Origin of the sequence: Halopseudomonas pachastrellae (assembly GCF_900114765.1) — a bacterium.
Taxonomy (GTDB): domain Bacteria; phylum Pseudomonadota; class Gammaproteobacteria; order Pseudomonadales; family Pseudomonadaceae; genus Halopseudomonas; species Halopseudomonas pachastrellae.
This window is the reverse complement of sequence record NZ_FOUD01000012.1, coordinates 1-115343: the sequence shown is the minus strand read 5'-3', so window position 1 is coordinate 115343 and position 115343 is coordinate 1. Positions and strand designations below refer to the sequence as shown.

Below are 115343 nucleotides of genomic sequence, written 5' to 3'. Positions count from 1 at the left end.
CAAGATGGACTCCGGTTCGCTGAAAATGAAGGTGGCCGCGTCCATCGTTGCCATCTCCTCGATTCACCTGCTCAAGGTGTTCATGAACGCGACCAATATCGATAACGACAAGCTGATGTGGTACGTGGTGATTCACCTGACCTTTGTGGTGTCGGCCTTTGCCATGGGGCTGCTGGACAAGGTAGGCAAGGACAAGAGCTACGACTGAGCCTCTGTATAATTTTGTTGCTTTTTTGATCGTGGTGTATAGTCTTTGTATAGGTTTTCGGAGGCATAGCCATGACCCTGGAAGAACTGCATAGCGCCGCTCGCGCGGGCCAGCTGCAGCGTCTGTCGCTGCTGTCGCAGGAAGGCAGCCTGTATCTGGTCGAAGCGCGCATTGACGGCAAGAGCGCGCTGCTTAGCGAAGAGGGCGTGGCAAAGCCGCGCCACTTCCGCTCGCTGGACGATGCACGTCGCACGCTCAAGGAACTGGCCTGGCCTAGCATCGATCTGGTGCACCTGAACGTTGCTGACGAGGCGTGCGCCGGTGACCCCCTGAGCCCGGCTGCGACACAGGGGGCGATGCGCCTGCGCTTGCCACTGCGCCCGTGAGCGTGCGCCGTCTGGTGCTGCTGTTGGGCGACCAACTGGACCCGCAGATCAGCAGCCTGCGTGACGCCGACCCGGCGCGCGACCGCATCCTGCTGGTCGAGGCCGCCGAAGAAGGGCGTTACGTCCCGCATCACCCGCAGAAAATCCTGTTTATCCTCTCGGCCATGCGCCATTTCGCAGCGCATCTGCGAGAGCAGGGTTTTATCGTTGATTACATCACCCTGGATGACCCCGCCAATACCGGCAGCCTGGATGGCGAGCTGGCGCGCGCCCGTGCGCAATACAAGCCAGATAGCATCCTGCTGACCGAGCCGGGCGAGTGGCGGCTGCTGGAGCGCTTTTGCCAGCGTCAGTCTGATTGGCCCGAGCTGGAGTTGCGTGCTGATACCCGCTTCTTCTGCAGTAAGGAGCGCTTTGCTCGCTGGGCCGACGGCCGCAAGCAACTGCGCATGGAGTATTTCTACCGCGAGATGCGCCGAGAAAGCGGCCTGCTGATGACGCCCGACGGCGAGCCGGAAGGCGGTGCCTGGAATTTTGATGCCGATAACCGCAAGGCCTTGCCGCGCGGCACCAGGGTGCCGGAGCAGGCGCATTTTCCGGTTGATCGCATCACCGGTAAGGTCGAGGTGTTGGTGCGTGAGCACTTTGCCGACCACTACGGCCAGCTGGACGGGTTCGATTACCCGGTCACCCACGCCGACGCTGATGCGCTGTGGCAGCATTTTCGCCAGCATGCTCTGGCCAGTTTTGGCGATTATCAGGACGCCATGGCCAGTGACGAGCATTGGCTGTTTCACGCCCGCATTGCGGCCGCCATGAACATTGGTTTGCTGGACCCCAGGCGCATCTGCCTGGATGTTCAGGCTGACTGGCAGGCGGGCGCCGTACCGCTGAACGCGGCGGAAGGCTTTATCCGCCAGATTCTGGGCTGGCGAGAATATGTGCGGGGCATCTATTGGCTGATGATGCCGGAGTATGCCGAGCGTAACGCCTTTGGCAACCAGCGCGCCTTGCCCGAGTTCTACTGGACCGGCCAGACCCGTATGCGCTGCATGCAGCAGGCCATCGGTCAGACCCTTGAGCATGCCTACGCACACCATATTCAGCGGCTGATGGTGACGGGCAATTTCGCCCTGCTGGCGGGGGTTGAACCCTCGCAGATATGTGACTGGTACCTGGCGGTGTACATGGACGCCTTTGACTGGGTGGAGCTGCCCAACACCCTGGGCATGGTGATGCACGCTGACGGCGGGTTTCTGGGCTCCAAGCCCTATTGCGCCAGCGGCCAATACATCAAGCGCATGTCGGACTACTGCAGCGGATGCAGCTATAAGGTCAGCGAACAGACCGGCGCCAGGGCCTGCCCGTTCAATGCCCTCTACTGGCATTTCATCATGCGCCACCGCGAACAGCTCAAAGGCAATCCGCGCATGGGGCTGGTGTATCGCAACCTGCAGCGTATGCCCGAGGCAAAGCAGCAGGCTTTGTGGGATTGGGGTGAGCACCTGCTGGCGCGTCTGGACGCCGGAGACGCGCTGTGAGGCGCAAGGGCGATCTGCCGCAAAAGCTGTGCGCGGTCTGCGGCAGGCCTTTCAGCTGGCGCCGCAAGTGGGCAGCGTGCTGGGATGAGGTGCGCTACTGCTCTGAACGGTGTCGACGCGCCAGGTGATCAGCTGGCGGCCAGCACTACAAACTTGGGGGCAGCAGCCAGTTGCTCGACGTGCTTGAAGTCACGTTTCAAGGTCTGGTGATAGCCAAGATGGCGATTGCCTACCACCAGCAGCGTGCCGCCCGGGGCGAGCGCGTGACGACTCTGACGGAACAGCCGCCGGGCGATCTGGTCACCAACCACCTGCTGCTGGTGGAAGGGCGGATTACAGAGGATCACATCGGCGCTGCTTGCTGCAGCCTCGCTCAGGCCGTCGCTGACGATAAAGCGGGCACTGCGTGCGGGAAAGGCCGCGGCAAAGTTGTCGCGCGCCGAGGCAATCGCAGCCCAAGACTCGTCGATAAAGGTGAGCTGCGCATCAGGGTTGCGCAGGGCTGCCATCAGGCCAAGGGCGCCGTTGCCGCAGCCCAGGTCAACCACACGCGCACTGCCCAGATCTGCAGCAATGCAGGGCAGCAATACCCGGGTGCCGATATCCAGCTTCTCGCGGGAGAATACGCCGGGACGGTTGCTTAGCAGCAGGTTGGTGCCTTCCAGCGGGTAGTGGCTGGCGAGATCGCGGCTGCGTGGTTGCAGCGCCGGGTCGTACTGGCATTGCAGCAGGCGGGCCTTTTTCCAGCCAAGTGAGGCCTGGTAAGGGCCGATGTGCGCGGCCAGCAGATCACCCGCGCTGGGCGGCAGGTGCTTGATCATGCTGCCTGCCAGCAGCAGCGCCTGGTCAGTCAGCAGGGGGCGCAGGCGTTGCAGCTGATCCTGCAGCAGGCTCAGGCTCTTGGGAATACGCAGCAATACCTGTTGATAGTGCCCGGTAGGCGTCTCGGTGCTGTTGAAAAACTGCACGGCGTCGCTGCCCAGCCCATTGGCTGCAAGGTTGCTCTGCAGCGCCCGCCAGCTCATCCAGGAGTCACCCCAGCTGTGCACTGTCTTGCCTGCAGCTGCCAGTGCGCAGGCCAGGGTGCCAAAGCTGTCATTGATCACCAGCAGTGGCTGGTCGCTCTCTGGCGCTTGCTGCACGCGTTGCAGCAGATACAGGTCGGCAGTGTCAAAGGCCTGAAGTGCGGTATCGCGGGAGGCGGGGTAGCGCTGCAATTGCAGCGTGCCGTAGGGCGTGGTGCAGGAGAGCATGGTCGGCCAAGGCGTTAAACAGGGTGCGGCAGTATAGCATTGAGCGGGGGCGGTGCCCCGCTCAGCGTGGCGGCCCTCAGGCCTGCTTCTGATCCTTCAGCAGGTCGCGAATCTCGGTCAGCAGCACTTCTTCCTTCGACGGCGCTGGCGGGGCGGCGGGCGCTGCCTCTTCTTTCTTTTTCAGGCTGTTCATTACGCGCACGGCAACAAAGATGGCGGCAGCGATAATGATGAAGTCCACCACGCTTTGGATGAACAGGCCGTAGCCGATAGCAACTTCAGCCGCTTCGCCTTCAGCTTCCTTGAGCACGATCGACAGATCGGTGAAGTTGACGCCACCGATCAGCACACCCAGTGGCGGCATCACGATGTTGTTGACGAAAGAAGAGACGACCTTGCCAAAGGCGGCGCCAATAATGATACCTACGGCCATGTCCACGACATTGCCGCGCATTGCAAAGGTCTTGAATTCGCTCAGCAGCTTCATGCTTCTAATCCTTGTATGACGCCCCGTTGGCGTGTCTAGGGTCTACAGACCCTAATCATAGCCAGCTGCTGGCGTTCATACCAAGCGTTATATCGCTCGCGTTCAGCGCTCCTTCAGTGCATCAGCCAGGGTTTCGCAGACGATGCGCAGAGCCTGGATGCGCGCGTAGCGTTTGTTCTCTGCCGGAATCAGGTGCCAAGGGGCATGGCGTGTTGAGCTGTGCTCGACCATGTCGTTCATCGCCTGCACGTAGTCTGGCCAGCGCTTGCGATTGCGCCAGTCCTCGTCGGTCAGCTTGTAGCGCTTGACCGGCGATTGCTCACGGGCCTTGAAGCGTTTTAGTTGTTCTTCTTCGGTGATGGCCAGCCAGAACTTGATGACCAGAGTGCCGCTGTCGCTCAACTGCTGCTCAAAGTCATTGATCTCGCCATAGGCCCTTTGCCAGTCTGGCGCATCGCAGAAGCCTTCCACCCGCTCGACCAGCACCCTGCCGTAGTAGCTGCGGTCGAAGACCACCACATTGCCCGGCGCCGGAATGCGTCGCCAGAAGCGCCAGAGATAAGGCATGCGGCGTTCTTCGTCGGTGGGTGCGCTGGTGCCGTGTACGCGCAGAATACGCGGGTCCAGGCACTGGGTGATGCGCCGGATAGTGCCGCCCTTGCCGGCCGCGTCGCTGCCCTCGAATACCAGTAGCAGCGAGCGGCGGGCAAAGCGTGGATGCTGGATCAGCTCGCGCAGTCGCGCCTGCCAGGTGTGCAGTTGCTCCTGATAGTCGTCCTTGTCCAGCGCCAGGCTGTAGTCCAGTTGGCCAAGGTAGTCGCGCTGGGCTGCCTGCCATCCGTAGACCGGCCGCGGCGACGGCTCGGAGGCCAGGCGCTGGCGCATGGCCTCAAGTACGATCTGGCCGATGCGCTGGTCGCGCTCGTGCGGGTCTGTTGCCGGCACGCGAATCCAGGGCGCGCCCTGGGTGGAGGTCAGCTCGGTCATCAGCCGGGCACCTTCGCGGACCTTTTCGTAATCGGCTGCGCTGAAGTCACCCCATTCGCGCATGGCCACCGTCTGCTCCAGCAGGGCTGGGTCGATGCGCTGGCGCTTGCCCTGCTGGTCATCGGTCAGGTGCAGCCAGATCTTGACCAGAATGATACCTTCGTCGTTGAGCAGGCGCTCAAAGCGCAGAATCTGCTGCATCTGGGCGGTAAAGCGAGGAATGCTCAACTGGCCGCGGCTCAGGCGCATCAGCGGCTGGTGGTACCAGGAGCCGAGATAAAAGCCCAGTTCGCCTGTCGGCGGTAGGGTACGCCAGTACCGCCAGAGCCTTGGCATGCGCCGCTCAACCCCTTTGGGCAGGGCAAAGGCACGGGTGTTGAGATAGCGGTTGTCGAGCCATTCGTAAAAGCTGTGAATGATCTCGGCCTTGCCGGCAAAGTCGTTACCGCTGATCAGCAGCAGCACCGAGCCGTGTTGCAGGGTGCGCAGCTCAAACTGGGCTTCGAGCAGTTCTTCGCGTAGCGCCTCGCGCTCTGCCTTGCGTTTGCGGTGGTGGTCCTTGTCGCTCATGCCGGCACCTTCGACCAGTCAACGTCGGGAATCTGCTCGTACGCCGGTCGGGCCAGTAGGTACCCTTGGAAAAGATATATGCCTATGCCGCGCAGGAAGGTCAACTCGGCGACGGTCTCGACCCCCTCGGCAATGACCTCAATATTCAGCGCCTGACACACGCCGAGAATGCCGCGCGCGATGGCCTGACGAACCGGGTCGCTATCAATGCCGCGCAGCAGTGCCATATCCAGCTTGATGATGTCTGGCTGAAACTCGGCCAGCAGGTTCAGCCCCGAGTAGCCTGCGCCAAAGTCATCGATGGCGGTCTTGAACCCTCGGCGGGAGTATTCGCCGAGAATGCCCTTGAGGTGATCGTGATCGGTCACCTGTTCACCCTCTGTTACTTCAAACAGCAGGCGCTCTGGCGGAAAGTTGTAACGCTTGGCGGCCTCCAGTGTGGCGCGGATGCAGGCCGCCGGCTCGTAGACCGCGTTGGGCAGAAAATTGATGCTGACGTAGCAGGGCAGTTGCAGGCGAGCGGCCAGCTCGACGGCCTTGACCCGGCAGGCTTGGTCAAATTGGTACCGGTTCTCGTCGGTCACCTGTGCCAGAATGGCGGCCGCGCCGCTGCCGTCGGTGCCGCGCACCAGCGCTTCGCAGGCAAACAGACTACGGTTGCGCACATCGACAATCGGCTGGAAGGCCATGCTGAACTCAAAGGGCAGGGCTGGGCGCTCGGTGCACGCACGGCAGGGTGGCGGGGAGGGGGACTCGCTGGTCATTGCATAGGATCCTTGTGACTGACTCGCTGCCACTTATCTGTCTTTTTGGGCAGTAGTGCGCAGTGTCATGTTGGCGCATGCGGTGGCTGATTTGTCGGGAAAGTATCATCGATCCCAGATGGCCAGTATGGCACGATGCAAACAAAGTATGTTGAGAGCGATATGGCCAAACAAAAACGCGTATACGGATGCACCGAGTGCGGTGCGACTTTCTCCAAGTGGGCAGGGCAATGCCCGGAGTGTCAGGCCTGGAACTCCATGGTCGAGACCGTGGTGGATACCACGCCAACGGGCGGCAGTGCCTCGCGCTCAAGCAACTGGACCGGCCAGCAGGCACAGATCAAAACCCTGGCTGAGGTAACTACCGAGGAAACGCCGCGTCAGGCCAGCGGTTCCTCCGAGCTGGACCGGGTGCTTGGCGGCGGTCTGGTAGGCGGTTCTGTGGTGCTGATTGGCGGCGATCCCGGTATCGGCAAGTCCACCATCTTGCTGCAGACATTGTGCCGTCTGGCCCAGAGCATGCCGGCACTGTATGTCACCGGTGAAGAGTCGCAGCAGCAAGTCGCCATGCGCGCCCGCAGGCTTGGCTTGCCGGAAGACAAACTGAAGGTCATGACCGAGACCTGCATCGAGAGCATCGTGGCCACCGCCCGGCACGAGCAACCGAAGGTTATGGTCGTGGACTCGATCCAGACCATTTTTACCGAGCAACTGCAGTCAGCGCCGGGCGGCGTGGCGCAGGTGCGCGAGAGCGCTGCGTTGCTGGTGCGCTACGCCAAGCAAAGCGGGACGGCGATCTTTCTGGTGGGGCATGTGACCAAGGAGGGCTCGTTGGCGGGCCCGCGGGTGCTGGAGCACATGGTCGATACCGTGTTGTATTTCGAGGGTGAGGCCGATGGCCGTTATCGCATGCTGCGCGCGGTAAAAAACCGCTTTGGCGCGGTTAACGAGCTGGGCGTGTTCGCCATGACCGACAAGGGACTGAAAGAGGTCGCCAACCCGTCGGCGATCTTCTTGTCACGCTACGACGCGCCGATTCCGGGCAGCGTGGTCATGGCGACCTGGGAGGGCTCGCGGCCCATGTTGGTTGAAGTGCAGGCGCTGGTCGATACCAGCCACCTGGGCAATCCGCGGCGGGTAACCCTTGGGCTCGACCAGAACCGGCTGGCGATGTTGCTGGCGGTATTGCACCGCCATGGCGGTGTGGCGACTTACGATCAGGACGTCTTTGTCAATGTGGTGGGCGGGGTCAAGGTGTTGGAAACGGCGGTGGACCTGGCGCTGCTGGCTGCCGTCATGTCCAGCCTGCGCAACCGGCCGTTGCCGATGGACCTGATGGTATTTGGTGAGCTGGGGCTGTCTGGCGAGATCCGTCCGGTGCCCAGTGGCCAGGAGCGCTTGAAAGAAGCCGCCAAACACGGCTTCACCCGCGCCATCGTGCCTAAGGCCAATGCGCCTAAGGAGTCACCCAAGGGGATGCAGGTCATCGCGGTGACTCGATTGGATCAGGCGTTGGCGGCCATTTTTGAGTAGCAGCGGCCGGCGCTGGCGCGCCGGGTTTGAAGCTTGAGGCTGGAAGCTTGAAGCAGTCCGAGTTGTAGCGGATGTCAGGTTTACGCGGACCTCGTAAATTCTGCTTGACCTGCTTTGCGAGGAGTTCAGCCTGATTAAGCTTCCAGCTTCCAGCTTCCAGCTTCCAGCTTCCAGCTTCCAGCTTCCAGCTTCCAGCTTCCAGCTGCAGCGCGCGCCGCCTAAAGCAGTGCTCCAAGCTCACGTTCCAGCAACGCCTCATCACCCAGGTTGAGTGCGATGAGGCGGCGCAGGTGGCTGATGGAGTCGAGGTCGATGTGTTGGCATTCGAAGCCCAGCAGGCCTTCCTCGGCGTGGGCGAGGGTGACTTCCATGCGAATCTGATTGGCGCCGGCCAGCTCAATGAGGGCGATGAAGGGGGCGCGGGCGCGCTGTGCGTCCCATCCATCGGGCTCCAGCAGTAACAGGCCGCGCAGCGAAACATCCACCAGTTGCACGGCAATGCACCAGTCATCCTGCTGCAGCAGGGTATGCGCGTCGAAGGGGACGCGGCTGAAGCGGCGGCGATCATCGTGCATGGTCGGCTCCTGTTGCTAGGCCTGCTATGTGAAAGCGCTGACCAATGCTACACGCCCTGCGGCGTGTGGCATTGGTTCACGCTTTCCTTACTATAGCTGCTTTTTCAGACCACACCCTGTGCCAGCATGGCGTCGGCCACTTTCACAAAGCCGGCAATATTGGCGCCGCGGACATAGTCGATATGGCCGTCCTCGTCCTTGCCGTAGTGCTCGCAGGCAGCGTGGATCGACTGCATGATGCCGTGCAGCTTTTCGTCTACCTCACCCGCACTCCAATGCAGGCGCATGGCGTTCTGGCTCATCTCCAGTCCACTGACCGCTACACCGCCGGCGTTGGCTGCCTTGCCCGGGGCAAACAGCACGCGGTGCTCCTGCAGCAGGTCAACGGCTTCCAGTGTGCTGGGCATGTTGGCGCCTTCGGCCACGGCAATGCAGCCGTTGTTGATCAGGTTGCGGGCGTCGTCTGCGTCCAGTTCGTTCTGGGTGGCGCAAGGCAGCGCGATGTCGCAAGACAGGTGCCAGGGGCGCTGGCCAGCGATAAATTCGCAGCGGTCGCCGTGCAGGGCGTCAAGACGGCCACGTTGCTCGTTCTTCAGGGTCATCAGCGCTTCCCATTGGTCCAGCGTCATGCCGTCCGGGTAGTACAGGGTGCCGCCGGAGTCGGAGACGGAGATAACCTTGCCGCCGAGTTCCAGCACTTTTTGCGCCGCGTACTGGGCGACATTGCCCGAGCCGGAAATTGCCACACGCTTGCCTTCGATCTGCTGGCCGCGTTGCTTGAGCATCTGCTCGGCAAAATAGACGCAGCCGTAGCCGGTGGCTTCCGGGCGGATCAGGCTGCCGCCGTAGGTAATGCCCTTACCGGTCAGCACAGAGGTAAATTCGTTGCGCAGGCGCTTGTACTGGCCATACAGGTAGCCAATTTCTCGGGCACCAACGCCGATGTCGCCGGCGGGAATATCCAGGTCTGCACCAATATGGCGCGACAGTTCGGTCATGAAGGCCTGGCAAAAACGCATGATCTCGCCGTCGCTCTTGCCCTTGGGGTCAAAGTCCGAGCCGCCCTTGCCGCCGCCTAGCGGCAGGCTGGTCAGCGCATTCTTGAATACCTGTTCAAAGGCGAGAAACTTGAGTACCCCGAGGTTGACCGACGGGTGGAAGCGCAGGCCGCCCTTGTAGGGGCCGATGGCGCTGTTCATTTGCACTCGATAGCCACGGTTGACCCGCACCACGCCCTGGTCATCGACCCAGCAGACGCGAAACTGGATAACCCGCTCTGGCTCGATCAGGCGCTCGATGATGCCGGCACGCAGGTATTTGGGGTTGGCTTCAAGGAATGGCCACAGGGTGCTCAGAACCTCTTCGGCCGCTTGGTGGAATTCTGGCTGGTAGGGATCGCGGAGTTTCAGTTCGGTCAGGCAGGCAGCCAGGGTTGGAATCATGTCTGGGGTCACTTTTCTATACGTTCAGGACGGAAAAGTGTAAACCTACCAGAGTGCCGCATGCACAGGAATGGTGCATTCAGAAAATTATGTTGTGCAATTGTGTTTGTTTTTGGTGCGCAACGTCAGCGGCTCAGGCGAGCCGCTGACACTCAGTTGGCTCAGGCCAGCTTTTTATAACGCACGCGGTGCGGTTGCGCAGCTGCGTCGCCCAGGCGTTTCTTGCGGTCCGCTTCATACTCGGTGTAGTTGCCTTCGAAGAAGGTCACCTGCGAGTCGTCTTCGTACGCGAGGATGTGGGTGGCGATGCGGTCTAGGAACCAGCGGTCGTGCGAGATCACGATAGCGGCACCCGGGAAGTCCAGCAGGGCTTCTTCCAGTGCGCGCAGGGTTTCAACGTCCAGATCGTTTGACGGTTCGTCGAGCAGCAGTACGTTGGCGCCTTGCTTGAGGGTCAGAGCCAGGTGCAGGCGGCCGCGCTCACCACCGGACAGGTCCTTGACGAACTTCTGCTGGTCTGAGCCCTTGAAGTTGAAGCGGCCCACGTAGCCACGGGACGGCATTTCATAGTTGCCGACCTTGATCTGGTCAAACCCGTCGGATACCTGCTCCCACACGGTCTTGTTGCCGTCCAGGTTGTCGCGGCTCTGGTCAACGCTGGCGATCTGCACGGTTTCACCGATGTCGATGGTGCCGCTGTCGGGTTGCTCTTTGCCGGTGATCATGCGGAACAGGGTCGATTTACCCGCGCCGTTACCACCGATCACGCCGACAATCGCACCCTTGGGCACGGCGAATGACAGGTTGTCGATCAGCACGCGATCGCCAAAGCCCTTGGTGACGCCATTAAACTCAATGACCTTGTCACCCAGGCGCGGGCCTGCGGGAATGTAGATTTCGTTGGTCTCGCTGCGCTTCTGGAATTCCTGCGATTGCAGCTCTTCAAAGCGTTGCAGACGTGCCTTGGACTTGGCCTGACGACCCTTGGCTCCCTGGCGTACCCACTCCAGCTCGGCCTTCATGGCCTTGGCGTGAGAAGCTTCCTGCTTGGCTTCGGAGGCCAGACGGGCGGCCTTGGATTCCAGCCACTGGGAGTAGTTGCCCTCGAACGGGATGCCCTGACCGCGGTCCAGTTCGAGAATCCAGCCGGCGACGTTGTCGAGGAAGTAACGGTCGTGGGTAATGGCCACCACTGTGCCCGGGAAGTCGTGCAGGAACTGCTCCAGCCAGGCGACGGAGTCGGCGTCCAGGTGGTTGGTCGGTTCGTCCAGCAGCAGCATGTCGGGGGCCGACAGCAGCAGGCGGCACAGTGCGACACGGCGCTTTTCACCACCGGACAGGTGTTCGATCTTGGCATCCCAGGCTGGCAGGCGCAGGGCGTCAGCGGCCACTTCCAGCTGGCGCTCCAGGTTGTGGCCGTCGGCGGCTTGCAGAATGGCTTCCAGCTTGCCCTGTTCGGCGGCCAGCGCGTCGAAATCGGCGTCGGGTTCGGCGTAGGCAGCGTAGACTTCGTCCAGGCGGGCCTGAGCGTTCTTGATCTCGCTGACCGCTTCTTCAACAATGTCGCGCACGGTCTTGCTGTCGTCCAGCTGCGGCTCCTGCGGCAGGTAACCGACCTTGATGCCGGGCATCGGGCGGGCTTCGCCCTCGATTTCGGTGTCGACACCGGCCATGATGCGCAGCAGGGTGGATTTACCTGCGCCGTTGAGGCCCAGTACGCCGATCTTGGCGCCCGGGAAGAAGGACAGTGAGATGTCCTTGAGAATCTGACGCTTCGGGGGGACAACCTTCCCTACCCGGTGCATGCTATAAACGTATTGAGCCATGGTGGCAGAACCTGTTGAATGGGAATGTGCGAAAGGCTTCGCCTGGGCCGGCGAAATGTGGTGGCAAGGCTAGCCCAACTGGCGTTTCAGGGCAAACCCTGAACCCTGCCCAGAGCCTGTCTGCGAGGTGCAGCGGGTTGATCGAATGCGACCGGAAAAGTGACTACCTTGGATAACAACAACAAAAACAGGTTGCCGTCTGCACGCGGCTCGGGCACTGATGCTGCCATGCCCACCCATCTTGGTGTGGTGATGTTTGCGGTCGCGGCGCTGCTGCTGATGGCGTTACTGGCCTGGCAGACGCGCACGGACTATCAGGGGCTGCAGCGTCAGCACCAGGTACTGGTCGAGGAATCGGTCTGGCTGATTGCCGATCAACTGGCGCTGAACCTGGCGACCAGCTCCAATGCGCTGGTATTTCTCCTCGATGACCTTGAGTCGCGCTCAGCCGATACACGCCTGCAGGCGGTGCAGCAGCTGCTGCCCGGTGTGCACGGTGTGCATCTGGTGTATCTGGACCGGCTGCCCCGTGATATTCGCGAGCCCTGGGTGCAAACCGCCCGCCGCTTGCAGTTGGGCGGCGAGACCTTTGGGCTGGACTCCAGCGCCGAGCGCAATCGCCTGTTCTGGACGCTGGCCAGCCAGGAGCCGGGGCGTTTCTGGATATTGAGCATGGACGAGCGTGTGCTCTCCTCGCTGGTTGCATCGCGCACCGGTCAGGGTTACATCTGGCTACTCGAAGACACCGGGCGAGCGCGGGTGCTGGTGCGTCAGCAGCAGGAGCGCGCGTCCTATCTGGGCAACACGGCAGTGACCTCGCAGGAGCGGTCGCAGGTGGCTTTCAGCGCGCCGGTCAGCGGCACGCTATGGCAGGTGCGCGGTCTGGTCGAGCCGGATTATTACGCCCACCTTATGGCGCCGCTGCTGTTGGGCAAGGCCGGGCTGCTGTTGATCTGCCTGCTGGTGCTGATGAGCGCGTTGTGGCTGCTGGGGCGGCAATCGCGCACCACCCGGCAGTTGCAGCAGCGCCAGGACCAATCACTGCGCAGCATGCTGGATACCGAGCGGCGTTATCAGGACGTCTTCCAGAATGTGGACATGGCCCTGTGCGTGGTCGACCTGGTTGCGCTCAAGCAGATGCTGCTGCGCGAGGGCATATTCAATGCCGAGCAACTGGATGCGTGGTTGAAAGCCAACCCGCAGCGCCATGCACAGTTGCTGGACGAGGTTCGGGTGGTCGAGGCTAATCAGGTAGCGCTGGATTTGCTAAGTCTGCCGAGCATCGAGGCCTTGCAATCTCTGCTGCGTGGGTCAGGGCGGATGCGACCGGGCGGCGCGCGTTATCAACTGGTTCTTGCGTTGGTCAATGGTGATGAGCGCTTCGATGTAGAAACCCCCTTGCGCGGACCTGATGGCAATACGGCCTATGTGTGGATGGTCATGCGCCTGCCGGCCGATGTCGATTGTCTGCACGCCGTGACGCTTAGCATCACCGACCTTAGCCAGCGGCGCTCTGCCGAGTTGGTGCTGCGCCAGAGTCGTGAGTTCTGGGCTGGTGTGGTGCGGGCCTTGCCTGACCTTATCTACATTCGTGACGCCAAGTGGATGGGCCCGGGCGACTTTGTTTTCAGCAACCGCACGTTAGCCAGCATGCTGGGCTACAGCACCGAGGAAGAGGCCAAGATGGGCCCTGACTATCGCACTGTGCTGCTGCATCCTGATGACCGGGAATACATGGCCTTCAATCGCCGCCTGCAGTTTGTTGTAGGGGACAGTCAGCTGCTGGAGTGGAAGGTGCGCTGGCGCCACCGCGACCTGGGCTGGCGCTGGTTCAGCATCAGCTCCAAGGTGTTCAAGCGTGCGCCCGATGGACGAGTGCAACAGGTGATTGGTTTTGTCCGGGACATTCACCATCAGACGCTGGCTAATGAGGTCATTCAGCGCTCTGAAGCCCGATATCGCCTGCTGACCGAGAATATTGCCGATATCGTCTGGTCTACCGACAGTGACTTCAAGCCGGACTATATCAGCCCATCGGTGAAACGCCTGCTGGGTTACACGCCCAGCTTTATGCTCAGCTCAGCGTCTCGTGAGGTATTGGCCGACGCGCGTTTTGACGATTTCATGGCCGGTATCCGCGCCGAGCTGCGGGAGCAGGTACACGCGCCGGAGCGTATTCAGGCGCTGCGGCGTCAGGGCTACCACCGCCAAATCGTCTTTGATTGCATCAAGGCGGACGGACTCAAGTGTCCGTTGGAGGTGCGTGTGTCACTGATGTGGAGCCCGCAGGGGCGTTTTTTGGGCTTGCTTGGTTTGGCGCGGGACATCAGTGAGCAGCGCCGCACCGAGAACCGCCTGCGCATGGCCGCAACGGTATTCGAGAACACCACCGGCGCTATCGTTGTGACGGATCCGGCGGGGTACATAGCCCAGGTCAATGAGAACTTCAGTCGCATCACCGGCTACTCACCGGAACAGGTTATCGATCAGTTGCCCGCGTTGCTGGTCGGCCAGCAGCACGAGCCGGCGTTTTACGCCGAGATCCTCAGCACCTTGCGTAGTGAGGGGCGCTGGGAAGGCGAGCTTTGGCAGCAGCGCCGCAACGGTGAAGGCTTCCCCACTTGGGCGGGTATTTCCGCGGTACATGACAACGACGGTGACCTGGTCAGCTATGTCTGCTTTTTTGTAGATATCAGCGAACGCAAGGCAACCGAGGCGCGCATTGAAAGCCTGGCTTACTACGATGTTTTGACCGGGCTGGCTAATCGCACCCTGTTCCAGGACCGGTTGCAGGCAGCCTTGCAATTGGCCATGCGTCGGGGGGAGTGGGTAGCCGTGCTGTTTCTGGACCTGGACAGGTTCAAGCCGATCAACGATAGCCTTGGCCACGCCGCCGGTGATCAGGTGTTGATCGAGGTTGCTCACCGCCTGCGTGGCTGTGTACGTGAAAGCGATACCGTTGCCCGCATGGGGGGCGATGAATTCACGCTGCTGCTGACCGGCCTCGCTGACCGCGAAGTGGCTCTCTCGGCGGCCATGCATGTGGGTGAAAAAGTCCTGCGAGCGCTGGCACCGGCCTTTGTGCTGCAGGGGCGAGACTTTTTTGTCAGTGCCAGTATCGGCATTGCCTTTTACCCGCAAGACGGTGAGCAGAGCAGCATCCTGCTGAAGAACGCCGACACCGCGATGTACCATGCCAAGGCGTCCGGCAAGGCGACCTTCCAGTTCTACCAGAGCGACATGAACGCCCGCGCGCTGGAGCGTCTGGCATTGGAGAACGACCTGCGCCGCGCGGTGCAGGAGCAGGCTTTCGAATTGGCGTATCAACCGCAGTTCAGTTGTGCTGATGGCCGGTTGACCGGTGCCGAAGCCTTGCTGCGTTGGCGGCATCCCCAGCGCGGCACGGTGTCGCCCGCGGAGTTTGTACCGATTGCCGAGGAGCTGGGCCTGATCGGCACCCTGGGGGAGTGGGTGCTCGAAGAGGCAGCCCGGCAGACCGCTGACTGGCAAGCAAAGGGGCTTTACCTGCCGCGCCTGGCGGTCAACCTGTCGTCCATGCAGTTCGACGACGGTGAGCTGGCCAGTCAGATTGTCACCATTCTTGAGCGTCACGGGCTGGCGCCGTCGTTGCTGGAGCTGGAGCTGACCGAAAGTATTCTGCTGCGCAATATCGACGCCACCATGCAGACGCTGGATGCACTCAAGCGCAAGGGCATGCATATCGCGATCGACGACTTTGGCACCGGCTACTCGGCGCTCAACTATCTGCGCGACTTCCCGATCGACACCTTGAAGATCGACCGTGGCTTTATCCACAGCATGCACCCGGGCAGCCGGGATGCGCGGCTGGCGGAGGCGATTGTTGCCATGGGTCGCAGCCTGGATTTGCGGGTGCTGGCAGAGGGGGTAGAGACCGCGGAGCAGTTCGCGTTGATCGGCCAATTTGGTTGTGATGAGGTGCAGGGCTACCATCTGGGCAGGCCGGTAAGCGCTGATGAGTTTTGCCAGCGCTGGCTGCAGCAGGCGCGCTGAACGCCGGTTGAGCGCAATTTGTATGCAGCTGAGCGCTTTTCAAGTGCCAGCGAGCGGGGCTTGCGTTAAAATGCCGCCTCTTTTTCATCCGAACGACCTAGCAGGGGGCCGTTACATGTTTAGCCGTTCCAACGATATTGCCACTTTCGATGCTGATCTCTGGGCTGCAATGGAGCAGGAAGCTGTCCGTCAGGAAGAGCACATCGAGCTGATTGCCTCTGAGAACTACACCAGCCCGGCAGTCATGCAGGCGCAGGGCTCCGTACTGACCAACAAGTACGCCGAGGGCTATCCGGGCAAGCGCTACTACGGTGGCTGCGAGCACGTTGATGTTGTTGAACAGCTGGCCATTGACCGCGCCAAGGAACTGTTCGGTGCCGATTACGCCAACGTGCAGCCGCACGCTGGCTCGCAAGCCAACGCCGCTGTCTATCTGGCGCTGCTGCAGGCCGGTGATACCATTCTGGGCATGAGCCTGGCACACGGCGGTCACCTGACTCACGGTGCTTCCGTTTCGTCCTCCGGCAAGCTGTACAACGCCGTGCAGTACGGCATCAACGATCAGGGCCTGATCGATTACGACGAAGTCGAGCGTCTGGCCGTTGAGCACAAGCCGAAGATGATCGTTGCCGGTTTCAGCGCCTACTCTCAGGTACTGGACTTCGCACGCTTCCGCGCCATTGCCGACAAGGTTGGTGCTTACCTGTTCGTTGACATGGCTCACGTTGCCGGTCTGGTTGCCGCTGGTGTCTACCCGAATCCGGTGCCCTTTGCTGACGTCGTCACCACCACTACCCACAAGACCCTGCGTGGTCCGCGTGGTGGTCTGATTCTGGCGCGCGCCAACGAAGAGATCGAAAAGAAACTGAACTCCGCTGTGTTCCCCGGTGCCCAGGGTGGTCCGCTGGAGCACGTGATTGCTGCCAAGGCGATCTGTTTCAAGGAAGCGCTGCAGCCCGAGTTCAAGACCTACCAGCAGCAGGTGGTCAAGAACGCCCAGACCATGGCCAAGGTATTTGTCGAGCGCGGCTTTGACGTGGTATCCGGCGGCACCCAGAACCACCTGTTCCTGCTGTCGCTGATCAAGCAGGACATCACCGGTAAGGATGCTGACGCTGCTCTGGGTCGCGCCTACATCACCGTGAACAAGAACAGCGTGCCGAACGATCCGCGCTCGCCGTTCGTTACCTCCGGTCTGCGCATCGGCACCCCTGCGGTGACCACGCGCGGTTTTGTTGAGGCTGACTGCGAAGCGCTGGCTGGCTGGATCTGCGACATCCTCGACAACATGGGCGATGAGTCCGTGGTTGATCGCGTACGTGAGCAGGTCAAGGCCATCTGTGCCCGCCTGCCGGTATACGGCGCCTGAACCTGCACGGGCTCCAGTAAAAACCCACGATCATGATCGTGGGTTTTTTTTGTCTCAAAATGGGGCATTTGGTTATATGCTGGCAACACCGCCGGGCGCGCATGGATGCCGGCGTGACAACAAGAGACTGGCCATGAAGCATTTGGCAATCATGTTTTTGCTTGCGTTGTGCTGGCTGCCGCGGGCTTGGGCAGAACCGCAGGCGCCCTTGCGGGTGGCCATGCTACCGTACCCCGACTATGCCGAGTACGATGCCGATCGGCGTGCTGACGGCCACGCGGTGCGGGTGATTCGGCGTTTGCTGGAGCGCGCCGGATACGCCAGCGAGATTCGGCTGTTGCCCGTGGCCCGGGTGCGCCTGGGGCTGATGTCCGGCGAACTGGATCTGTGGCTGGGGCTGAACAATCAGGTGGATCTGGAAGCATACACGCTGCAGACCCAGTCCAGCTTCGGCGCGCTGCCGATCAACCTCTACTATCGCCCTGATGAAGCGGTGCCCAGTTGGCCCGATAGCTTGCGCGGGCGCACGCTGATCCTGATCACCAACTACAGCTATAGCCTGCCTGTGTCACGAACCCTGCAGGACCCCAGGCTGGCGTTGCAAACGCGCGCCAGTAGCTCGCATGCCGGTGCTATTCGCATGTTGTTGCGCGGGCGCGGAGATTACCTGCTGGATTACCGCGGGCAGGTGGCCGCAGCACTGGACTCGCTGGGTATGCAGGCGTTGCCGCACGTAACGGTTGATCAGCCGACCATGCGCCTGTTTGTGTCACGTCAGCGGTCAGACGCCAGAGCGCTGGTCAATCGGCTGGACCAGGCCTTCGACGCGCTGGTGGATGAGGGTGTCGATATGGATGTGACGCGGCAATAGTCGACATATGCGCCCCGGCATGCTTGCGCCCGATCGCGCGGCTTGATTGAATGGCCGCCCTGTCTGGCCACGGGCGAGTGGTACGTGGGCAGGATGTACAACGGCAAGGGATGGTCTGCGATGCAAGACACTTTCAAGGTAAGTTGCAAGGGCGAGCGGGACTCCGCTATTGATGAGCAGCAGCTGCGCGATAATCTGCAGCGTCTGGGGTTCGGCAGCAAGCAACTCGATCGGTTGCTCAATGGCACGCCAGTCACGATTAAATCCGGCCTGTCGCAAGCCATGGCCGAGCGTTATCAGAAACGTCTGGCAGATGCGGGTCTGATTACTCAGGTGTTGCCCGACGGTGCCACGCTGGTTGCGCCGCCTGCACCACCGGCGCCGCCCGCGGCGCCAATTCAACAGCCAGCCCCCGGCGCGTCGCAGCGTCGCCTGGTGCCGTTCCAGTTTACTGGTAATGGCAGCGAGTACTTTGGTATCTGGATCGTCAACATCCTGCTGATGGTGGTGACGCTGGGCTTTTACGCGCCCTGGGCCAAGGTGCGTAACCTGCAGTATTTCTACGGCCACACCGTGCTGGAGAAGCAGAGCTTTCAGTATCTGGCCGACCCCTGGGTGATCTTTCGTGGGCGCCTGGTGGCGGTCGCAGCCTTTATCGTCTGGTCAATTGCTTCCAACTTTTTCCCGATTGCGGCCATGGCGCTGCTGGTGATCTTTATTCCGCTGGTGCCCTGGATCATTACGCGTTCGCTCAAGTTTCATGCGATCAACAGCGCCTATCGCAATATTCGCTTCGACTTTGTTGGCACCTACTGGCAGGCGGTCAAGGTGGTTTACCTGTGGCCGTTGGCGGCGATCCTCACGCTGGGGCTGCTGGTACCTCTGGCTGTGCAGCGCTGGCACCAGTTTCTTACCGAGGGTGCGCGATACGGTCGTAGCGCCTTTGCGTTGAACCTGAGTGTCGGGCAGGTGTATGTGTTCTTTCTCAAGATGCTGGGCGTGTTTATCGGCCTGCTTCTTATCGGTGGTGTGCTGTCGCTGGTGTACCAACCGATCATGGCCGTTTTTGTCATGGCGGCTTACCTGGCCCTGTTTGGTTACTTCATGGCGGGGCTGACCAATCTGGTGATCAACAGCATCCAGCTCGAGCAGCACGGTTTTGCTTCCAACCTTGGCAAGCGGCGCATGGTCTGGATCTTCTTCACCAACTCGCTGCTGATCCTGCTGACCATGGGCTTTTTCACGCCCTGGGCCAAGGTGCGCATGGCCCGCTACCGCGCATCCTGCTCGGAGATGGAAGTGGCTGGTGATCTGGATGGCTTTATCGCCGGTGAAGCGCAGCACGCTGGGGCTGTCGGCATGGAGCTGGGGGACGCCTTTGATGTCGGCTTCGGCTTTGGCTGAGGGGCGCGTTGCTGGCCGTTACTTCGACGGCCGCTCCAGTCAGGCCCGTGCTGCCGAGGCGCGTGTCGAGGCGGGGCAGCTGGAAGTGCACCTGGAAGGCGGCGAGCGCCTACAGTTTGCAGCGGAGCAGGTACGCCTCGGTACGCAGGTTGGCAGCGCCGGTTGCTACCTGCATCTGGGGGAGGGCGCAGCGCTTGAGTCGACCGATGTTGCCGGTGTGCAGGCGTTGGTGCGGGCGCTGCGCTCGTCAACCGCCGGAACGCTGTGGCTGCATCGCCTGGAGATCAGCCCGCGACTGATTGTGCTGTCCTTGCTGGTGACGGTGGCGTTGATGGTCGGCGGCGTGGTTTGGGGCGTGCCCTGGGCATCGGACCGCATTGCCAGTATGCTGCCGGAGTCGCTGGAGGAGTTGGCCGGCAGTGAGGCGCTGGATGCCATCGACCGTACCTGGGCCGACCCAAGCGAGTTGCCCGAGGCCCGGCAGCAGGCGCTGCTGGTACATATGCAGCCGAGCCTGCAGTGGCTCACCGGGCAGTATCCTGAGCGTACCCTGAAAGTGCATTTTCGCTCGGCACCGGCGTTGGGCGCCAATGCCTTTGCTTTGCCCGGCGGGCATCTGGTGTTCACCGATGCAATGGTTGAGCTGGCGCAGCACGACGACGAGCTGGTTGCGGTGCTCGCGCATGAAGCGGGACACGCGGTCCATCGTCACGGCATGCGCAATCTGGTGCAGGGCTCGCTGCTGGTGTTTGTCATGGCCTCGATGACCGGCGATATGTCGGCTGCCTCGGACCTGGTGACGGGCGTGCCGGCCTTGCTGGCAACGCTGGCCTATCGGCGGGGCATGGAAGAGGAGGCGGACGACTTTGCGCTGGACATGTTGCGAGCACGGCACATCTCGCCGTCGCGCTTTGTCGACATCATGCAGCGGCTGGATCCGCCGCGCGAGGGGGATGAGGCCGGCTCTGTGGGTCGCTTCCTGTCGACCCACCCGCCAACCCCGGAGAGGATTGAGCGCTTTCAGGAAGCTGAGTAGGGGCTGCGCGGGCGACGCGGCAGCCCCCTTTACTCTGCCTCCTTTGGCGCGCCTCAGCGCAGCTTGAGGGTGCTCAGCGTGCGCTCACGCACCTGCTTGAGCAGGGCGCCGTCATTGACCAGCGACTGACCGTAGGATGGCACCAGCTCGCGCATGCGCGCCAGCCATTCCGGGCTGGCGATACGATCCTTGAAGCAGCGCTCCAGCACGTCGATCATTGCCTGTACGGCAGTCGAGGCGCCGGGGGAGGCGCCCAGCAGGGCGGCCAGGGTGCCGTCTTTGGCAGCGACAATCTCGGTACCAAACTCCAGCTTGCCGTGGCCCTTGGCGTCTTTTTTGATGATCTGTACGCGCATGCCGGCATTCTGCAGTTTCCAGTTCTTCTCCTGTGCATCCGGGAAGAAGTTGCGCAGAGAAGCAACGCGGTCCTTGTGCGACTGGAACGACTCGGCAATCAGGTACTTGGTCAGGTCCATGTTGTCGCGACCAACTGCCATCATCGGGGCGACGTTGTAGGGTTTGACCGAGGAGAACAGGTCAAACACCGAGCCTTTTTTGAGGAACTTGGTGGTAAAGCCGGCGAACGGGCCAAACAGCAGCGCAGGCTTGCCGTTGATGATGCGCGTATCCAGGTGCGGAACGGACATGGGTGGTGCGCCGACCGGGGCCTTGCCGTAGACCTTGGAGCTGTGGCGCTTGACCACGTCCTGGTCCTGGCAGACCAGCCATTGGCCGCTGACCGGAAAGCCGCCGTAGCCCTGGCTTTCGTCGATGTTGGATTTTTGCAGCAGCGGCAGCGAGCCACCGCCCGCGCCGAGGAATACGAACTTGGCGTTGATCTCCAGATCCTTGCCGGTCTTCTCGTCCTCGACGACAACGCGCCAATGGCCACGCTTGCTCTTACGCAGCGATTTGACCGAGTGGCTGAGACGCAGATCAAACCCGTCCTGCTGCTCCAGGTGGGCAATCATGCGGCGGGTGAGCGAGCCAAAGTCGACGTCGGAGCCATGTTCGACGCGGGTGGCGGCGAAGGGCACATTGGTGTCGCGGCTGGACATGATCAGCGGCATCCACTCGCGCAGTTGCTCGGGAGACTCGCTGAACTTCATTTCGGCGAACAGGTGATGGTTGCTCAGCAGCTCGTGACGCTTGCGCAGGAAGGCAACGTCCTTTTCGCCCCAGACAAAGCTCTGGTGCGCGGTGGCATTGATGAAATCGGAGGGGTTCTGGATGATGCCTTGTTCTACCAGGTAGCTCCAGAACTGCAGGGTTACTTCAAAGGACGCGTTGATTGCCAGCGCGCGCTCAATGGTGACATTGCCATTCTGGTCTTCGGGAGTATAGTTCAGCTCGCAGTAGCCGGCGTGCCCGGTGCCTGCGTTGTTCCAGCCGTCGGTGCTTTCATGGGCCACGTGATCCAGACGTTCGACCAGGGTAATGGTCATGGCGGGATCCAGCTGTTTGAGCAACATTCCCAGGGTGGCGCTCATGACACCACCACCGACCAGCAATACATCCACGTTCGTTGCCGTCATTTACCTGTCGCCTCTTTGCTAAAAATCAAGGAGCCTGAGCTCTCCAGTGATCATACTGGCCAATGTCGGGGCGGCTAGCAAACGGGCTTGTCCTCGGCTGACGCTTTTGGCTGCGCCGAGAGCACGTCAAGCAATGTGTGCTGTCAGCTCCGAACGCCCGGGCATGTGTTATCAGTGTTGGCTGATGATGTTGCGGTTGGCACTTCGTGTGGAATTGCCGGCCAGGGCTCAATGGACGGAGGGTGATCTGCCATTGGAGTAGTTCAGAGAAGGCGTATCATACCGGTTTCTTTGTTCGGGTGACAGGCGCTGCAGCCCTTCATTGGGTCAAAGCAGCGCTCGCAATGACCGACTTTGGTCGCAAATGCCGGTAACAGGACAGACTTTGTGTTTTTTGTGCGCCGGGCAGGGTGCCGGTTTTACCTGGAAAAAAGGGGATGTGGATGCGGGATGTGGTGATCGTTGGTGGTGGCGTCATGGGCTGTCTGACTGCGCTGGAGTTATTGCAGGCGGGTTGTCGCGTAACTGTGCTGGAGCGCGGCGAGCTGGGGCGAGAGGCGTCCTGGGCGGGCGGCGGGATTGTGTCGCCACTCTACCCCTGGCGCTACAGTGCCCCCATCAGCGCGCTGGCGCGCTGGTCGCAAGACTATTACGGCGCCCTGGCGCGGCACCTGCTGGCGGACACCGGCATCGATCCCGAGGTACAGCCCTGTGGGCTTCTGTGGCTGGACATGGACGAGCAGGCCCAGGCGATGCAGTGGGCAGCGCAACAGGACAGGCCGCTGCAGCAGGTAGACGAGCAGTTTATCTATCGTCAGGTACCGCAGCTGGCGCCGGGGTTTGCCGGGGCCCTGTGGCAGGCTGACTTGGCGAACGTGCGTAACCCCCGCTTGATGAAAGCCCTGCGCGCACGATTGCTGCAGTTTGACGGCTTTGCGCTGCGTGAGCACTGCGCCGCGTTGGGGCTGCAGCAAGAGGCAGAGCGGATCACCGGTGTGCAGATCGCCGGCGGCGTGGTGAGTGGCGATGCCGTGGTGCTCTGTGCTGGCGCCTGGGGCGGGGACTGGTTGGCCGCCGAGGGCTTGACGCTGCCGGTTGAACCGGTGAAAGGGCAGATGCTGTTGTATCGGATGGAGCCCGGCTGGTTGCCGTCGATGGTGATGGCCGAGGGGCGCTACGCCATTCCCCGGCGAGATGGGCACATTCTGATTGGCAGTACGCTGGAACACGCCGGCTACGACAAGACCACCACCGAGCAGGCGCTGGCCTCCCTGCGCCAGAGCGCAGAAGCCCTGTTGCCTGCGCTGGCGCAAGAAGCACCCGTCGCTCAGTGGGCGGGCCTGCGACCGGGCTCGCCCGACGGCGTGCCCTATATCGGGCCGCTCGCCGCGCTGCCGGGGTTGTGGCTGAACCTGGGCCACTATCGCAATGGCCTGGTGCTGGCGCCGGCATCATGCCGCCTGCTGGCTGATCTGCTGCTGGAGCGTGCCCCGGCCATCGATCCGGCACCTTACCTGCCGGATGGCCGTCTGCGCCAGGGCTGATTCAGTCGTCGAGCCCGAGCTTTTTCAGGCGATAACGCAGCGAGCGGAAGGTCAGACCCAGCCGCTTCGCTGCGGCGGTCTTGTTCCAGCGGGTTTCTTCCAGTGCCTGGGTGATGGCCTGGCGCTCGATATTGTCCAGATAATCTTCCAAGTGGTCGATCTGGCTGAGGTCCTGGCTGTCGTCGCCCTGGCTTGCCGTGCACGGGCTCAGGTAGAGATCACCAGCATCGATCTGTTGTTCATCGCACAGGGTGAAGGCACGCTCCAGCGCGTTTTCCAGTTCCCGTACGTTGCCGGGAAAGCGGTAGCTCTGCAGGCGGTCCATGGCGCTGTCGGTCAGGCGCGGCGCGGGCATACCGTTGCGTTGGGCCAGACGCGCAAGAATATGGCGGATCAACAGTGGCAGATCTTCGCGCCGCTCGCGCAGTGGTGGCACCTGCAGCTCGATCACATTGATGCGGTAAAACAGATCCTGGCGAAAATGCCCCTGCGCCACTTCCGCGGCCAGGTCCTTGTGCGTGGCGCTCAGCAGGCGCACATCGATTGGTTCTTCGCGCTGGCTGCCCAGTGGCCGCACGGCCTTTTCCTGAATGGCGCGCAGCAGCTTGACCTGCATGGCCATGGGCAGGTCTGCTACCTCATCCAGGAACAGGGTGCCGTGATTGGCCGCCTGAAACAGGCCGGGCTTGTCCGCTACTGCGCCGGTGAAGCTGCCCTTGCGGTGGCCGAAAAACTCGCTTTCCATCAGCTCGGACGGAATGGCGCCGCAGTTGACCGGCACAAAGGGCTGATCTGCCCGCGGGCTGAGTGCGTGGATGCGCCGGGCGACCAGTTCCTTGCCGCTGCCAGACTCGCCGCTGATGTACAGCGGCGCTTGGCTGCGTGCCAGTTTGCCAATCTGTCTTCGCAGGCGCTCGATGGGCGGCGAAATGCCCAGCAGCGGGTCGTCGTCGCTGTCAGTGGGGCTGTCCGGCTTTGGCTGGTTGAGGCGCAGGGCTGTAGCAACCAGTTCGCGCAGCCTGGTGAGGTCGACCGGCTTGGTCAAAAAGTCAAAGGCGCCTGCTTTTAGCGCGTTGATGGCGGTGTCCAGGCTGCCGAAGGCGGTGATCATGGCCACGGGGGTAGCCGGGCAGTGCTGTTGGATATGGCGCACGATGGTCATGCCGTCGCCGTCAGGCAGACGCATGTCGGTCAGGCACAGCTCAAAGGACTCTGCGTCAAGCAGTACGAGCGCCTGCTCCAGCGTGCTGGCGCGGCGGGTCAGCAGGTCCATGCGCCCCAGCGTCATCTCGAGCAGTTCGAGAATGTCCGGTTCATCGTCAATGATCAGCACCGTGGGTTGAGTCATGGGCCGGGCCTGTCTCCTGTCTGTCCGTGGATGCCCATCATACCAGTCGTTTGGGATGCGCGAAGGTGATGCGCATGCAGCAGCCATGCGGTTCTACGCTGTCGCACTCCAGGCGAGCCTGGTTGCTTTCACACAGCTCGCGGGAGATGTACAGGCCGAGGCCGGTACCGCTGTTCTCTGTAGTGTAGAAGGGCTCGAAGATATGGCCGACATGCTCGCTGGCAACGCCGGGGCCGTGATCGATGATCTCCAGCGTCGGTAGCTGCGTGTCAGGGTGCAGGTACAAGCGCAGATAGATGGTGCGGGGCGTGCCGGGCTCGCCGCTGTAGCGCAGGGCGTTCTGGCACAGATTGCTGACCACCTGGGTCAGCTGATTGGGGTCGATGCGGGTCAGAATGCCTTCTTTCTCGATTTCGCAGTCGATGCTGTCAGTGGCCGGGTGTGCAGCGCGAAAATCCTGCAGAAAGGCCGATGTCCAGAGCGCCAGGTCCAGCAGTTGCGGCTCGCTCGGGCGGCGCCGGGAGAGCTCCAGCACGGTCTCGATGACCCGGTTCATGCGTTGGGAGTGTTGCTGGATGATCTCGGTCAGGCGCAGGTCCTGACGCGACAGCAGGTCGGACTCGTTGAGCAGTTGTGCGGCATGGCTGATGGCGCCCAGCGGGTTACGGATTTCGTGGGCAATACTCGCGGTCAGGCGTCCAAGGGAGGCCAGTTTCAGCTGCTGGGCCTGCTGCGCTACCTGAGTGTTGTCGTCCAGAAAGACCAGTATGCTGCCTTTGCTGTTTTCGCCCAGCGGCTTGAAGTTGGCCATCAACTCGGCGCCGCCACTGTGGCTGTGGAACGAGGTGCCGCGCACTGAGGGGTTGCGTTGCCATTGGCGCAGTCGCTGTTCCAGCTCCGGTGCAATGCGTTCGAGCTTGGAGCCGGTAGGCAGCTCGCGGCCGAGCATCTGGGCGCAAGCTTCGTTGCTGGTAACCACGCGCTGATCGTCCGAAACCACCAGAATACCGGTGCGCATGCGCTGGATGATCAACTGGTTGAGCTGCTCCATGCTGGCCAGGCTGGCGGCCTGTTCGCGTGCGAGTATCTCGGACAGGTGCAGGCGCCGGCTGACCCGTTGCACGAACATGGCCACGGCAAAGTAGATGGCGCCGAGCACCCCGGCCTGCAGGTAGCTTTGGCCGATATACGGATGGGTCAGGCTGAGGAAGAACGTCAGGTAGATTAGCACCAGACTGGCCAGCGCCGGCAACAGCAGGCCGATTCGCCCGTGCAGCAGCACGTTACCGATGGCGACCGGAATGATCAGCAGGTTGCCGAAGCCGCTGCCAATGCCGCCGGCTGCGTAGAAGATCACCCCCAGCATGCCGATATCCAGCACCGCCAGGATAAACAGGTGGAGGTCACGCCGCCCGCGATGCAGCGACAACGCAATCAATACGTTGATGAACAAGTAGATCCAGCTGGCCTTGGCGTAGACGTCGGCGTCGCTGACCGACAGCACACCTTCGCGCAGGGCCGAGCTGGTCAGTAGCGTCAGGCCGAAGCCCAGAATCACCCGATAGAGGTTGTACAGGCGCAGTATGCGCGGGCGCTGGGAGTCTATGCGTTCAGTGCTGGCTGTGCTCATCCCGGTGTTCCGCGCAGCAGTACCAGTGATTGTTGGCGCGCAGGGCGCTGTCCTGCGGCAGATGTACCTGGCACTGCGCACAGCGCACCATCAGCGGCGGCTCCTGCTGCGCTCGTGCGCTCTGTTGCTGGCGTTGAGTTGCCTGCTGTCGCTGCAGGCCGCGCCACAGGCGCAGGGCGAACCACACCAGCAGGGCAAGAAAGATGAGTTTGATCAGTCCCATGAAACAGGCTTGTGTCGAGAGTGGAGTCGGGCGTTGCCTTTGCATGCGGCAACGCGTGTCGAGTTGGGCTGCGGGCCCCAGTGTATCCCATGGCCCGCCCACACCAAAGCCATCTTGCGATTGCGGGTGCGCAGCGCTTGCCGGACAATAGGCCGCATCTTGAGTCAGGAGAAGCAACATGACGGCGACATTGCGCATCGTGATGGCCCAGCTGAACATGCGGGTGGGTGATATTCCGGGGAATCTCGCGCGCATCATCGAGGCAGCCCGGCACGCTCGCGACGAGCTGGGCGCCCGGGTAATCGTGTTCCCCGAGCTGTCGCTGTGTGGCTACCCACCGGAAGATCTGCTGCTGCGCTCCAGCATGCAGGCACGCATCAGCCGGGCGCTGGACAGCCTGTGTGAAGAGGTATCGGGCATCTACATGGTGGTCGGCTACCCCTGGCAGGAAGGCGATGCCTGCTACAACAAGGCCGCTGTGATTGCCGACGGCCGCCTGCTGGCGTCCTACGCCAAGCAGCAGTTGCCCAATTACCGCGTCTTTGATGAAAAGCGTTACTTCACCGAGGGTAACGAATGCTGCCTGCTGGAGATTGATGGCCTGCCAGTGGCTGTCACGGTCTGCGAGGACATCTGGCATCCGCAGCCGATGGCGCAGGCGCGGGACGCCGGTGCTCGGCTGATGCTCAACCTCAATGCCTCGCCCTTCCACATGGATAAACAGCGCGAGCGCGAGGCCATGCTGGCCGGTCGCGCCGCTGAGGGTGGCATGCCCATTGTCTATGTGAATCAGGTCGGTGCCCAGGACGAGCTGGTGTTTGACGGTGGCTCGGTAGCGGTTACTGCCGACGGTCAGATCGCCTGTCGGGTCGAGGCCTTTACCGAAGGGCTGTATCCGGTGGATGTGCACTTTGACCAGAGCCAGGTGATCCTGCGCCAGGGCGCCGTGGCGGCCATGCCGGAGCTGGAGGCCAGCGTGTACCAGGCGCTGGTGACCGGCGTGCGGGACTACGTCAACAAGAACGGTTTCAAGGGCGTGGTGCTGGGGCTCTCTGGCGGTATCGACTCGGCCCTGACGCTGGCGGTTGCAGTCGATGCGCTCGGTGCAGAGCGCGTTGAAGCGGTAATGATGCCGTATCACTATACCTCGGGCATGAGCCTGGAAGACGCCGAAGCCCAGGCGCGCACCATGCACGTACACTATCGTGTGCTGCCCATTGCGCCTATGGTCGAGGCGTTCATGCAGACGCTGGAGCCGGTGTTTGAGGGCTTGCCGCGCGATACCACTGAAGAAAACCTGCAGGCGCGCTGTCGCGGCACGTTGTTGATGGCGCTGTCGAACAAGACCGGCTCGCTGGTGCTGACCACCGGTAACAAGAGTGAGATGGCCGTGGGTTACGCCACGCTCTACGGTGACATGGCCGGCGGCTTTGACGTGCTCAAGGATGTGCCCAAGACGCTGGTCTTCCGGCTGGCCGAGTACCGCAACACCCTTGGTCCGGCGATTCCGCAGCGCGTGATTGATCGCCCGCCATCCGCCGAACTTGCGCCCGACCAGAAAGACGAAGACTCGCTGCCGCCATACCCGGTGCTGGACGAGATTCTGCGCTTGTACATCGAGCACGACCTGTCTGCCAGCGCCATTGTTGCTGCCGGTTTTGAAGAAGATGTGGTCAAGCGCGTTGTTCGGCTGGTCGACCTGAACGAATACAAACGCCGTCAGGCAGCTGTGGGGGCGCGTATTACCCAGCGGGGGTTCGGTCGTGACCGTCGTTATCCGATCACTTCAGGGTGGGGGATGGAGGATTAAGGCGCGGCTAGCCGCGCCGCTGGAGGCTTGAAGCTGGAAGCTTGAAGTAGACCGAGCTATTGCAGGTGTCGGTTTTTACTCAAGCCGCGCAAATCCTGCTTGACCCGGATTGCGATGAGCTCACCCTGATTAAGCTTCCAGCTTCCAGCTTCCAGCTTCCAGCTTCCAGCTTCCAGCTTCCAGCTTCCAGTTTCCAGCTTCCAGCTTCCAGCCTCTAGCTTCCAGCCTCTAGCTTCCCCACAAAAAAGCCCGCCAAGGCATTCGCCGTGGCGGGCTTTTTTGTGGGGCGTCCCTCAGTCGATCAGACCAAAGGTGATCTTGTTCCAGAAGGTGCGGCCGGCTTCCTGGCCGCCGACGCGGATTTCGCGGGGCAGGGCGTCTACGGCATCCTGGTACTGACGTTCCATCTCGCGTTCCATCTGGGTTTTGGCCATGCGTGGCGGCGGGGCGGTGACGGCGTCGATCACGCCAACCGAGGTCGCCTCCAGCCAGTCCAGATCGGCTTCGGCCGGCTCAATGTGGTGCTTGAACTTGCCGTCGACCAGTGCCGGGTGATCGGGGTAGTTGAGCTGCAGGGTCTGCAGTGCGCTGTCGGCCAGGTCGTACATGGCCAGGCGGTTGTAGCCTGCGACCATCAGGGCGAGGCCGTCGCCTACAGCTGGGGTCTGCTGGAAGTTCTCGACGATGTAGCGGCCACGGTTGGCGGCTGCCAGATAGGCGCCACGCTTGAGGTAGTAGTGGCCCACGTTGACGTCATAGGCCGCCAGCAGATTGCGCAGGTAGACCATGCGCGCACGGGCGTCGGGGGCGTATTGGCTGTTCGGGTAGCGGTTGATCAACTGGGCAAAGTCGTTGAACGAGTCACGGGCGGCGCCCGGGTCGCGACGGGTCATGTCCAGCGGCAGAAAGCGCTCGATGATGCCGCGGTCGCGGTTGAATGACGCCAGGCCACGAATGTAGTAGGCGTAGTCAACGTTCGGATGGGTCGGATGCAGGCGGATGAAGCGGTCAGCTGAAGCGGTGGCTGCTTCAGCCTCAACGTTCTGATAGTAGGCGTAAATCAGTTCGAGCTGGGCCTGGTCCGCGTAGCGGCCGAAGGGGTAGCGGGCTTCCAGCGCGCGCAGGGTTTCAACGGCGGCGCCGTAGTTCTTGGCGTCCAGGTCTACCTGTGCCTTGCGGTACAGCTCAGACTCGCTGAGCGACTCGTCAATGACCGGTGTGTTGGAGGAACACGCGGCCAGCAGTGCCAGTGCGCCGACCAGCAGCAGATGTTTCAGCGACATATCATGACATCCGAATGGGCGGGTCGCGCTGTTTCCAGTGCGGCCGTCCTGTTATAGTTTGGGGCCTCTACAGCCTTGTCCGGACTCCCCGGACTGGCCGTATTTAACCACAGCGCCCGGTTGAATCCAAAAAGCGATTGCGGCCATTGCCAGCGCCTTCTGTCCCCAGCGAGTTCCCCCCATGTCAGATCGTATTCGTTTGTCCGCACAGGTCAGCCCGGAGTCGGGTGGTCAACGCCTTGACCAGGTCGCCGCCCAATTGTTCCCGGACTTCTCACGCTCGCGGCTGCAGGGCTGGATCAAGGACGGCAGCCTGCTGGTTGATGGCGAGCGCAAGCGCACGCGCGACAGCGTGTACGGTGGCGAAGAGCTGACGCTGGATGCCGAGCGGGAGGTGCAGGGCGAGTGGCAGCCCGAGGCGATCGAACTGGATATCTTGTACGAAGACAGCGCCCTGCTGGTGATCAACAAGCCTGCGGGCCTGGTGGTGCACCCGGCGGCAGGACACCAGGACGGCACGCTGCTGAACGCGCTGCTGCACCATTGCCCGGAGCTGGCCAAGGTCCCGCGTGCAGGTATCGTTCATCGTCTGGATAAAGACACCACCGGCCTGATGGTTGTCGCCAAAACCATCGAGTCGCAGACCGATCTGGTGGCCCAGCTGCAGGCACGCACGGTCAGTCGCGAATACGAGTGTGTGGTCACCGGCGTGATGACGGCCGGTGGCAAGGTCGACCAGCCGATTGCCCGGCACGGCACCCAGCGCCAGAAGATGGCGGTAGTGGCCGGCGGCAAGCAGGCGATCAGTCACTATCGCGTGATCAACCGCTTCCGCGCCCATACCCACGTCAAGGTCAAGCTGGAAACCGGGCGCACCCACCAGATCCGCGTGCATATGAGCTATATCCACTTTCCGCTGGTGGGCGACCCGGTGTACGGCGGGCGCCTGCGTATTCCGCCGGGTGCGAGCCCTGAGCTGATCAAGGAGCTGCGCGAGTTCCCGCGTCAGGCGCTGCACGCACGCCGCCTTGAGCTGGAGCACCCTGACGACGGTCGTCACATGAGCTGGCAGGTGTCGCTACCTGAGGACATGCAGCATCTGCTGGCCTTGCTGCGCGAGGATGGTGAGATCGGCGAATGAGCATGCTGTGGATGAGCGCCGAGTGGCCTGCGCCAGCGCACGTACGCACCTGTATCACTACGCGCCGGGGCGGCTGCAGCCAGGGCGTGTGGAAAGGCTTTAACCTGGGTGACCATGTCGGTGATGACCCGGCCCACGTTGCCGCCAACCGCGCCGAGCTGGAACGGGTGCTGGGGTGTCAGCCGGCCTGGTTGACCCAGGTGCATGGCACCGAGGTATGCAAGGCGGACCCGACCCAGGTCGTTGAGGCGGATGCCAGCTGGACCGACCAGCCAGGCATTGCCTGCACCATCATGACCGCTGACTGCCTGCCGGTGCTGTTCTGTGATCGCGAGGGCAGTCGCGTCGCGGCTGCCCATGCGGGCTGGCGTGGCTTGCTTGACGGCGTGCTGGAGCAGACTGTGCGCCGGCTTGGTGGCTCGGCCAGTGAGCTGCTGGTATGGCTTGGGCCCGCTATCGGCCCTGCCGCCTTTGAGGTGGGGGCGGAGGTGCGTGAGGCCTTTGTAAAGGCCGATGCCCGCGCCACTAGCGCCTTTACCCCGGCGGAGCGTGAAGGGCACTGGTTTGCCGATCTGTACCAGCTCGCCCGTCAGCGCCTGGCTGATGTTGGAGTGCGTCAGGTCTACGGCGGTGATGAGTGCACCTGGTCGGATGCTGCGCGCTTCTTTTCCTACCGCCGGGATGGGCAAACCGGGCGCTTTGCCTCGCTCATCTGGCTGGAGTCGCCAGTCGCCGGCTAAAGGGCGACAAAAAATTGACCACATTTATTTTGTGGTCACTTGAAAGCGCGATAATCGTCCCTATTACTCTGTCATCTCAGATGAATTTGCCTGCCGCCGAGTGTGTGGTCGGGCACAGATTAGAGGACCTTTACTCATGCGCATTGACCGTATGACCAGCAAGCTCCAGGTCGCCCTGTCCGACGCCCAGTCTATGGCGGTCGGCCGTGACCACGCCCAGATTGATCCGCTGCACCTGTTGCTGGCGTTGATTGAGCAGCAGCACGGCTCGGTCAAGCCGTTGCTGATGCAGGTCGGCTTTGATATTGCCGCCTTGCGCGCCGCCTTGGGTGAGGCGCTGGAGCGTTTGCCCACTGTCAGCAACCCGACCGGCGACGTTAGCCTGTCGCAGGAGCTGGCGCGCCTGCTGAATCAGGCCGATCGCCTGGCGCAGAAGCAGGGCGATCAATTCATTTCCAGCGAGCTGGTGCTGCTGGCCGCCATGGATGAGAACACCAGTGCCGGCAAGCTGCTGCTGAGCCAGGGCGTATCCAAGAAGGCGCTGGAAAATGCCATCAACAACCTGCGTGGCGGTGAGTCCGTCAACGACCCGAACGCCGAGGAATCCCGTCAGGCGCTGGACAAATACACCGTTGATCTGACCAAGCGCGCCGAAGAGGGCAAGCTGGACCCGGTGATTGGCCGTGATGACGAAATCCGCCGTACCGTGCAGGTGCTGCAACGCCGTACCAAGAACAACCCGGTGCTGATCGGCGAGCCCGGTGTGGGCAAGACCGCCATCGTCGAGGGGTTGGCCCAGCGTATCGTTAACGGCGAAGTGCCCGACGGCCTGAAGGACAAGCGTCTGCTGTCACTGGATATGGGGTCGCTGATCGCCGGTGCCAAATTCCGCGGTGAGTTTGAAGAGCGCCTCAAGGCCGTACTCAACGAGCTGTCCAAGCAGGAAGGCCGGGTCATTCTGTTTATCGATGAGCTGCACACCATGGTCGGCGCCGGCAAGGCAGAAGGTGCCATGGATGCGGGCAATATGCTCAAGCCTGCGCTGGCGCGCGGCGAGCTGCATTGCGTTGGTGCCACCACGCTGGATGAATACCGCCAGTACATCGAGAAGGATGCGGCGCTGGAGCGGCGCTTCCAGAAGGTGCTGGTCGATGAGCCGTCGGAAGAAGACACCATCGCCATTCTGCGTGGCCTGAAAGAGCGCTACGAAGTGCACCACAAGATCACCATTACCGATGGCGCGATCATCGCTGCGGCCAAGCTGTCGCACCGTTACATCACTGATCGCCAGCTGCCGGACAAGGCCATCGACCTGATCGACGAGGCGGCCAGTCGTATCCGCATGGAGATCGACTCCAAGCCCGAAGCGCTGGACCGTCTGGAGCGCCGCCTGATTCAGCTTAAGGTTGAGCGCGAGGCGCTGAAGAAGGAAGACGACGATGCAGCGCTGAAGCGGCTGGAGAAGCTGAAGGAAGAAATTGCCCGGGTTGAGCGCGAGTACGCCGATCTGGAAGAGATCTGGAAGGCTGAGAAAGCCGACGTGCAGGGCTCTGCGCAAATCCAGGAAAAAATCGAGCAGGCCAAGGCCGAGTTGGAACAGGCGCGGCGCAAGGGTGACCTGAACCGCATGGCCGAGCTGCAGTATGGCGTGATCCCTGACCTGGAACGCAGCCAGCAGATGGCCGAGCAGCACACCAAGCCGGAGAACCAGTTGCTGCGCAACAAGGTGACCGACGAGGAAATCGCCGAGGTCGTCTCCAAGTGGACCGGTATTCCTGTGTCCAAAATGCTTGAGGGCGAGCGCGACAAGCTGCTGCGTATGGAAGATGCGCTGCACAAGCGCGTGATCGGTCAGCATGAGGCGGTGGTCGCGGTGTCCAACGCCGTACGTCGCTCCCGTGCAGGGCTCGCAGACCCGAACCGCCCGAGTGGCTCGTTCATGTTCCTTGGCCCGACCGGTGTGGGTAAAACCGAGCTGTGCAAGGCACTGGCCGAGTTCTTGTTTGACACCGAGGACGCCATGGTGCGGATCGACATGTCCGAGTTCATGGAGAAGCATTCGGTTGCTCGCCTGATCGGTGCGCCTCCGGGCTACGTCGGTTACGAAGAAGGCGGTTATCTGACCGAAGCGGTGCGTCGTAAGCCGTACTCGGTGATCCTGATGGATGAGGTCGAGAAGGCGCATCCGGATGTGTTCAACGTGCTGCTGCAGGTGCTGGAAGACGGTCGTCTGACCGACAGTCAGGGCCGCACGGTCGACTTCCGCAACGCCGTGGTGGTGATGACCTCCAACCTGGGCTCGGCGCAGATTCAGGAGCTGGTCGGTGACCGGGAGGCGCAGCACGCGGCGGTGATGGACGCGCTGACCCAGCACTTCCGTCCTGAGTTCATCAACCGGGTCGACGAAGTGGTGGTGTTCGAGCCGCTTGGCAAGGACCAGATCGCCGGTATCGCCGCGATTCAGCTCAGCCGCCTGCGTCAGCGTTTGGCCGAACGCGAGCTGGATCTGCAGCTTAGCGACGAGGCGCTGGAGAAGCTGGTTGCGGTGGGTTACGACCCGGTCTACGGCGCGCGGCCGCTCAAGCGGGCGTTGCAGCGCTGGATCGAAAACCCGCTGGCCCAGCGTATCCTGGCTGGCGACTTCGTCCCGGGCGCGACCATCGAGGCCAAGGTCGAGAACGACGAGTTTGTGTTTGTCGGCTAATTGACGCTGGAGTGATAAGAAACCCCGCACGGGAAACCGTGCGGGGTTTTTGTTTATCTGTTGATTTGTTTTGGGCGGGGTATTGTTCAGGTCTGCTTTTCGCCTTTACGGCGAGCAGGGGGAAATGCTTGGCCATTTCCCCCTGCACCCCCTAGGCCACCCCGACTACGCGGCCCTTCGGGTTCGCTGCGTTGCTCGGTCTAGCGGGGGACGGCAGAACTCGGCTCTGCGAGCCTCAGACATGCTGCCGTCCTTTTTCCCGCCAGCCCTGCGCTACTCGCCCGCGTAAACGGGGACCCGGGTCCGTGCTGAGTTCACCAGCTGGTGCCAGAATCTACAACCTCCGACATGGTGAGCAAAAAAGCCCCGGGAAAATCCCGAGGCCTTTTCTTGCCGCTCAATCCAATGCTTACAGCAACATCGTCCGAATATCCCCCAGCAACTCACCCAGGCGCTTGGTGAACTGCGCGGCCGCTGCGCCGTTGATGGCGCGGTGGTCGTAGGAGAGGGACAACGGCAGCATAAGCTGTGGCTGGAAGCTGGCGCCATCCCAGACCGGCTGCATGGTGGCCTTGGAGACCCCAAGAATTGCCACTTCCGGGCTGTTGACGATCGGCGTGAAGTAAGTACCGCCGATGTGGCCCAGGCTGGAGATGGTGAAGCAGGCGCCTTGCATGGCGTCGGCTCCGAGCTTCTTGTTGCGCGCCTTGTCGGCCAGTTCGGCCGCTTCGGCTGCCAGCTGCAGCAGGCTCTTCTTGTCGACATCACGGATAACCGGTACCAGCAGGCCGTCCGGGGTGTCTACGGCAAAGCCGATGTGCACGTACTTCTTCTGAATCAGCTGCTTGCCACTGGCTGCCAGCGAGACGTTGAAGTTTGGCTGCTCACGCAGCAGATGCGCACAGGCCTTGAGCAGGAACGGCAGCACGGTCAGCTTGACGCCGGCTTTCTCGGCGGCGGCTTTCTGCTCCTTGCGGAAGGCTTCCAGCGCGCTGATGTCGGCCAGGTCAAACTGGGTGACGTGCGGCACGTTGAGCCAGCTGCGGTGCAGGTTGCTGGCGCCGACCTGCTGCAGACGGGTCATGTCGACGGTCTCGATCTCGCCAAAGCGCGAGAAATCGACCTCCGGCATCGGCGGGATACCGCTGCCACCGGTTGCGCCGGCAGGGCCTGCCTTGCGTTGCTGCATGACGGCCTGCACGTGCTTCTGTACATCTTCCTTGAGGATGCGGTCACGCGGGCCGGTGGGCTTGACGTCGGTCAGGTCGATGCCGAATTCGCGTGCCAGCATGCGTACCGCCGGGCCGGCGTGTACCTTGGCGCCTTCGCGGCTCGGGCCACCAACCGGCGGCGGGCTGGCGGGCTCTTCGCTGGCGGTGTCGCTGCTGGCAGCAGGCGGGGCCTGCTTGGCGTCGTTCTGTTTGTCTTGCTGCTCAGCGGGCTGTGACTCTGCCTTGGTCTCGCTGTCGCCGCCACTGACCTGCATTTGCATGATCACATCGCCGGTCTTGACGTCCTGCTCCAGCTTGATGTCGATTGACTCGATGACACCAGCGAAGGGGGCGGGCAGCTCCATGCTGGCCTTGTCTGATTCCAGCACCAGTAGCGACTGGTCGGCCTCGACCTGATCGCCCTTGCTGACCAGAATCTCGATCACGCGGGCGCTGTCGGTGCCCAGGTCGGGCACCTTGACCGCTTCGCTGCGGCTGCCGCCGCCAGCGGCCGGCTTTTGTTGCTCGGCGCTGGTGTCGGCTTTCGGCTCGGGCGTCTGTTCTGCCTTGCTCTCGGCTTTGGCGGGTTGCTCGCTGCTGTCGTCTTGCTTGGCTTGCTCGCCGCCTTCAACGTCCAGCTCGATCAGTGGGTCGCCTTCTTTCAGGTTGTCGCCCAGCTTGAACTTGATGGCTTTTACCGTGCCGGCCTTGGGCGAGGGGATTTCCATGCTCGCCTTGTCCGACTCGAGTACCGCCAGTGATTGTTCGGCCTCTACCTGATCGCCTTCTTTGACCAGAATTTCAATGACCTCGCCTTCACCGCCGAGGTCGGGCACCTTGATGAGTTCACTCATGGGGTTCTCCTCAGCAGTCCAGCGGGTTGGTCTTGGCGGGGTCGATACCGAATGCCTTGAGGGCGTCGGTCAGCACCTTGGGCTTGAGCTTGCCTTGCTCCACCAGCGCGCTGAGCGCGGTGTAGGCCACCCAGTGACGGTCCACTTCGAAGAACTGACGCAGCTTGCGACGGCTGTCGCTGCGGCCGAAGCCGTCGGTGCCCAGCACCTTGTATGGCGCCGGAACCCACTGGCGAATCTGGTCGGCATACAGCTTCATGTAGTCGGTGGCGGCGATAACCGGGCCCTGACGCTTGTCCAGGCACTGCTCGACAAAGCTGGCCTTGGCCTTGCGGCTCGGGTGCAAACGGTTGTCGCGCTCGACTGCCAGGCCATCGCGGCGCAGCTCGTTGAAGCTGGTGACGCTCCAGATATCGGCGGTAACGCCAAAATCGTCTTTCAAAATGGCGGCGGCTTCACGTACTTCACGCAGGATGGTGCCGGAGCCCATCAGTTGTACGTGCAGATCGCCCGGCTTGCCGGTGGAGTCGAGCAGGTACATGCCGCGCATGATGCCGTCTTCAACGTCCTTGCCTTTGGGCATCGCCGGTTGGGCGTAGGCTTCGTTCATGACGGTCAGGTAGTAGTAGACGTTCTCCTGCTCCTCCATCATGCGGCGCGCGCCTTCGCGGATGATCACCGCCAGCTCGTAGCCGTAGGTCGGGTCGTAGCTGCGACAGTTGGGGATGGTCGAGGCCAGCAGGTGGCTGTGACCGTCTTCGTGTTGCAGGCCTTCACCGTTCAGCGTGGTACGGCCAGCGGTGCCGCCGATCAAAAAGCCCTTGGCGCGGCTGTCGCCAGCGGCCCAGGCCAGGTCACCAATGCGCTGGAAGCCGAACATCGAATAGAAGATGTAGAACGGCAGCATCGGCTGGTTGTGGGTGCTGTAGGCGGTGGCGGCAGCAATCCAGCTGGACATGGCGCCGGCCTCGTTGATGCCTTCCTCGAGGATCTGACCCTTCTTGTCCTCGCGGTAGAACATCACCTGATCCTTGTCGACCGGCTCGTACAGCTGACCGACCGAGGAGTAGATACCGAGCTGACGGAACATGCCTTCCATACCAAAGGTACGGGCCTCATCCGGGACAATCGGCACAATGCGCGAGCCCAGCTCCTTGTCCTTGACCAGTTGCGACAGGATGCGCACAAAGGCCATGGTGGTGGAGATTTCGCGGTCGCCGGTGCCGTCCAGGATCGCCTTCAGGGTGTCCAGCGGCGGAACCGGTACGCGCTGGCTTTCGACGCGGCGCTGGGGCATGTAGCCACCCAGTGCTTCGCGGCGGGCGTGCAGGTACTTGTATTCGGCGCTGCCTTCTTCCGGCTTGTAGAAGGGCAGTTTCTCCAGCTGATCATCGTTAACCGGGATGTCGAAGCGGTCGCGGAATTTCTTCAGGCTGTCGATATCGACTTTCTTGGTGTTGTGCGCGGTGTTCTGACCCTGGCCTGCGCCAGTGCCATAACCCTTGATGGTCTTGGCCAGGATGACTGACGGTTGACCTTCGTGGTTGACCGCATCGTGGTAGGCCGCGTAGACCTTGTACGGGTCGTGGCCGCCACGGTTGAGCTTCCAGATTTCTTCGTCGGAGAGGTCCTTGACCATCTCCTGCAGCTCGGGGCGGGTGCCGAAGAAGTGCTCGCGCACAAAGGCACCGTCTTTGGCCTTGTAGTTCTGGTAGTCGCCGTCGACGGCTTCTTCCATACGTTGTTGCAGCAGGCCGTTGTCGTCTTTGGCAAACAGCGGGTCCCACATGCGGCCCCAGATCACCTTGATAACGTTCCAGTCAGCGCCACGGAAGCTGCCTTCCAGCTCCTGAATGATCTTGCCGTTGCCGCGTACCGGGCCGTCCAGGCGCTGCAGGTTGCAGTTGATGACGAAGATCAGGTTGTCCAGTTTTTCACGACCGGCCAGCGAGATGGCGCCCAGGGTTTCCGGCTCGTCGGTTTCACCGTCGCCAACAAAGCACCATACCTTCTGCTTGCCCGGCTCGATAAAGCCGCGGTGCTCCAGGTACTTCATGAAGCGTGCCTGGTAGATCGCCTGAATCGGGCCCAGCCCCATGGAGACTGTCGGGAACTGCCAGAAGTCGGGCATCAGCCAGGGGTGCGGGTAGGACGACAGACCTTTGCCGTCGACCTCCTGGCGGAAGTTTTCCATTTGCTCTTCGCTGATGCGGCCCTCAAGGAAGGCGCGGGCGTAAATGCCGGGGGAGGCGTGCCCCTGGAAGAACACCAGGTCACCGCCGTGTTCGTCGGTCGGTGCCTTGAAGAAGTAGTTAAAACCGATGTCGTACAGCGTGGCGCTGGAGGCGAAGGTCGAGATATGGCCGCCCAGATCCGGGTCCTGCTGGTTGGTACGCATGACCATTGCCAGTGCGTTCCAGCGCACCATCGAGCGGATGCGGCGTTCCATGAACAGGTCGCCGGGCATGCGTGCTTCGTGGGTAACCGGGATGGTGTTGCGATACGGTGTGGTGATGGCGTATGGCAGCGGGGTGCCGGTGCGGCTGGCCAGTTCACTCAGGCGGGTCATCAGGTAATGGGCGCGGTCTTCGCCTTCGTTGTCCAGTACGGACTCCAGTGCGTCGAGCCATTCCTGCGTTTCAAGCGGATCAATATCGTCTTGCTTCATTATGGTCTCCAGACCTTGTGGGCCTTGCAGATGTTGGAAGCTGCCAGGTGCGTGCGGTCTGCAACGCGCCACAGCGTGCGCTTGCCAAACACCTGTGGGTGTTGTGACACATCGGGGTAAGATTGGTTCTGTAGTTTTACTACATAAGGGCGCCTTAATCTAGTCTTCAAAGGTCTAATATGTAGCGATACTACATTTAGACCCGTCAGTCAGGGTTCTCGCTTTTCCCTTTTCGGCCAGCATGGCAAGCTGCGGTTTCGGTTCATGAACAGGATAGACCATGCCCTCCACACTGCCTCCGCTGCCGGCCTCGCTGGAAGCTACCCGTGATCACCATTTGGCCCAGTGGGCTGCCGCGCTGGAGCAGTCGGCCCTCGCGCCGCGCCGCGACGAGCTGAGCGCGCGTTTTGAACAGGAGCTGCCGCTGGTGCTGGCGGCCAGTGACTACGTTGCCGAGCAGTTGCGTCGTGATCCCGAGCTGGCCTGGCGGCTGGTGGCTGGGGAGCGGCTCTGGCGGCCGTTGGCTGAGGGCGAGTTGCGCGAGCTGCTGCAGGCGGCGCTGACCGAGGTAGCTAACGAAGATCAACTGGCCCAGGCGCTGCGCCGGTTCAGACAGTGGCAGCAGGTGCGCATTATCTGGCGTGACGTACTGGATTTGGCGCCGCTGCAGGAGACCACGCGAGACCTGTCCGATATGGCGGATGCCTGCATCGACGAGGCCTATCACTGGCTTTACGGCCAGTGCTGCGCGAGCCTGGGGCAGCCACTCAGCCGCGACGGTGTGCCGCAGCACATGGTGGTGCTGGGCATGGGCAAGCTGGGCGCGGTGGAGCTTAACCTGTCCTCGGACATCGACCTGATCTTTGCCTACCCGGAGGCCGGCGAGACTGGTGGCGGGCGGCGCAGCCTTTCCAATCAGGAGTTTTTTATTCGCCTGGGCCAGAAGCTGATCAAGGCGCTGGATGCGCCAACGGTGGACGGCTTTGTGTTTCGCGTGGATATGCGCCTGCGCCCTTACGGCGACAGTGGCGCGCTGGTGTTCAGCTTTGATGCGCTGGAGCAGTACTACCAGAGCCAGGGTCGCGACTGGGAGCGCTACGCGATGATCAAGGCGCGGGTGGTGGCAGGTGATCAGCAGGCTGGCGCGGAGCTGCTGGCCATGCTGCGGCCCTTTGTCTATCGCCGTTATCTGGACTTTGCCGCTATCGATGCGCTGCGCAACCTCAAGCAGATGATTCAGCGTGAGGTGCAGCGCAAGGGTCTGCAGGACAACGTCAAGCTAGGCTCGGGCGGTATCCGTGAGGTCGAGTTTATTGGTCAGGCCTTCCAGTTGATTCACGGTGGCCGCGACCGCAGCTTGCAGCAGCGCCCCATTCTTGGCGTGCTGCAAACGCTGGGCGCGAACGGCTATCTGCCGGAGTCGGCAGTACAGGAATTGGCGCAGGCCTACTGCTTTTTGCGCGACACCGAGCACGCCCTGCAGGCCGTTGATGACCGCCAGACCCAGATGCTGCCGACTGAGGCGCAAGGGCAGGCACGCATCGCCTGGATGCTCGGGTTTGCCGACTGGGATGCCTTTCGCGCTCGCCTGGATGCCGAGCGTGCCTGTGTCGCCGGCCACTTTGCCGGCGTGATCGCTGATCCGGATGAGGATGAAGCCGACTTGCAATCGCCGCAGGCCGATTGGGTGCCGGTCTGGGATGGCACGCTGGACGAGCCGCAGGGTCTGGAGCAACTGGAGGCGGGTGGCTTTGCCGATGCGCCGTCTGCCTGGCGGCGCCTGCAGGGGCTGCAGGGTTCGCCACGCCTGAAATCCATGCAGCGTGCTGGGCGAGAGCGCCTGGATATTTTCATGCCGCGTCTGCTGGCGATGGCCGCCGAACAGGAAAACCCTGACCTGGCGCTGGAGCGCGTATTGCCGTTGGTCGAGGCGGTGGCGCGGCGCTCGGCCTATCTGGTGTTGCTGACAGAAAACCCGGGGGCCCTGCGCGAGCTGCTGGTGCTCTGCGCAGCCAGCCCATGGATTGCTGAGCAAATTGCCCGCTATCCGGTGGTGCTGGATGAGTTGCTCAATGCTGGCCGCCTGTACCGGCCGCCGGAACCCAATGAGCTGGCTGATGAGCTGCGTCAGCATCTGCTGCGTATTCCTGAGGACGATCTTGAACAGCAGATGGAAACCCTGCGTTATTTCAAGCGCGCCCACGTGTTGCGTATTGCAGCCTCCGAGATTGCTGGCACCTTGCCGCTGATGAAGGTGAGCGATTACTTAACCTGGGTTGCCGAAGCGATCCTGCAGCAGGTGCTGCTGCTGGCCTGGCGCGAAATGGTCGCGCGCCATGGACGACCGGCACGGGCCGACGGCTCACGCTGCGAGCTGGACTTTATCGTGGTGGGCTACGGCAAGGTGGGCGGCATCGAGCTTGGGCATGGCTCGGATCTGGACCTGGTGTTCATTCACGATGGTGACCCGCAGCGCGATACAGATGGCGACAAGCCGATTGAAGGCAGTAAGTTCTTTACCCGGCTGGGCCAGCGCATTATCCACATGCTCAACACGCAAACGGTCTCCGGTGCGCTGTATGAGGTCGACATGCGCCTGCGTCCCTCGGGTGACTCCGGTCTGCTGGTCAGCTCGCTGGCCTCTTTCTCGCGTTACCAGCGCGACGAGGCCTGGACCTGGGAGCATCAGGCGCTGGTGCGTGCTAGGGCGCTGGTGGGTTGTCAGCAATTGACTGCTCGCTTTGATGCCCTGCGTGCCCAGGTATTGGGGCGTGAGCGTGATGAGCAGGCGTTGGCGCGCGAGGTGGGTAACATGCGCCAGAAGATGCGCGACAACCTGGGCACCTCGGCCACCCGGGCCGGTAGCACGGCGGACGCCTTTACTGCCGCTCAGCTGTTTGATCTCAAGCAGGACCTAGGTGGTATCGTCGACATCGAATTTATGGTGCAATATGCGGTTCTGGCCTGGTCGTGCCGGTACCCCGAATTACTGCGCTACACAGATAACATCAGGATTCTTGATGAGCTGCAAAACGCCGGTCTGATCGCCGGTGAGGATGTCAGCTGCCTGCAGGAGGCTTACAAGGCCTACCGGGCTGCAGCTCATCGCCTGGCTCTACAGAATCAGCCGGGCAAAGTAAGCGGCGACCAGTTTCATGACTTCCGACACGGGGTCATCAAGCTCTGGCAGCAAGTGCTGCCTCCCCAGCAGCCAACCACCGAACCTCAGGGGTGATTGGCGCGGGCGCGCTCAGGCAGAACCCAAGAACGCATGACTGATTGAATAGATACGTATGGAGCTGGCTGCTATGTCGATGGCCGATCGTGATGGTCTAATCTGGTTTGACGGAGAAATGATTCCCTGGCGCGAGGCCAATGTGCACGTGCTGACTCACTCGCTGCACTACGGCATGGGCGTATTCGAAGGCGTGCGCGCCTACAACACCCCGGATGGCACCGCCATTTTCCGTCTGGATGCACACACGGATCGCCTGTTCGATTCCGCTCACATCATGGGTATGAAAATTCCCTTTACCAAAGAGCAGCTGAACGAAGCTCAGCGCGCTGTGGTACGTGAGAACAAGCTGGAAACCGCCTACATCCGTCCGCTGGTGTTCTACGGATCTGAAGGCATGGGTATCCGTGCTGACAACCTGAAAGTGCACGTTGTTATCGCAGCTTGGCACTGGGGTGCGTACATGGGAGAAGAAGCACTGGAACGCGGTATCAAGATCCGCACCAGCTCCTTTACCCGTCATCACGTCAACATCACCATGACCCGTGCCAAGGCCAGCGGTGCCTACATGAACTCCATGCTGGCACTGCAGGAAGCGGTTTCCGCCGGTGCTGATGAAGCGCTGCTGCTGGATCCGGAAGGCTACGTTGCCGAGGGTTCCGGCGAGAACGTCTTCATCGTCAAGAACGGCACCATCTACACGCCGGAAGTGACTGCCTGCCTGAACGGCATTACCCGCGCGACCGTGCTGGCGCTGGCCTCCAAGTTCGACATTCCGGTAGTTGAGAAGCGCATCACCCGTGACGAGGTCTACATCGCTGATGAAGCCTTCTTCACCGGTACTGCCGCTGAAGTAACACCGATCCGCGAGCTGGATGGCCGTCAGATCGGCGCTGGCCGTCGTGGCCCGGTTACCGAGAAACTGCAAAAGGCGTACTTCGATCTGGTTACCGGCCAGACCGCAGAGCACGCCGAGTGGCGGACGCTGGTAGGTTGATTGCCACAAGCGGCAAGCTTCAAGCGGCAAGCAGTCGTGGGCCGTTCGGGGTTTGTCGCTTGCAGCTTGAAGCTGGAAGCTTATGAATATTCTGATTATCGGTCCCAGCTGGGTCGGCGACATGGTGATGGCGCAAACGCTGTTCACCTGCCTGAAGCAGCGACACGGTGATGACTGCATGATCGATGTGCTGGCGCCCGACTGGAGCCGGCCAATCCTTGAGCGCATGCCTGAGGTTCGTCAGGCCCTGAGTTTTCCCTTGGGGCATGGCGCGCTGGAGCTGCGCACCCGGCGCGAGATAGGCCATGGCCTGCGTGGCCAATACGATCAGGCCATCCTGCTGCCCAACTCCCTTAAGTCGGCACTGGTACCCTTTTTTGCCGATATTCCCTTGCGTACCGGCTGGCGCGGCGAAATGCGCTACGGCCTGCTGAACGACGTGCGCAAGCTCGATAAGCAAGCCTATCCGCTGATGATCGAGCGCTTTATGGCGCTGGCCTATGAGCCGGATATCGAGCTGCCCAAGCCTTATCCACGCCCGGCGCTACAGATTGATCCTGCCTCGCGCGAGCAGGCCTTGCAGCATTTTGGTCTGGAGCTGGATCGCCCGGTGCTGGCGCTCTGCCCGGGCGCCGAGTTTGGCGAGGCCAAGCGCTGGCCGTCCGAGCACTACGCGGCGGTGGCCGATGCACATATACGTCAGGGCTGGCAGGTCTGGCTGTTTGGCTCGAAGAAGGACCACGCGGTGGCCGAGCAGATTCGCGGTCGCCTGATTCCGGGCTTGCGCGAGGAGGCGACCAACCTCTGCGGTGATACCAGCCTGGCCCAGGCCATCGACCTGCTGTCTTGCGCCGATGCGGTGGTCAGCAATGACTCGGGGCTGATGCACGTTGCCTCTGCGCTCAACCGCCCGCTGGTCGCGGTCTACGGTTCTACTTCGCCCGGCTTTACGCCGCCGCTGGCTGACCGGGTAGAGACCTTGCAGCTGGGGCTTGATTGCAGCCCTTGCTTTGATCGCACCTGCCGCTTTGGGCACTACAACTGCCTGCGTGATCTGATGCCCGCGCAGGTCAATGCGGCGCTGGACCGGCTGGTCGGCAACCCGCTGTCTGATCCTCAGGACAACTGAAGCGCATGCGCGTTCTGCTGATCAAGACGTCCTCGCTGGGGGACGTCATTCATACCCTTCCGGCGCTGACCGATGCGGCGCGTGCCATTCCCGGTATCCGTTTCGATTGGGTGGTAGAGGAGGGCTTTGCCGAGATTCCGTCCTGGCACCCCGCCGTGGATGCCGTTATTCCCGTTGCTATCCGGCGCTGGCGCAAGAAGCCGCTGCAGGCGGTGCGCAGCGGCGAGTGGGGCAGCTTCAAGCGCCGCCTGCGCGATACCCAGTACGACCTGGTGATTGACGCCCAGGGGCTGCTCAAGAGCGCCTGGCTGACCCGCTACGCGCGCGCCAAGGTGGTCGGCCTGGACAAGAGCTCAGCCCGAGAGCCGCTGGCAGCGCGCTTCTACCAGCGCCGGCTGGCGGTTGCCTGGGGCCAGCACGCGGTAGAGCGCACCCGCCAGCTGTTCGGTCAGGCGCTGGGCTATACGCCAGCCGAAGGGCTGGGCGATTACGGGCTGGATCGTGGCGCACTGGGCGCCGAGGTTGCAACCACACCCTATGTGGTGCTGCTGCACGGCACCACCTGGGTCACCAAACACTGGCCCGAGCTGTACTGGCGCCAGTTGGCTGAGCAGCTGGTTGCTGCGGGTGTCGAGGTGCGCTTGCCCTGGGGCAGCTTGGATGAGCAGGCTCGTGCCCAGCGGATTGCCGAAGGGCTCGAGGGCGCCGTTGTTCTGCCGCGCCTGCCGCTGCGCGACGTTGCCCGGCAATTGGCGGGTGCCAGCGCCTGTGTGGCTGTTGATACCGGGCTCGGGCATCTGGCTGCGGCGCTGGATGTGCCCACGTTATCGTTGTTCGGTCCGACTAACCCTGGATTTACCGGTGCCTATGGCGCGGTGCAGCAGCATCTGGCCAGCGACTTTGCCTGCGCGCCCTGTTTGCGCAAGCAGTGCAGCTACCAGCCCACCCCGGAGGATGCTCGTCGGTTCGACCTGACCCGCGAGCAGCCGCTATGCTTTACCCGTCTGAATCCGGACCGGGTCATGCAGCAATTGCAGTCGTTACTGCCCAACAAGAGAGTTGTCTGATGCAGCTGGCGTTTGTGCTCTACAAGTATTTTCCCTTTGGCGGGCTGCAGCGCGATTTCATGCGTATCGCCAAGGTGTGCCAGGCCCGCGGTCACGCGATTCGTGTCTACACGCTGATCTGGGAAGGCGATATTCCCGAGGGGTTTGAGGTGCTGGTGGCGCCGGTCAAGGCGCTGAGCAATCATCGCCGCAATGAAAAATTTACCGCCTGGGTCGAAGCCGATCTGGCCAAGCGCCCGGTCGATCGGGTGGTCGGGTTCAATAAGATGCCTGGGCTGGACGTCTACTACGCCGCCGACCCCTGTTTTGAAGACAAGGCGCAGACCCTGCGTAATCCGCTCTACCGCTTCTCCAGCCGTTATCGTCATTTTGCCGCTTATGAGAAGGCCGTGTTCTCCCCGGCCGTGAATACGCAGATTTTGATGATCTCGGAGGTGCAGCAACCGCTGTTCACCAAGCATTACAAAACCCCGCTGGACCGCTTTCATCTGCTGCCGCCGGGTATTGCGCCGGATCGCAGGGCACCGGCCAATGCGGCCGAGGTGCGTGCCGAGTTTCGTGCCGAGTTCGCTCTGGCTGACGATGACCTGCTGCTGGTGCAGATTGGCTCCGGCTTTATCACCAAAGGGGTTGATCGCTCGATTCGTGCTGTAGCGGGCTTGCCCGCAGAGCTGCGCAAGCGTACACGGTTGATGGTGATCGGTCAGGATGATCCGGGCAGTTTTCAGCGCCTCGCCCGCTCGCTCGCGGTGGATGACCGGGTGACCTTCATGAAGGGGCGCAGTGATGTGCCGCGGTTTTTGCTCGGTGCAGACCTGCTGATCCATCCAGCCTATAACGAGAATACCGGTACCGTGCTGCTTGAAGCGCTGGTTGCCGGTCTGCCGGTGCTGGTGACCGATGTCTGCGGCTACGCCCACTACATCAGCGAGGCCGACTGTGGCCTGGTGGTGCCCACACCGTTCAAGCAGGAGCAGCTCGATCAGATGCTGGCTGACATGCTGAACAACAGCGCGCTGCGCAAGGAGTGGCAAGCCAACGCCCTGCGTTTTGCCGACCAGGCTGATCTTTACAGCCTGCCCGAGCATGCCGCCGATGTGATTCTCGGGGAGGGCGCTTGAGCCAGACGTTGACGCTGCAAGAACCCTTTGCCAGCCTGTGGGCTGGACAGGATGCCTTTGCCGCTGTCGAGGCGCTGCAGGGCGAGGTATTCCGTGAACTGGAAGCGCGTCGTACTCTGCGCACCGAGGTCGACGGCAAAGGCTACTTCGTCAAGATTCATCGTGGCGTGGGCTGGGGCGAGATCCTCAAGAACTGGTCCACCCTCAAGCGCCCTGTGTTGGGTGCCGGGCAGGAATGGCAGGCTATTCATGCCCTCACCGTCGCCGGTATCGATACCATGACGGCCGTTGCCTTCGGCGAGCGCGGCAGCAACCCGGCCGCGCAGCACTCGTTCATCATCACCGAGGAACTGGCGCCGACCATCAGTCTGGAAGATTACAGCCGAGACTGGAAAACGGCTGCGCCGCCGGCACCCTTGAAGTGGGCGCTGATTGAGCGTGTGGCCAGTATGACCGCGGCCATGCACCAGGCTGGCGTCAATCACCGTGACTGCTACATTTGCCACTTTCTACTGCATACCGACAAGCCTGTGACCGAAACAGACTTCAAGCTCTCGATTATCGATCTGCATCGGGCCCAGATTCGGGCCCAGGTGCCGCGCCGCTGGCGCGACAAAGACCTGGCCGGGTTGTATTTCTCGGCGCTGGATATTGGTCTGACCCACCGCGACAAGCTGCGGTTTTTGCGCAGCTACTTTGCCACGCCGCTGCGCGATACGCTGCGAGACGAGGCGCCGCTGCTGGCGCGCCTTGAGCGCAAGGCGCAAAAGCTGCAGGAACGCTTTGCGCGTAAGTACGCCCCCGGGACCGACGTATGAAGCGTTGGACCTTGAACCCCGAGTACGCCACCGGGGAAAGCGGGCGGCTATTTGCTGATCTGGATACCGTGTTTGAGCTGGAGGGGGAGAAAATTACCCAAGATCCGCTCAGCACTGTCCACCGCATTTGGGTCGCTGATCGCTATTACTACGTTAAGCGCTACACAGGTGCGGGCAAGAACCTGCGCCGCTACCTGGGGCGACCGCGCATTCAGGCTGAATGGGAAAACCTGCTGCACTTTCATGCCTGGGGCATTCCCTCGGCAATAGTCGTTGGTTTTGGGCAGGAGCGCGCAGGTGGGGCTTTTCTGCGCGGAGCACTGATCACTGAAGCGCTGCCGCAGACGACTGATCTAGCCCAGTTGGCGAAGCAGCATGATCCTCGCCTGGCAAACCGGCCGTGGGTGACGCATGTTGCCCGGCAAGTGGCACTGGCGACGCGCATGATGCACGATCAGGGCTTTACCCATAATGATCTCAAGTGGCGTAACCTGCTGGTAGATGATCAGGCGCTGGCCAACGTCTATCTGATCGACTGCCCGGGCGGCAGTTTTTGGTGGGGACCCATGCTGCGGTATCGCATCATCAAGGACCTGGCCTGCCTGGATAAGCTGGCCAAGCATCACCTCAGCCGCAGCAGACGGTTGGCTTTCTATAAGATGTATCTGGGCAAGGCGCGCCTGGACACCGCGGATCGCAAGCAACTGCGTGCGATTCTCGCGTTTTTCGAGGGACGAGAATGACCCGCAAGCCCTTTATTGCTGTTAACGCTCACGAAGTATTGCAGCGCCACGGACTCGATTCGATGGACGCATTGTGGGCGCTGCAGCTCGAAGCTGTGGATGCGCCAAACACCGGCCGGGGAGGCTGGAGCAGTGTGCACCGGCTGGAGCTGGATGACGCCAACGGCACGTCGCAGCACTTCTATCTCAAGCGCCAGGACAACCACTGCACGCGCACCATGCATCGCCCCTTGGGTGAGCCGACCTTTGCCCGTGAGTTTCGCGCAATCCAGCAGTACGCCCGTGAGGGCATTCCCGCTCTGGAGGCGGCCTTCTTTGCCGAGCGCCGTGTTGATGGCCGCGCGCAGGCCGTTTTGTTGACCCGTGCGTTGGATGAGTATGCGCCGCTGGATGAATGGTTTGAGCGCTGGGATCGGCTGGCCGTCGCGGACATTCGCATGTTGATTCGCTCGGCTGCGGCGCTGGTGCGCGCGCTGCACAACGCTGACCGGATCCACAACTGCCTGTATCCCAAGCATGTGTTTCTCAAGCTGCATACTGATGGTGCAGGTGCTCGGTTTATCGACCTGGAAAAAACCCGCCGCGCCCTGTTTGGCGAGCGTGATCGCATTCGCGACCTTGAAACCCTGCATCGGCGTAGTGCAGAACCCAGTCGCAGCCAGCGCCTGCGCTTTGTGCTTGCCTATATGGGTAAGACACGGCTGGATAATGAGGCGCGCGATTTCGTCCGTCGGCTGCTGCAACGCAGTGCCGGCAAGGGAGCCCGCGCGTGAGTCTGCAAACCCAGCTGCGCGCCGCCGGCCGCGAGCCGCCTTTGCCGTGCGAGTTCACCTTGCCGCAGGGTCAGGTGCGGGTGTTGCGTTGGCTTCGGGTGCTACCGGGCAAGCGGTTGGTTGCGGAAGTGGACTGCGCCGGTCAGCCCGGAGTGCTTAAGCTGTTTATTGCTACCGGGGCTGAGCGCCATTGCCAGCGTGAGGTGGATGGGCTGCTTGCGCTGCAGGCTCACGGCGTCACCACGCCTGCGTTGCTGGGGCATGGTGCCTTGCATGACGGTGGCCACTATGTGCTGAGCGCTTATCTGGCCGGGTCACATACCCTGCAGCAGCAGTGGGATCTGTTGGCTAGCCGTGCTCCCGGCGACAGTGGGGCAATGGCGCTGCTGGGGCAGGCGCTGGCGCTGATCGCCGCGATGCATCGTGTCGGCCTGGTGCAGACCGATCTGCATCTGGGCAACTTTCTGCTGCACGAGCAGCAGCTGTACGTCATTGATGGCGATGCGGTTGAGGCATTGTCACCCGGCCAGCCGCTCAGCGCTGCACAGGTTGAAGACAACCTGGCGATCTTTCTGGGCCAGCTGGACCCCGAGTGGGACGCGCTGGGCGAGCTGTTGCTGGTCGATTACCTGCAGCACAACCCGCTGGCCCTCAACCCGGACCGCCTGGCACGGCAAGTGGCGCAGGTGCGTCAGCGTCGGCTGGATGACTACCTTGGCAAGACGCTGCGCGATTGCACGACCTTTGCGGTGCGGCGTAGCTGGTCGCGTTTTTGCGCGGCGGTACGCAGCGAGCTGGATAACCTCAGCGCCTTGCTTGCGCGCCCGGATGACGCTTTGGCGGCGCAGCCACTGCTTAAGGATGGCGGCAGCAGCACGGTTGGCCGCACCCGTGTTCAGGGCCGCGAGCTGGTCATCAAGCGCTACAATATCAAGGGATTTGGCCATTGGCTGAAGCGCTTTTGGCGCCCGACACGTGCCTGGCACTCCTGGCTGGCAGCGCATCGCCTGCAGTTTTTAGGCATTGCCACACCGGCACCGCTGGCGATGATCGAACAGCGTTTTGGCCCGTTGCGCCGCCGTGCCTGGTTGATTACCGAGTATTGCGGCGGGGTCGACCTGTTGCATTACCTGGGCGAGGATGGACAGCATCTGCCCGAACCAGCGGTGGCTGATGCCTTGCTTGCCGTGTTTGATCAACTGGTGCAGGCACGCATCAGTCACGGCGACTTCAAGGCGACCAACCTGCTTTGGCATGCTGAGCGTGTGTGGCTGATTGATCTTGACGCGATGCAGGCTCATCGCAGCGAGCGCAGCTGGCAGGTTGCCTGGCAGCGAGACCGTCAGCGCTTTGTGCGCAACTGGCCAGCTGAGAGCCCGCTGGCAGTATGGCTGGAAGAGCGCCTGCCGCGTTGCTGAATTTCATTTTATTGATTGATAGAAGAGGACTACCGTGGGACTTACCGTATTGGGCCTTTCCGGCGCACTGAGTCACGACCCCTCCGCCGCACTCTATATCGATGGCAAGTTGATTGCTGCCGTAGAAGAAGAGCGCTTCGTGCGCGACAAGCACGCCAAGAACCGTATGCCCTACGAGTCGGCCAAATTCTGTCTTGAGCAGGCCGGTATTCAGCCAGCAGACGTGGATATCGTCTGTATCCCCTTTGCCCCAATCAGCCTGTTTGGCAGCAACGCCCGCTGGCACTATGCCAAGCGTTACTGGTACGCGCCTGATCGTTCGCTCGATGCCATCTTGACCGGAAACCGCCGCTTCAAGCGTTATCGCAAGAAGATTCTTTGGTGTCTGGAGCAACTGGGCTTCGATGCCAAGAAAGTCCGTCTTGAGCCGGTTGAGCACCACCTGGCCCACGCCTCCAGTGCTTATCACTGCTCGGGCTTCAGCGAAAAGACGGCGATCCTGGGGATCGACGGCAAGGGTGAGTACGCAACCACCTTCTTCGGTTGGGGTGAGAACGGCAAGATCCACAAGATCAAGGAATTCTACGACCCGGATTCGCTCGGTGGCCTGTATGGCGCGATCACCGAATACCTCGGCTTCGAGATGCTCGACGGCGAGTTCAAGGTCATGGGCATGGCACCTTACGGTGACGCCGCCAAGTATGACTTTTCGCGTTTGGCCAAGTTTGAAAATGGTGAGCTGATCATTAATACCGACTACGCCAACGTCATCGGTTTCCGCCGCTACAAGGAAAAGGGCAAGGGCTACTACTTCTCACCCAAGTTGATCGAATGGCTTGGGCCCAAGCGTGAGGGTGATATCGCCGACGATCCTTATATCCACTACGCGGCTGCGATGCAGGCACTGTTCGAGAAACTGGCGCTGGAGATGATTGATTATTATCTCGGTGACGTCCTCAAAGAAACTGGTCGCCTAGCCTTTGCGGGTGGTTGCGCTCTGAACGTCAAGCTCAACCAGCGCATCATTGCGCGATCAGACGTCAAGGAATTGTTTGTTCAGCCTGCGTCTGGTGATGCTGGTACGGCGGTCGGTGCTGCCTCGTACATTTCGGTCAAAAACGGTGTGCCCGTCGAGAAGATGGAACACGTCTATCTTGGCCCCTCTTATAGCAACGAAGACATTATCGCCGCCTGCGCCCGCCACCCGAATCAGCCTCAGTGGCAGAAGATCGACGACGTACCCCAGGAAATCGCAAAGGTACTGGTCGAGGGCAATCCGGTTGCCTGGTTCCAGGGTCGTATGGAGTTTGGCCCCCGCGCCCTGGGCGGCCGCTCCATTATCGGCTGCCCCAGCGTTGCCGGTGTGGCCGACCGAATCAACGAGCAGATCAAATTCCGCGAGCGCTGGCGCCCGTTCTGCCCGTCCATGCTCGATACCGTGGCTCCGCAGATGCTTAGCGTCGACCATCCGTCGCCCTTCATGACCTTTACCTTTGACGTCAAAGAAGGGTGGGCAGAGCGCGTGCCAGAGGTGGTGCACGAAGACGGCACAGCCCGCGCCCAGGTGCTCAAGCGCGACTACAATCCGCGCTACTACGACCTGATGAAAGAGCTGGAAGTCATGACCGGCAACGGCGTCGTGCTTAATACCTCGCTTAACCGGCGCGGCGAGCCGATGGTCTGCTCGCCGACGGATGCGCTGAACATGTTTTTCGGGTCTGATCTGCAGTTCTTGATCATGGAAGATGTGCTGGTGGTAAAGGAGAGTGAACAGTGACAGATCCAGCAGCAAACGTGCTGCTAAGCATTGTTATTCCTGCTTATAACTACGCGACGACTTTGCCACGTACCGTGGACTCTGTCGTGCCGCAGCTGGCAGATGACTGTGAGCTTATCATTATTGATGATGGCTCTACTGACAATACGCCTAAGGTGATCGCCGATTTACTGCAGAGGTATCCTGGGAAAATCATTACCGAGCGCAAAATTAATGGTGGCCTTGCGTCAGTTCGTAATCGAGGTATAGAGAAGGCTCGCGGCGACTGGCTGATTTTTCTTGATGCTGATGATGAAATGGCTGAGGGTGCGATCAAGCTTATTCGCGAGCATCTTCGGGCGAATCCGGAAACTCGGTTCGTCGCTGGTGGTCATGTTTCTATTAATTCTAGCGGTAAGCGCAGCATCCACAATCCAGGTGTGATGCCGGAAAACCAAATCATGCGGGTTCGGGCTTATCTATTGGATAAAAGCTTGGCTCTCTCAAATGGCGCCTGCGCAATGCATCGTGATGTATTTGCTCGCGGTAACTATCCAGAGGCGTTTCGCAGTGCGGAGGATATTCCGGTATTCACTCAAGTGCTTGCGAACTACCACTGCTCTGTTCTGAATGAGCCGCTGGCCTTGATTCATAAACACTCGGATAGCTTGCGGCATCAGTTTGCTCATGCGCGTGCCGGCGGTTTGAAGTTGGTGGACGAAGTTTTTTCTCCGCAACGCTTGCCGGATGAGTTTCAGGTGCTGCGTCGCGCGTTTTTTGTACAGCGAAGCCTGTCGCTGTTTCGCAGTGCTTGGTTGGCAGGTGAGTCGGAGCTGGCGAAGGAATGGTTCGTGCAAGCGCTCAAAGCTGACTGGCGCGTTATATTTCGTGGCTCCTATAGTCGCAAAGCGCTACGACTTTGGCTGCTAGGAAAGTAGCGGGCTGATGGTGCATTAAGCTGTACTGTAAGTGTCGAAGTTGCCGTATGCTACATTTTTTTGTGGGTCGAGACTAAGATGGTGCCCATTTTTAATGGCTTCCTTTCAAGAAGCGCGAACAGGAATTAGGTCGCCATAACCTGTGATTTAACTGATATGCCAGTGTTTGGCATTAAGAGGCTTGAGCTGCGTGTCAACTGGGAAGAAAATATTACAGATTCAGCTTCGCTATAACGTAAATGAATCGGATTTGGCTGAGCAGGTTGTTGCTGCGTTGGTGGCGCATGATGTAAATGTTACGACATTGTTTCTTCGGGGAAGACCTGACGAAGGTATGCCTGTTAGTAAGGCGCAACGATCATGTTACTTTAACTGTCGCCCTGCGGACCTTAAAGGCTTTCGACGCTGGTTGGTTATATTCCGGCTTTATCTTTTTTGTCGCGCGCAGGGGTTTGATGCTGTCGTCGCGCATCGCTTTAAGCCTATTAGTATGATGATGTGGCTCTCGCAGGTGTTCAGGAGTACTGTCTTTGTTGGAGTAGAACATGGAATCGGCGATTATGACCGGGCTTTTCGTAGACTGGAGGCGGCTGCCCTCATTTCTCGCCGCTGGAAGATGGTCGGTGTTTCAAGGGCTGTAACTAGTTATTTGAGAAATAAAGTTAACGCTTTTAATGGGGTGAACACGATTACCATTAATAACGCTATCGATATCGACAGGGCAAAGTCCATAATGTTGTCGCCTGGGGATGCGAGAAGAGCGTTGGCTGTGCCTGAAAATAAGCTGGTTATTGGCTGTATCGGTCGGCTAGTCCCAGTGAAGGGACACGCGACCTTGATTCAAGCTTTTGCTCGCATTGCAAAAGATTACCAGGATGCGCTAATTGTAATTATTGGCGAAGGACGGTCGCGTTCAGATCTTGAGGAGCTTGTTGAAAAACATGATTTGCAGCAGCGTGTCATCTTGCTTGGTGCGCGTGACGATGCCCTGATGTATGTTAAGGCTTTTGATGTTTTTGCTATGCCTTCTTTTAGTGAGGGGCTTCCTCTCGCACTGCTTGAGGCGCTCGCTGGTGCCCGACCTGTCATAGGGTCTGATATAGACAGTCTCAAGTCTATCCTGGAAGACAGTGGCGGACTTCAATTCAAGGTTGGCGACCATGTCGACCTAGCTGAAAAGCTTGTGGAGTTAGTGCAAATGTCACCTGTACAACGGAGTGACTTGGGGGCGGCGGGGCATGATTATTTGTGCCGAATGCACGGTATTGATGAGTTTCGCTCTAATTATCGAAACCTGATCTTTTCAATGATTCAGGATTTTGGGAAAAGTAGAGATGAGTGAGCTGCCTTTAGTTAATGTTGTTGTGCCAAGCTATAATCATGCCCGCTTTGTCAAAGGATGTATTCTCAGCGTGCTTGAGCAGACTTACCCCAATATTAAGATTCTTGTCATTGATGATGGCTCTACTGATGAGTCCCCGAGAATTCTCGCGGAACTGGCTGAGATATATGGTTTTGACTTGCGGCTGCAGTCTAACCAGGGGCTACTGCCTACATTAAATTTCGCGCTGGGTGAGATCAATGGAGAGTACTATGCTCCATTTGCTTCCGATGATGTTATGCTGCCAAATCGAATAGCCCTTCAGGTGGCACATATGCAGGCGCATCCTGAGGTGGCTATATGCGGTGGAAATATCATACCGATTGACGAGTCTGGCAACGTAATAGACAGAAAGCTGCGTGTTCGTCCTGCTAGGCGCCTAGATTTTGATAGTCTCTTTAATGGTATATTGCCGGGGGCACCCGCGCCTACATTTCTTATTAGACGTGACGCGGCTCTTGAGGTTGGGGGGTACGATGAGAGTTTGCGAATTGAAGATCTTACAATGATGCTAAAAGTTTGCGAGGCGGGATATGTTGTCGATGTATTAGAAGAGGCGATGGCATATTATCGCACGCACGCTCAGAATACCCACTCCAATATTCGCTTTATGCTCGATGAGGTCATCAAAGTATATTCGTTGTTCTCAGAACATAAGGACTTTGAGGAAGTATGCTTGCGGCACCGACGGTCCATGTTTCTGAAGGCAGCGAAGCAGGATAAGCCGCTTGCCCGTGAGATTCTCCAGAAAATACCCTTGGGCGCTTGGGATATGCGGACTCTCAGGGGGGTTGCGCGGCTTTATCTAGGTTAAGTTTACTACTCAAGCGGCCTTTTATCAGCTGCCAGGCTGGAAGGTGTTGATAATACCGCAGACTTCTTCTGCGTCTGCTATGCTCATCGCAGGGCTAATAGGCAGGCTAAGTACCTCATCGTGAATTTGTTGCGTTAGCGGTAACTGAAGCGTTTCCAGCTCTTTGTATGCATGCTGCCGGTGAGGCGGAATAGGATAGTGTATGAGGGTTTGGACGCCGGAGTTTGTCAGATACTCTTGCAGCTCGGCTCGGTGTTTGCTCCTCAATACGAATAGATGCCAGACATGACTGTTCTCGTCTTCTAGGTGTGGCAAACTAACGTTATTATTCCTTATCTTGTCTCGATATAACGTGGCAATGTTTCGGCGGTGCTGGGTTTCGGTATCCAGATATCGCAGCTTCACTCGAAGCATTGCTGCTTGTATTTCGTCAAGGCGGCTGTTCACGCCTTGATATAGGTTTTTGTATTTTTCATGGGAACCGTAGTTTCCCAACGCCCTTAGTGTTTTGGCTAGCAGGTCATCGTTCGTGGTGATTGCGCCTGCGTCGCCGAGCGCACCAAGGTTCTTGCCAGGGTAAAAACTGAAGCCGGAGGCGTTGCCCCAGTTGCCTGCTTTTCTGCCTTCAAGCTGTGCACCATGTGCTTGTGCCGAGTCTTCCAATACGAGCAGGTCATGATGTTCAGCCAAGGCCATTATCTGCTGCATAGGCGCTAGTTGGCCGTAGAGATGAACAGCCAGAATGGCTCGGGTTTTTGCTGTAATGGCTTCGGCGATATTGTTTTGACAAAGGTTGTACGTGCGCTCACTTGGCTCTACCAAAACAGGTACGAGGCCGTTTTCGGTGATAGCAAGAATGCTGGCGATGTAGGTGTTAGCCGGCACAATTACCTCATCGCCTTCGGTTAGCTTGCCCAGCTCTTTCCAAGCGCGCAGTGTCAGGGTCAGAGCGTCCAGTCCGTTGGCAACGCCAATGCAGTGTCTTGTTCCGCAATAGGCGGCAAATTCATGCTCAAACGCCTTGAGTTCTGCGCCTTGAATATACCAACCTGAGTCGATAACACGGGCGGCCGCTTCTATCAGCTCTGCGCGGTACCGGCCGTTAATGGTCTTGAGGTCTAGGAAGGAAAGCATTTATTTGCTCGCGGTATCAGGGCTATTGGATAAAAGGTACTGCTATGAAAAAACAGCTTTTCTGCAAGTCGGATAGAGCTATCGGTTTAAAACTGGCTTTTGTTCCACTGCTCAACTATCTCTGCTGGGTAACCACGTTTAAAATGAGTTCTCCATGGGTAAGCGGGGTTGCCTGTTCCGTCTTTCAGTTTTATTTTTGATGTCGGTCCGATTTTTTTTGCCGGTGATCCAGCGTAAAAGCTATCTGCTTCTGTTTTGCCGCCGACACAGCTTTGTGCTCCGATGAAAACTCCTTCCGATATTGTTGCGCCTGGTAGGATGACGGACATAGTAGCTATGACTGCGAAATCCATGATCGTTACACCTTGCATAATCTCACTAGGCGGGTGTGGGTCGTTTGTCAGGACAACATAAGGGAATATCCAGACGAAGCTTCCTATGCTACTGTGCTGACCAATATGGACATTGCTGTGAGTTCTTACATAGTCTCCTATGGTGCAATGTCCTTGAATGTCGCTGAGCGTGCCAATCTGAAAGTTATTTCCTGCGTTTGTCTTTTCTCGCACAGTAACGCTGTGTCCAGTGATAAGTTTTTCACCAAACTTGGATCCTTCATAGAAAGTGCATCTGGAACGGATGTGTGAGTTGGCGCCGATGATAAGTTTTTTACCTTCAGAAAGATGATTGGTTACGCCCAGCTCGCAATAAGGTCCGATAGTCGTGTTTTCGCCTATTTCCACGTTGTCATGAATAATACTGTACGCCCCAATGGTAACATTTTTACCAATTTTAGCTTTTGATGATATTAAAGCTGTTGGGTGTGAGGTCATTTTAATATCTCCTGAAAGTGTGCATAGTCGCGGATATAATCACCTTCTTCATAGTGTTCGCTTGCGAGGACAACTAGCACGCAATCAGGGGAGAAATCATGCAAGTCTCCCCATACGAGAGGCTCTTGTAGTAAGCCTATATTCGGTTTATTTAGACTGTAAGTGATGCGCTGCTTGCCGTCATCTAGGGTGACATTGCAGGAACCGTTTACGGCGATTAAGTATTGGCGAGTCTTGTGATGAGCGTGCTGACCACGAGGCGTATTGGGCTGAGTCCCGTAAATGTAGAAAACTCGTTTTATCTCAAAGGGGACATCACGCCCGCCTTCAATCGCAATCAGTTGTCCCCGGTGATCACCTAGAACACGGTGTTCAGCAATACTCATATGCCTTCTCCAGCGAGTCTTAGCAAATACTGCCCATACTCATTCTTGCTTAGAGCTTGCCCCTGGTCTTTCAGCTGTTCCCTTGTCAGCCAGCCATTGTTGAAGGAAATCTCTTCCAGGCAAGCGACTTTCAAACCTTGGCGATGCTCAATGGTTTGTACAAAGCTACCAGCTTCCAGCAAGCTCTCGTGAGTCCCGGTATCCAGCCAGGCAAAACCACGCCCAAGAAGCTCTACACTCAGATCGCCGCGCTCCAGGTACGCCTGATTGATACTGGTGATTTCCAACTCGCCCCTGTGCGACGGTTTGACCTGCTTGGCGATTTTTACTACGTCGTTGTCGTAAAAGTAGAGCCCGGTTACTGCAAAATTTGACTTGGGGTGTTCGGGCTTTTCTTCGATGGAGATAGCTTTGTTGTTTTCATCAAATGCAACGACGCCGAACCGTTCTGGGTCTCTGACCTGATACCCGAATACGGTGGCACCAGTTATACGAGCTGCCGCCTGTTGTAGCTTCGGCGAGAAGCCCTGGCCGTAAAAAATGTTATCGCCGAGCACCAGGCACACGCTGTCATTATCAATAAAGCTTTCACCAATGATGAAAGCCTGGGCTAGCCCGTCGGGGCTTGGTTGCTCCGCATAACTGAGGCTTACTCCAAAGTTATTACCATTACCAAGGAGCTTCTCAAAGTTCGGAAGGTCTTCCGGGGTGGAGATGATCAGAATGTCACGGATGCCAGCCAGCATGAGAACTGACAACGGGTAATAGACCATCGGTTTATCGTAAATCGGCAACAGCTGCTTGGATACACCTTTGGTGATCGGGTACAAACGAGTGCCGGATCCGCCGGCCAGAATGATGCCTTTCATTTGGATTCTCCGAGTCTTGTTAGGCGGTAGTCGCCGCTGATGACGCGTTGCCACCAAGAGCGGTTTTCTAGGTACCATTCTACTGTTTTCCGTATCCCCGACTCGAACGTTTCTATTGGTTCCCAGCCTAGCTCTTGGTGGATTTTTCCTGCATCGATGGCGTACCGTTTGTCATGCCCTGGACGATCCTCCACGAAAGTTATCAGCTCCCTGTAAGAGGTCAATGCAGGTGAGCGTTCAGTTGGGGCGAGCTGATCAAGTAGATCGCAAATAGTTTCGACGACCTCAAGATTTCGTTTCTCGTTATTTCCGCCGATGTTGTAGGTCTCTCCAGGCTTGCCCTCGGTTAACACCTCAAGCAGAGCGCGCGCATGATCATCAACATAAAGCCAATCCCTGACCTGAGACCCATCGCCATAGACCGGCAGTTGTTTACCGGCAAGGGCGCTGAGGATCATATGGGGAATTAGCTTTTCGGGAAAATGGTAAGGGCCGTAATTGTTCGAGCAGTTTGTAATCAAAATAGGCAAGCCATAGGTGCGACTCCACGCGCGCACCAAGTGATCTGAGCTAGCTTTTGATGCGGAGTAAGGCGAGCTTGGAGCATAGGGCGTGGTTTCGGTGAACAGGTCCTCTGGGCGCTCTAGGTCGCCATACACTTCGTCCGTAGATATGTGGTGGAAGCGGAATACTGAACGCGCTTCAGGGCATAAGGCGCTCCAGTATTGCCTGGCTGCATGAAGGAGCGTGTAGGTGCCAACGATGTTGGTTTGAATAAACTGACCAGGAGCATCTATTGATCGGTCTACGTGTGATTCGGCTGCCAGGTGCATGATCGCGCTGGGTGCGTGCTTGTCGAGGATGTCCTTGATAGCTTCTGCGTCGCAGATATCTGCTTGTTCGAATGTGTAGCGCGGATCCGCCTCTATGCTGGCAAGGGAGTCTAGATTCCCCGCATAGGTTAAGCTGTCTACATTGATTACCTGATGGTCCGAATTTTTTATGGTGTGGCGGATTAGCGCCGAGCCTATGAAACCTGCGCCGCCTGTGATCAATATTTTCATCTTTTTCAATCTTCTGCAGTCTTGGGGAGGTTGGGCGCGCTGGCCAGCTTAAAGTTGCGCTGCTTCCGTGTTTTGATGGGAGGATGTGGCTTCGGCTGGGTTATCTTGTGGCCTGGGCAGACTGCGCAGCTTTTTGGCAGGAACGCCTGCATTTATGGTGAAGGGCTCAATATCAGTAACCACAACGCTTCCGCTACCGATAACGGCGCCTTGGCCGATATGGACGCCCTTCATAACCTTGACGCCTTGCCCAATGAAAACGTCATCTCCGATTTTCACTGGTTTGCAGTCATAGTTTCCACTGGTTCTATCTTCTACGCTCATGCCGTGAAAATCTGAGTCTGCTGCAAAAAAATCCGGTCCGATCAGGCAGCGCTTGCCGATGTGAATCGAGCTTTTGTCCGCGATGATCGTAAATCCATTGTTGATCGTCGTCGATTCGGCGATTTCGATTATTGCGTTTTCTGCTCGCGCTTCCAGATAACCACTTCCGCTGAGAAAGCCGGGTGACGGGAAGAATCCAAGGCGCGCCTTGCTTATTGTAATACGACCTTTGCCTGAAAACTGGGTAGGCTGAACGATCTTGGCGCTGTCCAAGATGGGTTTGTTTTCAGAGAGTAACGCTCTAAATATAAATGCCCTAAGCTGACCGTGTTTTTTTAGCAGGCGGTGCACAGCTGTGCGCCTGAAACCGTCTCGTTTTATCCTTGCAATAATTCCCATCGTCTTATTGTTCCTCGCTGTCACTGCTGGAGTGCTGTGGGGCTTAGTCAGGTTGGCTCGCTATTTGGCTTTGCGTTATTTTCTTGGCGATGGTTGGAATAGCTGCAGTATTTTGTTGGGGGTCATAGCCCAGTCCTGTTCGTAGCGCAGCAAATGCCGATAGTTGCGGTTGCGCATGCCGCGTGACAGTGGTCGCCCCAGGCAGCGCAGGTCGGAGATGTCGATCAGACCAAGCTGGCCATCGGGCGTCAGCACGATATTACCCAGATGCAGCGAGCGAAAGTAGACGCCCTTGTCGTGCAGGCTGGTGATAAATTCGGCCAGCTTCGCAAACAGCTCCAGTTGCTCCAGCGACTGCTCGGCGTTGAGCAGGCCGCGCAGGGTTTCGCCGGCCAGCGGGTGGTAGTGCACCACGCTGCGGTAGGGGTTGAGCAGCTTGTAGGTGTTGATCACTTGCGGACAGGGGATGTCCAGCTTGCGCAGCGCGGCGGCGTTGTCGGCGAAGCGCTGCGCCGGCGGAAAGAACACCGTCTTGGAGAACCAGCTTTTACGGCGAAACAGCTTGAGCATGGTGCCGTCGGCCAGCAGCAGCACCTTCTCTCCGTGGTGGTCCTGTTCCAGAACGTTGGCGTCTGCGCGCCATTGTTGAAATTGCGAGTCGCTGAGGCGTTGCATCAAGGCAGTCCGAGGCAAAAGGCGCAGTTTATCCTACTTTGCGCCGGCGGGCTGTGGCGGCGGGCGCTTGTGTTAGACTTCAACGCTACTGTCTCAGCTTTGAAGGCCCCATGACTGATACGCCCAAAGAAAGCTTCGCCCGCTCAAGCGCGCGCATCTACCTGCGTCTTCTGACCTATGTGAAACCCTACTGGAAAGCCTTTGCCATCAGCATCATCGGCTTTGCCATTTTTGCGTCGGCGCAGCCTGCGATGGCGTGGATGCTCAAGTACTTTGTCGACGGTTTGCAGAGTGGAGAAAACGCCCTGTTCTTTGGCGTTCCGCTGATCTGGGGCTTTCCGGCCTTCATCATTGCCATTGCCTTCTATCAAGGCGTCGGCTCGTACCTGGGTAACTACTTTATTGCCAAGGTCTCCCTTGGCGTGGTGCACGACCTGCGTACCGCGCTATTCAACAACCTGCTCACCCTGCCCAATCGCTATTTTGATTTGCACAACTCGGGTCACTTGGTATCGCGCATTACCTTCAACGTCACCATGGTCACCGGCGCGGCTACCGACGCGATCAAGGTGGTGTTCCGTGAGGGCATGACGGTGATCTTCCTGTTCGCCTATCTGCTGTGGATGAACTGGATGCTGACGCTGGTGCTGATTGCGATTCTGCCGGTGATCGGTCTGATGGTGACCAGCGCAAGCAAGAAGTTTCGCAAGCAAAGCAAGAAGATTCAAACCGCCATGGGCGATGTTACCCATGTCACGTCCGAGACTATTTCCGGTTTTCGGGTAGTGCGTAGTTTCGGCGGGGAGCGTTACGAGTCTGATCGCTTCCTCAAGGCCAGCACTGAAAATCGTCAGCGCGGCTTGAAGATGGTGCGCACCGGTGCGGTGTTCACCCCCTCACTGCAACTGGTGACCTACAGCGCCATGGCGATCGTGATGTTCCTGGTGCTGTTTCTGCGCGGCGATGCGACCGCCGGTGACCTGGTGGCCTACATCACGGCTGCGGGTCTGTTGCCCAAACCGATCCGTCAGTTGTCTGAGGTCAGCGCCAATATTCAGAAGGGTATTGCCGCTGCCGAGAGTGTGTTCGAGCAGCTGGATGAAGCCCCTGAGAATGACACCGGCACCTTGGAAAGCGCCCGGGTTGGCGGACGTCTTGAGGTGAGTCACCTGACCTTCTGCTACCCCGGCACCAGCAAGCGCGTGCTAAATGATGTGAGCTTCAGTGTTGAGCCGGGCCAGATGGTTGCGCTGGTTGGTCGCTCGGGTAGCGGCAAGTCGACGCTGGCCAACCTGATTCCGCGCTTCTACCAGCACGAGCAGGGCGAGATCCTGCTTGATGGCACGCCCCTGCAGAACTTTACCCTGCGCAGCCTGCGCCAACAGATTGCGCTGGTCAGCCAGAATGTGACCCTGTTCAACGACACCGTAGCCAACAACATCGCCTACGGTGACCTGGCCGGTGCCCCGCGTGACGCCATTGTTGCGGCGGCCGAGGCGGCCTACGCCAAGGAATTTATCGATCTGCTGCCCGAGGGCTTTGACACCCTGGTTGGCGAGAACGGCGTGCTGCTGTCCGGTGGTCAGCGTCAGCGTCTGGCTATTGCCCGCGCGCTGCTCAAGGATGCGCCTTTGCTGATTCTCGATGAGGCGACCTCAGCGCTGGATACCGAGTCGGAGCGGCATATCCAGGCGGCGCTGGACAGGGTGATGCAGGGCCGTACCACGCTGGTGATTGCGCACCGTTTGTCGACCATCGAAAAGGCGGACGTGATCATGGTTATGGACCAGGGGCAGATCGTCGAGCGCGGCACCCACAGCGAATTGCTGGCGCTCAATGGTTACTACGCTCGACTGCACAGCATGCAGTTCGAGGAAGACGGTGACGCACAACACTAATTTTTGCGCGCGCTGAGGCGCGCGTTGCTGAAACAGGTAGGCGAAATAATGAAACTGAGCATGCCCCGATTTGATTCCGCGCCGGTTCTGGTGGTGGGGGACGTGATGCTGGATCGTTACTGGCATGGGCCGACCACTCGTATTTCGCCGGAAGCACCTGTGCCGGTGGTCAAGGTCGATCAGATAGAGGATCGTCCAGGTGGTGCTGGCAACGTGGCGCTGAATATTGCTGCACTCGGAGCGCCGGCCTGGCTGGTCGGTGTAACCGGCAAAGACGAAGCGGCCCACAGCCTGCAACAGCGCCTGAACGCCGCCGGGGTTTACTGCGATTTTCAGCAGCATGAAAGCCAGCCGACCATCACCAAGCTGCGGGTTATGAGCCGCCACCAGCAACTGATCCGGCTGGATTTTGAAGAGCGTTTCGAGACTGATGCCGAGGCGCTGCTGGCATCGGTTAGCGGTCTGCTGGACAAGGTCAAGGTGATGATCCTGTCGGACTACGGCAAGGGCGCTTTGCTAAATCACCAGGCGCTGATTGCCCTGGCCCGCGAGCAGGGCGTCCCCGTGCTGGCTGACCCCAAGGGCAGTGATTTTTCGATCTATCGCGGCGCCAGCCTGATCACGCCCAACCTGTCCGAGTTTGAGGCGGTGGTTGGCCGCTGTGACAGCGAGCAGGCGCTGGTCGACAAGGGTATGGAGCTGATTGATGAGCTGTCGCTTGATGCGCTGCTGGTAACCCGTAGCGAGCAGGGCATGACGTTGTTGCGCAGGGGCGAGGGTGCGCTGCATCTGCCGGCGCGCGCCCGCGAGGTGTTTGATGTGACCGGCGCCGGTGACACCGTCATCTCCACCCTGGCGGCGGCACTGGCTGCCGGTGAGGCGCTGCCGCAGGCCGTGGCGCTGGCCAATCTGGCTGCCAGCATCGTGGTTGGCAAGCTGGGTACGGCGGCTATCAGCGCGCCGGAACTGCGCCGGGCAGTGCAGCAGGAGCAGGGTAGTGGTCGCGGTGTACTGGGTGTCGAGCAACTGCTGCAGGCGCTTGACGATGCGCGCGCCCACGGCGAGCGGATTGTCTTCACCAATGGCTGCTTCGACATCATTCATGCCGGGCACGTGGGTTATCTGGAGGAGGCGCGCGCCCAGGGCGACCGTCTGATCGTCGCCATCAACGACGACGCCTCGGTAACCCGCTTGAAAGGCCCGGGTCGACCGATCAACAGCGTTGAGCGACGGATGACGGTGCTGGCCGGTCTGGGCGCGGTGGACTGGGTGATCAGCTTCAGTGAAGACACTCCGGAGCGTCTGCTGGAGCAGGTCAAGCCGGATGTGCTGGTCAAGGGCGGCGACTACAGTGTCGACCAGGTGGTCGGTGGCCCGATCGTGCAGGCTTACGGTGGCGAAGTGAAGGTGCTCAACTTTGTCGAAAGTTGCTCCACCACCGCGATCGTTGAAAAAATCCGCGAGCGCGGCGACGATTGATCTCAGCTGCGCAGCGGGCAGTTGCTCGCTGCGACCAGCCAGCCCTGGCGTGGGGCAAAGGCTTCACTGAGCAGTTGATCCTCGGTTGGCTGTGCAATCAGCTCGCCCTGCTGCAGGCAGAACAGCTCCCCTGTCGGCATGCCATCGCGGTACTCGGCCAGAAACAGCTCAGGACGCTGCGTGTCAAGGCGGGCGATCAGCTCGCCGCTATCCTCATCGAGATACTCATCTGCGTGCAGCAGTGACAGGCTGCGCAGGCTCTCCGGCAGTTGTAGCGTCATGCTGTAGATCAGCTGCAGTGAGCTGGTAGGCAGGTGCACGTAGGCGTGCGGGCGCTCCAGCAGGTTGAGCTCGCGGCACAGTACCGGGCGGGCAGCGCCGCTGCGAGCGCCCAGGGCAAAGTAATGTTCATCGTTCAGCGGCAGGCTGTCGGCGTAGGGGGTGGGCAGCCAGGTGTCCTGATAGCGGCCCTGCAGCCAGCCTGCCTCGCTTTCTATCAGCAGCTCTTCGGCTATTTCCGTCATCACCGTGAGCAGCGGTACCCGCAGCTCGTGGGCTGGCACGTAGCCCGACAGCAGCTTGAGTACCCGATCGCCGCGGTCCGGGCGGTCCTGGCGTACCAGCAGATGAAAATCGCGACCTTGCCAGTGCAGGTGCAGGTCGACGGAGACGCCCAGATTGGCCAGCGTGACCTCAAAACGATGTGGATCATCCACCTCCAGCGGGCGGCGGCGCTCCTGCATCTGGGTAAAACTCAAGGGACTGCCGACCGGCTCATAACGCAACACCTCCGGGCTCGCGGCCACCGAAATGGCCTGGGTCTTGAAGGCGACGGGGTTCTTGCGGGCGACAATCTGGGTCATGCGTTACTCCATATGAGAGAGTACCGAAACGGCTGCCTCGACGTTCTGCGTCAGGTGAGCCGGGTTGATGGTGCCGATGATGGCGCTGGTGACCCCTTGATGGCCGAGTACCAGCTCAAGGCCGGCGCGTACCGGGTCTTCGCCGTCCAGGCACAGATGTCCGCTGGCCAGCGCCTTTTTGATCAGAATGCCTTTGTTGTGTTGCAGCGCGAAGTCCAGCACCGGCCGCTCCGCCTGCTCGCGCAGGTTGTAGGTGACCATGGCGCAATCGCCCTGCTGCAGGGCGCGCAAGCCGCCCTCAACGGTCTTGCCGGAAAATCCGTAGGCCAGAATCAGACCTTCCTGCTTGAGCTGCGCGAGGGTTGGGTAGACTTCCTGATCGAGTACCTCAAGGTCATTGCCATCCGAATGCACCAGCACCAGCTCCAGTCGGTCCGTGCCCAGGCGCTGCAGCGAGCGCTCGACCGATTGGCGTGTGTGTTTGGCTGAAAAGTCGAAGTGCGACTGTCCGCCGTTAAATTCCTCGCCAACCTTGCTGCAAATGATCCATTGCTCGCGCTGCCCCTTGAGCAGCGGCCCCAGGCGTTGCTCGCTGGTGCCGTAGGCCGGTGCAGTGTCGAGCAGGTTGATGCCCAGCTCGCGGGCCTGGGCCAGCAGGTTGCGTACAGCAGCGTCATCCGGCAACTCGAAGCCGCTGGGGTATTTGACGCCCTGATTGCGACCAATCTTGACAGTGCCCAGCCCCAGCGGCGACAAGCTCAGGCCGGTGCTGCCGAGGGGGCGGTAAAACGGATGCAGGCTGCTCATCGAAAACACATGTCCCAGATCGGTTCGGCTACGCGAGGGCGTGGCAGGTCGCTTGGCAGCGGCGGGTGGGCCTGTGGCTTGACCTGCTGACGGGTCAGCTCCTCAAGTACCAGATCGCTGAGGTTGGGAGCCAGTGCCAGCTTGGTCGGCCAGCTGATCAGCGCGTTGCCCTTGGCCTGTACGTAGGCGTTATCGGGGCGCACCAGGCCACTTTGTGCCGGTTCTGCACGGTTCACCGGCAGGGTAGTCCACTGGCAGTTTTCCAGGTTGATCCAGGGCAAGAGTTCGGCAAGTTCACGTTTGGCTGCATCGATCAGTGCATCGGCGGTCTGGTTGACGCCTTGCTCCGCCAGCTCGCCGCCCAGGTACCAGCACCATTGGCCGTCTTCGCAGGGGTGCGTAGTTACCGTCAGTCGCGGTTTGGGACTGGCGCCCAGGCAATGGGCAAACAGCGGCGGCAAGTCCGCTCCCTTGACCAGTACCATCTGCAGTGGACGGCGTTGCATCGCCGGTTCGCTTTCGCCCCACTCCTGCATGAGCGCGTCGGTGCCTTCACCGGCGGTCAGGACGTAGCGCTGGGCGCGGATGGTCGCGCCATGCAGTTGTACGCCGCTGATGCTGCCATCGTCCGCGCGCAGCAGGTGCGGGCTGCTGTCGGCGATCAGGCCGTCACCGCTCAACTCGGCCAGGCGAGTGATCGCGGAGGGGACGTCCAACACCAGTTCACCGAGCTGATAGACCTTGCCGCGAAAGCCCGGGTCGTTGAACACCGTGGGCAGCGCTTTACCTTTCACCTGCTCAACGCGCCCGCGCAGCGCCTTGCTGGCAAAAAAGCCGGCCAGGTTGCTGATCAGACTGCCGGGTGACCACAGGTAGTGGTGCTCGGACAGCACGCGGACGCCGCGCAAGTCCAGCTCACCTTCGCCGGCCAGGCAGCTGCGCCAGCGCTCGGGCATGCCGGCGATGGCTTCAGTTGCGGCATTGAGCTTGCCGCCCAATGCGTATTTGATGCCGCCGTGAATAATCCCCTGTGACTTGACGCTTTGGCCACCGCCAAGGGCGCCGCGCTCCACCAGCAGGCTCTGGTATCCCGCCTGGCGCAGCCGTGCATTGAGCCACAGGCCGGCAATGCCGCCGCCGATGATGCAGATGTCGGTGTCGAGGGTTGTGCTCATGGGCTCCCGCTGAACGTTTGATAAAGGCCGTCTAGTATAGTCATTGGCGGCGGGCTGGGTCACACTTGCGACAGTTGCAATCCATTGCCGCCCGGCTTTTGATCTCAGGAGATGACATGGCGCGCCGCCTTTATACCTTGCTGTTCTGCCTGTGCATGCCACTGGTGCTGCTGCGCCTGCTGTATCGCGCCATCAAGGCGCCAGCCTACGCACGGCGCTGGTCCGAGCGCTTTGCGCTGGGCGGTGATGTACGCGCTGGCGGCATCTGGGTGCACGCGGTGTCGGTGGGCGAAAGTATTGCCGCAGCGCCCATGGTACGCGAGCTGCTCAAGCGCTATCCCGAGCTGCCGATCACCATCACCTGCATGACGCCGACCGGCTCGGAGCAGATCCGCAAGCTGTTTGGCGGCCAGGTGGGGCATGCCTATCTTCCCTATGACTTGCCCTGGTTGCAGCGCCGGCTGCTGCGTCGCCTCAAGCCGCGCGTCGGCATCATTATGGAAACCGAACTCTGGCCCAACCTGGTGGCTGAGGCGACGCGTGCCGAGGTGCCGCTGGTGCTGGCCAATGCGCGTTTGTCCGAGCGCTCGGCGCGCGGCTATCAGCGCGTATCAGCCTTGGTGCGCCCGATGTTTGCGGCGCTGGACTGGGTTGCGGTGCAGAGTCAGGCTGAGGCGCTGCGCTTTATCAAGCTGGGCGTGGCGCGGGAGCAGCTGCAGGTCACCGGTAGCATCAAGTTCGACTTCCGCGCAGATCCTGCGCTGCTGCAGCAGGCGGCTGATCTGCGCGCACGCTGGGGCGAGCGCCCGGTCTGGATCGCCGCCAGCACCCACGCAGGAGAAGACGAGCAGGTGCTGCGCGCCCATCAGGCGGTGCTGCAGGCGTTACCTGATGCGTTGCTGATTCTGGTGCCTCGTCATCCGGAGCGCTTTGATGCCGTGGCACGGCAGGTGCAGGACGCCGGCCTTGCTGCGGTACGTCGCAGCAGCGGCCAACTGCCGGCGGCGGATCAGCAGGTGCTGGTGGGCGACACCATGGGTGAACTGGTGATGCTCTATGCCTGTGCCGATGTGGCATTTGTTGGTGGCTCGCTGGTGCCTAACGGTGGCCACAATTATCTGGAGCCTGCCGCTTTGGGGCTGCCGGTGCTGTCGGGGCCGCACCGTTTTAACTTCACTGAAATCAGTGGGCTGCTGGAGGGCGCAGGGGCGTTGCAGGTGGTCAGTGACGAGCGCGCATTGGCGCTGGCCGTACAGGCGTTGCTGGGCGATGAGGCCGCCAGGGAGCGCGCCGGCGCCGCTGGCCGTGCGGTGGTGCAGGATAATCAGGGCGCATTGGAGCGCCTGCTCTCAGGCATTGCTCGGCTGCTCGGCTGATTGCCGCTGCGGCAAACAACAACGGCGCCTGCGGGCGCCGTTGTTGTTGTTGGTCCTGGCTTAGAAGGTGGTGCCGTCCGGATCGCTCGGCGGCAGCGGCGTCGGGCGGTTGCCCATCGACATCTGCTCCATCTCTTCTTGGGTCGCCTGCGGGATAAAGTCCTCGTCCGGGTCGTAGTTCGGGTTGAGCCACTGGGACAGGTCCTGCAGGTCCTGCGGGCTGAGGGTGCCGGCGGCCAGCTTCAGGTTCAGGTTATTGATGATGTAGTTGTAGCGCACGGTGTTGTAGTCACGCACGGTGCGGAACAGGTTGCGCTGGGCGTCCAGTACGTCGACCACGTTGCGGGTACCCACTTCGTAGCCGGTTTGGGTGGCGTCCAGCGCCGCCTTGGCGGAAACAATGGCCTGGCGGCGAGCTGACACTTCCTCAACGCTGGAGGTAACCGTGCGGTAGAGGTTGCGGGTGTTTTCCACCACGCGGCGGCGCTGCGCCTCGCTGGACTGCTCGGCCTGGGTCAGGCGATAGGTGGACTCGCGCACCTGGGAGGTTGTCAGGCCACCGGTAAACAGCGGCATGCTCAGCTCCACACCAAAGCTGGTCAGCTCGGTGTCGGCGCTGGATTGACCGGCGGCCGGGATCGAGGCGCCGCCGTTGTTGTTGCTGTAGCGCACAAAGGCATCAACCACCGGGGCGTAGCCAGCCTTGCTGCTGCGCAGGCTGTCTTCGGCACCTTCAATGGCGTAGCGGCTGGCTTGCAGGGTCAGGTTTTGCGCGGCGGCGGTTTCGACCCACTCCTGCATGCTGGCCGGGGTGGGCGGCAGCACGGGCAGCTCGTGGCTGATGCCGTACAGGCTGTCATAGCTCTGGTTGGTCAGCCGCGTCAGCGCCTGGTAGCTGACATCCAGATTGGTTTCGGCGGTCAGGCGGGCGGCGCGGGCGCTGTCATAGCCAGCGCGGGCTTCAAGCACGTCTGTACGGGCCGAGAGGCCAACGTCAAAGCGCTCCTGGGCTTGCTCCAGTTGGCGTTCAAAGGCCTTTTCCTCTGCCTTGGCGGTGGCCAGGTTGTCGGATGCCTGCAGTACGTTGAAGTAAGCCTGGGAGACTTCCAGGATCAGGTTTTGCTGCGTCGCCGAGAATTCCAGTTGGGCTTGCTGGGTGGTCGCCTTGGCGGCCTGGTAGGTGAACCAGCGGTCGGCGCGGAACAGGGGCTGGGTCAGGCTGGCCTGGTAATAATGCGTGGAATACTCGTCACCGCCCACGTTGTCGATCTCGAGATCCTCACGCGCCGCACCAGCGCCAATACCCAGGTTGGGCAGCAGTTGTGAACGTGCCTGCGGCAGCGCTTCCTGGCGCGCTAAGGCGTCTGCTTCGGCGGCGGCCAGATCGGCGCTATTGAGCACCGCCTGGCGGTAAATGGTCATCAGATCGGTGTTGGCTGCAACCTGGGTAGAGGCGCCGGCCAGTAGCAGGGCAACATAAAGAGGGCGGAGCATGCAGAGGTCCTTCGCATGGGGGGCAAGTCAGGCAAGGCTAAAAGGCTCTGAACGCCGGGTCAAGCGGCCTTGCGTCAACAATCGGGAACAAACTGTTGTAGCGACTTTTGCTGACATTTTCGCGGATTTTGTCAGCCAGCTGTCGCCCAGAAAAACCATTGTGGCAAAGCCCCTCTATTGCGGGCTTGAGACTGCGGCGACAGGGCTCTAGACTGTGCGGACATCTTGACGGGGTGCTGCTTGCAAAGCGGCTGAGATGATACCCGTTGAACCTGAACCGGCTAGCACCGGCGTAGGAATCGAGATAGACGACAAACGCGAGTCCGCAAGGGCTGGTGTTGCCGTGGTTTTTCGGTTCCCTGCGCATCCCAACGCAGTGGAGCATAACAATGAATAGCAAGTTGCCTGATACCGCCATCGCCACCTCGGGTGCCGATAGCGCCGCCACCCAACCCTTCCCCAATTCTCGCAAGGTCTACGTTACCGGCTCGCGCCCGGACATACGTGTGCCCATGCGTGAGATCAGCCTGGCCGATACGCCCACCGACTTTGGCGGCGAATCCAATGCGCCGGTGCTGGTGTATGACACCTCCGGCCCCTACACCGACCCGCAAGCCAGCATTGATCTGCGTGCCGGCCTTGCCGATGTGCGTGGCGCCTGGATTGACGAGCGCGGCGATACCGAGGTGCTGCCGGGGCTGACCTCCGAGTTTGGTGCTTCACGCCTGGCTGACAGCTCGCTTGATCACATGCGTTTTGCCCACGTGCGCACGCCGCGACGCGCCAAGGCCGGCAGCAATGTGTCGCAGATGCATTACGCCCGTCGCGGCATTATCACGCCCGAGATGGAATACGTGGCGATTCGCGAAAACATGAAGCTTGATGAGGCCCGTGAGTCAGGTTTGCTGAAAGAGCAGCACGCCGGCCACAGCTTTGGCGCGAATATCCCGAAGGAAATCACCCCCGAGTTCGTGCGCGAAGAGATCGCCCGCGGCCGGGCGATCATCCCTGCCAATATCAACCACCCGGAACTGGAGCCGATGATCATCGGCCGCAACTTCCTGGTGAAGATCAACGGCAACATTGGCAACTCGGCGTTGGGTTCTTCTATTGAAGAAGAAGTCGAGAAGATGACCTGGGGGATTCGCTGGGGCTCTGACACCGTCATGGACCTGTCGACCGGCAAGAATATTCACGAAACCCGCGAATGGATCATCCGCAACTCGCCAGTGCCGATTGGCACCGTACCGATCTATCAGGCGCTGGAGAAGGTGGGCGGCGTTGCCGAGGATCTGACCTGGGAAATTTTCCGTGACACTCTGATTGAACAGGCCGAGCAGGGCGTGGATTACTTCACCATTCACGCTGGCGTGCTGCTGCGCTACGTGCCGATGACCGCCAAACGGGTTACCGGCATCGTCTCGCGCGGCGGCTCGATCATGGCCAAGTGGTGTCTGGCGCATCACCAGGAGAACTTCCTCTATACCCACTTCGACGACATCTGCGAAATCATGAAAGCCTACGATGTCAGCTTCTCGCTTGGTGATGGCCTGCGTCCTGGCTCTATCGCCGACGCCAATGACGAGGCGCAGTTCGGTGAGCTGGAAACCCTTGGTGAGCTGACCAAGATTGCCTGGAAGCACGATGTTCAGGTCATGATCGAAGGCCCGGGTCATGTGCCCATGCAGCTGGTCAAGGAGAATATGGACAAGCAGCTGGAGTGCTGCGATGAGGCGCCGTTCTACACCCTCGGTCCGCTGACCACCGACATTGCACCCGGCTACGATCACATCACCAGCGGTATCGGTGCGGCCATGATCGGCTGGTTTGGCTGCGCAATGCTCTGCTACGTAACACCCAAGGAGCACCTGGGGCTGCCGAACCGCGATGACGTAAAGACCGGCATCATTACCTACAAGATCGCGGCCCACGCGGCCGATCTGGCCAAAGGGCACCCGGGGGCACAGATTCGTGATAACGCGCTGAGCAAGGCGCGCTTCGAATTCCGCTGGGAAGATCAGTTCAACCTGGGGCTGGATCCGGACACCGCGCGCGCCTATCACGATGAGACGCTGCCGAAGGAGTCGGCCAAGGTGGCCCACTTCTGCTCCATGTGCGGTCCCAAATTCTGCTCGATGAAAATCACCCAGGAGGTCCGTGAGTATGCTGCCCAGCAGCGTATCGATGCGGTCGATCTGGCGGTAGAAGAGGGCATGAAGGCCAAGTCCGAGGAGTTTCGCACCACCGGCTCCCAGCTATACCACAAGCTGTAAGGAAGCTCTGATCCGTTGCGCGCGCGTCTTTCGGCTGTGGGTCTGGCACGTCCGGACCCTTGCCGTTTGCCGGTCAGATATGCGAGCTTAAGCGACTGACTCTTATTCGCTCTGTCCTGCGTCTGCGCAGCGGAGCGGATTTATGCTTTGCTTGCAGCCTGCGGGGGCGGCCATGCGCTTTGCCCTCTGCAGCTGACTGATCTGGGGAGTGTGCTTTTGTCCTTTACGCGCGATGACGTGGACATCATCAGCCGGGAGACCGGCTTCAAGGGGTTCTATCGCCTCGACGTCCTCAATTTGCGTCACCGGCTGTTCAACGGCGGCTGGGGGCCCGTGCTGCGTCGCGAGCTGTTCGTGCGCCACGACGCCGTGTGCGTCCTGCCTTATGACCCCTGGCTGGATCAGGTTGTACTTATCGAGCAGGTGCGCATCGGTGCACTGGAGAAAAGCGACAATCCCTGGATGCTGGAGCTGGTCGCCGGGCTGATCGATACCGATGAATCCCCGGAAGAGGTTGCCCACCGCGAGGCTGACGAGGAAGCCGGCCTGACCTTGCGCTCGCTGCACCCGATTATCCGTTATTACCCGTCGCCCGGTGGCAGCGACGAGTTTGTGCACTTGTATTGTGCGCTGGTCGACAGCCGCGGCGTTGGCGGTATTCACGGTCTGGCCGAGGAAGGCGAGGATATCCGCGTCAGCCTGTGGCCCCGTGAGCAGGCCATGCAGGCCCTGCACAGTGGCCGGATTGACAACGCCGCCAGCATCATCGCCCTGCAATGGTTGCAGCTGAATGTCGATGCGCTGCGTGCTGACGCCGGAGCGCAGCCATGAGTGCGCTGCGCAAACCGCGTTACCGGGTCGATCTGATCGGCCTGCAGGCCGTGTGCGAGAGCAACTATTGGCGGCTGCTCAAATTGATGCCGCAGTTGCATGAGGAAGATGAGCGGCGCATCGATATTGATGCCGGCGATGGCGAGGCCCAGGCCCTGGTCATCCGTGTGCTGGAGCGTTGCCCCTATACATCAACGCTGCAATTGGCGCACGAGCGGCGTCAGAGCTGGGTAACGCCACCGAGCATGGAGGTGCGTCTGTATCACGACGCCGGCCTTGCCGAGGTAGTGGCGGCCTATAACAGTCGTCGTTTTCGCGGGGTGTATCCGTACCCGAACGAGCAGATGCTGCAGCCGGATGAAAAACATCAGCTCAATCAGTTTCTGGGGGAGTGGCTTGGCTATTGCCAGCGTCACGGGCAGAGTGCGCAGCCGCTGTTTCTTGCCGGTCAGGGTCTGTGACCCAATCGCTGGAATCGTGGCGCGGCAAGGGCCAAGATAACCGCCCGGAGCGTGTACAAGGAGTGGGAGCAGGATGTCGTTAGGATCGGACTTCGTCTGCGTTGTGCAATTGACCGACAGTCATCTGTTTGCTGATGCAGAGGGTGACCTGCTGGGCTTGCAGACCCAGGCCAGTCTGGACGCCGTGGTCGATATGGTGCTGGAGCAGATTTCACGCATGGACCTGGTGCTGGCCACCGGCGATATTACCCAGGATGGCAGTGAGGCTGCGTACCGCCGCTTTATCGCGTCCAGTCTGCGTTTGCCGGCGCCCTGTTACTGGATTCCCGGTAACCATGATGACGCCGAGCTGATGGCGCGGCTGGGCAAGCCGCTGGGCCTGACCCGAGATTGGGTGGATATCGGCAACTGGCGGATCGTGCTGCTTGACTCAAGCATTGTGGGCGCGGTGCCGGGGCATCTGTCGCAGGCCACCCTGAGCAGCCTTGACGACGCCCTGGCAACGGCGGGCGATCGTCATGTACTGGTGTGTCTGCATCACCAGCCGGTGAACATCGGCAGTGACTGGATGGAGCCCATCGGCCTGCTCAATGCATCAGACCTGCTGACCCGTCTTGAGCCGGACCCGCGGGTCAAGGCGGTACTCTGGGGGCATATTCACCAGCATTTCGATCAACCGCTTGGTCATCTGCGCTTGCTGGCTACACCCTCGACCTGCGTGCAGTTCGCGCCCAGCAGCAACGACTTTGCGACCGATACCCAGGCTCCGGGTTACCGTTGGCTGCGGCTCTACGACGACGGCCGCATCGAAACCGCCGTGTCCCGCCTGCCCGCCGGCCAGTTTCTGCCTGACCCTGAAGCGGATGGGTATTGAGGTCTCCCCGTGCAGACGGTGGCAGGCAAGCGGCCTGCCGGATACTATGTGACCCCATGTCTGTCTTTATTGCCGGTTGCCGCGCCCGCTGCGCATCCGCTGCCTGCATGTTGAAAAGATTCTAGAAGGAAGCCTGCCTCCACCATGTCTCAATCGACCTATAACGCCGATGCGCTGGAAGTTCTCAGCGGTCTGGATCCGGTGCGCCGCCGTCCCGGCATGTACACCGACACTACCCGTCCCAACCATCTGGCGCAGGAGGTCATCGATAACAGTGTTGACGAGGCACTGGCTGGCCATGCGCGCACCATCAGTGTTGTCCTGCACCAGGACAATGCCCTGGAAGTCAGTGACGACGGTCGTGGCATGCCCGTGGACATTCACCCGGAAGAGGGGGTGTCCGGGGTTGAGCTGATCCTTACCCGGCTGCATGCCGGCGGCAAGTTTTCCAACAAGAACTACCAGTTCTCCGGCGGTTTGCACGGGGTGGGTATTTCGGTGGTCAACGCGCTGTCCCACAAGGTGGAAGTGCGGGTCAAGCGCGACGGCCAGGAGTACGCCATGGCCTTTGCCAATGGCGACAAGGTGCGCGAGCTGGAAGTGATCGGTACGGTTGGCAAGCGCAATACCGGCACGACCGTTACCTTCTGGCCAGATGCCAAGTATTTTGACTCAGCCAAATTCAGCATCACCCGGCTCAAGCACCTGCTCAAGGCCAAGGCGGTACTTTGCCCCGGGCTCAAGGTCGACTTTGACGATCGCCAGTCCGGCGAGAAGATCAGCTGGTGTTATGAAGATGGCCTGCGTGATTACCTGGTCGATGCCTGCGCTGAATGGCCCAAACTGCCGGAAGAGCCTTTCTCTGGAGCCTTTGCCGCCAAGCAGGAGGCGGTTGACTGGGCGGTGTTCTGGCTGCCTGAGGGAGGCGAGCTGGTGCAGGAAAGCTACGTCAACCTGATCCCGACCGCCCAGGGCGGTACCCATGTCAACGGTTTGCGCGCGGGGTTGCTGGAAGCCATTCGCGAGTTCTGCGAGTTTCGCAATCTGTTGCCGCGTGGCCTCAAGCTGGCGCCGGAAGATATCTGGGAGCGCGTCAGTTACGTGCTGTCACTGAAAATGGCTGAAGCGCAGTTCTCCGGTCAGACCAAGGAGCGGCTGTCGTCTCGCGAGTCCGCGGCCTTTGTTTCTGGTGTGGTCAAGGATGCATTCAGCCTGTGGCTGAACCAGCACGCCGATATCGGCCAGCAGATTGCTGAAATGGCGATCAGCCATGCTGGTCGCCGTCTCAAGGCCGGCAAGAAAATCGAACGCAAGCGGATCACCCAGGGCCCGGCGTTGCCGGGCAAGCTGGCCGATTGCGTGGGGCAGGACAGCAGCCGTTCGGAACTCTTTTTGGTCGAGGGTGACTCTGCCGGCGGCAGCGCCAAGCAGGCTCGCGACAAGGAGTTTCAGGCCATCATGCCGCTGCGCGGCAAGATCCTGAATACCTGGGAGGTTGAGTCCAGTGAGGTGCTGGGCTCCCAGGAAGTACACGATATTGCGGTTGCCATTGGCGTGGACCCCGGCGCTGTCAGTCTGGAGCAACTGCGCTACGGCAAGATCTGCATCCTCGCCGATGCCGACTCTGACGGGCTGCACATCGCCACGCTGCTGTGCGCACTGTTTGTCCGGCATTTCCGCCCGCTGGTTGAGGCCGGTCATGTGTTTGTTGCCATGCCGCCGCTGTACCGCGTGGATATCGGCAAGGATGTCTATTACGCGCTGGATGACGCCGAAAAGCAGGGCATCCTTGATCGCATCGAGGCCGAGGGCAAGCGCGGCAAGATTCAGGTCACACGCTTCAAGGGTTTGGGTGAGATGAACCCGCTGCAACTGCGTGAAACCACCATGGCGCCCGACACGCGTCGACTGGTCCAGCTGACCGTGGACGAGACGCAGGATACCGAGCAATTGATGGACATGCTGCTGGCCAAGAAACGCTCCTCCGATCGCAAGGCCTGGCTGGAAAGCAAGGGTGATCTGGCCGAGGTACTGCTCTGATGCTCCATGCTGGACTGCGCCTGCTGGGCGTGTGCGCGTTGGCACTGAGTTCCGTGGCCAATGCCTTTGAGCGTGCGCCCGAGCTGAAGCTGGAGGCGGCCCTGCCGGTAGACGGCATGCCGCGCGGCAACCTCTCCGGGCTGCAGCACTGCAATGGGCAGATGTTGACCCTGTCCGACCGAGAAGACACCAGCCTGTTTGTGTTGCAGCGCGGCGAGCATGCCTATAAGGCGAGTGTCGAGCGCTTCACGCTGCCGGCTGAGTCGCCTTCGATGTTGCCCGTCAAGTTGCTGGCCGGTGCTTGGTTGCGCGGGTTGAGCGGTCAGGCGCTGGACTTTGAAGGGCTGGCCTGTGATGGCGAGGGCAATCGCTATCTGGTCAGTGAAAGCCAGCTGGGCGTGCTGCGCCTGCCGCCGCCTGGCGATACGCCGGTGCAGGGCAGCTGGTTGAATCTGGACCCGGCGGTCTACACCGAGGGCGAAGCGCGCGGCCTCTGGCAGCAGGTTAACGCCCTGGCCGAAGGGGTGGCGATTGATGCTCAGGCCAATACCCTTTGGCTGGCTGCCGAGCGCCAGGGGCGTGGTCTGGTCAAGCTGCAGCGTCAGGGGGACCAGTGGGTCTGTCCACTGGCTGGATGCGTGCTGCTCGCCGAGCGCCGTTTTCTGCCGACCGAGCCGTTCGGTCCGGGGATCCTCAACCGAGAGGTGATGCCGGTCGACTTTTCTGACCTGGCGTACTGGAAGGGCTGGCTGTGGAGTCTGGAACGCAATGCGCATCAGGTGTGCCGGCGCAATGCGCTGTCCGGCCAGCGTGAACGCTGCTGGTCCTTTGCCCAGTCGGTACTGGTTGAACCCTATTTCTATCCTGATGCCCCGTTTGGTCTGGCAGAAGCCCTGCTGATCAGCGAAGAGGGTATTGTCATCGGTCTGGACAACAACAATCGGCTGCGCCCGGACGGCGATGCGCGGCCCTGGTTGTTCCACTTCGCGCTGCCGGCAGACTGGCAGGAGGGTGTGACGCCGTGAACGAATCAACGCCTCCCTCCCAGCGCAAGCTGGGTACCGGCATGATGATTCTGGCGTGGATTGCCGGCCTGATGCTGGCTGCCTTCTGGTTCAGTGGTGTGGAGGAGCGTCAGCGTAACCCCAACCAAAACCCCGAGTCCAGTCGCCTGGACAGCGCGGTAGAGGTGCGCCTTGAGGCCAACCGCCAGGGGCACTATCTGGTCAACGGGCGTATCAACAGCAGCGCTGTCACTCTGCTGGTGGATACCGGCGCGAGTTTTGTTGCGGTACCGGCCGGTCTGGCCGAGGAGCTGGGGCTGGAGCGCGGGCGGCAATTTATGGTCGACACCGCCAACGGCACAGCAGAAGGTTATGCCACCAGGCTGAACAGCCTGCAGATTGGCGATATTCGCTTGCATGACGTAGAGGCCGGCATTGTGCCCGGCATGGGCGGCGACGAAGTGCTGCTGGGCATGAGCGCCCTGCGTCAGCTGGATTTTCGTTCGCAGGGCGGTGATCTGCTGCTGCGACAGTACCAATGAGTTTTCAAGCGGGCAGCCCGGCGTTGCCCACCTGTGGAGAGAATGCATGAGTGATGGACTGGACCTGAGCCTGGATGGCGTAGAGCGTCGCTCGCTGGCGTCCTTTACCGAGGAGGCCTACCTCAACTATTCCATGTACGTGATCATGGATCGCGCCCTGCCGCACATCGGCGACGGCCTCAAGCCCGTGCAGCGGCGGATCGTTTACGCCATGAGTGAGCTGGGGCTGTCGGCCAGCTCCAAGCACAAAAAGTCGGCCCGCACCGTGGGTGACGTGCTGGGTAAATACCATCCGCACGGTGACTCGGCCTGTTACGAGGCCATGGTGCTGATGGCGCAACCCTTCTCCTACCGCTACCCACTGGTAGATGGGCAGGGCAACTGGGGTGCGCCGGACGATCCCAAGTCGTTTGCGGCCATGCGGTATACCGAAGCTCGCCTGGCGCGCTACAGCGAGGTGCTGCTGTCGGAGCTGGGGCAGGGCACGGTGGACTGGCAGCCAAACTTTGACGGCACCATGGACGAGCCCATGGTACTGCCCGCCCGTTTGCCCAACCTGCTGCTCAATGGCACCACCGGGATTGCCGTGGGCATGGCCACCGATATTCCGCCGCACAACCTGAAAGAAGTGGCTGCCGCCTGTGTGCGCCTGCTGGATGATCCGGGCGCTGGCCTGGACGAGATTCTGGAGCACGTGCAGGGGCCGGACTTTCCCACCGAAGCCGAGATTGTCACCCCGCGTCATGAGCTGTTGAAAATGTACGCCAGCGGCCGCGGTTCGGTGCGCTGCCGCGCTGTCTGGGACAAAGAAGATGGCGTGGTGGTCATTACCGCGCTGCCGCATCAGGTCTCCGGGGCCAAGGTGCTGGAGCAGATTGCCGCACAGATGCAGAATAAGAAGCTGCCTATGGTCGCCGATCTGCGTGATGAGTCAGATCATGAAAACCCGACGCGCATTGTCATTGTGCCGCGCTCCAACCGGGTCGATCTGGACGATCTGATGCAGCACCTGTTTGCCACCACCGATCTGGAGCACAGCTACCGGGTCAACATGAACGTGATCGGCACCGACGGCAAGCCCGCGGTCAAGGATCTCTGGACCTTGCTCAGTGAGTGGCTGGGCTTTCGTGTGGCGACTGTGCGCCGCCGCTTGCAGTTTCGTCTGGACAAGGTGCTGGCGCGCCTGCACCTGTTGGATGGCTTGCTGGTGGCCTTCCTCAACCTGGATGAAGTCATTCACATCATTCGCACCGAGGATCATCCCAAGGCCGAGTTGATTGCCCGGTTTGATCTGAGCGAGCTGCAGGCTGACTACATTCTGGACACCCGCCTGCGGCAGCTGGCACGTCTGGAAGAAATGAAGATCCGCGCCGAGCAGGATGCGCTGCGCGAGGAGCGTGACCATTTGCAGAGCGTGCTGGGTGACGAGCGCAAGCTGCGCAGCCTGGTGCGCGATGAACTGGTTGCCGATGCCGAGACCTATGGCGATGAGCGCCGCTCCCCGCTGGTAGAGCGCAAAGAGGCCAAGGCCCTGTCCGAAACGGATCTGGTGCCCTCTGAGCCGGTGACGGTGGTGCTCTCGGAGAAAGGCTGGGTGCGCTGCGCCAAGGGGCATGATGTTGACGGCGCCGGTCTGAGTTACAAGGCGGGCGACGCCTATCTGGGGCAGGCCAGTGGCCGCTCCAATCAGCAGGCGGTGTTTATCGACAGCAGCGGGCGCAGCTATTCGCTGTCAGCCCACACCTTGCCCTCCGCGCGCGGGCAGGGCGAGCCGCTGACCGGGCGTTTCAGCCCGCCGGCCGGTACCAGCTTTGATGCGGTGCTGATGCCGGAGGACGAGAGCCTGTACCTGTTGGCGTCTGATGCCGGCTATGGCTTCCTGGTCAAGGGCGAGGACATGTTGGCCAAGAACAAAAACGGCAAGGCGCTGCTGAATCTGCCCGAGGGTGGGCGCATTCTCACGCCGCAGCGCGTGCGTTACCCGCAGAGCAGTCATCTGGCGGCGGTATCCAACGAGGGCCGTCTGTTGGTGTTCCCGCTCAAGGATCTGCCGCAATTGTCCAAGGGCAAAGGCAACAAGATCCTGTCGCTGCCTTCTGCTCGGGTTAAATCACGCGAAGAGTTTGTCGCCGGGCTGGCCGTGCTGCCGCCGGGTGCGCAGCTGGTGCTGACCGCCGGCAAGCGTACCTTGACCCTCAAGGCTGCTGATCTGGAACATTACAGCGGTGAGCGTGGCCGCCGCGGTAACAAGCTGCCGCGCGGCTTCCAGAAGGTTGACGAGGTGGCGGTAGAGCTGCCGTCAGTCAGTACGCCGGCCGACGAAGGCTGACGGCAACGCCTGACCGGTGTGTGCTGTACAGCCAGCGCAGGCTCAGGCCTGACGTTGGTTGTACAGTGAGCTGAGCTGGCGTTCGAGCAGCGATTGATACGGCTCAAGCAGGCGTTCGATACAGAAGGTGCCAGGCTGGCTGGCCAGTCGCCTGGTTGAGGCGCACTGACGCAGCGGCGTGCTGGCAGCCAGTTCGGCGTCCACCAGCAGCAGGTTGCGGCTGTGTTGCAACTGCTCCAGCACCTGCTGACAGGCAGGGTGTTCACCCAGCGCCTTTTCATCCAGCCCGACCAGTCCAGCAGCATGACCCAACGCCAGTTGCAGGTGCAGCGCGGTACCGGTGTCGGCAATTTCGATCTGCAGGTCGTGGCCCAGCACGCGCAGCAACTCACCGCAGCACAGACTGTGCTTCAACTCTGCGCCGCCGGCCTCGGGTGTGTCGCGAAACAGCAGGACGCTGGTGCCATCGAACAGGGTGTGCTGTTCACCACCGTACAGCTGACAGGCCCGCTGCACCTGCTGGCGATAACGCTCAAGCAGTGTCATCAGCCGCTCGCGTGGCAGGCGGCGCAGCGCCTCCTGATTGCCCAGACGCACCGCCAGCATGGCCTGGCGAGCCGGTTCAGGGGCTGGCTCAGTTGCGTCCTGACCCTCGTCCTCGCCCTCGATAGGAGCGTCGTCCGTCACATCGTCGTTGTCGCTAGCTGTGGTGGCTTCTGTCACCTCAGGCTCGCTCGCCGTTGTGGTTTGGCTGTCGTCGGCCGGCTCCGCCTCTGTAGCAGAAACTGTGGCGCCCTCGGCCCCAAGGTTGTCCGCGGCCTCGATATAGGCGGGCGTTACCAGCGGGATGTGCTCGGGCTCGGGTTCCGGCTCTGCTACAGGCTCCGGTTCAGGCTCTGGCAGCAGGCCGCGATGGGCCAGCAGGGCGCGTGACAGCTCGCCCAGCTCGTCTCGGCGGCGATAGCCGGGAGCCGGGTAGCTTGGCGTATTGTCCCACTCGGCCAGGGCGGACAGCTGACGAGACAGCTCCCGTGCGCGATGCCAGGCCAGCAGGCCGCCGACACCACCAATAAGCAGTAGCCCCCAGATCAGTCGCTCAAGCAGTTGCTGGGCAGGCTGGGAAAAGGGCGCAGCGCTCAGGGTCAGTTGCACCTGGCCGGCGAGCTGATCTTGCAGGTGGACGGCTGCGGGGTAGCGGCCCTGGCCCGGTGCACGCAGATGACGCGGCGGCTCGCTGCCGGCCTCGGCCAGTAGCCGGTTGTTGGGGGAGTACAGGCTGACATGGGCTATCATCGGGTTCTGCGCCCACTGAGCCAGCAGCATGTTCAGGCTGAGACGGTCTTCGGCCGCCAGCGGCTCGGCAGCCGAGGCGGAGATTTGTCTGGCCAGGGCGCTGCCTGTGCGGTCCGCCTGCTGGGCGATGTCCTGATTCAACTGCACCTTGCCGAGCCAGAGCAGCAGGATCAGCATCAGCAGCATGGGGGCCAGTACCATCAGCGGCAGGGCGCCGGCCAGTGTCAGGGAGCGGCGGCGCAGATTGGCGTAGCAGCGTAAAAAGAGATTGTCGGGGGTAGAAGTTGGGCGGCTCAAGGCAAGACTCGACTGGTGGCGGAGGCGGCACCCTGATGTGACCGGGCGGCGGCGCGTTGGGCGAGTATAGCTATTCAGGAAATACGGAAAAAGGCTGATCTGTGAGCTGTTTGCCAAATGCGGGTAGAATAACTGCCAGTTTCGTCTGCCGGAGTGTGCGTCTTGAAGGAAATTGTCCTGATTAACATCACTGGCCCCGATCGCCCGGGCCTGACTGCTGCCATCACCGGCCTGCTGGCCAAGGCGCAGGTCCACATTCTGGATATCGGCCAGGCCGTGATTCATGACACCCTGTCCTTCGGGATTCTGGTAGAGATGCCGGCCGGACAGGGCAGCTCTGATGTGCTCAAGGACGTGCTGTTTCGAGGCTACGAACTGGACCAGCAAGTGCGTTTCACGCCGGTCAGCGCCGAGGAATACAGCCGCTGGGTAGAAGGGCAGGGCAAGGCCCGGCATATCGTGACCCTGCTGGCCCGTCGCGTCACTGCCGAGCACATTGCACGGGTGAGTGAGATCACCGCTCGCTACGGCCTCAATATCGACCATATCGACCGCTTGTCCGGGCGTATCCCTGAAGGCCTGCCTGAAGATCAGGGCAAGGGCTGCATCGAGTTTTCGGTGCGCGGTGAGCCGGCGGATGCTGCAGCCCTGCGCGCCGAGTTCCTGGCCATTGCCCAGGAGCTGAGTGTAGACATCGCCTTCCAGCAGGACAGCCTGTTCCGCCGCAATCGCCGGCTGGTGGTGTTTGACATGGACTCCACTCTGATCGACGCCGAGGTCATTGATGAGCTGGCGAAGGCGGCTGGCGTGGGTGAGGCCGTGGCGGAAATTACTGAGCGAGCGATGCGTGGCGAGCTGGATTTTCGTGCCAGCTTCCGTGAGCGTATGGCGTTGCTCAAGGGCTTGCCAGTCTCCACGCTCGACAGCATTGCCGAGTCGCTGCGCCTGACCGAAGGCGCAGAAACCCTGATCGCTCAGCTACGGCGGCTGGGCTACAAAACGGCGATTCTCTCAGGCGGATTCAATTATTTTGCCGAGCGCCTGCAACAGCGCCTGGGTATCGACTACGTCTATGCCAACGCCTTGCCGGTCGAGAACGGATTGGTGACGGGTGAGGTTCAGGAGCCGATTGTAGACGGTCAGCGCAAGGCTGAGCTGCTGCGTCAACTGGCCCAGCAGGAGGGGATCAGCCTGGAGCAGACCATCGCCGTTGGCGATGGCGCCAACGATCTGCCAATGCTGTCTATTGCCGGGCTGGGTGTGGCGTTTCGCGCCAAGCCGTTGGTCAAACAGTCTGCCAAGCAGGCCATCTCGACCCTGGGGCTGGATGGCATTTTGTATCTGCTGGGCTTTCGCGACCGCGATGGCGCCTGAAAAGGCGCCATGGGTTATTCGGCGCTGAAGTCGTAGTTCATGGCGTCGCTGGGCGCCTGCAGGTAGGAGCCCTGGATGTAGTTGACGCCGGCCTGCCACAAGGTCGGCATCATGGTGGCGCTATCGACATAGGGCGCGATGGTCAGTTTGCCCTGGTTGTGCAGCGCGCTGATCATCTCTTTCAGGGTATCTACCGCCGCGGCAGTGGACAGGTCGCGGGTAAAGGAGCCGTCGATCTGGATGTAGTCGGCCTGCACATGCTTGAGCGAGGCGTAAGGGTTCAGCGCGCCGCCAAAGTGGCTGATCGAGACCCTGCAGTGTATCTGGCGCAGCGCATCGGTGTGCACCTTGGCCTGTTTCAGGTAGGTGTTGATGTCGGCGTCGTTGAACTGGAAGATGATGGCGTCGGCTGGCAGGCGCGCTTCCTTGAGGATGGCTGCGATCCATTGAACCATGTCGGGTGATTGCAGGCTGGCGGCGCTGAGGTTCAGCAGCAGGTGGGTTTCGGCGCCCTTGCTGCGGTGGTTGCTCAGCAGTTTCACCGCGCGGCTGATCAGCCAGCGGTCGATTTCCAGAGCCAGGCCGGCCTCCATTGCCGCCGGCAGAAATTCGCTGGCGGGTACCTCTTCTCCCTTGCTGTTCAGCAGCCGCAAGAAAGTCTCGTAGTTCTCGGCTTCATCGCCGCGCAGGCTGATGATCGGCTGAAACAGCAGGCGGAAACCATTGGTCTCCAGCGTGTGGCGGATCAGCGCAATCAGATCGCCGCGGTTGGCCTGCATGGCCAGCTCTTCAAGTGGATCAAACACCTTGATGGCGTTACCGCCATCGGTGCTCAGCTGGTCGGCGATGCGGTGCGCGCGGTCGATAGCTTCAGTCGGGTTGGCGCTGGTCTCGCTGATGGCGGCCACGCCCATGCTGACGGTGATGCGTACAGTGCGCCCGTTAGACTCAAACAGGTAGCCCTCGAGCTTGCTGCGCAGCGCTTCCAGCTGTGCCATCGCCGCTGCGGGCTCCTGGCCCTCGAGCAAAATACTGCAGGCGTCATCGGCGAAGCGCGCCATCAGCGTTTCTTCACTGAAATGGTTGCGCAGCAGCTGCGCCAGATCGGTCAGCAGCAGGTCAGACGCGCCAATGCCGATATCGGCCTGCAGGCTGCTGAAGCCGTCGATGCTGAGGTACACCAGCGTACTGGCAACGCCCTGGCGCACCGCCTGATCCAGTACCGTGTCGAGTTGCTCCTGAAAGTAGGCGCGGTTGAACATGCCGGTCACCAGGTCGCGGCTGGCCATAACCTTAAGCTTTTCTTCAAACTCGGCGCTGGCGGTCTCGGCGCGAATGACCACCTGGGTGCAGGGCTCGCCGTCGTAACTGGCAGGCGAGAAGCTCAGGCGAACGGGGAAACGCTTGCCGCTGCTGTCAACGGCCTTGCAGCGCAGGTCGTTCTGGCCGCCCTGATCGTTGTGATGGCGCAGAAAATCCTTGAACGCGGTTTGATCGTCAGCATCGATCAGGCCGACCATGGGTTCGGCGGCCAGGTCATCGGCGTCTTCGTAGCCAAAGAGTTCGCTGTAGGCCCGGTTGGCGTAAATGTGCATGCCATCGTGCACGTAAGCGATGGCATCCACCGAGCTGTCGAGTAGCAACTGGCAGCGCTTTTCCGCTTCGCGCAGGTTCTGCTCGGCGATGCGTCGTTGGCGGCGTGCTTCCAGGTTGACCAGCTCGCGGTCGACAATCAGCGTCAGCAGTGCTTCGGCGTCTTGTGGCAGGGCGTCTGCCATGCCGCAGCGCAGGGCGCTGGTGCGCATGTCGATATCAATGCCGGGCTTGAGCAGAATCAGCGGTACATCCCGCGACTGCCGCTTGATCAGAGCTGCGGCGTCTTCGGCGGTCATGAAGCTGGTTTCCGGTTGGGCCAGGCACAGATCCCAGTTTTGCTGCAGACATTCCTGCAGGTCTTCGGCTGAGGTGATGCGATGGGCGCGGGTGGCGTGCCCTGCATTGCGAAGCAGGCTAACCAGACGCTCAGCGTTGTTTTGCGAGTCGTCGAGGATCAGCAGCCTGATGGCTTTTTTATCGTTGGCCATGGTCTTCCGGGGAGTGCAGGCTGCCTGACTGCGCAGCCTGTTGATATATCAGAGCACTGAATCTACAGAGACTTCCAGAGTGAGTCAAAGTCATCCTCGACAGCGATTGTCAAAGATGCGCCTTCGGTCTCAGATTGAGGCTTCTCTTCCCGTGGCTGTTCGATCAGGTGGTATTCGAACTGGCTGAAACTGCCGGTTGCGGTAACCCGATTGTTCAGGTGAGCCCGTTCCGCCTTACCGCCTTGCAGGATGCTGATCTTGCTGTTGACCTGGAAGGGCAGGCGCGGGGTGATGATGGTCGCCGGCCGGTCGATGGCGGTAACCTCGGGCAGTAGCAGGGCGCGCAGGTACTGGCTTGGCTCGCCGGTCTTGCGAATCAGTTTGGCTGCGCAGGGCGTGCAGTGGGGGGCGATAAGCTCGATACCCATCTGTGTGCCGCCGCCGCGCACCTGACGAATCCAGCGCACGACCGCGAGGCTCCAGTCCTGTTCGTTGGCTTCTTGCACGCCGAGCAATTCACCAGCCTGCAGCTGCTTGGGTACGTCCTTGGGCCAGGTCAGGCAGAAGCCGCCGGGGCTGTGGTTGACGATCGGCAGGCTGTGGATCGGGTAGGTGTCGTCGCTTTCGTCGTCACCATCGGCCTTGCTGCCGTAATCAATCTGCTCGATATTGCCGCCGCTCCACTCGACCGAGGCGCCGCCGTCAAAGGCGCCTGTCCAGCCACCTTGTTTGGAGCGCTGGGCGGTCTCGGAGAAGGGGTTCAGTTCTTCTTCCGTGGCGTCGATCATGCGCGCAAAGGCTTTGCCCGCAATGCGGAAGTGCGTGGCGCTCATGCCGATGCTGACTCGCAGCTGGCCCTGGCTCGGGATACGGTTGAACGTACGCTCGGCCAGGTCGCCCCAGGATTGGCTCACGTGCTGCAGCAGCTCGATGCCCAGGGTGCCCGGGATGTTCAGGTCGCCGGAATAGTCGTTACCTTCCAGCATGAAATTCTTGATGTTGCTGACCAGGGCTCGGGTATCCAGGCCCAGGCTGTTGTCCAAGCTTTCGCCGCGAATCAGTGATTTGTAGCGCGGCGGGCAATCCATGTCGGGGTTGATGATGAACAGCGCCTTGCTGTCATCCGGGTCAACCAGGCGGGCATGCTTGCTCCAGTCTTCGAGGGTGGCGAACAGGCGGCCCATGGCGCTCTGGCGCATCTGGTTGGGGCGCGCCGAACCCATCAGCAGCGCCACCAGGTAGCACTGCTCAATACTCAGCGGTTGCTTGTTGGCGCTTTCGGTGTCATTGACCGGGGTCTGGTGCAGCTTGCGCTTGCGAGCCATCTGATACAGCTGATGCAGTTCCAGCCAGATGCCGTCTGCGACCGGGCAGTACAGCTGGAAGGCGCGCAGCAGCGGACCGCACAGGCCGCGAATGGAGCGCTGCAGGGCAAGTGTCATCAGGGTGCTGTGGTCGCGCGACTTGATGCTGCGCTCCTGCGCCACCACGATCTTGTAGCCATTGGCCAGGTGGTTCTGCAGTGACTGCGACAGGTTCGCGACCTTGCGGGGCTTGTCTTCCAGCACGATCGACTGGCCAAGATAGTACTTGGATAGCGCTGAACAGACGTAGTGAACTTCAGGGCGAATACGCTCGAGCATAGCCAGCCGACGATCCGGGGCTACCTCGTACTGGTTCAGCTCGATCAGTCCTTGATAAAGCTGGCGGGCAGTTTCACCGATGTTGGCCTTGGGGAGGTTGGCCAGCCATTGGGTGATGCCCTTCTCGGTACCCTCGGCGAAGCTCAGGCTGCTGAGCGTTTGCTGAGGTATGCGCAAGTGCATTTTTTGCGTCGTGCTATCCATAACAGTGGTATCCAGTACATGCGTTTCCGGCCGGGCCGTGGCAGCTGTGGTGGGCTGCTCATCCGTGGCACTTGAAGGGTTCTGTCTTCTGTGAAAACACTGTAGCAGCTTAGTCCTCAACTGGCTAAGTGCAGAAGCCGAGTCGCGACCTGCCATGCGCTACTGCCAAATCCTCTGATTATTTATAGGTCATGCACCAGGTTTACGCTGACCGGAACCTTGGCGGGTTCTCCTGCGGTCTCGCGCACCAGCCTGGGTACCAGGTAGCCGGGCAAGCGCGTAAGCAAACGTCCGACCAGCTCTTGCGCCTGGTTGTCGGGCACCAGAAAGTGGCTGGCGCCGCGTACGTGGTCGAGCAAATGCAGATAATAGGGCAATACGCCACTGTCGCCTAGTGCTTCGCTCAGGGCTATCTGTGCCGACAGGGTGTCGTTGACGCCCCGCAACAGCACCGCCTGGTTGAGCAGGGTGACGCCGGCCTGGCGCAGGCGGTTGGCGGCATCGCGGGTCTGCTCGTCGAGTTCGGCTGCGTGGTTGCAGTGCCAGACCATGGTCACCGGCAGGCGCGTGCCGCACAGCGCATCGATCAGCTCGGGGGTGATGCGCTGCGGAATCACGATTGGTAGCCGAGTGTGGATGCGCAGTCTGCGCACGTGGGGGATGGCGGCGATTTCCCGGGTCAGCCAGGCCAGGCGGCGGTCGTTGGCGGCCAGCGGGTCGCCGCCGCTGTAAATGACTTCGCTGATGCTGTCGTCCTGGCGAATGTAGTCCAGCGCCGCGTCCCACTCGGCGGTGCTGAGACTGTTGTCCTGATAGGGGAAGTGGCGGCGGAAGCAGTAGCGGCAATTGACCGCGCAGCCGGCGCTGACCACCAGCAACAGGCGGCCGTGATATTTGTGGATGATGCCGGGGCGGGCGTTGCTATGCTGCTCACCCAGGGGGTCAACGACGTAGCCCGGCTGCTCATCGAGCTCAACGCCGAGCGGCAGCACCTGGCGCAGCAGCGGGTCGTTGATGTCGCCCGGGCGGATGCGCGAAAGGTAAGGCTCGGGGACGCGCAGGGCAAAGTCCCGGGCGGCAGCCAGCGTGCCTTCAAGCAGATTCGGGTCCAGTTGCAGACGGCTGAGCAGGGTGCGCGGGTCGGTGATGCTGGAGGCGAGCAGATTTTGCCAGCTGGCAGGCTCAACACGAACTGCAGAAGCATGTATCATTGGCGTTTTTCCGCGCATGGGTATCAGGGTGTCCGACTGAATGCCCCGCACGTTGTGTGGTGCGGCGCGCTTCGGATCATCCGTTTAATTGAAAGTGGGAACTTGTATGGCCAACTATTCTACCAACGAATTCAAACCGGGTCTTAAGGTGATGCTGGACGGTGATCCGTGCTCGATTCTCGAGAACGAATACGTCAAGCCCGGCAAAGGCCAGGCGTTTAACCGCGTTAAGGTCCGTAACCTGAAAACCGGTCGCGTCAACGAGCGTACCTTCAAGTCGGGCGACAGCCTGGAAGGCGCTGACGTGATGGATCGTGAAATGGAATACCTCTACACCGACGGTGAGTTCTGGCATTTCATGGCGACCGACGGCTCCTTCGAGCAGTACGGTGCGGATGAGAAGGCCGTTGGCGACTGCATGAACTGGATGAAAGAGCAGGTTGTTTACACCGTGACTCTGTTCAACGGCGCGCCGATCGCCGTGACGCCGCCGAACTTCGTTGAGCTGGAAGTCGTTGAGACCGATCCGGGCGTGCGTGGCGACACTTCTGGCGGCGGCAACAAGCCGGCCAAGTTGGTTACTGGTGCCGTGGTCAAGGTGCCGCTGTTCATCAACACCGGCGATGTGCTGAAAGTTGATACCCGCTCCAGCGAGTACGTTGGTCGCGCATAACGACTCAGATCGTTGAAGAAACCGGGGCCTGGCCCCGGTTTTTTGTGTCTGCAAATCGAGGTAAGCAACATGAGCCGAGCGTGGCAACCCAGCGCAACCATCGATGCCTTGCGCCAGCGCGCGCGCATCATCAACCAGATTCGCCAGTTTTTTACTGAGCGCGGCGTGCTGGAGGTGGATACCCCGAGCCTGTCACACGCAGCCGTGAGTGATCCGTTCCTGCATCCCTTTGCCACGGATTTTGTGCCCGAGGGCGGCGGTCAGGCCGCCACGCTGTACCTCCATACGTCACCGGAGTATCCGATGAAGCGCCTGCTGGCCGCCGGCAGTGGCCCGATCTGGCAGCTCTGCAAGGTGTTTCGTAACGGCGAGATTGGTCGCCGGCACAACCCCGAATTCAGCATGCTGGAATGGTATCGCCCCGGCTTTGATCACCATCAGTTGATGAATGAGGTCGATGCGCTGGTCTGTGCGGTACTTGAAAGCGCGCCGGCGCGCCGCATCACCTATGCCGACGCCTTTGCCGAGCATACCGGGCTGGATGTGCACGGCTGCTCTGATGCGGATCTGCAGAGGCTTGCAGCGGAGCGCTGCGGCTTTGCTGGCGAGCTGAGCCGCGACGGCTATCTCAATCTGCTGTTTGCTGAATGCGTTGAGCCGGCATTGCAGGCGCCCACCATGGTGTACGCCTTTCCGGCCTCGCAGGCGGCGTTGGCGCAAATAGTCGAGGGTGATGACCGGGTGCCGGCCGCCGCGCGCTTCGAGCTGTTTGTAAAGGGCATGGAGCTGGCGAACGGCTACTTTGAGCTGACCGACGCCGATGAGCAGTTGCGCCGATTCAAGGCCGACCAGGGGCAGCGTGAAGCGTTGGGCGTGCCTGCGTTGCCAATCGATTTGCCTCTGGTCGACGCTTTGCGCGCTGGTCTGCCGTCGTGCGCCGGGGTGGCGCTGGGAGTTGATCGTTTGGTGATGCTGGCGCTGGGCGCCAGCACTATTGCCGAGGTTATTGCCTTTGATGCCGGGCGGGCCTGATCAGGCGCCGCCAAGCGTACCCATTTTTTGTCCCATGCTGACCGTATCACCTGCTTTCAGGGTGTCGCTCCAGCGCGCTGCGTCCGGCCCGAAGAGTACGATGGCGGTGGAGCCCAGCTTGAAGCGGCCCATTTCTGCGCCCTTGTCCAGCTGGGGCGCAGCTTCGCCGTAACGGGTGCTGCGCAGCTGGCGGCTGGGCGGTGCGACCAGGCCGGCCCAGACGGTCTCGACTGAAGCAACGATCATGGCGCCAACCAGCACCAGCGCCATTGGGCCGGCTTCGGTATCAAACAGGCAGACCACGCGCTCGTTGCGGGCGAACAGTTCGGGTACGTTTTCTGCCGTTAACTGATTGACCGAAAACAGCTTGCCCGGCACGTAGATCATGTCTTTCAGCGTGCCGCCGAGCGGCATGTGTACGCGGTGGTAGTCGCGTGGCGACAGGTAGACGGTGGCAAACTCGCCGCCCTGAAAGACCTGAGCCTGCTGGGCATCGCCGCCCAGCAGCTCCTGTACGCTGAAGCTGTGGCCCTTGGCCTGAAAAATGCGGCCGTGCTCGATCTTGCCGAGCTGGCTGATGGCGCCGTCAGCGGGGCAGAGAATGGCGCCGGGGCTGTCGTCCAGCGGCCTGGCGTCGGGCTTAAGGGCGCGGGTGAAAAACTCGTTGAAGCTGGGGTAGGCCGTGGGGTTTTCTTCCAGCGCCTGGCTCATATCCACGTCGTAGCGTTTGACGAACCAGCTGATAAAGGGGTTCTTGACCCAGTTCCAGCGACAGTTGGCCAGCCAGCCCGCTGCGCGGGACAGCAGATGGTGCGGCAACAGGTACTGAAACAGGATAAACAGACGGTCTGACATGCGCTTTCCTCAGGATTCAACAGGAGTGTCGGGGTGGTTGCCCCACTCGGACCACGAGCCGGCGTAGGCTTTGACGCGCGGATAGCCGAGAATTTTGGCCGCCAGGTAGGTAAAGCCCGAACGGTGGTGGGTCTGGCAGTGGGTTACCACTTCCTTGTCTGGCACGATGCCCAGTTGCTGCAGCTGCTCGGCCAGATCGCTGCGCAGGCGCAGACCGCGTGTCGGGTCCATGCCCGCGGTCCATTCGAAGTTGATGGCGCCAGGGATGTGTCCGCCCTTGCTGGCCACCACCTTCTCGCCTCGGTATTCCTGCGGTGAGCGCGCGTCCCAGATGACCCGCTCGGGGTTGTTCAGGTCGGCCAGCAAGTCGCTCAGCGTGATTGTGTGATCGCGTTCGATCTCGAGTTGCAGCGCGCTGGATTCGGCCTGGTTGGGCGCTGTCTCCAGCGTCAGACCGTCAGCGATCCAGGCTTTGAGGCCGCCGTTAATGTAGCTGTATTGATGATGGCCGATGCAGTCGAGCATCCAGATAAAGCGCCCGGCCCAGCCGCCGCCCTCGTCGTCATAGACAATGTAGTGCAGGTCATCGTGGTGCCCTAGCTCGGCAAAAATTGCCTGCAGCTCTGCCATACCCGGAAGTGGACCCGGACGCGGGGCAGGAGATGTGGTGCGCGACGGGGCGAGGTGGACAGCACCCGGAATATGCCCGGCCAGGTATTGGTCGCTGCTGCACAGGTCAACCAGGCGAGTTGTGCGAGCGTCAATCGGCAGCGTCAGGTCGCGTGGTTCGATCAGTAGCGGCAAGGTGGCTTGAGCCATGGGATGGGTCTCCTGGAGTTCCGGGCCGGAAAAGGGTGAATGCTAGAGCCAGTCGTGGCGCGCCACAAGGGTTGGTCTGTCAGGCGCGGCGTTTGAATTCTACCAATGCCTTGTGCAGACACTGCGCCGTCTTGACCAGGGCCTGCTGGCGCTGCTCGCTCAGCGGGTTGCCCTGCTCACCAGAAACGAAGATCAGTGCCAGCAATTGCTGGTTGTGTGTCACCGGGGCTAAATGAAACGCCTCGGTGTAAGGGTGGCGCTGAAGCGCTGCCGGCAATTGGTTGAACTGCAGGTGACGGGCACTGACGCTGTGGCAGTGCGCGGAATTCAACCAGCGCAGCCATACGCCGTCCTTGCCTGGCCCGACCCGGCTGCCCGCCGCGAACAGCTCGGCGGGGAATCCCGCGCTGCTGCGTACAACCAATTGCCCGCTGGCACCGTGCACCAGCGCGATCCAGCTATGTTCGGCGCCGAGCCCTTCCTGCAGGGCCTGTTGGGCGCAGTCGATCACCGCGCCCAGTTGCGTGAACGGCGACGGTGTTGCGCTGAGCTGCAGGCACAAAGCGCGCCAGTGCGCCGGCCTGGCGCGGTTGCGAGCGGGTTGCTCCGGCTCGCTGCCTTGTTGCGGTAGCGTGGAAGACAGCTGCTCGATGGCGGCGGGTTGCTCGGTCCAGGGTAGCGTGGCGGCCGGCAGGCACAAGTCAGCGGTGTCAGGGTGGTATTGCAGGCGAGCGTTGTCGACGGCACTTTCGTGGCTCAGGCGCTGGGCCTTGGGGACCTCGCAGTTGAGATAGAGCGCGGCCAGTTGCTGCCAGCGCAGCGTGTGACTGGTGTACCAATTACTGTGCGCGCCGAGGGCCAGGCCGCTGGAAATCAGCACGCCATTGGCTGGCTGCGTCAGCCAGCGGTACAGTTCGCGGTCGGCGTCCAGGCGCGCCTGCTGCTCCTGAGGGTGGGCGCTGTCGCGGGCCACGTGCAGCGCCTTGACCATGGTGCGCCGGTTATCGTTTAGGGAGCGGTAGCCCTGCAGTATCCAGGGTGGTAGCCACCAGTCCTGAGCAACCAGCTGCACCAACTGAAACCCGGCGGTGGTGGTGGCAGCGATCTGGGTGCGGGTTACGCCCTCCGGCAATGCGCCACGATTTAGGCGATCCCATTGCTCAAAAAGGTGCGGCTTGAGGTAGGTCAGGGCCCAGAGCGGCGAGAGAAACAGCAGTGTTGCCAGAGACATTTCCTGCCACAGTCGCGCGATGCGGTTGGCGAACAGCCCTTGGGCCTGGCCTACAGCATGCTCGCTGATACTGAGCAGTTGACGGTAGGGGCGGGGCAACTGGTCGTGCTCAACCACGGGCAGCTCGCGCAGTAAGGTGACCAGACGTTGGGTGCCAAGCAGTGAGCAGGCCTGTTCCAGCGTCAGCACGTCGACATCGCGTTTGCGCGCCGCCTCGCCAGCCTGGCGACAGATATGCAGTGCCGCTACCGGCACGCGCATGAGCTGATGCGTCAACTCGGTAATGCTCAGCAGGTCGCTACCAAGCTGCTCGAGCAGGTGGTCGCGCTGGCCAGGGGTAATCGGTAGCACGCAGGCATTCAGCTTCTGGCGCAGATCGCCGATAACCTCTGTGTAAGCGTTGATGTCGGGGTGTGTGCTCATGCGCGTCGCGGCTTTATAATAGTCGTTTGCACGACTATACCCTGAAAGGCAGCCGTTTTGCTGCCCCGCGCTGTTTTGCGCACCTGATCGCTCGGGATGACACGGATCTATGTTGAAAATTGGTGGTTTTGTTGTAGTTATCGGCGCCGTGTTGGGTGGCTTTTTGCTGTCTGGCGGCAATATTGCGGCCCTGTGGCATCCCTTTGAAATATTGATCATCGGTGGCGCTGCCTTTGGTGCGTTTCTGGTCGCCAACAGCGGCGCCGTGGTCAAAAAGGCCATGGCCGCCGGGCCGGCCATTTTGTTTGGTCATCGCTTCAACAAGGCGTTTTATCTGGATGTGCTGGGCGTGTTGTACGAAGTGCTCAACAAGAGCCGTCGTGAGGGCATGATGGCTATCGAGGCGGATGTCGAGGCGCCGGCCGAGAGCCCTATCTTCAGCAAGTATCCGGCCATTCTCAAAGACACCCACATGACCGAGTTCATCTGCGACTATCTGCGCATCATGTCCTCGGGCAACATGGCGCCGCACGAACTCGAAGCGCTGTTTGACGTAGAGATCTCGGCCCTGAGCGAAGAGCTGCAGGAGCCCTCCCATGCTGTTACCCGGGTGGCCGACGCCTTGCCCGGTTTCGGTATCGTTGCTGCGGTGCTGGGTATTGTGATCACCATGGGTATTCTGGGTGATGCCGAGAAGGCAGAGATTGGTGAGAAGGTTGCCACCGCCCTGGTCGGGACCTTCCTGGGCATCCTTGCCGCTTATGGCTTTGTCGGGCCGTTTGCCACCGCGATGGGGCATGTCGCCCATGAAGAGGCCAATACCTACGAGGCGATCAAGATGACCCTGGTGGCCAGTGCGCAGGGGCTGCCGCCGGCGCTGGCGGTCGAATTTGGTCGCAAGTCCCTGTTGCCGGAGCATCGCCCGAGCTTTAACGAGCTGGAAGACTCGGTCAAGGGACGCTAAGCGGTGGACAATAACCAACCTATTATTGTCAAGCGGGTCACCCGCAAGGACCACGGGCACCATGGCGGCTCATGGAAAATCGCCTTTGCCGACTTTGCGGTAGCGATGATGGCCTTCTTTTTGGTCATGTGGCTGATTACGGTTGCCACCCCTGAGCAGCTGCGCAGTATCTCTGGCTACTTCAACGACCCGATCGGTTTTAACGAGGGCGGCAGTCCCTGGGCGATTGATCTGGGCGGCTCCCCTGAAGTTGCACCCCAGACCACGCTGAATCAGACCCCGCAGGAGACCGGGCAGCAAGAGGTCAGCGAGGACACCGCGCGCGAGCTGGCTGATCAGGCGGAGCGCCGGGATATGGAGATGCTGCTGCAAGAGCTGCAGAACCAGATCGACAGCGAGCCGGTGCTGCAGCGCTTCAAGGACCAGATTTTGATCGAGATTACCCAGGATGGGCTGCGTATTCAGATTGTCGATGCGGAGAATCGACCGATGTTTGCCAGCGGTAGCGCGCAGCTGCAGCCGTACTTTGAAGAGATTCTCCTGTCGCTGAGCGACACTATTGCCAAGGTCAAGAAGAAGATCAGCGTCAGCGGCCATACGGACGCCCAGCCTTATGTGGGGCGCCGCGGCTACGGAAACTGGGAGCTGTCCAGCGATCGCGCTAATGCTGCGCGTCGCACTCTGTTGGCCGCCGGCTACCCGGAGGAGCAGGTGGCGCGGGTGGTGGGGTATGCCGACTCCGCGCTGTTCAATCGCGATGATCCGCTAAGCCCGATCAACCGGCGTATCGATATCGTGGTGCTCAACCGCCATGCCGAAGAGCAGATAATGGAAGGGGCTGATGCCGACGCGCCTACGGTAGCCCCGCTTGAGCTGGAGGCAGACGCCGAGGCCTCTGCCGCCGACCAGCCCGCGCAGACCTCAGAGCTGCCTGCGTCCTCCGCACCACCGCAAGAGGAGCCCAGCGAGCCGGCAGCCCCGCAGGCACCCGTCGCCGAGGGTGAGCAACGGCGACTGAATTTGTTTGATAATGCCGAGCCGTTGCGCCGGCTGAATCAGTAGCTGTCTGCGCCGTCGTCCAGCGTCGACAGAATGTGGCGATAACTAGCCATGCGCACGGCGGAAATATCACCGTTCTCAACGGCCTGAAGCAGGGCGCAGCCCGGCTCATGCAGGTGCTGGCAGTCGCGGAAGCGGCAGTGGCCGAGAAAGGGACGAAACTCGATAAACCCTTCCAGCAGCTCCTCGTGGCTGATATGCGTCAGGCCAAACTCGCGAATACCGGGTGAGTCAATCAGGTCGCCGCCATCAGGGAAGTGAAACAGCCTGGCTGTCGTGGTGGTATGGGTGCCCTTGCCGGTGCTTTCCGACAGTGCTCCGACGCGTAGGTCCTGCCCTGGCAGCAAGGCGTTGATCAGCGATGACTTGCCCACGCCGGACTGGCCAACAAATACACTGGTATGTCCTTGCAGGTTGCTGCGCAGCTGGTCGAGCCCGTCGCCGGCGCCGGCTGACAGTAGCAGTGTTGGATAGCCCAGGCGGCTGTAGTCATCCAGCCAATGCAGCAGCTCTGCACTGTCTGCGGCTGCCGCCAGAAGGTCCGACTTGTTCATCACCAGCAGTGGCTCCAAGCCGGCCTGTTCGGCAGCCACCAGATAGCGGTCGATCAGGTTGGTGTACGGCGTGGGCAGCGGGGCAAAAACGATAATCAGCCGGTCCACATTGGCTGCTACCGGCTTCAGCTGGCCGCGCTGGTCGGGGCGGCACAGTTCGGTCTGGCGCGGCTGCTGGGCAACGATGACGCCGCCCTGCTGGTTGTCGGCGCGCCAGACGACCTGATCGCCGGTCACCAGCGAGGGCAGATTGGCTCGGCGGTAGCAGCGGCGTATCTGGCCGGCAAATTCGCCGCTGGTGGCTTCAACATCCACCTGCACGCCAAAGTGGGCGATCACCAGACCGGGCTGCTCGGGCCCCAGGTCGCCGCCTTCCAGGCTTTCTTCGGCTTTTTCGGCGCGCCGCTCTGCGCGCGCAGCGCGCTCGTCCTGAATCTTTTGAATGCGCCAGCTCTGGCGGCGGGTAAGGTGTCGTTTGGCCATGGGCTCGGAGTCTGAATAATCGGCGGCAGTTTAGCAGTTATACTGCAGCCAATGCGCGTTTCGCGCCTCCAACACTCATGCAGGAGCTCCCATGCAACACCCTGACAACCTGATCTGGATCGACCTGGAAATGACCGGCCTGGATCCGGACAACGATGTGATCATCGAAATCGCCACCATCGTGACCGACGCCGAACTCAATGTGCTGGCTGAGGGCCCGAGCCTGGCGGTCAAGCAGCCGGACGCGCTGCTCGATGGCATGGATGAGTGGAATACTCGCCAGCACGGCCAGTCCGGCCTGACCCAGCGCGTGCGCGACAGTCAGATCAGTGCGGCAGAGGCCGAGCGATTGACTATCGACTTTCTTGCCGAGTGGGTACCGGCAGGCAAATCGCCCATGTGTGGCAACAGCATCTGCCAGGATCGCCGGTTTCTCTATCGCGGCATGCCGGCGCTGGAAAAGTACTTCCACTACCGCAATCTGGATGTCTCGACTCTGAAAGAGCTGGCCTCACGCTGGGCGCCCGAGGTCAAGAACGGCTTCAAGAAACAGAGCAGTCACCTGGCGATGGACGACATTCGTGACTCGATCGCCGAGCTGCAGCACTACCGCGAGCACTTCATCAAGTATTGATGCTGTGCTGTGCCAGCGCCCAGTCCACATGCTCGCGCACCAGTGCCGAGGGGTGCGTCTGGCGCTGCTTCAGCGCCTCTATCACGTTGATGCTGCTGGTCGCGTTGCCCAGGCCGACGGCCAGGTTGCGCAGCCAGCGCTCGTGGCCAATGCGCCTGACAGGTAAGCCTTCTGTGCGCTTGAGAAAGGTGGCTTCATCCCAGCGGAACAGCTCGACCAGACTGGCCTGGTCCAGATTGTGCCTGGGCGTGAAGTCCGTCTCTTGGGTGGCTTTGGCAAATCGGTTCCAGGGGCAGACCAGCTGGCAGTCATCGCAGCCGAACACCCGGTTGCCCATGGGCTTGCGCAGGTCCTCGGGGATGGCGCCCTTGAGTTCGATGGTCAGATAGGAAATGCAGCGGCGCGCGTCCAGCACATGTGAGCCGACAAAGGCGTCAGTCGGGCAGGCAGTCAGGCAGGCGGTGCATTTGCCGCAATGCTCGGTCTGCTGTGGGGCGTCGATTGGTAGCGGCAGGTCGGTATACAGCTCGCCCAGAAAGAAATAACTGCCTGCCTTGCGGTTAATCAGCATGGTGTTCTTGCCGATCCAGCCAAGGCCTGAGCGGGTGGCAAGCGCGCGCTCCATGACCGGCGCGCTGTCGACAAAAGCGCGGTAGCCGAAGGGGCCGATCAGTGTCTCGATACGCTCGGCCAGCTGCTGCAAACGCCGGCGGATCAGCTTGTGGTAGTCGCGGCCCAGGGCGTAGCGTGAGATATAGGCGGCGTTGGGGTTGGCCAGGCGCTTGGCCATTTCTGTCTCGGTTGGCAGGTAGTCCATGCGCACCGAGAGCACTCGCCTGGTGCCGGGCACCAGCTCGTCCGGGCGGGTGCGCTTGCTGCCGTGGCTGGCCATCCATTCCATTTCGCCGTGGTGGCCGGCATCGAGCCAACGTTGCAGGTGCTCTTCGTGTTCGCCCAGTTCTGCCGCACCAATACCCAGCTGCTGAAAGCCCAGTTCGCGCGCGAGTTGGCGAATCTGCTCGGCTAGCTGCTGATAATCTGGTGTCTGGGGAGTCATGGCGGCTGGGGCTGGTTGACAGGCTTCCCTATAATTGTGCCAGACCTCAAGGGAGCCTATCCATGCTCGCATCACTACCCCCTGTGCTTTATTCCCGTGACCAGACCCGAGCGCTGGACGCAGCGCTGATTGCTGGCGGCATTGCCGGGCTGGAGTTGATGCAGCGCGCCGCCGCAGCCGCTTGGAGTGCAGTGCAGCAGCGCTGGTCGCGGCAGCGCCGCATGACAGTGCTCTGTGGGGCCGGGAATAACGCGGGTGACGGCTACCTGCTGGCGTGTCTGGCGCAGGCTGCCGGCTGGCAGGTGTCGATCTTCACGCTATCCGCGCCGGAGCGCTTGCAGGGCGATGCGGCACTGGCCTGGCGCCAGGCAAGAGATGCGGGCATCGAGATCACGCCCTGGCAGGCCGATAACGAGCTGGCCGGCGTGTTGGTCGATGCCATGCTGGGGACCGGCCTGCAAGGCGCGGTGCGGGCGGGCTATGTGGCGGCGATTGAGGCAATCAACCGCGCCGGTGGTCCGGTATTGGCGCTGGATATCCCCAGCGGCCTGGATGCGGACTGTGGTGTGCCGTGGGGCGCGGTGGTGCAGGCTGCGATGACGGTAACCTTTATCAGTGTCAAACCGGGGCTGCTGACCGGGCAGGGGCCAGACTGCTGCGGTGAGCTGTTGTTTGCGCCCTTGGTTGATGCCCTGCCGGACAGCGTGCCGGCGACCTTGGAACACCTGTTGTCGGAGCGCTGGCAGGACTGTCTTGCGCCGCGTGCCCGGTCTGCTCATAAGGGGCGCTTTGGGCACCTGGTGCTGGTAGGTGGTGGCCCAGGGATGGGTGGCGCAATTATGCTGACGGCCGAGACGGCGCTGCAATCGGGTGCGGGCAAGGTTAGTGTGGCGACCGCACCTGAACATGTCGCGCCCCTGCTGGCGCGGCATCCGGAGGTCATGGTGCACGGTCTGGCGGACGCGGCGGAGCTGGGCGCGCTGGTGCAGCAGGCCGATGCGCTGGTGGTGGGGCCGGGGCTGGGGCGCTCTGCCTGGGCTCAGCAGTGTCTGGCCGTCTGTCTTGCGGCAGACACGCCGCGGGTGTTTGATGCTGATGCGCTGAATCTGCTGGCGCTTATGCCCAAGCCGCCGGCGCTGGGTGAACTGTCTGTGGTTACACCACATCCAACCGAGGCGGCGCGCCTGTTGGGCTGTGCCACGGCAGATATTTCCCAGGATCGTCTGCGGGCGGTCCTGCACCTGGTCGAGCTGCTTGGTTGTCACGCGGTGCTCAAGGGGGCCGGTTCGCTGGTTGCCAGCCCGGCATCGGCAGGGCTGCTGCCGGCGTTGTGCAGTGCAGGCAATCCGGGCATGGCCGTCGGCGGGATGGGTGATGTGCTGTCGGGCTTGCTGGGTGCGTTATTGGCTCAGCGCGTTCCCGCTGCGCAGGCGGCGCGGTATGCTGTGCTGGTGCATGCACAGGCCGGTGATCACCTGGCGCAGAAGGTTGGCGAAGTCGGTCTGATGGCGAGCGAAATGGCGCCGGTCATACGCGGTGTCTTGAATCAACGGGGAGTGGTATGAAGCTGGAATTACTGGCCAACGGCGACGACGCCATGGTCGATCTGGGCGCGCAGATTGCAAAGGCGCTGGAGGGGCGAGGTATCGTCTATCTGGAGGGCAATCTGGGTATGGGCAAGACCACGCTCAGTCGCGGCATCATTCGCTCTTTCGGTCACACCGGGGCGGTCAAAAGCCCCACTTACACGCTGGTTGAACCCTACGAGTTTGGGTCGGTCAATGTATATCATTTTGATCTGTATCGACTGGCCAGCCCTGAAGAACTGGAATTTCTGGGAGTGCGCGACTATTTCGATGGCGACAACCTGTGCCTGGTCGAGTGGCCAGAGAAGGGCGCTGGCGCTTTGCCAAGGCCAGACCTGACCATTACCATTGACGCCGTGGGCGCGGGGCGGCGTTTGACGCTGACCGGGGTCAGCCCGCACGGCCAGGCAAGCTGCCAACGGATTCAACAACTGCGGAGTGAAGGCTAGCGTGATACGCATGACCGGGGGGAAACGCCAGCTGCCTCTGCTGGGAGTGGTGGTGCTCGTCAGTCTGCTTGCGCAATGGGCGCAGGCTGCTGACATCGAGAGCGTGCGCCTGTGGCGTGCGCCGGACAACACGCGGCTGGTGTTTGATCTGAGTGGGCCGGCTGAACATACCCTGTTCACCCTGTCCAACCCCGAACGTATCGTCATCGACATCAGTAACGCCAGGCTGACCGCCAATACCGGTGGGCTTGAGCTGGACAATACGCCGCTCACCGGGCTGCGCTCGGCACCGCGTGACGGTGGTGATTTGCGCGTAGTGCTGGATCTGTCCGAGGCGGTGAACCCCAAGAGTTTTGTCTTGCCGCCCAACCAGCAGTATGGCGACCGGCTAGTGGTCGATCTTTTTGATCAGAGCCCGCGCCGGGCTGGCAGCCTGCCTACGCCCAGTGAGCCCACTGCGTCCCCGTTACCGCAAACCCCGACCCGCTCCGCCAGTGAAGCCGGCGACCGTGACGTGATTGTTGCCATCGATGCCGGTCACGGCGGCGAAGATCCGGGCGCGATTGGCCACGGCGGTGCGCGCGAGAAAGAAGTCGTGCTGGCGATTGCGCGTGATCTCAAGCGTCTGATCGACGCCGAACCGGGTTTCCGTGGCGAGCTGGTGCGCACCGGTGATTACTTCATCCCTCTGCGTCGGCGCACCGAAATTGCCCGTCAGCACAACGCCGACCTGTTCGTTTCCATTCACGCCGATGCGTTCACACGGGCCAGCGCCAATGGCGCCTCCGTATTTGCCCTGTCTGATCGTGGCGCGACCTCTGAAACCGCACGTCTGCTGGCTGATCGGGAGAACCGCTCCGACTTGATCGGTGGTGTGGGTGGCGTCAGTCTGGACAACAAGGATCAGGTGCTTGCCAGCGTGCTGCTGGACCTGTCGATGACCGCCACGCTGTCGGCCAGTCTGGACGTGGGGCAGCAGGTGCTGTCCTCGGTTGGCCAGATCAACCGATTGCACAAGCCCCGGGTGGAGCAGGCCGGCTTTATGGTGCTGAAGTCGCCGGACATTCCCTCGATTCTGGTGGAAACCGGGTTTATCTCCAACCCGGGAGAAGCGCGCAAGCTGGTCACTCGCGATCACCAGCAATCCATGGCGCGTGCCATCTTTACGGGTGTAAAAGGGTACTTCCATCGCAACCCGCCGCCGGGCACCCGTGTGGCTGCCATGAAGGCCGAGGGTCGCCTGGCGCAGGGGCCCCGCGAGCACACAGTGCGTCGGGGTGACAGCCTGTCGGCCATTGCCAATATCTATCAGGTGTCGCTGGCCAGTCTGCGCGATGCCAATGACCTTTCCTCCGACCGCATTCGTGTTGGCCAGGTACTCAAGGTGCCGGCCGGCAGTGTGCTGGTCCAGAACGAACGCTGATATGTCTCGCATTCAACTGCTTAGCCCGCGTCTGGCCAACCAGATCGCGGCAGGGGAGGTCGTTGAACGGCCTGCCTCCGTTATTAAGGAACTGTTGGAAAATAGCCTGGACGCCGGTGCCAAACGTATCGATATCGACGTAGAGCAGGCGGGCGTCAAGCTGCTGCGGGTGCGCGACGATGGTTCGGGTATCGAGCAGGATGACCTGCCGCTGGCGCTGTCGCGCCATGCCACCAGCAAGATTCGTGATCTGGATGATCTCGAGGCTGTTGCCACGCTGGGCTTTCGCGGTGAAGCGCTGGCCTCGGTCAGTTCGGTATCCCGGCTGACGCTGACGTCTTGCCCCGAGGGTGCGGACCAGGCCTGGCAGGTGGAGACCGAAGGGCGCGACATGGCGCCCAGCGTGCGGCCTGCTGCGCACCCGCGCGGCACCACCGTCGAGGTGCGGGATCTGTTTTTCAACACACCGGCGCGGCGCAAGTTTCTGCGTACCGAGAAAACCGAGTTCAGCCACCTGGAAGAAGTCGTCAAGCGCCTGGCGCTCTCGCGCTTTGATGTGGCATTCAACCTGCGGCATAACGGCCGCCCGGTGCTGGGGCTGCCGCCGGCGCAAACCGAGCAGGAGGCGCGCCGGCGGGTTGCCAGTGTCTGCGGCCCGGCCTTTGTCGAGCAGTCGCGGCAGATCGACAGTGAGCGCAGTGGTCTGCGCCTGTGGGGCTGGGTCGGCCTGCCTACGTTCTCACGTAGTCAGGCGGATTTGCAGTACTTCTTTGTCAACGGGCGGATGATCAAGGACAAGCTGGTGGCCCACGCGGTGCGCCAGGCCTACCGTGATGTGTTGTTCAACGGTCGTCATCCAACCTTTGTGTTGTTTATGGAGCTGGACCCGGCAGTGGTGGATGTGAATGTGCATCCGACCAAGCACGAGGTGCGCTTCCGTGATGGCCGCATGGTGCACGATTTTCTCTTCAGCACGCTTTACCGCGCCCTGGCCGACCAGCGGCCGGGCGACCAGGCTGAAGGTGACGAAGCGCCCGTTCCGGGAGCGGCGCCGGTCAGTCAGCCAACCGTATCCGGGTTGGATGCCGGGGTCTTTTCCGGCCAGCAGCGCATGGCGCTGAATGAGGCGCCGGCAACCTGGAATGCAACGCCAGCGAGTGCCTATGTGCCGCCAGCCGCACCGCCGGCCGGGGCTGCGGCAGCCTACGCCGGGCTCTATGGCAGCGCCAGCGCGCCGGCACAAAGCCTGCCGGCAGCGGTTGAAGGTGAGGATGTGCCGCCGCTGGGTTATGCGGTTGCACAGTTGCACGGGGTTTATATCCTGGCTGAAAACGCCGCCGGCATGGTCATCGTCGACATGCATGCAGCCCACGAGCGGATTACCTACGAGCGCCTGAAACAGGCAATGGATCAGGAGGGGCTGCGCAGTCAGCCGCTGCTGGTGCCGGCCAGCATGGCAGTGAGTCAGCGTGAAGCTGATTGTGCGGATGAACATGCCGCCTGGTTTCAAAAACTGGGCATGTCGCTGCAGCGCATGGGGCCGGAAACGCTGGCCATTCGTGAAGTGCCGTCGCTGCTGCGCCAGGCTGATGCCGAGCCGCTGGTGCGCGATGTGCTGAGTGATCTGCTGGAATATGGCAGCAGCGATCGTATTCAGGCACACCTGAATGAGTTGCTGGCGACCATGGCCTGCCACGGCTCGGTACGAGCCAATCGCCGCTTGACCCTGGCGGAAATGAACGCGCTGCTGCGCGATATGGAACATACCGAGCGCAGTGGTCAGTGTAACCACGGGCGCCCGACCTGGACCCAGCTGAGCATGCCCGAGCTCGACAAGCTGTTTTTGCGGGGGCGCTGATGTCCGCAGTCTCCGGCACTTCAGCGTTGCCGCCGCTGGTCTGTCTGATGGGGCCCACCGCCTCGGGCAAGACGGATTTGGCAATGTACCTGTACGACCAGTTTCCCTGTGAGCTGGTCAGCGTCGATTCGGTGCTGGTGTACCGTGGCATGGATATCGGGTCGGCCAAGCCTGATGCGCAAACGTTGCAGCGTTATCCGCATCACCTGATCGATATGCTCGACCCGGCCGAGCCTTATTCGGCAGCAAGGTTTCGTGATGATGCCCTGGCGCTGATACAGGATATTACCGCGCGTGGCCGCGTGCCGCTGCTGGTGGGCGGCACCATGCTGTATTTCAAGGCGCTGGCCGGTGGCCTGGCCAGTATGCCGTCGGCGGATCCGGTGGTGCGTGCGCGGATTGAGGCAATGGCTCTGGAACAGGGCTGGCCGGCGGTTCATGCGGCGCTGGCGCAGGTTGATCCGGCTTCGGCTGAGCGCATTCACCCCAACGATCCGCAGCGGATTTCCCGTGCCTATGAGGTATTTCTTGGCAGCGGGATTACACTGACTCAATGGCATGAGCGTCAGCACGCAGAAAAAGCCGCGGATCAGACGCCCGGCAGCGGTGTTTTACCTTATACTGTGCGCTATCTGGCGGTTGCTCCTCGAGAGCGCTCGGTACTGCATGAGCGAATTGCAGAACGTTTTTCGCTGATGTTGCAACAAGGGCTGATTTCCGAGGTCGAAGCACTGCACGCACGTGGCGATCTGGACGTCAGCATGCCCTCGATCCGGGCGGTCGGTTATCGACAGGTCTGGGATTATCTCGAAGGGCGCCTGAGTTACGAGCAGATGCACGAGCGAGGTGTCATCGCAACGCGCCAGCTAGCCAAGCGTCAGTTTACCTGGTTGCGCGGCTGGAATGAGCCGATTGAGTGGCTTGACAGTCTCGACCCGAAAAGATTCGAGCGGGCCTTGAAAGTGCTGCAGACGGCCTCATTATGAGGCTTCGACGCTTCTGCAAGCTGTGCTTGTGCAGTAACGGTGCCTGCTCGTCTTTTGGATAATGGACAGGCCGGCCGATTCGCATTCAAATAATGCTCAAAAATATACGGTTTCCATAAAAGGAGTGAGGCAATGTCAAAAGGGCATTCACTACAAGACCCTTACCTGAACGTTCTGCGTAAGGAACGTGTTCCGGTATCCATCTATCTGGTCAACGGCATCAAGCTGCAGGGGCAGATCGAATCTTTCGACCAGTTTGTCATTTTGCTGAAGAACACTGTCAGCCAAATGGTCTACAAGCACGCTATTTCCACTGTTGTTCCCGGTCGCCCCGTGCGCCTGCCGACACAGCCCGGTGCTGACGAGGCCGAGGCCGGCAATCCCTGATGATGCAGGAGGCCTGATTGTTTTTTGAGCGCCATGAGGGGGGTGAACGTGCGATTCTTGTTCACCTCGAAGGTCTGGACGAGCAGCGCCAGGAAGATCCGCAGGAATTTATCGAACTGGTACGGTCTGCCGGCGCTGAAAATGCAGGTTTCCTGACCATTTCCCGTCACCAGCCCACCCCGCGTTTTCTCATCGGTAGCGGTAAGGTCGACGAGCTGCGGGCGCTGGTCAAGGCCAGCGAAGGCGAGCTGGTCATCTTCAATCACACCCTGACCCCCAGCCAGGAGCGCAATCTTGAGCGCGAACTGGAGTGCCGGGTCATTGATCGTACCGGTCTGATCCTGGATATCTTCGCCCAACGTGCGCGTACCCACGAGGGTAAGCTGCAGGTTGAACTGGCTCAGCTCGATCACCTCAGCACGCGCCTGGTGCGTGGCTGGACCCACCTTGAGCGGCAAAAGGGCGGGATTGGTCTGCGCGGCCCGGGTGAAACCCAGCTGGAGACCGACCGTCGCCTGTTGCGGGTGCGTATCAAGCAGATCACCAAGCGCCTTGAGAAGGTGCGCAGTCAGCGTGATCAGGCGCGTCGCGCCCGCCGCCGGGCAGAAATCCCGGTGGTTTCGCTGGTCGGCTACACCAACGCGGGCAAATCAACGTTGTTCAACACCCTGACGGTCTCCGAGGTGTACGCGGCCGACCAGTTGTTCGCGACCCTTGATCCGACCTTGCGGCGCATCGACCTGGCCGACATCGGGCCGGTGATTCTGGCCGATACCGTAGGTTTTATCCGTCACCTGCCGCACAAGCTGGTCGAAGCGTTTCGCGCGACCCTGGAAGAGTCCAGTCAGGCTGACTTGTTGTTGCATGTGATTGATGCCGCCGACGAGGAACGCGAGTCCAATGTCGACCAGGTGCATCACGTGCTTGGTGAGATCGGTGCCCTCGAGTTGCCGATGCTTGAGGTGTACAACAAGATCGATCTGATTGACGGCTTCGAACCGCAGATCCAGCGTGATGAAGACGGCGTGGCGGTGCGCGTCTGGATTTCGGCGCAGCAGGGGCGAGGTCTGGACCTGCTGGCGCAGGCCATTGCTGAGCGGCTGGGTGATGATATCGTGCAGGAGCGGATTCAGCTCGACTATGCCGAGGCTCGGTTGCGCGCCCAGTTCTATGCCGCCGGTGCGGTGCTGGGGGAGCAAATTGGCGAAGATGGCCGGCAGCAGCTGGAAGTGCGCCTGCAGCGCAGCGATTTCAATCGCCTGCTCAAGCGCGAAGGCTGGCAGCCGGAGCAGTTTCTGCAGCAACATACTTTGCAATGAAAGCGGGGGAGGCGGGTTCGCGTCCCCTGTCAGGTTTACGGTAGGATTGCACCCTGTTTCGGGTCGCTGGCGGCCCGGGCTTTGATTGGTTACAGATAACGGAGAACGCTATGGCCTGGAATGAGCCTGGTGGCGGCAACAATTCTAATGACCAGGATCCCTGGGGCAGTGGCGGTAATGGCGGCGGCGGTGGAAATCGCGGCGGCAAGCAGGGTCCACCTGACCTGGACGAGGCGCTGCGCAAGCTGCAGGACAGCCTGAACAACCTGTTCGGCTCGGGTAGGCGCAGCAACCGAAACGGCGGTTCTGGCGGCAGCAGCACTGGTGGCGCGGGTATTCCCGGCTGGATGTGGGCGCTGGGCCTGGTGCTGATTCTCGGCTTCTGGGTATTCAAGGCCGTTTATATGGTCAATGAGCAGGAGCAGGCGGTCGTTCTGCGCTTTGGTGAGTATCACCGCACCGTCGGTCCGGGTCTGCACCTGTACTTCCCCCCGATCGAGAAGAAGTTCCAGCGTAACGTGACGCAGGTACGTTCCTATCGTCAGCAGGGTCAGATGCTGACCGAAGACGAGAACATCGTTGAAGTGCCGGTCGCGATTCAGTACCGCATCTCCAATCTCGAGAACTTTGTGCTCAAGGTCGAAGATCCTGAGACCAGTTTGCGTCATGCCACTGAAAGTGCCGTGCGCCACGTTGTAGGCTCCACGCCGATGCACCAGGTGCTGACCGAGGGGCGTGAGCAGATGGCGGTTGAAGTCACCGAGCGTCTGCAGCGTTATCTGGATAGCTATAACACCGGCATCGCGGTGACTCAGGTAAACATCGAGAACGCCCAGGCGCCGGCCGAGGTGCAGGATGCGTTTGATGACGTTATCCGTGCCAAGGAAGACGAGGTGCGTGCGCGCAACCAGGCCGAAGCCTACGCCAATGGCGTGATTCCGGAAGCCCGCGGTCGGGCCCAGCGGATGCTGGAAGAGGCCAATGGTTATCGCGATGAAGTCGTTGCCCGCGCCGAGGGTGAGGCGAGACGCTTTGATCTGCTGCTGGAGCAATACGTGTTAGCACCTGAGGTGCTGCGCGAGCGCATGTACATCGAGGCCATGCAGAATGTTCTGAGCAACACCAGCAAGGTGCTGGTCGCTGGTGGGGAGGGCAGCAACAATCTGCTGTACCTGCCGCTCGACAAGCTGATGAGCCAGAGTGGTAGTGGTTCATCCAGCAGCTCGTCCTCTGGTGTACCGCCGATTGTGTCGAGTGATTCGTCCGCCCGTACGCCTGCTTCGCAGCAGCGTGATCTGCGCTCCAGGGAGTCCCGCTGATGAGTAACAAATCACTGTTTGGATTGATTGTGCTGCTGGCCGCGGTCATCGTTGGCTGGAACAGCTTCTTCGTAGTCGATCAAACCGAGCGCGCGATTGTGCTGCAGTTCGGTAAGGTGGTGAAGAACGATGTGCCGCCGGGTCTGCACTTCAAACTGCCGTTTGTGCAGGAGGCGCAATCCTTTGACGGTCGTCTGCTGACGCTGGATACCGCTACTCAGCGCTATCTGACGCTGGAGAAGAAGGCGCTGATGGTGGATTCCTACGCCAAGTGGCGCATCGCTGATGTGCAGCGCTTCTACACCGCGACCTCCGGTCTGCGTGCCATCGCTGAAGAGCGTCTGTCGCGCCAGCTGGAATCGGGTCTGCGCAACGAGGTGGCGCGCCGTACTCTGCACGAGGTTGTGTCCGGTGAGCGCGATCAGCTTATGGCTGACATCACGGCTACCCTGGATGAAAACGCCCGTCGCGAGCTAGGTATCGAGGTGCTAGATGTGCGGGTCAAGGCGATTGATCTGCCGGCCGAGGTAAACCGCAGCGTATTCGATCGCATGAGTACCGAGCGTGAGCGTGAGGCGCGTGAACATCGCGCCAAGGGTGCCGAGCTGGCCGAGGGGATTCGCGCCGATGCTGATCGTCAGCAGCGCGTGATCGTTGCCGAGGCGTTCCGTGAGTCCGAGAAGATTCGCGGTGATGGCGATGCGCAGGCGGCAGCGATCTATGCTGAGGCCTATAACAAGGACCCGGAGTTTTACTCCTTCTCGCGTAGTCTGCAGGCGTACCGTGAGAGCTTTGCCAACAAGTCCGATATGCTGGTGTTGGACCCGGAAAGCGAGTTCTTCAAGTATATGCAGGCTGATCCGCTGCAACGCTGAGTGCCTTGGCTCCGAAAGACGGGCTACCCTTGGGTAGCCCGTTTTGCTGTCTGGGCTGGTGATGGGTGGCTGCGGATTTGCGCAGGTGCTGGCCGCGCAAAACGTGGTACACTTGCGCAGCCGGGAAATCCCGGCTTTTTTGTGACCGGTCCACGCTGCTTGACGCGCTGGCAGAGGTGGTGCTGACGGGGGCGGGCATGTTGCAGGAAATCTTGACGGCACTCTGTCTGGTGCTGGTAATCGAGGGCATACTGCCCTTTCTGATGCCGGCGCGCTGGCAGCGTCTGCTGGGTGGTATCGCCGAGCTGGGTGTGCGTCAGATAAGGCTGGCAGGTCTTGCCAGTATGTTGATCGGGACCTTGTGCCTGTATCTGGTTCGCTAGGTGTCTGAGCGTCACGCAGAGGCTCGGCACCCTGTATGAAAGGTTTAAAAAATGCCTAGTGTAGATCGCTGGCTGTTGCCTGACGGCATCGACGAAGTGCTGCCCCGTGAGGCGGTACGTATTGAAACAGCTCGTCGACAGCTGCTGGATCTGTTCTCCCGTTGGGGGTATGACTTGGTCATCACCCCGCACATCGAATACCTCGAATCGCTGCTCACTGGCGCTGGCCATGATCTTGAGCTGCAAACTTTCAAAATGATCGATCAGCTATCCGGGCGCATGCTTGGCCTGCGCGCCGACATCACGCCGCAGGTTGCGCGTATCGATGCGCACACGCTGGGCGCCGAGGGGCCGTCGCGTCTGTGCTACTGCGGTAGCGTGCTGCATACGCGTCCGCGGGCGCTGTCCACCTCGCGCAGTCTGATCCAGCTGGGGGCTGAGCTGTATGGCGACGCCTCCAGTGCCAGCGACATCGAAGTTATCTCCCTGATGCTCGAGACCCTGGCGCTGTGCCGTGTCGAGGGTGTGCATCTGGATATCGGGCACGTCGGCATCTATCGCGGCCTGATTCAGGCGGCCGGGGTAGATGAGTCGACCGAAAGTGCGCTGTTCGATGCCCTGCAGCGCAAGGCCGTTGACGAGGTGGCCGAGTTGGCTGGTTCGCTTGAGCAGGCCTCGTTGGGCGCCATGCTGTGCAGTCTGGTTGAGCTGTCCGGTGGGGTTGAGGTGCTTGATCGCGCCCACGCGCTGCTCGACGGCGCGCCTGAGGCGGTTATGGCTGCGCTGGATGATCTGGCTGAAGTGGCGCAGGTGTTGGCGCGCAACTACCCTGATGTGCCGCTGTATTTCGACCTGGGTGAATTGCGTGGCTACCATTACCACACGGGCGTGGTGTTTGCCGCCTTTGTGCCGGGGCTTGGCCAGAGTGTCGCCCAGGGTGGTCGTTATGACGATATCGGTAGCGACTTTGGGCGTGCGCGCCCGGCTACCGGTTTCTCGACCGATTTGCGCTTTCTCGTTCAGCGCGGCCAGATCGCTGGTGCCGAGCCGGTTGCGGCTATCTGGGCGCCCTATAGCGCCGAAGCTGGCCTGCAGCAGGCCGTGGCTGAGCAGCGCGCAGCAGGGCAGCGCGTGATTTTAGCGCTGCCAGGGCAGGCGGATAGTGAAGCGATGACCCACGGTTGTGACCGTGTGTTGACCTGGCGTGACGGCCGTTGGCAGGTCGTTCAACTGAATTCGTGATTAGACGGCCGCAAGGCCATTTCAATTCTAGTGAGGCATGGGCTGAACATGGGTAAGAATGTTGTCATCCTGGGGACCCAGTGGGGCGATGAGGGTAAGGGCAAGATCGTTGACCTGCTGACCGATCAGGTCGCGGCGGTGGTGCGTTATCAGGGCGGCCATAACGCCGGCCACACGCTGGTGATCGATGGTGAGAAGACCGTGCTGCACCTGATCCCATCCGGGATTCTGCGCGACAACGTCCAGTGCTTTATCGGTAACGGCGTGGTGCTGTCTCCCGAGGCGCTGCTGAAGGAGCTGACCGAGCTGGAAAGCAAGGGTGTTCCGGTTCGCGAGCGTCTGCGCATCAGCCCGGCCTGTCCGCTGATCCTGCCGTACCACGTTGCGCTGGACCAGGCCCGCGAGCTGGCTCGTGGCGAGGCCAAGATCGGCACCACCGGTCGCGGTATCGGTCCAGCCTACGAAGACAAGGTGTCGCGTCGGGGTCTGCGCGTGGCTGACCTGTTCCACCGTGAGCGCTTTGCCGCCAAGCTGGGTGAGGTGCTGGATTATCACAACTTCGCCCTGCAGCATTACTACAAGGTCGAGCCGATCGACTTCCAGAAGACGCTGGATGAGGCGATGGAGTACGCCGAGTGGCTGGCGCCGTTGATGACCGATGTTACCGCGCGTTTGCATGAGCTGCGCCGCGAAGGTGCCAACATCATGTTCGAGGGCGCTCAGGGTTCGCTGCTCGATATCGACCACGGCACCTATCCCTTCGTGACCAGCTCCAACACTACCGCCGGCGGTACTGCCACCGGGTCGGGCTTTGGTCCGCTGTATCTGGACTATGTGCTGGGCATCACCAAGGCCTACACCACCCGTGTTGGCTCCGGTCCGTTCCCGACCGAGCTGTTTGACGAGGTGGGTAGCCGTCTGGCCGAGCGTGGTCACGAGTTTGGCTCTACCACCGGGCGCGCACGCCGTTGCGGCTGGTTTGATGCGGTTATTCTGCGTCGGGCCATCGAGATCAACAGCATCAGTGGTCTGTGCCTGACCAAGCTGGACGTGCTGGATGGCCTGGATGTGATCCGTATCTGTGTGGGTTACCGTAATGCTCAGGGCGATGTGATCGAAGCGCCAACCGATGCCGACAGCTACATTGGCCTGGAGCCGGTGTACGAGGACATGCCGGGCTGGCAGGAGTCCACGCTGGGCGTGAAAACGCTGGAAGGGCTGCCGGCCAACGCGCAGGCCTACATCCGCCGTATCGAAGAGTTGGTGGGTGCGCCCATCGATATCATTTCGACCGGCCCGGATCGTAATGAAACAGTGATTCTGCGCCAGATTTTCCAGGGCTGAGTACTGCTGTTGAAAAAGGCGCTCTTCGGGGCGCTTTTTTTATGCCTGGGCTTTGTGTGGGGGAGGGGGCGAACATCAGGCATAAAAAAACCGAGCGCATGGCTCGGTTCTTTTACGAAATTGGTGCCCAGGAGAAGACTCGAACTTCCACGACCGTGAGGTCACTAGCACCTGAAGCTAGCGTGTCTACCAATTTCACCACCTGGGCGATTTCTTTAAGCTGAAAAAACCGAGCAGCTGCTCGGTTTTTTCTGAATTGGTGCCCAGGAGAAGACTCGAACTTCCACGGCCGTAAGGCCACTAGCACCTGAAGCTAGCGTGTCTACCAATTTCACCACCTGGGCATGTCATCTGGAGCTGCTATGCTGAACCGGAGCTCACTGCGATAGCTGTTTCCTGTTGACGGCGCGAATCTTAGATAGTCGTAGCGGACTTGTAAACCCCTGACGTGAAAAAAATTATCCTGCAAACAGGTGCATGTGGCATTGATTTTCGGTTCAATAGGCGCCTATGACGAAAAAGACCAAATCTCCCGGTTCGACCTCCCGGTCGACCACATCCAACGCTTCCCCCAACTCCGCTGTGTCGTCTGACTGGAGTCAGATGGACCCTGAGGCGCGGCGCGAAGCAGAAAAGTATGACAACCCCATTCCCAGTCGCGAGCTGATCCTTCAGCTGCTGGAGAATCGTGGCGCGCCGGCGACGCGCGCCCAGCTGCAGCAGGAGTTCGGGCTGCAGGACGAAGAAAGTATCGAGGCTCTACGCCGACGCCTGCGCGCCATGGAGCGTGACGGTCAGGTGATCTACACGCGGCGCGGTGCCTACGCACCAGTCGACAAGCTGGACCTGATCCCCGGACGGGTTCAGGGGCATCGTGACGGTTTCGGCTTTCTGGTGCCGGACGACGGCGGTGAAGACCTGTTCCTCGGCCCCTCGCAGATGCGCCTGGTATTTGATGGCGACCGCGTTCTCGGGCGTGTCACCGGCGTAGATCGCCGTGGCCGTAGCGAAGGTGCGGTTGTCGAGGTGATAGCCCGTGCCCACGAGATTCTGGTGGGGCGCTATTACGAAGAAAACGGCATCGGCTTTGTGGTTGCTGACAACGCCCGCATTCAGCATGACGTGCTGATTGCGCCGAACGCCAAGGGCGGCGTCAAGCACGGCCAGTACGCCGAGGTGCGCATCACCCAGTGGCCGACCATGAGTCGTCAGGCCCAGGGTGAGGTGATTGAAGTGGTTGGCGACTACATGGCGCCAGGCATGGAAATCGAAGTCGCGCTGCGCAGCTACGACATTCCCAGCGAATGGCCCGATGCAGTCATCAAGGAAGCTGAGCGCCTGAAGGATCACGTGGTCGAGAAGGACAAGCTCAAGCGTGTCGACCTGCGCCACCTGCCGCTGGTCACCATTGACGGTGAAGACGCCCGCGACTTTGACGATGCGCTCTATTGTGAGCCGCACAAGGCCAGTGGCTGGCGGCTGTTCTCCGGTGGCTGGAAGCTCTACGTTGCCATCGCTGACGTGTCGCACTACGTGCCGGTCGGCTCGGCGCTGGACGAAGAGGCCGAGCTGCGTGGCACCTCGGTGTACTTCCCCAGTGAAGTGATCCCCATGCTGCCGGAGGCGCTGTCCAACGGCTTGTGCTCGTTGAATCCGCATGTTGATCGCCTGGCAATGGTCTGTGAGATGACTATCTCCAAGACCGGTGAGCTGACCGACTTCGAGTTCTACGAAGGGGTGATCCACTCCCACGCGCGGCTGACCTACAACAAGGTCTCCAGCATGCTGGAGCAGCCGCGCAGCCGTGAAGGCAAGGCGCTGCGCGATGAGTATGCCGAGGTGCTGCCGCACCTGGAGAACCTGTACGAGCTTTACAAGGCCCTGGCCAAGGCGCGGCAGGGGCGTGGCGCGATTGATTTCGAGACCACTGAAACCCGTATGGTCTTTGGTGAAGATCGCAAGATCGTCGAGATTCGCCCGACCACGCGCAATGATGCTCACAAGATTGTTGAAGAGTGCATGCTCTGCGCCAACGTGGCTACTGCGCGTTTCCTGCAGGAGCTTGAGTTGCCCGGTCTGTACCGCGTGCACGATGGCCCGCAGGCCGAGAAGGTGGAGCGCCTGCGCGAGTTTCTCAACTCCCAGGGCTTGAGTCTGACGCGCAAGAAGGGTGTGCCGACGCCGGAAGATTACGCGGCGGTGCTGGCCAAGGTGCAGGGGCGCCCTGATGCCCAGCTGATTCAGACGGTCATGCTGCGCTCGCTTAGCCAGGCGGTCTACAGCCCGGACAATGCCGGCCACTTTGGTCTGAATTACGAGGCCTATACCCACTTTACCTCGCCGATCCGGCGTTATCCGGACTTGCTGGTGCATCGCGCCATTCGCAGTGTGATCCGCTCGCGTCGCAAGACCGATCTGGTTCGCCGTGCCGGTGCCGGTGTGATGCCGAAGGGGCGCATCTACCCGTACGACCATCAGCGTCTGGCCGAGCTGGGCGAGCAGTGCTCGCAGAACGAGCGCCGGGCGGATGAGGCGACCCGTGATGTGGTCAGCTGGCTCAAGTGCGAATTCATGCAGGATAAGGTGGGCGAAAGCTTTGACGGTCTGGTCACCGCTGCCACCAGCTTTGGTCTGTTTATCGAGCTGACCGATATCTACGTCGAGGGCTTGCTGCACGTCACAGCGCTGCCGGCCGATTACTACGTGTTTGATGCGGTGCATCACGCGCTGGTTGGTGAGCGCTCCGGCAGGCGCTTCCGTCTTGGTGATCCGGTACGTGTGCAGGTCGCCCGGGTGGATCTGGATGATCGCAAGATCGACTTTGAAATGGCCGCAGACACCCCGCAGCCGGCGGCTGCAGAGCGTCAGGTGTCCGCCAGTCGGGCAATGCGTGAAAAGCTGCTGGCAGATGCCCGCCGCGCCGCAGGTGAGTCGGAGCCGCGCAGTAAAGGGCGCTCTGGCTCCGGCGCTGGCAAGGCGCCGGCAAGCAAGGGTAAGGGCAAGTCGGCCAAGCCGGCCGCTGGCGCCAAGCCCGCAGGCAAGAAGCCAGCCGGTGATAACCGTGGCCCACGCAAGCGCAAGGCCCGTTGAGTATGAGTGATCTGGAGCGGGTATTTGGCCTGCACGCGGTGCAGGCTCTGCTGGATCGTCATCCCAAGCGGATCAAGCGCCTGCTGCTGCAGGCAGGACGTCTGAACGAGCGTCAGCAGGCGCTGCTTGCGCTGGCGGAGCGCCAGGGGGTTGCCTTGCAGCGTGTCGCCGGTGACGAGCTGGACGCGCAGGCCGAAGGCGTGCACCAAGGCGTAGTGGCCGAGGTGGTACCCAGTCAGCTGTGGTCCGAGGAGATGCTGGGGCACATGCTGGACCGGCTGGAGGGCGCGCCCTTGCTGCTGGTGCTGGACGGTGTGACCGACCCGCACAACTTGGGCGCCTGCCTGCGCAGCGCCGATGCAGCTGGCGCACACGCGGTGATCGTGCCGCGCGATCGCTCGGCCAGTCTGAATCCGACGGTGCGCAAGGTGGCCTGTGGCGCGGCTGAAACCGTGCCGCTGGTGGCAGTGACCAATCTCAGTCGAACTCTCAAGCAGCTCAAGCAACGCGGACTCTGGGTGGTCGGTACGGCAGGCGAGGCGGATCAGCTGATCTACGACGTTGATTTCACTGTGCCGTCGATCATCATCATGGGGGCGGAAGGAGCCGGTATGCGGCGTCTGACACGCGAGCATTGCGACTTCCTGGCCAAGCTGCCCATGGCGGGCAGCGTCAGCAGTCTCAACGTGTCGGTAGCAACCGGTATCTGCCTGTTCGAAGCCGTACGCCAGCGCGGCGCATCGAGCTGACCTATATGCCGGCGGTGCCGTGGGCGCCGTCGGTGTAACTCACCCCTTGCAGGGTCGCTAGGGAAACTCTGAAAAAGACTTTCTGATTTGGCAAAATACCGCGACCCCACCCACCGAGTTTCCCGATGAAGCAGATGACCTTCGCCGACGC

General features: G+C 61.0%; 93 protein-coding genes, 2 tRNA genes and 1 riboswitch (1 of these 96 running past the window's edge). Of the genes, 59 read left to right on the top strand and 36 right to left on the bottom strand.

All coding sequences use genetic code 11. The features are described from left to right. The 4 genes from BM116_RS10980 to BM116_RS10965 all read left to right on the top strand — a co-directional run. Nucleotides 1–208, top strand: the 3' end of a protein-coding gene (locus BM116_RS10980; RefSeq protein WP_083725347.1) for a TIGR00645 family protein. The gene continues 293 nt to the left of window position 1, outside the view; only the last 208 of its 501 coding nucleotides appear in the window; its start codon lies off the left edge, out of view; it ends in the stop codon at nucleotides 206–208. Nucleotides 209–279: 71 nt separating this feature from the next. Continuing rightward, nucleotides 280–594 (top strand): DUF6482 family protein, encoded by a 315-nt coding sequence (locus BM116_RS10975; RefSeq protein ID WP_083725349.1) that lies wholly within the window; start codon nucleotides 280–282, stop codon nucleotides 592–594. Then, nucleotides 591–2135: a cryptochrome/photolyase family protein gene (locus BM116_RS10970; RefSeq protein WP_083725351.1), complete on the top strand. Its 1545-nt coding sequence runs from the start codon at nucleotides 591–593 to the stop codon at nucleotides 2133–2135. The genes BM116_RS10975 and BM116_RS10970 overlap by 4 nt, the downstream gene beginning before the upstream one ends. Beyond that, nucleotides 2132–2263 (top strand): DUF2256 domain-containing protein, encoded by a 132-nt coding sequence (locus BM116_RS10965; RefSeq protein WP_083725353.1) that lies wholly within the window; start codon nucleotides 2132–2134, stop codon nucleotides 2261–2263. The genes BM116_RS10970 and BM116_RS10965 overlap by 4 nt, the downstream gene beginning before the upstream one ends. On the opposite strand, the gene BM116_RS10960 is transcribed toward BM116_RS10965, so the two are convergent. The 4 genes from BM116_RS10960 to BM116_RS10945 form a co-directional block, all read right to left on the bottom strand. Next, on the bottom strand, nucleotides 2264–3388 hold the full coding sequence (locus tag BM116_RS10960) for a methyltransferase (RefSeq protein ID WP_083725355.1): 1125 nt from the start codon (nucleotides 3386–3388) through the stop codon (nucleotides 2264–2266). A gap of 76 nt (nucleotides 3389–3464) precedes the next feature. Further along, nucleotides 3465–3875 (bottom strand): large-conductance mechanosensitive channel protein MscL, encoded by a 411-nt coding sequence (mscL, locus tag BM116_RS10955; RefSeq protein ID WP_083725357.1) that lies wholly within the window; start codon nucleotides 3873–3875, stop codon nucleotides 3465–3467. Between the two features lie 102 nt (nucleotides 3876–3977). Beyond that, nucleotides 3978–5432: a polyphosphate:AMP phosphotransferase gene (gene pap / locus BM116_RS10950; protein ID WP_083725359.1), complete on the bottom strand. Its 1455-nt coding sequence runs from the start codon at nucleotides 5430–5432 to the stop codon at nucleotides 3978–3980. Then, nucleotides 5429–6196, bottom strand: coding sequence for an EAL domain-containing protein (locus tag BM116_RS10945; RefSeq protein ID WP_083725361.1), 768 nt, complete (start codon nucleotides 6194–6196; stop codon nucleotides 5429–5431). The genes pap and BM116_RS10945 overlap by 4 nt, the downstream gene beginning before the upstream one ends. Nucleotides 6197–6358: 162 nt before the next feature. On the opposite strand from BM116_RS10945, the gene radA reads away from it, so the two are divergent. Beyond that, the gene (gene radA / locus BM116_RS10940; protein ID WP_083725363.1) at nucleotides 6359–7729 is read left to right on the top strand and encodes a DNA repair protein RadA; all 1371 of its coding nucleotides are present in this window, start codon (nucleotides 6359–6361) and stop codon (nucleotides 7727–7729) included. A 218-nt stretch (nucleotides 7730–7947) separates the two neighbouring features. Here radA and BM116_RS10935 read toward each other — a convergent pair whose 3' ends face one another. The 3 genes from BM116_RS10935 to ettA form a co-directional block, all read right to left on the bottom strand. Beyond that, entirely contained in the window at nucleotides 7948–8304 is a 357-nt protein-coding gene (locus BM116_RS10935; protein ID WP_083725365.1) for a PilZ domain-containing protein, read from the bottom strand. A gap of 104 nt (nucleotides 8305–8408) precedes the next feature. After that, nucleotides 8409–9746, bottom strand: coding sequence for an NADP-specific glutamate dehydrogenase (gene gdhA, locus BM116_RS10930; RefSeq protein WP_083725367.1), 1338 nt, complete (start codon nucleotides 9744–9746; stop codon nucleotides 8409–8411). A 161-nt stretch (nucleotides 9747–9907) separates the two neighbouring features. Continuing rightward, the gene (ettA, locus tag BM116_RS10925; RefSeq protein ID WP_083725369.1) at nucleotides 9908–11572 is read right to left on the bottom strand and encodes an energy-dependent translational throttle protein EttA; all 1665 of its coding nucleotides are present in this window, start codon (nucleotides 11570–11572) and stop codon (nucleotides 9908–9910) included. 228 nt (nucleotides 11573–11800) lie between these two features. Between ettA and BM116_RS10920 the strand changes: the two genes are divergently transcribed. The 5 genes from BM116_RS10920 to BM116_RS10900 all read left to right on the top strand — a co-directional run bounded on the left by BM116_RS10920 (nucleotide 11801) and on the right by BM116_RS10900 (nucleotide 20284). Continuing rightward, on the top strand, nucleotides 11801–15604 hold the full coding sequence (locus tag BM116_RS10920) for an EAL domain-containing protein (RefSeq protein ID WP_139056953.1): 3804 nt from the start codon (nucleotides 11801–11803) through the stop codon (nucleotides 15602–15604). Between the two features lie 115 nt (nucleotides 15605–15719). After that, complete coding sequence (glyA, locus tag BM116_RS10915; RefSeq protein ID WP_083725374.1) at nucleotides 15720–16973, top strand: serine hydroxymethyltransferase; 1254 nt, start codon at nucleotides 15720–15722, stop codon at nucleotides 16971–16973. A 133-nt stretch (nucleotides 16974–17106) separates the two neighbouring features. Continuing rightward, nucleotides 17107–17844, top strand: coding sequence for a substrate-binding periplasmic protein (locus BM116_RS10910; protein ID WP_083725376.1), 738 nt, complete (start codon nucleotides 17107–17109; stop codon nucleotides 17842–17844). Nucleotides 17845–17964: 120 nt separating this feature from the next. Continuing rightward, entirely contained in the window at nucleotides 17965–19248 is a 1284-nt protein-coding gene (locus BM116_RS10905) for a YjgN family protein (RefSeq protein WP_169847238.1), read from the top strand. Then, complete coding sequence (locus tag BM116_RS10900; RefSeq protein WP_169847239.1) at nucleotides 19226–20284, top strand: M48 family metallopeptidase; 1059 nt, start codon at nucleotides 19226–19228, stop codon at nucleotides 20282–20284. Before BM116_RS10905 ends, BM116_RS10900 begins: the two co-directional genes overlap by 23 nt. A gap of 53 nt (nucleotides 20285–20337) precedes the next feature. Here the strand turns inward: BM116_RS10900 and mqo are convergent, their stop codons facing one another. Next, nucleotides 20338–21819, bottom strand: a complete 1482-nt coding sequence (gene mqo, locus BM116_RS10895; protein WP_083725382.1) for a malate dehydrogenase (quinone) — start codon at nucleotides 21817–21819, stop codon at nucleotides 20338–20340. A gap of 437 nt (nucleotides 21820–22256) precedes the next feature. Here mqo and thiO point away from each other — a divergent pair, with 437 nt between their 5' ends. Further along, a complete protein-coding gene (thiO, locus tag BM116_RS10890; RefSeq protein ID WP_083725384.1) occupies nucleotides 22257–23363 on the top strand; it encodes a glycine oxidase ThiO in 1107 nt (368 codons plus the stop codon). A gap of 1 nt (nucleotide 23364) precedes the next feature. Here the strand turns inward: thiO and BM116_RS10885 are convergent, their stop codons facing one another. Genes BM116_RS10885 through BM116_RS10875 form a run of 3 tightly spaced genes read right to left on the bottom strand, consistent with a single transcriptional unit; the run spans nucleotide 23365 to nucleotide 26564 of the window. Then, a complete protein-coding gene (locus BM116_RS10885; RefSeq protein WP_083725386.1) occupies nucleotides 23365–24711 on the bottom strand; it encodes a sigma-54-dependent transcriptional regulator in 1347 nt (448 codons plus the stop codon). A 37-nt stretch (nucleotides 24712–24748) separates the two neighbouring features. Beyond that, nucleotides 24749–26341 (bottom strand): two-component system sensor histidine kinase NtrB, encoded by a 1593-nt coding sequence (locus tag BM116_RS10880; RefSeq protein WP_083725388.1) that lies wholly within the window; start codon nucleotides 26339–26341, stop codon nucleotides 24749–24751. Further along, entirely contained in the window at nucleotides 26322–26564 is a 243-nt protein-coding gene (locus BM116_RS10875; RefSeq protein ID WP_083725390.1) for a PP0621 family protein, read from the bottom strand. Before BM116_RS10875 ends, BM116_RS10880 begins: the two co-directional genes overlap by 20 nt. A gap of 178 nt (nucleotides 26565–26742) precedes the next feature. Here BM116_RS10875 and BM116_RS10870 point away from each other — a divergent pair, with 178 nt between their 5' ends. Continuing rightward, a complete protein-coding gene (locus BM116_RS10870) occupies nucleotides 26743–28374 on the top strand; it encodes an NAD+ synthase (protein WP_083725392.1) in 1632 nt (543 codons plus the stop codon). 293 nt (nucleotides 28375–28667) lie between these two features. On the opposite strand, the gene BM116_RS10865 is transcribed toward BM116_RS10870, so the two are convergent. Then, a complete protein-coding gene (locus tag BM116_RS10865) occupies nucleotides 28668–29657 on the bottom strand; it encodes an outer membrane protein assembly factor BamD (RefSeq protein WP_083725394.1) in 990 nt (329 codons plus the stop codon). A gap of 181 nt (nucleotides 29658–29838) precedes the next feature. Here BM116_RS10865 and rluD point away from each other — a divergent pair, with 181 nt between their 5' ends. The 3 genes from rluD (at nucleotide 29839) to clpB (ending at nucleotide 34242) form a co-directional block, all read left to right on the top strand. Continuing rightward, nucleotides 29839–30798 carry a 23S rRNA pseudouridine(1911/1915/1917) synthase RluD gene (rluD, locus tag BM116_RS10860; RefSeq protein WP_083725396.1) on the top strand — a complete coding sequence of 320 codons (960 nt, stop codon included), beginning with the start codon at nucleotides 29839–29841 and terminating at the stop codon, nucleotides 30796–30798. Beyond that, nucleotides 30795–31538 (top strand): peptidoglycan editing factor PgeF, encoded by a 744-nt coding sequence (pgeF, locus tag BM116_RS10855; protein ID WP_083725398.1) that lies wholly within the window; start codon nucleotides 30795–30797, stop codon nucleotides 31536–31538. Before rluD ends, pgeF begins: the two co-directional genes overlap by 4 nt. Nucleotides 31539–31674: 136 nt before the next feature. Continuing rightward, on the top strand, nucleotides 31675–34242 hold the full coding sequence (clpB, locus tag BM116_RS10850; protein ID WP_083725400.1) for an ATP-dependent chaperone ClpB: 2568 nt from the start codon (nucleotides 31675–31677) through the stop codon (nucleotides 34240–34242). 409 nt (nucleotides 34243–34651) lie between these two features. On the opposite strand, the gene aceF is transcribed toward clpB, so the two are convergent. Together aceF and aceE are read right to left on the bottom strand one after the other, a co-directional pair. Next, nucleotides 34652–36307 carry a dihydrolipoyllysine-residue acetyltransferase gene (gene aceF, locus BM116_RS10845; protein WP_083725402.1) on the bottom strand — a complete coding sequence of 552 codons (1656 nt, stop codon included), beginning with the start codon at nucleotides 36305–36307 and terminating at the stop codon, nucleotides 34652–34654. 10 nt (nucleotides 36308–36317) lie between these two features. Next, nucleotides 36318–38975 (bottom strand): pyruvate dehydrogenase (acetyl-transferring), homodimeric type, encoded by a 2658-nt coding sequence (aceE, locus tag BM116_RS10840; protein ID WP_083725404.1) that lies wholly within the window; start codon nucleotides 38973–38975, stop codon nucleotides 36318–36320. A 280-nt stretch (nucleotides 38976–39255) separates the two neighbouring features. On the opposite strand from aceE, the gene glnE reads away from it, so the two are divergent. The 13 genes from glnE (at nucleotide 39256) to BM116_RS10775 (ending at nucleotide 55165) form a co-directional block, all read left to right on the top strand. Then, entirely contained in the window at nucleotides 39256–42210 is a 2955-nt protein-coding gene (gene glnE / locus BM116_RS10835) for a bifunctional [glutamate--ammonia ligase]-adenylyl-L-tyrosine phosphorylase/[glutamate--ammonia-ligase] adenylyltransferase (protein WP_083725406.1), read from the top strand. 73 nt (nucleotides 42211–42283) lie between these two features. Continuing rightward, nucleotides 42284–43207 carry a branched-chain amino acid transaminase gene (locus BM116_RS10830; protein ID WP_083725492.1) on the top strand — a complete coding sequence of 308 codons (924 nt, stop codon included), beginning with the start codon at nucleotides 42284–42286 and terminating at the stop codon, nucleotides 43205–43207. 82 nt (nucleotides 43208–43289) lie between these two features. Beyond that, nucleotides 43290–44336 carry a lipopolysaccharide heptosyltransferase II gene (gene waaF / locus BM116_RS10825; RefSeq protein ID WP_083725408.1) on the top strand — a complete coding sequence of 349 codons (1047 nt, stop codon included), beginning with the start codon at nucleotides 43290–43292 and terminating at the stop codon, nucleotides 44334–44336. A gap of 5 nt (nucleotides 44337–44341) precedes the next feature. Next, nucleotides 44342–45403: a lipopolysaccharide heptosyltransferase I gene (gene waaC, locus BM116_RS10820; protein ID WP_083725410.1), complete on the top strand. Its 1062-nt coding sequence runs from the start codon at nucleotides 44342–44344 to the stop codon at nucleotides 45401–45403. Next, on the top strand, nucleotides 45403–46524 hold the full coding sequence (locus BM116_RS10815; protein ID WP_083725412.1) for a glycosyltransferase family 4 protein: 1122 nt from the start codon (nucleotides 45403–45405) through the stop codon (nucleotides 46522–46524). The genes waaC and BM116_RS10815 overlap by 1 nt, the downstream gene beginning before the upstream one ends. Further along, the gene (rfaP, locus tag BM116_RS10810; protein WP_235846742.1) at nucleotides 46521–47342 is read left to right on the top strand and encodes a lipopolysaccharide core heptose(I) kinase RfaP; all 822 of its coding nucleotides are present in this window, start codon (nucleotides 46521–46523) and stop codon (nucleotides 47340–47342) included. Before BM116_RS10815 ends, rfaP begins: the two co-directional genes overlap by 4 nt. Beyond that, complete coding sequence (locus BM116_RS10805) at nucleotides 47339–48085, top strand: lipopolysaccharide kinase InaA family protein (protein WP_083725416.1); 747 nt, start codon at nucleotides 47339–47341, stop codon at nucleotides 48083–48085. Before rfaP ends, BM116_RS10805 begins: the two co-directional genes overlap by 4 nt. After that, nucleotides 48082–48858, top strand: a complete 777-nt coding sequence (locus BM116_RS10800; protein ID WP_083725418.1) for a lipopolysaccharide kinase InaA family protein — start codon at nucleotides 48082–48084, stop codon at nucleotides 48856–48858. The genes BM116_RS10805 and BM116_RS10800 overlap by 4 nt, the downstream gene beginning before the upstream one ends. Next, the gene (locus BM116_RS10795; protein WP_083725420.1) at nucleotides 48855–50276 is read left to right on the top strand and encodes a lipopolysaccharide kinase InaA family protein; all 1422 of its coding nucleotides are present in this window, start codon (nucleotides 48855–48857) and stop codon (nucleotides 50274–50276) included. The genes BM116_RS10800 and BM116_RS10795 overlap by 4 nt, the downstream gene beginning before the upstream one ends. 34 nt (nucleotides 50277–50310) lie before the next feature. After that, nucleotides 50311–52053 carry a carbamoyltransferase family protein gene (locus tag BM116_RS10790; protein WP_083725422.1) on the top strand — a complete coding sequence of 581 codons (1743 nt, stop codon included), beginning with the start codon at nucleotides 50311–50313 and terminating at the stop codon, nucleotides 52051–52053. After that, nucleotides 52050–52970, top strand: coding sequence for a glycosyltransferase family 2 protein (locus tag BM116_RS10785; protein ID WP_083725424.1), 921 nt, complete (start codon nucleotides 52050–52052; stop codon nucleotides 52968–52970). The genes BM116_RS10790 and BM116_RS10785 overlap by 4 nt, the downstream gene beginning before the upstream one ends. A gap of 190 nt (nucleotides 52971–53160) precedes the next feature. Beyond that, nucleotides 53161–54312 carry a glycosyltransferase gene (locus tag BM116_RS10780; RefSeq protein ID WP_083725426.1) on the top strand — a complete coding sequence of 384 codons (1152 nt, stop codon included), beginning with the start codon at nucleotides 53161–53163 and terminating at the stop codon, nucleotides 54310–54312. Then, nucleotides 54305–55165, top strand: coding sequence for a glycosyltransferase family 2 protein (locus BM116_RS10775; protein WP_083725428.1), 861 nt, complete (start codon nucleotides 54305–54307; stop codon nucleotides 55163–55165). Before BM116_RS10780 ends, BM116_RS10775 begins: the two co-directional genes overlap by 8 nt. 24 nt (nucleotides 55166–55189) lie before the next feature. On the opposite strand, the gene BM116_RS10770 is transcribed toward BM116_RS10775, so the two are convergent. The 7 genes from BM116_RS10770 to BM116_RS10740 all read right to left on the bottom strand — a co-directional run bounded on the left by BM116_RS10770 (nucleotide 55190) and on the right by BM116_RS10740 (nucleotide 60846). Next, entirely contained in the window at nucleotides 55190–56299 is a 1110-nt protein-coding gene (locus BM116_RS10770; protein ID WP_083725430.1) for a DegT/DnrJ/EryC1/StrS family aminotransferase, read from the bottom strand. Nucleotides 56300–56385: 86 nt separating this feature from the next. After that, nucleotides 56386–57129, bottom strand: a complete 744-nt coding sequence (locus BM116_RS10765; protein ID WP_083725432.1) for an N-acetyltransferase — start codon at nucleotides 57127–57129, stop codon at nucleotides 56386–56388. Beyond that, on the bottom strand, nucleotides 57126–57515 hold the full coding sequence (locus BM116_RS10760; protein WP_083725434.1) for a sugar 3,4-ketoisomerase: 390 nt from the start codon (nucleotides 57513–57515) through the stop codon (nucleotides 57126–57128). Before BM116_RS10760 ends, BM116_RS10765 begins: the two co-directional genes overlap by 4 nt. After that, nucleotides 57512–58384 carry a glucose-1-phosphate thymidylyltransferase RfbA gene (rfbA, locus tag BM116_RS10755; protein ID WP_083725436.1) on the bottom strand — a complete coding sequence of 291 codons (873 nt, stop codon included), beginning with the start codon at nucleotides 58382–58384 and terminating at the stop codon, nucleotides 57512–57514. Before rfbA ends, BM116_RS10760 begins: the two co-directional genes overlap by 4 nt. After that, the gene (gene rfbB, locus BM116_RS10750) at nucleotides 58381–59448 is read right to left on the bottom strand and encodes a dTDP-glucose 4,6-dehydratase (RefSeq protein ID WP_083725438.1); all 1068 of its coding nucleotides are present in this window, start codon (nucleotides 59446–59448) and stop codon (nucleotides 58381–58383) included. The genes rfbA and rfbB overlap by 4 nt, the downstream gene beginning before the upstream one ends. A gap of 48 nt (nucleotides 59449–59496) precedes the next feature. Continuing rightward, a complete protein-coding gene (locus BM116_RS10745) occupies nucleotides 59497–60171 on the bottom strand; it encodes an acyltransferase (protein WP_083725440.1) in 675 nt (224 codons plus the stop codon). A 75-nt stretch (nucleotides 60172–60246) separates the two neighbouring features. After that, the gene (locus BM116_RS10740) at nucleotides 60247–60846 is read right to left on the bottom strand and encodes a BUD32 family EKC/KEOPS complex subunit (RefSeq protein WP_083725442.1); all 600 of its coding nucleotides are present in this window, start codon (nucleotides 60844–60846) and stop codon (nucleotides 60247–60249) included. A gap of 110 nt (nucleotides 60847–60956) precedes the next feature. On the opposite strand from BM116_RS10740, the gene msbA reads away from it, so the two are divergent. Beyond that, nucleotides 60957–62744 (top strand): lipid A export permease/ATP-binding protein MsbA, encoded by a 1788-nt coding sequence (gene msbA, locus BM116_RS10735; protein ID WP_083725444.1) that lies wholly within the window; start codon nucleotides 60957–60959, stop codon nucleotides 62742–62744. A 48-nt stretch (nucleotides 62745–62792) separates the two neighbouring features. Beyond that, complete coding sequence (gene hldE, locus BM116_RS10730) at nucleotides 62793–64223, top strand: bifunctional D-glycero-beta-D-manno-heptose-7-phosphate kinase/D-glycero-beta-D-manno-heptose 1-phosphate adenylyltransferase HldE (RefSeq protein WP_083725446.1); 1431 nt, start codon at nucleotides 62793–62795, stop codon at nucleotides 64221–64223. Between the two features lie 2 nt (nucleotides 64224–64225). Here the strand turns inward: hldE and BM116_RS10725 are convergent, their stop codons facing one another. The 3 genes from BM116_RS10725 to BM116_RS10715 are packed head-to-tail and all read right to left on the bottom strand — an operon-like array spanning nucleotide 64226 to nucleotide 67068. Beyond that, a complete protein-coding gene (locus BM116_RS10725) occupies nucleotides 64226–65086 on the bottom strand; it encodes a metal ABC transporter ATPase (RefSeq protein ID WP_083725448.1) in 861 nt (286 codons plus the stop codon). A gap of 3 nt (nucleotides 65087–65089) precedes the next feature. Then, nucleotides 65090–65893, bottom strand: coding sequence for an aldo/keto reductase (locus tag BM116_RS10720; protein ID WP_083725450.1), 804 nt, complete (start codon nucleotides 65891–65893; stop codon nucleotides 65090–65092). After that, nucleotides 65890–67068 carry an FAD-dependent oxidoreductase gene (locus tag BM116_RS10715; protein WP_083725452.1) on the bottom strand — a complete coding sequence of 393 codons (1179 nt, stop codon included), beginning with the start codon at nucleotides 67066–67068 and terminating at the stop codon, nucleotides 65890–65892. The genes BM116_RS10720 and BM116_RS10715 overlap by 4 nt, the downstream gene beginning before the upstream one ends. 116 nt (nucleotides 67069–67184) lie before the next feature. Between BM116_RS10715 and waaA the strand changes: the two genes are divergently transcribed. Continuing rightward, nucleotides 67185–68444, top strand: coding sequence for a lipid IV(A) 3-deoxy-D-manno-octulosonic acid transferase (gene waaA / locus BM116_RS10710; RefSeq protein WP_083725454.1), 1260 nt, complete (start codon nucleotides 67185–67187; stop codon nucleotides 68442–68444). 60 nt (nucleotides 68445–68504) lie between these two features. Here the strand turns inward: waaA and BM116_RS10705 are convergent, their stop codons facing one another. Next, nucleotides 68505–69938 carry a TolC family outer membrane protein gene (locus BM116_RS10705; protein WP_083725456.1) on the bottom strand — a complete coding sequence of 478 codons (1434 nt, stop codon included), beginning with the start codon at nucleotides 69936–69938 and terminating at the stop codon, nucleotides 68505–68507. Nucleotides 69939–70157: 219 nt separating this feature from the next. Continuing rightward, a riboswitch (TPP riboswitch) is annotated at nucleotides 70158–70254 on the top strand. Nucleotides 70255–70327: 73 nt separating this feature from the next. Between BM116_RS10705 and thiC the strand changes: the two genes are divergently transcribed. The 8 genes from thiC to parC all read left to right on the top strand — a co-directional run bounded on the left by thiC (nucleotide 70328) and on the right by parC (nucleotide 80292). Next, a complete protein-coding gene (gene thiC / locus BM116_RS10695; RefSeq protein ID WP_083725460.1) occupies nucleotides 70328–72211 on the top strand; it encodes a phosphomethylpyrimidine synthase ThiC in 1884 nt (627 codons plus the stop codon). Nucleotides 72212–72427: 216 nt separating this feature from the next. Further along, nucleotides 72428–73042, top strand: coding sequence for an NUDIX domain-containing protein (locus BM116_RS10690; protein WP_235846741.1), 615 nt, complete (start codon nucleotides 72428–72430; stop codon nucleotides 73040–73042). After that, nucleotides 73039–73503, top strand: coding sequence for a DUF1249 domain-containing protein (locus tag BM116_RS10685; protein ID WP_407920312.1), 465 nt, complete (start codon nucleotides 73039–73041; stop codon nucleotides 73501–73503). The genes BM116_RS10690 and BM116_RS10685 overlap by 4 nt, the downstream gene beginning before the upstream one ends. Nucleotides 73504–73576: 73 nt before the next feature. Then, nucleotides 73577–74377, top strand: coding sequence for a 3',5'-cyclic-AMP phosphodiesterase (gene cpdA, locus BM116_RS10680; protein ID WP_083725462.1), 801 nt, complete (start codon nucleotides 73577–73579; stop codon nucleotides 74375–74377). Nucleotides 74378–74521: 144 nt separating this feature from the next. Next, nucleotides 74522–76417, top strand: a complete 1896-nt coding sequence (gene parE, locus BM116_RS10675) for a DNA topoisomerase IV subunit B (RefSeq protein WP_083725464.1) — start codon at nucleotides 74522–74524, stop codon at nucleotides 76415–76417. Then, on the top strand, nucleotides 76417–77442 hold the full coding sequence (locus tag BM116_RS10670; protein ID WP_083725466.1) for an SdiA-regulated/phytase-like domain-containing protein: 1026 nt from the start codon (nucleotides 76417–76419) through the stop codon (nucleotides 77440–77442). Before parE ends, BM116_RS10670 begins: the two co-directional genes overlap by 1 nt. A gap of 41 nt (nucleotides 77443–77483) precedes the next feature. Continuing rightward, nucleotides 77484–77963 (top strand): retropepsin-like aspartic protease family protein, encoded by a 480-nt coding sequence (locus BM116_RS10665; protein ID WP_090475153.1) that lies wholly within the window; start codon nucleotides 77484–77486, stop codon nucleotides 77961–77963. Nucleotides 77964–78009: 46 nt separating this feature from the next. Continuing rightward, nucleotides 78010–80292, top strand: a complete 2283-nt coding sequence (gene parC / locus BM116_RS10660; protein WP_083725470.1) for a DNA topoisomerase IV subunit A — start codon at nucleotides 78010–78012, stop codon at nucleotides 80290–80292. 42 nt (nucleotides 80293–80334) lie between these two features. Here parC and BM116_RS10655 read toward each other — a convergent pair whose 3' ends face one another. Next, nucleotides 80335–81882 (bottom strand): hypothetical protein, encoded by a 1548-nt coding sequence (locus BM116_RS10655; protein WP_083725472.1) that lies wholly within the window; start codon nucleotides 81880–81882, stop codon nucleotides 80335–80337. Nucleotides 81883–82044: 162 nt separating this feature from the next. On the opposite strand from BM116_RS10655, the gene serB reads away from it, so the two are divergent. Beyond that, complete coding sequence (gene serB, locus BM116_RS10650) at nucleotides 82045–83256, top strand: phosphoserine phosphatase SerB (RefSeq protein WP_083725474.1); 1212 nt, start codon at nucleotides 82045–82047, stop codon at nucleotides 83254–83256. A 14-nt stretch (nucleotides 83257–83270) separates the two neighbouring features. Here the strand turns inward: serB and BM116_RS10645 are convergent, their stop codons facing one another. From BM116_RS10645 to epmB, 3 genes are all read right to left on the bottom strand, one after another. Beyond that, nucleotides 83271–85340: an EAL domain-containing response regulator gene (locus BM116_RS10645; protein WP_083725476.1), complete on the bottom strand. Its 2070-nt coding sequence runs from the start codon at nucleotides 85338–85340 to the stop codon at nucleotides 83271–83273. A 62-nt stretch (nucleotides 85341–85402) separates the two neighbouring features. After that, a complete protein-coding gene (locus tag BM116_RS10640; protein ID WP_083725478.1) occupies nucleotides 85403–87187 on the bottom strand; it encodes a cyclic-di-GMP receptor FimW-related protein in 1785 nt (594 codons plus the stop codon). A gap of 182 nt (nucleotides 87188–87369) precedes the next feature. Beyond that, nucleotides 87370–88398 (bottom strand): EF-P beta-lysylation protein EpmB, encoded by a 1029-nt coding sequence (gene epmB / locus BM116_RS10635; protein ID WP_083725480.1) that lies wholly within the window; start codon nucleotides 88396–88398, stop codon nucleotides 87370–87372. A gap of 106 nt (nucleotides 88399–88504) precedes the next feature. Here epmB and efp point away from each other — a divergent pair, with 106 nt between their 5' ends. Further along, nucleotides 88505–89071 carry an elongation factor P gene (efp, locus tag BM116_RS10630; RefSeq protein WP_083725482.1) on the top strand — a complete coding sequence of 189 codons (567 nt, stop codon included), beginning with the start codon at nucleotides 88505–88507 and terminating at the stop codon, nucleotides 89069–89071. A gap of 69 nt (nucleotides 89072–89140) precedes the next feature. Further along, nucleotides 89141–90103, top strand: coding sequence for an elongation factor P--(R)-beta-lysine ligase (gene epmA, locus BM116_RS10625; RefSeq protein ID WP_083725484.1), 963 nt, complete (start codon nucleotides 89141–89143; stop codon nucleotides 90101–90103). Here the strand turns inward: epmA and asd are convergent, their stop codons facing one another. From asd to BM116_RS10610, 3 genes are all read right to left on the bottom strand, one after another. Continuing rightward, the gene (gene asd / locus BM116_RS10620) at nucleotides 90104–90958 is read right to left on the bottom strand and encodes an archaetidylserine decarboxylase (protein WP_083725486.1); all 855 of its coding nucleotides are present in this window, start codon (nucleotides 90956–90958) and stop codon (nucleotides 90104–90106) included. 9 nt (nucleotides 90959–90967) lie between these two features. After that, complete coding sequence (locus BM116_RS10615) at nucleotides 90968–91777, bottom strand: rhodanese-like domain-containing protein (RefSeq protein WP_090475149.1); 810 nt, start codon at nucleotides 91775–91777, stop codon at nucleotides 90968–90970. 79 nt (nucleotides 91778–91856) lie between these two features. Continuing rightward, nucleotides 91857–93431 (bottom strand): hypothetical protein, encoded by a 1575-nt coding sequence (locus BM116_RS10610; protein WP_083728702.1) that lies wholly within the window; start codon nucleotides 93429–93431, stop codon nucleotides 91857–91859. Between the two features lie 109 nt (nucleotides 93432–93540). On the opposite strand from BM116_RS10610, the gene motA reads away from it, so the two are divergent. Further along, entirely contained in the window at nucleotides 93541–94395 is an 855-nt protein-coding gene (motA, locus tag BM116_RS10605) for a flagellar motor stator protein MotA (RefSeq protein WP_083728701.1), read from the top strand. 3 nt (nucleotides 94396–94398) lie between these two features. Then, on the top strand, nucleotides 94399–95457 hold the full coding sequence (gene motB, locus BM116_RS10600; RefSeq protein ID WP_083728700.1) for a flagellar motor protein MotB: 1059 nt from the start codon (nucleotides 94399–94401) through the stop codon (nucleotides 95455–95457). Here the strand turns inward: motB and rsgA are convergent. Further along, nucleotides 95451–96491 carry a small ribosomal subunit biogenesis GTPase RsgA gene (gene rsgA, locus BM116_RS10595; protein WP_083728699.1) on the bottom strand — a complete coding sequence of 347 codons (1041 nt, stop codon included), beginning with the start codon at nucleotides 96489–96491 and terminating at the stop codon, nucleotides 95451–95453. The two genes, motB and rsgA, sit on opposite strands and share 7 nt — an antisense overlap. A 91-nt stretch (nucleotides 96492–96582) precedes the next feature. On the opposite strand from rsgA, the gene orn reads away from it, so the two are divergent. After that, nucleotides 96583–97125, top strand: a complete 543-nt coding sequence (gene orn, locus BM116_RS10590) for an oligoribonuclease (RefSeq protein ID WP_083728698.1) — start codon at nucleotides 96583–96585, stop codon at nucleotides 97123–97125. On the opposite strand, the gene queG is transcribed toward orn, so the two are convergent. Beyond that, on the bottom strand, nucleotides 97115–98182 hold the full coding sequence (queG, locus tag BM116_RS10585; RefSeq protein WP_083728697.1) for a tRNA epoxyqueuosine(34) reductase QueG: 1068 nt from the start codon (nucleotides 98180–98182) through the stop codon (nucleotides 97115–97117). The genes orn and queG overlap by 11 nt on opposite strands. A gap of 62 nt (nucleotides 98183–98244) precedes the next feature. Between queG and BM116_RS10580 the strand changes: the two genes are divergently transcribed. The 12 genes from BM116_RS10580 to BM116_RS10525 all read left to right on the top strand — a co-directional run bounded on the left by BM116_RS10580 (nucleotide 98245) and on the right by BM116_RS10525 (nucleotide 111353). Further along, on the top strand, nucleotides 98245–99747 hold the full coding sequence (locus BM116_RS10580; RefSeq protein WP_083728696.1) for an NAD(P)H-hydrate dehydratase: 1503 nt from the start codon (nucleotides 98245–98247) through the stop codon (nucleotides 99745–99747). Then, nucleotides 99744–100217 carry a tRNA (adenosine(37)-N6)-threonylcarbamoyltransferase complex ATPase subunit type 1 TsaE gene (tsaE, locus tag BM116_RS10575; RefSeq protein WP_235846740.1) on the top strand — a complete coding sequence of 158 codons (474 nt, stop codon included), beginning with the start codon at nucleotides 99744–99746 and terminating at the stop codon, nucleotides 100215–100217. The genes BM116_RS10580 and tsaE overlap by 4 nt, the downstream gene beginning before the upstream one ends. Before the next feature lie 10 nt (nucleotides 100218–100227). Further along, nucleotides 100228–101640: an N-acetylmuramoyl-L-alanine amidase gene (locus BM116_RS10570; protein WP_083728695.1), complete on the top strand. Its 1413-nt coding sequence runs from the start codon at nucleotides 100228–100230 to the stop codon at nucleotides 101638–101640. 1 nt (nucleotide 101641) lies between these two features. After that, complete coding sequence (mutL, locus tag BM116_RS10565; protein WP_083728694.1) at nucleotides 101642–103498, top strand: DNA mismatch repair endonuclease MutL; 1857 nt, start codon at nucleotides 101642–101644, stop codon at nucleotides 103496–103498. Further along, on the top strand, nucleotides 103498–104484 hold the full coding sequence (miaA, locus tag BM116_RS10560) for a tRNA (adenosine(37)-N6)-dimethylallyltransferase MiaA (RefSeq protein ID WP_083728693.1): 987 nt from the start codon (nucleotides 103498–103500) through the stop codon (nucleotides 104482–104484). Before mutL ends, miaA begins: the two co-directional genes overlap by 1 nt. Before the next feature lie 132 nt (nucleotides 104485–104616). Next, nucleotides 104617–104871 carry an RNA chaperone Hfq gene (gene hfq / locus BM116_RS10555; protein ID WP_083728692.1) on the top strand — a complete coding sequence of 85 codons (255 nt, stop codon included), beginning with the start codon at nucleotides 104617–104619 and terminating at the stop codon, nucleotides 104869–104871. 17 nt (nucleotides 104872–104888) lie between these two features. After that, the gene (hflX, locus tag BM116_RS10550) at nucleotides 104889–106190 is read left to right on the top strand and encodes a ribosome rescue GTPase HflX (protein ID WP_083728691.1); all 1302 of its coding nucleotides are present in this window, start codon (nucleotides 104889–104891) and stop codon (nucleotides 106188–106190) included. A gap of 110 nt (nucleotides 106191–106300) precedes the next feature. Further along, a complete protein-coding gene (hflK, locus tag BM116_RS10545; RefSeq protein WP_083728690.1) occupies nucleotides 106301–107509 on the top strand; it encodes an FtsH protease activity modulator HflK in 1209 nt (402 codons plus the stop codon). Beyond that, a complete protein-coding gene (hflC, locus tag BM116_RS10540; RefSeq protein WP_083728689.1) occupies nucleotides 107509–108384 on the top strand; it encodes a protease modulator HflC in 876 nt (291 codons plus the stop codon). The genes hflK and hflC overlap by 1 nt, the downstream gene beginning before the upstream one ends. A 197-nt stretch (nucleotides 108385–108581) precedes the next feature. Then, the gene (locus BM116_RS10535) at nucleotides 108582–108767 is read left to right on the top strand and encodes a DUF2065 domain-containing protein (RefSeq protein WP_083728688.1); all 186 of its coding nucleotides are present in this window, start codon (nucleotides 108582–108584) and stop codon (nucleotides 108765–108767) included. Nucleotides 108768–108818: 51 nt separating this feature from the next. Then, nucleotides 108819–110009: an ATP phosphoribosyltransferase regulatory subunit gene (locus BM116_RS10530; protein ID WP_083728687.1), complete on the top strand. Its 1191-nt coding sequence runs from the start codon at nucleotides 108819–108821 to the stop codon at nucleotides 110007–110009. Nucleotides 110010–110057: 48 nt separating this feature from the next. Beyond that, the gene (locus tag BM116_RS10525) at nucleotides 110058–111353 is read left to right on the top strand and encodes an adenylosuccinate synthase (protein ID WP_083728686.1); all 1296 of its coding nucleotides are present in this window, start codon (nucleotides 110058–110060) and stop codon (nucleotides 111351–111353) included. Between the two features lie 121 nt (nucleotides 111354–111474). On the opposite strand, the gene BM116_RS10520 is transcribed toward BM116_RS10525, so the two are convergent. Both BM116_RS10520 and BM116_RS10515 read right to left on the bottom strand, forming a co-directional pair. Then, a tRNA-Leu gene (locus BM116_RS10520) sits at nucleotides 111475–111561 on the bottom strand. A 49-nt stretch (nucleotides 111562–111610) separates the two neighbouring features. After that, a tRNA-Leu gene (locus BM116_RS10515) sits at nucleotides 111611–111697 on the bottom strand. A gap of 259 nt (nucleotides 111698–111956) precedes the next feature. On the opposite strand from BM116_RS10515, the gene rnr reads away from it, so the two are divergent. Both rnr and rlmB read left to right on the top strand, forming a co-directional pair. Further along, nucleotides 111957–114443: a ribonuclease R gene (gene rnr, locus BM116_RS10510; RefSeq protein ID WP_235846739.1), complete on the top strand. Its 2487-nt coding sequence runs from the start codon at nucleotides 111957–111959 to the stop codon at nucleotides 114441–114443. A gap of 2 nt (nucleotides 114444–114445) precedes the next feature. After that, complete coding sequence (rlmB, locus tag BM116_RS10505; RefSeq protein ID WP_083728684.1) at nucleotides 114446–115192, top strand: 23S rRNA (guanosine(2251)-2'-O)-methyltransferase RlmB; 747 nt, start codon at nucleotides 114446–114448, stop codon at nucleotides 115190–115192. Nucleotides 115193–115343 lie beyond the last annotated feature (151 nt).

Coding starts and splice junctions, on each gene's coding strand:
- BM116_RS10685 (WP_407920312.1), top strand. CDS start 73,039: ATGAGTGCGCTGCGCAAACCGCGTTACCGGGTCGATCTGATCGGCCTG.
- rsgA (WP_083728699.1), bottom strand. CDS start 96,491: ATGGCCAAACGACACCTTACCCGCCGCCAGAGCTGGCGCATTCAAAAG.
- BM116_RS10815 (WP_083725412.1), top strand. CDS start 45,403: ATGCAGCTGGCGTTTGTGCTCTACAAGTATTTTCCCTTTGGCGGGCTG.
- BM116_RS10580 (WP_083728696.1), top strand. CDS start 98,245: ATGCTCGCATCACTACCCCCTGTGCTTTATTCCCGTGACCAGACCCGA.
- thiC (WP_083725460.1), top strand. CDS start 70,328: ATGAATAGCAAGTTGCCTGATACCGCCATCGCCACCTCGGGTGCCGAT.
- glnE (WP_083725406.1), top strand. CDS start 39,256: ATGCCCTCCACACTGCCTCCGCTGCCGGCCTCGCTGGAAGCTACCCGT.
- BM116_RS10765 (WP_083725432.1), bottom strand. CDS start 57,129: ATGACCTCACACCCAACAGCTTTAATATCATCAAAAGCTAAAATTGGT.
- BM116_RS10745 (WP_083725440.1), bottom strand. CDS start 60,171: ATGGGAATTATTGCAAGGATAAAACGAGACGGTTTCAGGCGCACAGCT.
- BM116_RS10775 (WP_083725428.1), top strand. CDS start 54,305: ATGAGTGAGCTGCCTTTAGTTAATGTTGTTGTGCCAAGCTATAATCAT.
- epmB (WP_083725480.1), bottom strand. CDS start 88,398: ATGATACATGCTTCTGCAGTTCGTGTTGAGCCTGCCAGCTGGCAAAAT.
- BM116_RS10865 (WP_083725394.1), bottom strand. CDS start 29,657: ATGTCGCTGAAACATCTGCTGCTGGTCGGCGCACTGGCACTGCTGGCC.
- radA (WP_083725363.1), top strand. CDS start 6,359: ATGGCCAAACAAAAACGCGTATACGGATGCACCGAGTGCGGTGCGACT.
- BM116_RS10800 (WP_083725418.1), top strand. CDS start 48,082: ATGACCCGCAAGCCCTTTATTGCTGTTAACGCTCACGAAGTATTGCAG.
- pap (WP_083725359.1), bottom strand. CDS start 5,432: ATGAGCGACAAGGACCACCACCGCAAACGCAAGGCAGAGCGCGAGGCG.
- clpB (WP_083725400.1), top strand. CDS start 31,675: ATGCGCATTGACCGTATGACCAGCAAGCTCCAGGTCGCCCTGTCCGAC.
- rluD (WP_083725396.1), top strand. CDS start 29,839: ATGTCAGATCGTATTCGTTTGTCCGCACAGGTCAGCCCGGAGTCGGGT.
- hflC (WP_083728689.1), top strand. CDS start 107,509: ATGAGTAACAAATCACTGTTTGGATTGATTGTGCTGCTGGCCGCGGTC.
- BM116_RS10720 (WP_083725450.1), bottom strand. CDS start 65,893: ATGAGCAGCCTGCATCCGTTTTACCGCCCCCTCGGCAGCACCGGCCTG.
- asd (WP_083725486.1), bottom strand. CDS start 90,958: ATGTCAGACCGTCTGTTTATCCTGTTTCAGTACCTGTTGCCGCACCAT.
- BM116_RS10880 (WP_083725388.1), bottom strand. CDS start 26,341: ATGAGCACAGCCAGCACTGAACGCATAGACTCCCAGCGCCCGCGCATA.
- queG (WP_083728697.1), bottom strand. CDS start 98,182: ATGACTCCCCAGACACCAGATTATCAGCAGCTAGCCGAGCAGATTCGC.
- glyA (WP_083725374.1), top strand. CDS start 15,720: ATGTTTAGCCGTTCCAACGATATTGCCACTTTCGATGCTGATCTCTGG.
- BM116_RS10610 (WP_083728702.1), bottom strand. CDS start 93,431: ATGAGCACACACCCCGACATCAACGCTTACACAGAGGTTATCGGCGAT.
- mscL (WP_083725357.1), bottom strand. CDS start 3,875: ATGAAGCTGCTGAGCGAATTCAAGACCTTTGCAATGCGCGGCAATGTC.
- efp (WP_083725482.1), top strand. CDS start 88,505: ATGGCCAACTATTCTACCAACGAATTCAAACCGGGTCTTAAGGTGATG.
- BM116_RS10960 (WP_083725355.1), bottom strand. CDS start 3,388: ATGCTCTCCTGCACCACGCCCTACGGCACGCTGCAATTGCAGCGCTAC.
- BM116_RS10670 (WP_083725466.1), top strand. CDS start 76,417: ATGCTCCATGCTGGACTGCGCCTGCTGGGCGTGTGCGCGTTGGCACTG.
- BM116_RS10535 (WP_083728688.1), top strand. CDS start 108,582: ATGTTGCAGGAAATCTTGACGGCACTCTGTCTGGTGCTGGTAATCGAG.
- BM116_RS10760 (WP_083725434.1), bottom strand. CDS start 57,515: ATGAGTATTGCTGAACACCGTGTTCTAGGTGATCACCGGGGACAACTG.
- BM116_RS10945 (WP_083725361.1), bottom strand. CDS start 6,196: ATGACCAGCGAGTCCCCCTCCCCGCCACCCTGCCGTGCGTGCACCGAG.
- BM116_RS10830 (WP_083725492.1), top strand. CDS start 42,284: ATGTCGATGGCCGATCGTGATGGTCTAATCTGGTTTGACGGAGAAATG.
- BM116_RS10665 (WP_090475153.1), top strand. CDS start 77,484: ATGATGATTCTGGCGTGGATTGCCGGCCTGATGCTGGCTGCCTTCTGG.
- miaA (WP_083728693.1), top strand. CDS start 103,498: ATGTCCGCAGTCTCCGGCACTTCAGCGTTGCCGCCGCTGGTCTGTCTG.
- thiO (WP_083725384.1), top strand. CDS start 22,257: ATGTGGATGCGGGATGTGGTGATCGTTGGTGGTGGCGTCATGGGCTGT.
- parE (WP_083725464.1), top strand. CDS start 74,522: ATGTCTCAATCGACCTATAACGCCGATGCGCTGGAAGTTCTCAGCGGT.
- waaF (WP_083725408.1), top strand. CDS start 43,290: ATGAATATTCTGATTATCGGTCCCAGCTGGGTCGGCGACATGGTGATG.
- hflK (WP_083728690.1), top strand. CDS start 106,301: ATGGCCTGGAATGAGCCTGGTGGCGGCAACAATTCTAATGACCAGGAT.
- BM116_RS10805 (WP_083725416.1), top strand. CDS start 47,339: ATGAAGCGTTGGACCTTGAACCCCGAGTACGCCACCGGGGAAAGCGGG.
- BM116_RS10900 (WP_169847239.1), top strand. CDS start 19,226: ATGTCGGCTTCGGCTTTGGCTGAGGGGCGCGTTGCTGGCCGTTACTTC.
- BM116_RS10975 (WP_083725349.1), top strand. CDS start 280: ATGACCCTGGAAGAACTGCATAGCGCCGCTCGCGCGGGCCAGCTGCAG.
- motA (WP_083728701.1), top strand. CDS start 93,541: ATGTTGAAAATTGGTGGTTTTGTTGTAGTTATCGGCGCCGTGTTGGGT.
- parC (WP_083725470.1), top strand. CDS start 78,010: ATGAGTGATGGACTGGACCTGAGCCTGGATGGCGTAGAGCGTCGCTCG.
- BM116_RS10645 (WP_083725476.1), bottom strand. CDS start 85,340: ATGGCCAACGATAAAAAAGCCATCAGGCTGCTGATCCTCGACGACTCG.
- BM116_RS10640 (WP_083725478.1), bottom strand. CDS start 87,187: ATGGATAGCACGACGCAAAAAATGCACTTGCGCATACCTCAGCAAACG.
- waaC (WP_083725410.1), top strand. CDS start 44,342: ATGCGCGTTCTGCTGATCAAGACGTCCTCGCTGGGGGACGTCATTCAT.
- BM116_RS10705 (WP_083725456.1), bottom strand. CDS start 69,938: ATGCTCCGCCCTCTTTATGTTGCCCTGCTACTGGCCGGCGCCTCTACC.
- hldE (WP_083725446.1), top strand. CDS start 62,793: ATGAAACTGAGCATGCCCCGATTTGATTCCGCGCCGGTTCTGGTGGTG.
- BM116_RS10935 (WP_083725365.1), bottom strand. CDS start 8,304: ATGCACGATGATCGCCGCCGCTTCAGCCGCGTCCCCTTCGACGCGCAT.
- aceF (WP_083725402.1), bottom strand. CDS start 36,307: ATGAGTGAACTCATCAAGGTGCCCGACCTCGGCGGTGAAGGCGAGGTC.
- BM116_RS10725 (WP_083725448.1), bottom strand. CDS start 65,086: ATGACCCAGATTGTCGCCCGCAAGAACCCCGTCGCCTTCAAGACCCAG.
- BM116_RS10715 (WP_083725452.1), bottom strand. CDS start 67,068: ATGAGCACAACCCTCGACACCGACATCTGCATCATCGGCGGCGGCATT.
- rfbA (WP_083725436.1), bottom strand. CDS start 58,384: ATGAAAGGCATCATTCTGGCCGGCGGATCCGGCACTCGTTTGTACCCG.
- BM116_RS10885 (WP_083725386.1), bottom strand. CDS start 24,711: ATGACTCAACCCACGGTGCTGATCATTGACGATGAACCGGACATTCTC.
- waaA (WP_083725454.1), top strand. CDS start 67,185: ATGGCGCGCCGCCTTTATACCTTGCTGTTCTGCCTGTGCATGCCACTG.
- epmA (WP_083725484.1), top strand. CDS start 89,141: ATGAGCCGAGCGTGGCAACCCAGCGCAACCATCGATGCCTTGCGCCAG.
- BM116_RS10770 (WP_083725430.1), bottom strand. CDS start 56,299: ATGCTTTCCTTCCTAGACCTCAAGACCATTAACGGCCGGTACCGCGCA.
- BM116_RS10615 (WP_090475149.1), bottom strand. CDS start 91,777: ATGGCTCAAGCCACCTTGCCGCTACTGATCGAACCACGCGACCTGACG.
- rfbB (WP_083725438.1), bottom strand. CDS start 59,448: ATGAAAATATTGATCACAGGCGGCGCAGGTTTCATAGGCTCGGCGCTA.
- rlmB (WP_083728684.1), top strand. CDS start 114,446: ATGAGTGATCTGGAGCGGGTATTTGGCCTGCACGCGGTGCAGGCTCTG.
- BM116_RS10920 (WP_139056953.1), top strand. CDS start 11,801: ATGCCCACCCATCTTGGTGTGGTGATGTTTGCGGTCGCGGCGCTGCTG.
- gdhA (WP_083725367.1), bottom strand. CDS start 9,746: ATGATTCCAACCCTGGCTGCCTGCCTGACCGAACTGAAACTCCGCGAT.
- tsaE (WP_235846740.1), top strand. CDS start 99,744: ATGAAGCTGGAATTACTGGCCAACGGCGACGACGCCATGGTCGATCTG.
- pgeF (WP_083725398.1), top strand. CDS start 30,795: ATGAGCATGCTGTGGATGAGCGCCGAGTGGCCTGCGCCAGCGCACGTA.
- orn (WP_083728698.1), top strand. CDS start 96,583: ATGCAACACCCTGACAACCTGATCTGGATCGACCTGGAAATGACCGGC.
- aceE (WP_083725404.1), bottom strand. CDS start 38,975: ATGAAGCAAGACGATATTGATCCGCTTGAAACGCAGGAATGGCTCGAC.
- rnr (WP_235846739.1), top strand. CDS start 111,957: ATGGACCCTGAGGCGCGGCGCGAAGCAGAAAAGTATGACAACCCCATT.
- BM116_RS10905 (WP_169847238.1), top strand. CDS start 17,965: ATGCAAGACACTTTCAAGGTAAGTTGCAAGGGCGAGCGGGACTCCGCT.
- ettA (WP_083725369.1), bottom strand. CDS start 11,572: ATGGCTCAATACGTTTATAGCATGCACCGGGTAGGGAAGGTTGTCCCC.
- BM116_RS10530 (WP_083728687.1), top strand. CDS start 108,819: ATGCCTAGTGTAGATCGCTGGCTGTTGCCTGACGGCATCGACGAAGTG.
- BM116_RS10870 (WP_083725392.1), top strand. CDS start 26,743: ATGACGGCGACATTGCGCATCGTGATGGCCCAGCTGAACATGCGGGTG.
- BM116_RS10525 (WP_083728686.1), top strand. CDS start 110,058: ATGGGTAAGAATGTTGTCATCCTGGGGACCCAGTGGGGCGATGAGGGT.
- msbA (WP_083725444.1), top strand. CDS start 60,957: ATGACTGATACGCCCAAAGAAAGCTTCGCCCGCTCAAGCGCGCGCATC.
- BM116_RS10875 (WP_083725390.1), bottom strand. CDS start 26,564: ATGGGACTGATCAAACTCATCTTTCTTGCCCTGCTGGTGTGGTTCGCC.
- hfq (WP_083728692.1), top strand. CDS start 104,617: ATGTCAAAAGGGCATTCACTACAAGACCCTTACCTGAACGTTCTGCGT.
- BM116_RS10570 (WP_083728695.1), top strand. CDS start 100,228: ATGACCGGGGGGAAACGCCAGCTGCCTCTGCTGGGAGTGGTGGTGCTC.
- BM116_RS10910 (WP_083725376.1), top strand. CDS start 17,107: ATGAAGCATTTGGCAATCATGTTTTTGCTTGCGTTGTGCTGGCTGCCG.
- mutL (WP_083728694.1), top strand. CDS start 101,642: ATGTCTCGCATTCAACTGCTTAGCCCGCGTCTGGCCAACCAGATCGCG.
- cpdA (WP_083725462.1), top strand. CDS start 73,577: ATGTCGTTAGGATCGGACTTCGTCTGCGTTGTGCAATTGACCGACAGT.
- mqo (WP_083725382.1), bottom strand. CDS start 21,819: ATGACGGCAACGAACGTGGATGTATTGCTGGTCGGTGGTGGTGTCATG.
- BM116_RS10740 (WP_083725442.1), bottom strand. CDS start 60,846: ATGCAACGCCTCAGCGACTCGCAATTTCAACAATGGCGCGCAGACGCC.